The organism is Pseudomonas sp. NBRC 100443, assembly GCF_030268185.1.
Classification (GTDB): domain Bacteria; phylum Pseudomonadota; class Gammaproteobacteria; order Pseudomonadales; family Pseudomonadaceae; genus Pseudomonas; species Pseudomonas citronellolis.
This window is the reverse complement of the sequence record NZ_BSQE01000028.1, coordinates 1-100,116: the sequence shown is the minus strand read 5'-3', so window position 1 is coordinate 100,116 and position 100,116 is coordinate 1. Positions and strand designations below refer to the sequence as shown.

Here is a 100,116-nt window from a genome sequence, read left to right as displayed (position 1 = left end):
GCCAGACCGTCGAGCATCCATTTGGCACGCTCAAGCACTGGATGGGCTCGACGCACTTCCTGACCAAAACGCTACCCCGAGTGAGCACCGAGATGAGCCTGCATGTGCTCGCCTACAACCTCAAACGGTTGATGAGCATTTTGGGCATCCGCGAAGCGGTGGCGGCCTTGCAGTCCTGAGAAGGACTTTTTCCACGCTTCTTGCCGTCTCCCGAGGCGATCGCAGACCTCAGATGCCCCACTACCGCAAGCAGAACGCTATTTCGGCCCAAACCCCATCTCAGCCTTTGCCATGGACCAGGAGCGATGCAGAACCCCGAGTTTTGCTCTTTTCACACAGCCTGGACCCAAAGCAGCGCAGTTTTCTCTTGCCTGAATACGCGAAGCGTTTCATCCAAGGCGAGCATTGAGGTCAATGCACGCAGCTGCCCGGGAACCTGGCCGGCCTGCGTATAACCCGGCCGTCCTGCTGAAGATCTATATCTACGGTTACCTCAGCCGCATCCTGTCGAGTCGCCGCCTCGAACATGAGGCACAGCTCAACATCGGGCTGACGTAGCTGAGCTTTTCATTGGGCAGGCGTCACACTAGGAACGGGGTGATCGCTCTGCTGTACCCATTGCGTACGCCAGAGGAGAAGAAGCCCCCGCATTGGGATTTGCGGGCGCAGCCGTCGCACTCTGGTACGTACTCGTTCTTCCAATCGCTGATGGACTTACGGTAATAGGGAAGCACGTCATCGTTCACCAAGCACAACTGGTGGTTATAAACGGACACGTTCATGCGATAGGCTGCCAAGATGCCTACAGCTTCACTCAGGACGTCTCGGTAGTCTGCGGGGTCAACCCACAGGGCATCCAAATTGGCGCGCGTGAAGCCAATCATTTCCAGTCCCATCAGCGTCACGTGATCGACGAACAGAAGGTTCCGCGCGATGTACTCGCACAGTTGCGGTAGGCGACTGATCGACTGCTTGTGCAGCACGATCCGAATCTCAACCTTCTGACCAAGACGCTTGAGGTTGAGGATCCCTTGAACGGTTTCCTGGAATGCTCCCGGCGCTTGAACAATGTAGTCATGCAGGTCGGGATCATCGGAGTAGAGTGGGATTCCGATCATGATGTCGGGGTGCGCAATCTCTGCGTACTGTCGAGCAAAATGCTCATCTGCGAACGTGCGTCCGTTTGAGAGCACATGGACGACTGTCCTCGGCAGATACGACTTCATCATCCGGATGAGATTGATGAATCGCCTCCCTGCCAGCGTCGGTTCTCCACCTGAAAAACCTACCTCAGGCGTTTCCCTGGGGATCAGGGGAATCAGTGCCTCGAGCTCATCGAGTATCCAGCTGTCGTCGATGTTCTTGGGAGGCTGAGAACACATCAGACAGTAGTGGTTGCACTGCTCAGTTACCAGCAGCGAGTTGTGACCGGAGTTGGCCCTGAAGAGCACTCGGATCGCCTGGCCGTCCAGGCGGATGATGTCGTTGTGGCCCAGGTAGTTGTAGTCATTGGGCAGCAAGGTGAACGAGCTCTTTCCTTCCAGCTCTCGAACGCGCCATTCAAGAGGCTCGGGGATTAGATAGTGCTGGTAGCCTTCCGGCAGCTCCTGCGAAGAGACCAGGAATGCTCTAGTCGTCCGCAGCACCATCGGCAGCTCCGGGTTGGTGCTCACCTGCAGAAGCAATGGGCGATCTTGGACTTCAACCAGTTGGATTCGACCGACTTTCCCAGCGAGTTTCAGCATGCGTTGGCCCACTGCATGAAGAGGCGGCGAGTGGATGCATCAGACTGCATCAGGCGGATAAGGTGTTTGAAGATCGTCATGTTCCGCTTGCAGAACGAGGACTCTGATTTGCGCCCCAAGACGTCTTTGAAAATGGCGTGATGGAAGACCGGCTCGGCACCGCAATAGGGCTCAAAGGCGCAGTCAGAACACATCGGCGCACTAAGCGTGAAAGACTGTTCCAAAGCGTCGAGCAGCACATCGGAGAGGATGATGTCTTCGTAGCTGTCAGTCAGGATGTTGCCCAACCGGAAGGACTGATCACCCATCTCTGCGAGCATCCGACTCTCGTCCGATGCATAGACCGAGCCGTCGTAGTTGAAGACGATCGCCGCGATGCCGGCGCCGGCGGGGTTCATCAGATCAACATAGCCCGGGTCATTGCTGGTCAGCATCTTCTTGAGGATCAACGATGCATAGTGCTCAACGAAGGGGATGCCTGCCTTGTTCAGCTCGAGGATGTACGCGAGGCCTTCCTTGTAGAATTCCAGCCAGCGCTCCGTATTGTAGGTCATGAATTTGCGGGTTTTGATCGCAAATCCATACGGAGAAAGAGCCCGAAGAAAAATGCCGTTGAACCCCAGTCGAACGTACTCATCGATGATTTCACGGACTCGAGGCAGGCTCTTGTCCGTGGTAGTCATGAGGGCGCTGACTCTGTCCACGCCGAGGACATTTCGAGCCTTGGCCAAGCCATCTTCGAAGCGTTCGAAGCTATCGCGACCGACGCGTGGGCGATTGGCGTTGTGTAGGTCTGCAGGACCATCGAGCGAGGTCGACAGGATGATGTCGTGCTCGTGGCAGAACGTGAGGACTTCGTCAGTGAGCAGTGAAAGCGTGGTGGCGATGACAAACTCAAGATCACGCTTTTCAACCAGGTTACGCCGTTTTGCGGCCTCGACCACATAGCGCACCATCTCGAAATTCAAGAGCGGCTCGCCGCCCTGGAACTCGATCTTGATCGCTGGGTTAGGAGATCGGAAAACGAAATCTAAAGCCTTGTCCGCCATCTCTGGCGTCATGTCGAAGGCTTCCCCGTCCATTTGCCGCGACACTTGGCAGTACGGGCAGCTGTGGTCACAACGCAGTGTCACAACGAAGATGTGGAGGCTAGTGAGGCCTGCCAGTCGCGAGAGGCGCGTACGCAGCTTCAGCGCCAGCAGATCCAGCGGTGCCTGCTCATCGGCGTATCGGATGAAATGCTTGGCACGCAGCGACGCATAGAGCGGATGTTCAGCGGCAAGATCTTTGGAGAGGAGCGCGCGCAACTCCTCCATCGGCACGACAAGGTGTTCGCCGGTCATGTTAGTAATGACATAGTCATCACCTTCGAGGCGGTCGAATTTGAACGGCAGCAGCTCGTACCCGTCTCGCCGGATATAAGCATCCAGTCCTTGGAATTTACTCACTTCAGTTCAGCCTGGCATTGGAGAAAGCCAATCCCATGATTAGGTTGCGGATGGGGGCGGTTTCTGCGTGAAGCTGTGCCCGCAACTGATAGTCGAGGACGTCTTTGCGGAACTCTTCGACAGCGCGTTCAAACGCGTCTTGCTCTGTCGTGATGTTGCCGATCAGCTTGCAGAGCATGTTCCCGCCTTCGACCTTTAGATTGAGCGTGAAGGCGTGCATAGAGCGATATGCCGCCTTCTGGATCGCATCCACACCATACAACTGACTGTCGAAGGTCAGCTCAGCGAGACCAGCCATCAGCGGCTCGAGTAGTGCGAGCTGTGAGAGCTATGGGAGGCGTGCGAGCTATGCGAGTAGTGGGCAGCGACCATCTGGCCGTCTTCTCCACGCTTGAGGATGAAGCTGAAGAGGTTGTCGCCTTGGCGACCGGTGACCATTTGCTCGCCGACGTTGACGATTGGCAATGCCGCCCCCTGGTTCTCAATGGCAGTGTTCTCAGCTGCCTTGTCGGTTCCATGCACTGCAACGGAGGCCGAGGCTTGGTTAGCGGTTACGGCGGCAGTCAGGGTAGCAAGGGGCAGCAGGAAATCACGTTTTTTCATCTCAACATCCCTGTGAATGGTGGGGGTATAGCGGCACTATAGGGGCAGATCCATGGTGGAGCAAAGTGCCATTAGTCGAAATTTCACTGACTCCAGCGGACTAACCTTTGTAGGTGCTGCAGCTGCGAATCAGCCCGCTTAGCGCGGCATCTCGGATTCACCTGCCGTTATGCAAAGCTTTAACTGTCAGTGTCCGCTTCTGGCCGAGGCTGTGTAAAAACGCTCGCTCATAATCGAGGTTCACGTCGCTACGTAAAATTTGCGGAGGTTTTCTAGGCTGAACCGGCTGGAATTCGCGAGGAAGTGCGCAATTCGCTCGCTTTTTTAGCAGACCCGATTCTCAGAAACGTTTTTACACAGCCTGGGCCGTTCTCTGCCGTTCACCTGCTAGAGGCTTTGCATCACCCTGCATCGGGGAGCCCGAGCAGCACCAGAACTACTGTCCCGCGGTAGCGGAAGGGGGCTCAGGGGCCCCATTCACAGTGCTGACGTTGCCCTGCTACAAGGAGCACAAAAAAGGCGCCGTGAGGCGCCTTTTTTGTCGGCTTTCACTAGGTCATCTAGGGAAAACTCGTCGGAAGCGTCCACCACCTCAGTGCAGGTAAGGTATGTGAGTCTAGGCCTAGGTGTTTACGCTGGATGAGCCCTCGCTATTGGTCTTCCAAGCTTCCAGCATATCCGCCCATTGCTGCATCATTTTAGCCCGGTCGGCTAGATACTCTGCGTGGTTATAGGTGCGCCGAACTGCATTCTGCTCGGTATGTGCCAGTTGCCTTTCGATCCAGTCTGCTGAAAATCCCATTTCATTGAGTCTGGTGCTGCCTGTCGTCCGTGTGACGTGAGGGCTGTATTTTCCGCCCCAGCCCAAGACGTTGAGCATCTGGCGGAATGAGGAAGCTTCATCAGTCAGTCCTTCAGTACCGCGAAAAACCTGCTTTTAATCTGATTGCTCAACGAAGCGACACGACTTTTCTGTCCCGGTTTTCCTTGATGGCTGACATCGAAAGGTTGCCGGTAGCTGATTCCTGAATGTGTTCACTCCACCACGCCATCATCGGACGTCTGCGCTCGATATAGTCCGCCCGGTTGTAGGCGCTGCGAACCTCGTCCTTGTCTACGTGAGCCAGCGCCACCTCGATCAGTTCAGGATCCCAGCCATGCTCGTTGAGGATGGTGCTCGCCATCGAGCGCATGCCGTGGCTGACCAGGCGCCCTTCGAAACCCATGCGTTTGAGTGCCATGTTGGCGGTCTGGCTGTTGCAGTGGGTGCGAGGGTTCCGGTCTGCGGGGAACACGTATTCCCTGTGCCCACTGTAGGGTTTGATCGCTTCTAGGAGCGCGAGCGCCTGCTCCGTGAGCGGGACAATGTGCGTACGGCGTTTCTTCATGCGTTCTGCAGGGATCGTCCAGATCTTCTTCTCGATATCGATGTCCACCCAGCGGGTGGTCGCTGCCTCGGCTGGCCGGGTCATAGTGTGAAGCTGCCATTCGATCAGGCAGCGGGTTGTCCTTTTGATGCTGGCATTGGCGATTGCCACCATGAGTTCTTTCAGCTCATCAGGAGGCAGTGCTGCCATGTTCTTTTTCTTCGGCTTCTTGAAGACGGAGCGGATCCCACTGAGTGGGTTCGCGTGAATCAGTCCCGAGTTGACCCCGTAGGTCATGATCTCATTGAGCCGCTGTGTCAGCCGCTTAACGGTTTCGAGGCTCCCCTTGGTCTCAAGCGGCCGGAGTAGGTTGATCACCTGGGGGGCGTTGATGGCGGAAATCGGAGTGGTGCCCAAGTCGGGGAAGATGTGCAGCGTGAGGGAGCGCCAGATGTCTTCGGCGTAAGCTTGCGTCACCGCATCCTTTTTCAGTTCATACCAAGCCGTCGCCACATTCTGGAATGTGTGCTCGGTTGCCGCCTTCTTGGCTTGCTGCTCTGTATTCCGTTTCTCTTTGGGGTCGATGCCGTGGGCGAGGAGTTCTCGTGCCTCAACGGTTCTCTTGCGTGCTTGCGCCAATGAAACTTCGGGGAAGGTTCCGAGGCCCATGTTGATCCGGCTCTTCGTCACCGGGTGACGGTAGTTGAAGTTCCAGAGCTTAGAGCCATTGCTTCTCACTCGCATCTGTAGGCCGTCACCATCGCTCAGGACATAGTCCTTCTCCTGAGGTTTGGCGGCTTTGACCTTGAGATCAGATAGGCGGGTTGCTTGGGCGCACATGGGGTATTCCAGGGACGGTTTCGGTATTCCAAAAATTACCAGTGGATGGCTTGGAATACCACTTGGAATACCGAATCTCATAGATCCTGCTGGACGCTATCGGATCGTGATGACGCTGAAAGCCCCGTATTTACTGGGTTTCAGGCGAAAAAAAAGACGTCCGAGGACGTCTTTAGATGTGTATTTGGTGGAGCCGGGGGGATTTGAACCCCCGTCCGCCAGCTCTCCGCTATCGGTTCTACATGCTTAGCCATCTCTACTGAGTTAACTCCGCGCGGCCCGAGTGGCAGGGCGCTTGGAGCGAGCTGTATGAGTTTTAGCCGTTACGTCTACAGCGAACTTGGCGGCGATCCTGTTCTATCTGACAGACCTAATCTTCGGGTTTACAGGCATCCCCTAGGGTCTGCTGGCGCCCTTAGGCGGCCAGAGCGTAGTTGTCGTCGTTGGCAACTATGAACTGTGGCAGCGGATTTACGAGAACTGTCACCTACTCGGCATGCCCCTCAAGTTTTGTTACCGGCGTCGAATCCTAATCGGCCCCAGAACCTTTGAAGGTCCCGGCCAGTGTACGGCAAAGCCCCCGGCGAGTCCACCGGGGGCTCTGCAAGCCCCTGTCAGGCCAGGAGTTTCAGCACGGCGGCGGCCACCGCTTCGCTCGATGCGGGGTTTTGCCCGGTGATCAGCAGGCGGTCCACTTCCACGTGGCTCTGCCAGTCGTCGGCCTTGGCGTAGCGGCCGCCCTTGGCCTTGAGTTCGCTCTGCACCAGGAAGGGCACCACGTTGGTCAGGCCCACGGCTTCTTCCTCGCTGTTGGAGAAGCCGGTGACGTGGCGGCCCTCGACCAGCGGCTTGCCGTCGCCGTTCTTCACGTGGCGCAGCACGCCGGGGGCGTGGCAGACGGCGGCGACCGGCTTGCCGGCGCTGACGAAGGATTCGATCAGGGCGATGGAGTACCTGTCCTCGGCCAGGTCCCACAGGGGGCCGTGGCCGCCGGGGTAGAAGACGGCGTCGTAGTCGGCTTCGTTCACCTCGGCCAGCTTGCGCGTGTTGGCCAGGGCGGCCTGGGCTTCGGGGTCCTTGCGGAAGCGCTCGGTGGCCGGCGTCTGGGCGTCGGGCTCGTCGCTTTTCGGGTCCAGCGGCGGCTGGCCGCCCTTGGGCGAGGCGAGCGTCAGCTCGGCGCCGGCGTCCTTGAACACGTAGTAGGGCGCGGCGAACTCCTCCAGCCAGAAGCCGGTTTTCTTGCCGGTGTCGCCCAGTTGGTCGTGGGATGTGAGCACTACCAGGATCTTCATGGCCTCTCCTTGCATGCAGCGGTGTGTCGGCAGGCGCCGGCCGGGCGCCTGGCGGAACCGTCAGTTTAGGCGCTGCGCCGTGGCTTGCACGGCGGCGCCGGCGTTCAGCGGCCGAGGGTGATGGCCAGGTAGGCGACGTAGAGCGCGCCGTTGCCCAGCAGCGCCCAGGCGGCGATGCCGTCGTGGCGGGCGTTGAGGCGCAGCCAGAGCGCCGCGCCGAGGGTCACCAGCACCCCGGTGAGCACTTCGAGGCGCGGCTGCCAGGGCGTCAGCAGGATGCCGATGGCCGGCAACAGGGTGCCCTGGAAGACCATGGCGCCGGTGATGTTGCCGAAGGCCAGGGTGTCCTTGCCGCGGCGCACCCAGAGGATGCTGTTGACCTTCTCCGGCAGCTCGGTGGCGATGGGGATGATCAGCAGCGAGAGCAGCAGGGCGGAGATGCCGAGCAGGTCGGACAGGCCCTCCACGCCGTGGATGAAGCCCTTGGCGCCGAGCACCAGCAGGGCCAGGCCCAGCACCAGTTGCACGAGGATGGTGACGACGTTGGTCGGCAGGCCCAGGCGCGACAGCCACATGGGGTTTTCCGCCGCGGTGCCGTGGCCGTCTTCCACCAGGTCGCGGGAGGCGCGCAGGGTGAGGGTGATGTAGCCGATGTAGGTGAGCACCAGCAGCACGCTCAGGCCGATGCGGTAGCTGTGCAGTTGCGAGGGCACGAACATCGCCACCGTGGCCAGGCAGAAGGCCAGGAGGAAGAAGTTGAGGTCGCGCAGCAGGCCGCTGCGCTCGGGCACCAGGCGCCCGCGCAGGCCACGGCCGCGGAGGACGAAGCAGGCCATCAGGCAGGTGGACAGGGTGGAGAGCATCAGCGGCGCGCCGAGGATGGCGCCCACGCCCACTTCTTCGTTGAGCGAGACGTTGCTGGTGCCGGCCACCAGCGCCAGCAGCGGCACCAGGGTTTCCGGCAGGGCGGTGCCGATGGCGGCGAACAGCGAGCCGGTGACGCCTTCGGAGATGCCCAGGCGCTCGCCCAGGTGTTCCAGGGCGTTGGTGAAGAGTTCGGCGGCGATCAGGATCAGCAGCAGCATGCCGAGCAGTTCGAGGACGAAGGTCAGCATGGCGCGCGCTCCTCGCGGATGGAGGGCGATTCGGGACGGAGGCGGTGCATCACGGTGGAACTCCCGGCCGGTGTAGTACCCATGACCATGCGCCTCCCCGGCCGTTGCGGAGGTTGCATGGTCAAAGGTCTTGCCAGGCTTTGCGCTGGCCACGCCATGGCCTGCCGGCCAAGGATGTTGACGTGGTCCCCGCCGGTGTTCCGGGCGGGCGGCTACTCCCCAATGACGCCGGGCATTCTAGCGGATTGCCCGGCGCGCTCAAGGGGTTGTTTCCTCATGTGTCGATTGCCGCGGCCCGGGGCCGCCGCGTTTCCCCGCTCGCGGCGGCGCCCGCCGGGCGTCGGTTCAGCTGCTGGACGAGGCTTTCAGCAGCTTGAGGGCCTTCTCGGTCATGGCCACGCAGGCCTGGGTATTGCCCTGTTCCTGGGCCTGGGCGGCCTTTTCCTGGAGCCGCATGGCCTGCTCCTGCACGCTGTCGCTGCGGTTGGTGCTCTGCATGCTCTCGTCGATTCTCTGCAGGTTGTCGCTGCAGCGGTCGGCGGCGAACACCGGCGACGCGAGCAGCGCGGCACTGATGAACAGGATGGTGGTTTTCATGATGCGGTACCTGTACGGCTGAACATGTCACAGGCGGCGACTCGCCAGGCGAGCGGGGCCTGCACGGTGGACTGCGCCGCAGGTGCCGGGGTTCAGGAAAGTTGCGCGGACGGCAGTTCCACCCGCACGCCCAGGCCGCGCCCGTCCAGGCCGGGGTGCAGGCTGATGTGGCCCTGGTGGATTTCCACCACGCGCTTGACGATGGGCAGCCCCAGGCCGCTGCCGCCGGTGCCGGAGGCGACGCCGGGGCTGCGGTAGAAGCGGGTGAAGATGGCGGCCTGCTCGGCGGCGGCCACGCCGGGGCCGGAGTCCAGCACCCACAGCTGCACCTTGCCGCCCTCGGTGCCCAGGCGCACTTCCACGCGGCCGCCCTCGGGGGTGTAGCGCAGGGCGTTGCTCACCAGGTTGCCGAGCATGATGCCCAGCCACACCGGCACGCCCATGACCACGGCGCCCTGGCTCTCCAGGGTCAGCTCGATGCCCTTGTCGATGGCCTGGGGCGCCAGGTCGGCGATGGTTTCCTCGCTGAGCTGGCCGAGGTCGACGGGGGTGAAGGTCTCGTGCAGTTCCTCGTTGTCCAGGCGCGCCAGCAGGAGGATCTGCTCCATCAGCGTGCCGATGCGCTCGACGCTGCGGCTGACCTGCTGCAGGCCGTGGGCGAGCACCGCCGGGTCGGAGGAGCGCAGCGCCACCTGGGCGTGGGTGCGCAGGCTGGCCAGGGGGGTGCGGATTTCGTGGGCGGCGTCGCTGGTCAGGCGGCGCTCGGCTTCCATGGCGGTGCCCAGGCGTTCGAGCAGCAGGTTGAGTTCGTTGACCAGGCTGTGCACTTCCACCGGCGCGCGGTTGAGCGCCAGCGGCTGCAGGCTGCGCGCGCTGCGCTGGTGCAGTTGCGCGGTGAGGCTGCGCAGCGGCGCCAGGCCGTTGTTGACGCCGAACCACACCAGCAGGGCCAGCAGCGGCAGGGCCAGCAGCAGCGGGAAGAGGGCGCTGAGCAGCAGCAGGTGCAGGGTGTGGCTGCGGTGGTGGAGGTTTTCCACTACCCAGATGCGCGCGTTTTCGTCGCGGGTGCTCAGTTGCAGGACGCGCCAGGTGATGCCGCTGTGACGGATTTCGGAGAAGCCGGTCTCCAGGGTTTCCAGGCCCGTGGGCAGGCCGGGCGTGGCGAACAGCGGCTGGCCCTGGTACCAGAGGCTGTAGCCCAGGGCGGATTCGCGCTTGATCAGCGGCAGGCCCTCGATGGCCTTGCGGCTGCGGGCGATCAGCTCGCCCTGGCCGCCGGCGACGTCCACCAGGCGCAGGGCGGCCTCGCCGAAGTCGATCATGTCTTCGTCGTAGAGCCGGTCCACCTGGCGCGAGGCGAGGTGGTAGGTGAGGGTGCCGGCCAGCAGCCAGCACAGCGTCACGCCGCCGATCAGCAGCAGCAGCAGGCGCCGGCTCAGCGAGCCGGCGCGGCGCGTGCGGCCGGGCGTGGCGCTCAAGGCGCGTCCTTGGCCGGGCGGTCGATGCCGTAGCCGATGCCGCGCACGGTGCGGATCAGCTCGTTGCCCAGCTTGCGCCGCAGGTGGTGGACGTGGACTTCGATGGCGTTGCTTTCCAGCTCGCCGTCCCAGCCGTACAGGGCTTCCACCAGGCGGGTGCGCGAGAGCACCTTGCCGCGCTGTTCCAGCAGCAGGCGCAGCAGGGCGTATTCGCGCGGGGCCAGTTCCACCGGCTCGCCGCCCAGGCTGACCTGGTGGGTGGCCGGGTCCAGGCGCAGCTGGCCGTGTTCCAGCAGCGGCTGGGCGCGGCCGGTGTGGCGGCGGGTGAGGGCGCGCACGCGGGCCAGCAGTTCGTCGAGGTCGAAGGGCTTGCTCAGGTAGTCGTCGGCGCCGGCGTCCAGGCCGGCCACGCGGTCGGCCACCTTGTCGCGGGCGGTGAGGATCAGCACCGGGGTCATGTCGCCGCGCTTGCGCAGGCCGCGCAGCACTTCCATGCCGTCGCGCCGCGGCAGGCCGAGGTCGAGCACCAGCAGGTCGAACTCGTCGGTGGCCAGGGCCTGGTCGGCGGCCACGCCGTCGGTCACCCAGTCCACGGTGTCGCCTTCCAGGCCCAGCCCGGCGCGGATGCCGTCGCCCAGCAGCGGGTCGTCTTCAGCCAGCAGGATTCTCATCTTCGCCCCCATTCGCATGCTGTCGCCGAGCAGGATAGCCGCAGCGGCGGTTTCGCGGCAGAGGCTGGCAGGGCTCGCTTAACGTGGGGTTAAGGCTGGCGCTTTTCGTAGGATGGGTTGAGCTTGCGAAACCCATGCGGTGGTGGCGATGGGTATCGCTTCGCTCAACCCATCCTACGGGGAGCTCGCCGGGTGGTTGCGTGCCGGGGCAACGGCGGATAACCGCGAACGGTTATTCGCCCTACGGTGCGTCGATCCGCTGCGCCTGCGCGCGGGGGCGGGTTACGCGGTCCACCAGGTAGACCACGCCGTGGTAGTCGATGCCGCTGTGGGCGCTCAGGCCGATTTCGCAGGTGCGGCTGGTGGAGATGCCTTCTTCGCAGTACTGCACCGCGTCTTTCAGGCTGCGTAGCGAGTGGGCGTTGAGCTCCGGGGTGGTGAAGCCCTTGTCGCCGGCGAAGCCGCAGCAGTGGATGCCTTCGGGGATCACCACTTCGTTCGTGCAGCGGCGCACCAGGTCGATCAGCGCCTGGCTTTCGCCCAGGTGCTGGGTGCTGCAGGTGACGTGCACCGCCACCGGCTTGTCCAGCGGCTGGAAGTCTAGGCGCTCGACCAGGAAGCTGCGGATGAACTTCACCGGGTCGTAGATTTGCAGCCGGCTGTCGGCCAGGTCCTGGACCAGGCGCAGGGTGCAGGGGCTGGTGTCGCAGTAGATCGGGTCGAGCCCGCCGCGGCTGGCCTGCAGCAGCGCGGCCAGCAGTTCGTCGCGCTTGTCGTCGGCCTGCTGCTTGTAGCCCTTGGAGGCGAAGGGCTGGCCACAGCAGAGGTTGTCGGCGTTGTCCGGGAACACCACCTGGTAGCCGGCCTTTTCCAGCAACTGACGGGTCTTGTCGATCAGCGGCACCTGTTCCTCGTCGCCGGCCGCCGGGCCCATGGCGCGTGACACGCAGGCGGTGAGGTAGACCACCCGCGGCTTGTCGGCGATATCGCTGGCCGCCGGCAGGCTGAAGCGCACCGGCTGCGGCATGGCCGGCGTCCACTGCGGCACGCGGCCCTTGCTGGCATGGCTGATGGAGGCGCTGAGGCTGGCCAGGCGCGGCGCGCCGAGAACCATGCGTGCGCCATTGGCGGCATGCAGCATGAAGCGCGTGCCTTTCATCGCCGTGGCGAAGTTGCGCGCCAGCCAGGTGGCGGTGCCGGCGTGGCGGGCCTGCTCGCCGCGCAGCTTCTTCACCAGCTCGCCGGTGTTGATGTTCACCGGGCAGCGCTGGGCGCACAGGCCGGTGGCGGCGCAGGTGTCGATGCCCTGGTACTGGTAGTCGCGCTCCAGTTGCGTGGTGTCGACGCCGCTGCGGCGCTTGGCCTGGATATCGCGCCACATGACGATGCGCTGGCGCGGGCTCAAGGTCAGGCCCTTGGACGGGCAGACCGGCTCGCAGAAGCCGCACTCGATGCACTTGTCGACGATCTCGTCGGCGGCCGGCAGCGGCTTGAGGTTCTTCAGGTGCAGTTGCGGGTCGTCGGTGAGGATGACGCCGGGGTTGAGGATGCCCTTGGGGTCGAGCAGGCGCTTGAGCTGCCACATCAGCTGGTAGGCGTCGTGGCCCCATTCCAGCTCGACGAAGGGCGCCATGTTGCGCCCGGTGCCGTGCTCGGCCTTCAGCGAGCCGCCGTATTCCACCGCCACCAGGTGCGCCACGTCGTCCATGAAGGCCGAATAGCGCGCCACCTGCTCGGGCGAGTCGAAGCCCTGGGTGAAGACGAAGTGCAGGTTGCCCTCCAGCGCGTGGCCGAACAGGATCGCCTCGTCGTAGCCGTGCCTGTCGAACAGCTCGATCAGGCGGTTGACGCCCTCGGCCAGTTGTTCGACGGGGAAGGTGACGTCTTCGATGATCACCGTGGTGCCGGTCTCGCGCACCGCGCCAACGGCCGGGAAGGTGTCCTTGCGGATGCGCCAGAGCTGGTTGTAGACGAGCGGGTCTTCGCTGAAGTCGACCTGTTTCTCCACCGGGAACTCGGCGATGGAGGCCATGATCTGCGCGAGCTGTTCGTGCAGCAGCGTCTGCGTCGCCGCGCGGGATTCGATGAGCAGCGCGCAGGCGCCGGCGGACAGGCTCTTCACCCACACCGGCATGCCCTGCATGTTTTCCACCGAGCGCAGGCTGCGGCGGTCCAGCAGTTCCACGGCGGACACCGGCTGCTGCTTGAGCACCGGCACGGCCTTGCAGCAGGTTTCCACGTCGGGGAAGACGATCAGCGCGCTGGCCTTGTGCGGGTGGTCCGGCACGGTGTCGTAGGTCACTGCGCTGATGAAGCCCAGGGTGCCTTCGGAGCCGACCATCAGGTGGGTGAGGATGTCCAGCGGCTGGTCGTAGTCCACCAGGGCGTTGAGGGAGAAGCCGGTGGTGTTCTTCAGGCGGTACTTGTGGCGGATCTTCGCCGCCAGCTCGGTGTTGGCGCGGGTCTGCCGGCCCAGTTCGGCCAGTTGTTCCAGCAGCTCGCCGTGGCTGGCCTGGAAGGCCTCGACGCAGGCTGCGTCCTCGCTGTCCAGCAGGGTGCCGTCGGCCAGCACCAGGCGCAGGCCGGCCAGGGTGTTGTAGCTGTTCTGCGCGGTGCCGCAGCACATGCCGCTGGCGTTGTTGGCGACGATGCCGCCGATCTTGCAGGCGTTGATCGAGGCCGGGTCCGGGCCGATCTTGCGGCCGAAGGGCGCCAGCCAGGCGTTGGCCTGGGCGCCGATGACGCCGGGCTGCAGGCGGATCTGCCCGCCGCTGGCGCGGATGTCGCGGCCGTTCCAGTTGTCGCCCAGCACCAGCAGCACCGAGTCGCTGACCGCCTGGCCGGAAAGGCTGGTGCCGGCGGCGCGGAAGGTCACCGCCACCTGCTGGGCGTGGGCGGCGCGCAGCAGGGTGCGCACCTCGTCTTCGCTCTCCACGCGGATGACCAGCTTGGGGATCAGCCGGTAGAAGCTGGCGTCGGTGCCGAAGGCCAGGGTCGAGAGCGGGTCGTCGAAGCGGCGCTCGCGGGGGATCAGGTGTTCTACCGTGTCGAGGAACGCGGCGGGCAGGCTCATGGCGGCTCCAGTCATCATCGGTGAGCGTGGACCGCTGGACGGCCCATCGGTGTTCTTTTGATTTTGCAGGAGCGAGCTGGCTCGCGAACCCGGCGGGCTCGGAGCCGGGCAGGTTCGCGAGCAAGCTCGCTCCTACAGGGGGCGCTCTCAGGCGCCGAGTTCGCGCACCAGCGAATCGCGGGTGATTTCGCCGATCGACTTGGCGCCGGTGAGCACCATGGCCACGCGCATTTCCTTCTCGATCAGCTCCAGCAGGTTGCGCACGCCGGCCTCGCCATCCACCGCCAGGGCGTAGAGGAAGGCGCGGCCGAGCAGCACGCTGTCGGCGCCCAGGGCGATCATGCGCACCACGTCCAGGCCGTTGCGGATGCCGGAGTCGGCGAGGATGGTCAGGTCGCCCTTCACCGCGTCGGCGATGGCCGGCAGGGCGCGGGCGCTGGACAGCACGCCGTCGAGCTGGCGGCCGCCGTGGTTGGAGACGACGATGCCGTCGGCGCCGAATTTCACCGCGTCCTTGGCGTCCTCGGGGTCGAGGATGCCCTTGATCACCATCGGGCCTTCCCAGAAGTCGCGGATCCACTCCAGGTCCTTCCAGGAAATCGACGGGTCGAAGTTGGCGCCCAGCCAGCCGATGTAGTCGGCCAGGCCCGTGGGGTTGCCGCGGTATTTGGAGATGTTGCCCAGGTCATGCGGGCGGCCCAGCAGGCCCACGTCCAGCGCCCACTGCGGGTGGGTCATGGCCTGCCACATGCGCCGCATGGGTGCGTTCGGGCCGCTCATGCCGGAGTGCGCGTCGCGGTAGCGGGCGCCGGGCACCGGCATGTCCACGGTGAACACCAGGGTCGAGCAGCCGGCGGCCTTGGCCCGCTCCAGGGCGTTCTTCATGAAGCCGCGGTCCTTCAGCACGTAGAGCTGGAACCACATGGGCCGGTCGATGGCCGGCGCCACTTCCTCGATCGGGCACACCGAGACGGTCGACAGGGTGAAGGGCACACCCTTGGAGGCCGCGGCGCGCGCTGCCTGCACTTCGCCGCGGCGGGCGTACATGCCGGTCAGGCCGACCGGGGCCAGGGCCACCGGCATCGCCAGGGTCTCGTTGAACAGTTTGGTTTCCAGGCTCAGCTCGGACATGTTCTTCAGCACGCGCTGGCGCAGGGCGATGTCCGACAGGTCCGCCACGTTGCGGCGCAGGGTGTGCTCGGCGTAGGCGCCGCCGTCGGCGTAGTGGAACAGGAAGGGCGGAATCTTGCGTTGGGCCGCGGCGCGGTAGTCGGTGGAGGCGGAAATGATCATCTGGCAGGGCACCGGTTGGGGTGGACGGTGAAGGCCGGGCCCCGTAGCGCTGGGACCCGGCAGGTACAGCTTAGTGAACGAGCATGCCGGTGAAGACATAGGCCTGCAGCAGGGTGATCACGCCGATCACCGCGGCGAACAGCAGGCTGTGCTTCAGGGTGAAGCGGAACAGGTCGGATTCCTTGCCGACCATGCCGGTGGCGGCGCAGGCCACGGCGATGGATTGCGGCGAGATCATCTTGCCGGTCACACCGCCGGTGGTGTTGGCGGCCACCAGCAGGGTGTCGTTGACGCCGATCTGGTGCGCGGTGGTGCCCTGCAGGGCGCCGAACAGCGCGTTGGACGAGGTGTCCGAGCCGGTCAGGAACACGCCCAGCCAGCCGAGGAACGGCGAGAAGAACGGGAAGGCCGCGCCGGTGCCGGCCAGGACCAGGGCCAGGGTGGTGGACATGCCGGAGAAGTTGGTGACGAAGGCGAAGGCCAGCACCATGCCGATGGACAGCACCGGCCACTTCAGCTCGACCAGGGTTTCCTTGAAAGTGGTCAGACCAGTTTTCGCGGCGATGCGCAGGATGAACATCGAGACGATCGCGGAGATCAGGATCGCGGTGCCGGTGGCGGCCAGCGGGTCGAACTTGAACACGGCCGGCAGCGCGGTGGCGGCGGCAGCGATCGGCGGGCCCTTGAACACCAGTTGGTCCAGGCCCGGGATCGGGAAGTTGAACACCAGGCTGTAGAGCGCGCCGCCGGGCAGGAACATGGCCTTGAACGGCTTCAGCGTCCAGATGGTGACCAGCACGGTGAGCACCAGGAACGGCGACCAGGCCTTGATGATCTCGCCGGTGCTGTAGGGCGAGGGTTCGGAGCGCGGCGCGTTGCCGCCGCCGACCACGGCTGCGCCGCCGGAGACGCCGACCACTTCGACGGCGTTGGCCGGTTGCCAGACTTTCAGGAACAGGGTCAGGCACACCAGGCTGATCAGCGCGGAGGTGATGTCCGGCAGTTCCGGGCCGATGAAGTTGGAGGTGAAGTACTGGCTGACGGCGAAGCTGCCGCCGGCGACCAGCGCGGCCGGCCAGGTTTCCTTCACGCCCTTGAAGCCGTCCATCATGAACACCAGCCAGAACGGCACCAGCAGCGACAGCAGCGGCAGCTGGCGGCCGGCCATGGCGCCGATCTTGAAGGCGTCGATGCCCGAGACCTGGCCGGCGACGATGATCGGAATGCCCAGGGCGCCGAAGGCCACCGGCGCGGTGTTGGCGATCAGGCACAGGCCGGCGGCGTACAGCGGGTTGAAGCCCAGGCCGACGAGCAGGGCGGCGGTGATCGCCACCGGCGCGCCGAAGCCGGCCGCGCCTTCGAGGAAGGCGCCGAAGGAGAAGCCGATCAGCAGCACCTGCAGGCGTTGGTCGGAAGTGATCGACAGGACCGAGCTGCGGATGATCTCGAACTGCCCGCTCTTGACCGTCAGTTTGTACAGGAACACCGCCGCGACGATGATCCAGGCGATCGGCCAGAGGCCGTAGAGGAAGCCGTAGAACGCGGCGCCCAGGGCCTTGCCGACCGGCATGCCGTAGGCGGCGATGGCGACGACGATGGAGAGGATCAGGGTGATGGTGCCGGCGACGTGGCCCTTGAGGCGGAACACGGCCAGCGCCAGGAAGAAGAAGACGATCGGGATCACGGCGACCAGCGCGGACAGGCCGAGGCTGCCGAGCGGGGTATAGATCTGCTGCCAGGTTTGCATGCTGTTTTGGCTCCTAATTGTTTTTTGATTGGAGTCTAGTCTTGCGCCGTGTCGTGGGTTTGGCGCCGCCCCGGGCGGGGTTGGCGGCAGGCGGACGACCGTCTCGGCGGATCTCGCGAAAATTGGTAATACCAATTTACAAAAGCGAGCGCTCAGAGTAAAAGCATCCCTGTAGGCTGTCAATTTGCGGCGCTACAACTTTTGTCGGACCGGGCGATCCCGGCGATCGTCGGGCTTGTTGTGTCGGGTGCCGCTGGTTAGGCTGCCGCCCCTGCGAAACGGGGCCTTCCGCCAGGCGGGCCGAGAGGTGGGGAAAAGATGGCTTTCAATCAGGTACGGCAGCGCCGCTTGTCGGACGATATCGTCGAGCGTCTGGAGGCGATGATCCTCGAGGGCACGCTGAAGGCGGGCGAACGCCTGCCGGCCGAGCGGGTGCTGGCCGAGCAGTTCGGCGTGTCGCGGCCTTCGCTGCGCGAGGCGATCCAGAAGCTGGTGGCCAAGGGGCTGCTGGTCAGCCGCCAGGGCGGCGGCAACTATGTCGCGCAGTCCCTGGGCTCGACCTTCAGCGACCCGTTGCTGCACCTGCTGGAGAGCAACCCCGAGGCGCAGCGCGACCTGCTGGAGTTCCGCCACACCCTGGAAGGCTCCTGCGCCTACTACGCCGCGCTGCGCGCCACCGAGGTGGACCACCAGCGCCTGACCAGCGCCTTCGAGACGCTGCAGGCCTGCTATCAGCGCAACGACAAGGTCAGCGAGGAGGAGGGGGCGGCCGACGCCAGCTTCCACCTGGCCATCGCCGAGGCCAGCCACAACACCGTGCTGCTGCACACCATCCGCGGCCTGTTCGACCTGCTCAAGCACAACGTGGTGACCAACATCGGCGGCATGTACGCCCAGCGCACGGAAACCCGCGAGCAACTGATGAGCCAGCACCGCGAGCTGTACGACGCGATCATGCAGGGCCGGGCGGAAGAGGCGCGGGAGATTTCCCACCGGCACATTTCCTATGTGCGGGAAGTGCTGGAGGAGGCACAGGACGAAGTGCGGCGCCTGGAGCGGGCGCAGCGCAGGCTGGGGGTTTGACGGCAGGAACCTGCAGGAGCGAGCAAGCTCGCTCCTACGAAAAGCGGGGGCTGGCGTCAGCTTCGTAGGATGGGTTGAGCCTTGGCGAAACCCATGCGGTCATGGCGATGGGTATCGCTTCGCTCCACCCATCCTACGAAAAGCCTGGCGTCAGTCGTCCTTGCCGTGCCGCATGGCGCGCTGGATCTCGCGATTGGAATCGCGTTCCTTCTCGGTGTCGCGCTTGTCGTATTCCTTCTTGCCCTTGGCCAGCGCGATCTCGCACTTGATCAGGTGCTTCTTCCAGTACATCGACAGCGCCACGCAGGCGTAGCCCTTCTGCTGCACCGCGCCGAACAGCTTGCCCAGCTCGCGCTTGTGCAGCAGCAGCTTGCGCGTGCGCACCGGGTCGGCGATCACGTGGGTGCTGGCAGTGGTCAGCGGGGTGATGTGGCTGCCCAGCAGCCAGGCCTCGCCGTCCTTGAGCAGGACGTAGCTGTCGACCAGCTGGGCCTTGCCGGCGCGCAGGCTCTTGACCTCCCAGCCGGCCAGGGCGATGCCCGCCTCGAAGCGTTGCTCGATGAAGTAGTCGTGCAGAGCCTTCTTGTTCTGCGCGATGGTCCCCTGGGGGTGTTTCTTCTGTTTAGCCATAGGCCGCGCATTATAGGGAGTCGCTCGTCGCGCCGCCATCGGGGACGACCAATTCCGGGTGCGGCGGGATGCGCGCTTGAGGGTGGGTGGCTAATCTCGGAGAATGCGCGCTGTTTTTCGTACCGTTGGAGGCCGGTTCGCCGGCGTCCGCCACTGAAGAAGCGAGACCCCTATGAGCACGCATATCCAGCGTTCGGCCCTGCTGCCCTATCCCGCGAAGGCGCTGTACGACCTGGTCAACGATGTGGCGCGCTACCCGGAGTTCCTGCCCTGGTGCTCGGCGAGCAAGGTGCTGGAGGAAAGCGAAACGGCGATGCGCGCCGAGCTCAGTGTGGCCAAGGGCAACCTGTCGCAGCGCTTCAGCACGCGCAACGTGCTGGTGCCCGGGCAGAGCATCGAGATGAACCTCGAGGACGGCCCGTTCTCCGAGCTGCACGGCGTGTGGACCTTCAAGGCCCTGGGCGACAAGGCCTGCAAGATCACCCTGGACCTGACCTTCGATTACGCCGGCGCCCTGGTCAAGGCGACCCTCGGGCCGCTGTTCACCCAGGCGGCCAACACCATGGTCGACGCCTTCTGCCAGCGCGCCAAGCAGCTGTATGGCTGATAAGCGCAGCATCGCCATCGAGGTGGTCTGCGCGCTGCCCGAGCGCCAGCGCCTGCTGCGCCTGAGCGTGCCCTACGGCACGCGGGTGCGCGAAGCGGTGAGGTTGTCCGGCATCGCTGCGCAGTTCCCCGAGCTGGACGTGCTCGACAGCCCGCTGGGCATCTTCGGCAAGGCGGTCGCCGATCCGGACGGCCGGGTGCTGGAGGAGGGCGAGCGGGTGGAAATCTACCGGCCGCTGATCGCCGACCCCAAGGAAGTGCGCAAGCAGCGCGCCGCCCGCGCCAGGGCGGGCAAGCGCTGAGCGAAACACGCGGACATGAAAAAGCCCGGTCGATGCCGGGCTTTTTCATGGATGTGCCGATTACTGCGGATTGGTTTCCAGCGGTTCCGGCGTGGGCACGGCGACCGGCTTGGCCTCGTCGACTTCGCGCTGCAGCTGTTCTTCCACCGAGCCCGGCTTGGCCGGCTCTTCCTTGGGCTGCTCCGGCTTCTGCTGTTGCGGCTGCTCGGGCGAGGCCGGGGTGGATTCCTTGCCGAGGATGGCCTCGTCGCGGCTGACGCCCGGGCGGAAGTCGCCGTTCAGGCCGATCAACTGGTCGTTGCCGTTGAACATCAGGCTGACGCGCTCCTGCTGGCGCTGGCCGCCGCCGGGCTGGATGCTGTACAGGTAGTCCCAGCGGTCGGGGTGGAAGGTATCCACGATCAGCGGGTTGCCCATGATGAAACGCACCTGCCGACGGGTCATTCCCGGCTTCAGTTGGTCTATCATGTCTTGTGTTACGACGTTGCCTTGCTGGATGTCGATCTTGTAGACCCCCGGGAACGAACAACCGGCGAGTGCGGCTAGTCCCATTGCGAATGCGAGACTGGTCAGCATGAGCTTGGTGTTTTGCATCGGGGGGTGACTTCCACTATCTTGGCTGGGCGACGAAACCCCGATCATACCCGCATTGAAGGATGCTGCGAAGCATTCCGCGCCGAGAAAGCACACATGGTTGAAAATAGCGAACTGCGCAAGGCCGGCCTGAAAGTCACCCTGCCGCGCGTCAAGATCCTGCAGATGCTCGATTCCGCCGAGCAACGCCACATGAGCGCCGAGGACGTCTACAAGGCGCTGATGGAGGCTGGCGAGGATGTCGGCCTGGCCACCGTGTACCGCGTGTTGACCCAATTCGAGGCAGCCGGCCTGGTGGTGCGCCACAACTTCGACGGCGGCCATGCCGTGTTCGAGCTGGCCGACAGCGGCCACCACGACCACATGGTCTGCGTGGATACCGGCGAGGTCATCGAGTTCATGGACAGCGAGATCGAGAAGCGCCAGAAGGAAATCGTCAAGGAGCGCGGCTTCGAGCTGGTGGACCACAACCTGGTCCTGTACGTGCGCAAGAAGAAATAAGTAGCCTTGCAACGAACGGAAAACGGCGGCCCTGGGGCCGCCGTTTTCATTTTCAGGGGAATTTCAGGTGAGATTGGCGCGTAGGCGCAACTGTCTGCGCCGAGGCGCTTTTCGTAGGATGGGTTGAGCTTGCGAAACCCATGCGGTGGTGGTGATGGGTATCGCTTCGCTCAACACCATCCTACGAAAAGCCATGCTCGCTCATGCGGTAGGAGCGGACCTTGTCCGCGATAGTCGGAGGTCTCGGCGCGATTCGCGGATGAGATCCGCTCCTACAGGTTGCCCATGCGCCGTGCCCTTGTAGGAGCGCGCCCTGCGCGCGAATCGCAGGCAGGGCCTGCTCCTACAGTCAGCCCGAGGCGTGGCATTTCCCCGTAGGAGCGGACCTTGTCCGCGATAGCCGCGCATCGCGGCGCGATTTGCGGTTTTTCAGCCCTGCAGCGCCCGGTCCACCATCTTGCGGGCGTGGGCCAGGGATTCCTTGGTCATGTCCACGCCGCCGAGCATGCGGGCGATCTCTTCTATGCGTTCGGCCTTCTTCAGGTTGGCTACCGCGGTGCGGGTTTCGCTGCTGCCGCGTTCCTTGTGCACGAACAGGTGCTGGTGGCCCTGGGCCGCGACCTGCGGCAGGTGGGTGACGGTCAGCACCTGGCCGCCTTCGCCCAGGCGGCGCAGCAGTTGGCCGACCACTTCCGCGGTGGGGCCGCCGATGCCGACGTCCACTTCGTCGAAGACCAGGGTGGGCGTGCGCGATGTTTGCGCGGTGATCACCTGGATGGCCAGGCTGATGCGCGACAGTTCGCCGCCGGAGGCGACCCGCGCCAGGCCCTTGAGCGGCTGCCCGGGGTTGGCGCTGACCAGGAATTCCAGCTGCTCCAGGCCGTTGGCCTGGGGCTCGTCGGCGGGGGCGTCGCTCAGTTCGATGGCGAAGCGCCCGCCAGGCATGCCCAGGCGCTGCATTTCCGTCTCCACCAGGGTGGCCAGCTGCGGGGCGGCCTGGCGGCGCAGGGCGCTGAGTTCCGCGGCTTTTTCCTGGTAATGGCGCTCGTAGGCGGCCAGTTCCTCGCCCAGGCGTTCCGCGGCTTCGTCGTCGGCGTTCAGCGCTTCCAGTTCCTCCAGCAGGCGCTGTTGCAGGGCTTGCAGGTCGTGGGGCTGCACGCGGTGCTTGCGGGCCAGGCTGTAGATGGCGTCCATGCGTTCTTCCAGTAGCTGCAGGCGGCTGGGGTCGGCATCGAAGTTGTCGACGAAACGGTTCAGCTCGCCCACCGCTTCCTCTACCTGGATCTGCGCGCTGGACAGCAGGTTGACCGCCTCGGCCAGCGCCGCGGGCTGGCTCTGGAAGGCGGTCAGGCGGTTGAGGCTGGCGGTCAGCACCGACAACACGTTGCCGGCGTCGCTTTCGCTGCACATGTCCACCACCTGGCGGCAGGCGCCGATCAGCGCGCCGGCGTTGCTCAGGGTCTTGTGCTCGGCCTCCAGCGCCTCCAGTTCGTTCTCGCCCAGGGCCAGGTTCTCCAGTTCGTCCAACTGGTAGCTGAGCAACTGGTGGCGGGCGCGCTGTTCGTCGCTGCTGCGCGACAGGCGGTCGAGTTCGTGGTGCGTCTGTTTCCAGCGCTGCGCGGCCAGCTGTACCTGGCGCGCCAGGTCCTGGCTGCCGGCGTATTCGTCGAGCAGGCGGCGGTGGGTGTCGGCCTTGAGCAGCGACTGGTGCTCGTGCTGGCTGTGGATATCGATCAGCAGCTCGCCCAGGGCCTTGAGGTCGCCCAGGGTGCAGGGCGTGCCGTTGATGTAGCCGCGCGAGCGGCCTTCGGCGGTGATCACCCGGCGCAGGATGCACGGGCCGTCCTGCTCCAGGTCGCGCTCGGCGAGCCAGTCGCGGGCCTCGGCGATGGCGCCGACGTCGAAGCTGGCGAGGATGTCGGCCTTGTCCGCGCCGGGGCGCACCACGCCGCTGTCGGCGCGGTCGCCCAGGGCCAGGCCGAGGGCGTCGAGCATGATCGACTTGCCGGCGCCGGTCTCGCCGGTGATCACGGTCATGCCGGCGGCGAGCTCGAGATCGAGGTGCTCGACGATGGCGTAGTTGTGCACGGAGAGATGAACCAGCATGGAGGCGGCTCCGGTGAAAAGGTCTGTTTATTTATACAGTATTTTTTGCCGCTGGCAATTCATCGCCCGCCCCTTGAACCGGCGCAAATGGCCCCCATATAGCCGGCAGAGCCGCGAGCCATTGGGTTCGCTTTGTTTTCAAAGGCTTTTTCTTTTTTAGGAGAGTGGCATGTCTGACGAGCAACAGACTCAGGATTCGCACCTGAACGAGCAGCCGGAACAGGTTGCCGGCGACGACCTGAACGCCCGCGTGCTGGACCTCGAGGAACAGCTGGCCGCGGCCAAGGACCAGAGCCTGCGCGTCGCCGCCGAGCTGCAGAACGTGCGCCGTCGCGCCGAACAGGATATCGAGAAGGCGCACAAGTTCGCCCTGGAGAAGTTCTCCGGCGACCTGCTGCCGGTGGTCGACACCCTGGAGCGCGCGCTGGAGATGTCCAGCCCGGACGACGAGGCGATCAAGCCGATGCGCGAAGGCATCGAGCTGACCCTCAAGATGTTCCACGACACCCTCAAGCGCTACAACCTGGAGCCGGTCGACCCCCACGGCGAGCCGTTCAACCCCGAGCACCACCAGGCGATGGCGATGGAGGAGAGCGTTCACCTGGAGCCCGGCAGCGTGGTCAAGGTGTTCCAGAAGGGCTACCTGCTCAACGGTCGCCTGCTGCGCCCGGCCATGGTCGTGGTCAGCAAGGCACCCGAGCAAACCCCGCCTTCGATCGACGAGAAGGCTTGAAATCCGCCACCCGGTCCCCATCTGGGTAATCAACCGAGCACAAGGTCCGCAGCGGGATCAGCACGGAATCTAATTTCTGGAGAGTGAATATGGGCAAAATCATTGGTATCGACCTGGGGACCACCAACTCCTGCGTCTCCATCCTGGAAAACGGCAGCGTCAAGGTGATCGAGAACGCCGAAGGCGCTCGCACCACCCCGTCGATCATCGGCTACGCCAACGACGGCGAGATCCTGGTCGGCCAGCCGGCCAAGCGCCAGGCTGTCACCAACCCGAAGAACACCCTGTACGCGGTGAAGCGCCTGATCGGCCGTCGCTTCGAAGAAGACGTCGTGCAGAAAGACATCAAGATGGTGCCGTACAGCATCGTCAAGGCTGACAACGGCGACGCCTGGGTCGAAGCCAAGGGCCAGAAGATGGCCCCGCCGCAGGTTTCCGCCGAAGTCCTGAAGAAGATGAAGAAGACCGCCGAGGACTACCTGGGCGAGCCGGTCACCGAAGCGGTCATCACCGTGCCGGCCTACTTCAACGACAGCCAGCGCCAGGCCACCAAGGACGCCGGCCGCATCGCCGGCCTGGACGTCAAGCGCATCATCAACGAGCCGACCGCGGCTGCGCTGGCCTACGGTCTGGACAAGGCCAAGGGCGACCACACCATCATCGTCTACGACCTGGGCGGCGGTACCTTCGACGTCTCGGTGATCGAGATCGCCGAAGTCGACGGCGAGCACCAGTTCGAAGTGCTGGCCACCAACGGCGACACCTTCCTCGGTGGCGAAGACTTCGACCTGCGCCTGATCGACTACCTCGTCGACGAGTTCAAGAAAGAGACCGGCATGGACCTCAAGGGCGACCCGCTGGCCATGCAGCGCCTGAAAGAGGCTGCCGAGAAGGCCAAGATCGAGCTGTCCTCGACCCAGCAGACCGACGTCAACCTGCCGTACATCACCGCCGACGCCAGCGGCCCGAAACACCTGAACGTCAAGGTGTCCCGCGCCAAGCTGGAGTCCCTGGTGGAAGACCTGGTGCAGCGCACCATCGAGCCCTGCCGCGTGGCCCTGAAGGACGCCGGCCTGGACGTGTCGAAGATCGACGAAGTGATCCTCGTCGGCGGCCAGACCCGCATGCCGCTGGTGCAGAAGACCGTCGCCGAGTTCTTCGGCAAGGAAGCGCGCAAGGACGTCAACCCGGACGAAGCCGTGGCCATGGGTGCCGCCATCCAGGGCGCCGTGCTGGCCGGCGACGTCAAGGACGTGCTGCTGCTCGACGTCACCCCGCTGACCCTGGGCATCGAGACCCTGGGTGGCGTGATGACCGCGCTGATCGACAAGAACACCACCATCCCGACCAAGAAGTCGCAGGTGTTCTCCACCGCCGACGACAACCAGGGCGCCGTGACCATCCACGTGCTGCAGGGCGAGCGCAAGCAGGCCGCGCAGAACAAGTCCCTGGGCAAGTTCGACCTGGCCGATATCCCGCCGGCGCCGCGCGGCGTGCCGCAGATCGAAGTGACCTTCGACATCGACGCCAACGGCATCCTGCACGTGTCCGCCAAGGACAAGGCTACCGGCAAGCAGCAGTCCATCGTGATCAAGGCCTCTTCGGGCCTGTCCGAGGACGAGATCCAGCAGATGGTGCGCGATGCCGAGGCCAACGCCGAGGAAGACCGCAAGTTCGAGGAACTGGCCGCCGCCCGCAACCAGGGCGATGCGCTGGTCCACGCGACTCGCAAGATGGTTACCGAGGCTGGCGACAAGGCCACCGCCGAGGAGAAGGCTGCCATCGAGAAGGCGCTGGCCGACCTGGAAGCCGCCGTGAAGGGCGACGACAAGGCCGAGATCGAAGCGAAGATGAACGCGCTGTCCCAGGCGTCCACCCCGCTGGCGCAGAAGATGTACGCCGAGCAACCGCAGCCGGGCGCCGAAGCCCAGTCCGGCGATGCTGACCACAAGGCCGGCGACGACGTGGTCGACGCCGAGTTCGAAGAGGTCAAGGAGAACAAGTAAGCCTCGTGCAAGCTTGCGCTCCGGCGCACCGACCAGCGTGTCGGTGCGCATGAAACGTCACGCGGGGGCTTGCTCCCGCGTCGGCGTGTCTGGGGGAGAGGTTTTCAAGGTGCAAAGAATTTATGGCCAAACGTGATTTCTACGAGGTACTGGGTGTCGAGCGTGGCGCCAGCGAGTCGGACCTGAAGAAGGCCTACCGCCGGCTGGCCATGAAGTACCACCCGGACCGCAATCCCGGCGACAAGGAAGCCGAGGATAAATTCAAGGAGGCCAACGAGGCGTACGAGATCCTGTCCGACGCCAGCAGGCGCGCGGCCTACGATCAGTACGGCCACGCCGGCGTCGACCCGCAGATGGGCGGCGGTGGCGCCGGCTTCGGCGGCGCGAGCTTCTCGGACATCTTCGGCGACGTCTTCAGCGACTTCTTCGGTGGCGGCGGCGGTGGCCGTGGCGGCCGCGGCGGCCCGCAGCGCGGCGCCGACCTGCGCTACACCCTGGACCTGGACCTGGAAGACGCGGTCCGCGGCACCACTGTGACCATCCGCGTGCCGACCCTGGTCGGCTGCAAGACCTGCAGCGGCAGCGGCGCCAAGCCCGGCACCTCGCCGGTCACCTGCACCACCTGCGGCGGCATCGGCCAGGTGCGCATGCAGCAGGGCTTCTTCTCGGTGCAGCAGACCTGCCCGCGCTGCCATGGCAGCGGCAAGATGATCAGCGACCCCTGTGGCACCTGCCATGGCCAGGGCCGCGTGGAAGAGCAGAAGACGCTGTCGGTCAAGGTGCCGGCCGGCGTCGACACCGGCGACCGCATCCGCCTCACCGGCGAGGGCGAGGCCGGGGCCCATGGCGGCCCGGCGGGCGACCTCTACGTGGTGGTCAACGTGCGCGAGCACGACATCTTCCAGCGCGACGGCAAGCACCTGTACTGCGAAGTGCCGATCAGCTTCGCCGACGCCGCCCTGGGCGGCGAGCTGGAAGTGCCGACGCTGGATGGCCGGGTGAAGCTGAAGATCCCGGAAGGCACCCAGACCGGCAAGCTGTTCCGCCTGCGCGGCAAGGGCGTGGCCCCGGTGCGCGGCGGTGGCGCCGGCGACCTGATGTGCCGCGTGGTGGTCGAGACCCCGGTGAACCTGGACAAGCGCCAGCGCGAACTGCTCGAGGAGTTCCGCAGCAGCCTGCAGGGCGACACCTCCCACTCGCCCCGCGCCAGTGGCTGGTTCGAAGGCATGAAGCGCTTCTTCGACGATTTATAAGTGATGGGCTGGAAGCTCGAAGCTGGAGGCTTGAAGCGGGCCGGCTCGGGCTTCCGGCTTCTGGCTTCCAGCTTGGAGCTTTCTGTTATGCGACGTATAGCCGTAATGGGCGCCGCCGGGCGCATGGGCAAGAACCTGATCGAGGCGGTGCAGCAGACCAACGGCAGCGCCGGCCTGACTGCCGCCATCGATCGCCCGGACAGCACCCTGGTGGGCGCCGACGCCGGTGAACTGGCCGGCCTGGGGCGCATCGGCGTGCCGCTGTCGGGCGACCTGGCGAAGGTGGTCGACGAGTTCGACGTGCTGATCGACTTCACCCATCCCACCGTGACCCTGAAGAACCTGGAAGTCTGCCGCAAGGCCGGCAAGGCCATGGTCATCGGCACCACCGGTTTCTCCGTGGAAGAGAAGGCCCTGCTGGCCGAGGCCGCCAAGGATATTCCGATCGTCTTCGCCGCCAACTACAGCGTCGGCGTGAACCTCTGCCTGAAGCTGCTGGACACCGCTGCCCGCGTGCTGGGCGACGAAGTGGACATCGAGATCATCGAAGCCCACCACCGGCACAAGGTCGACGCGCCGTCCGGCACCGCCTTGCGCATGGGCGAGGTGGTGGCCAATGCCCTGGGGCGTGATCTGGAGAAAGTGGCGGTCTACGGTCGCGAGGGCCAGACCGGCGCCCGCGAGCGCGAGACCATCGGTTTCGCCACCGTGCGCGCCGGCGACGTGGTGGGCGACCACACCGTGCTGTTCGCCGCCGAGGGCGAGCGCGTGGAGATCACCCACAAGGCCTCCAGCCGCATGACCTTCGCCCGCGGCGCGGTGCGTGCGGCGCTGTGGCTGGAAGGGCAGGGCAGCGGCCTGTACGACATGCAGGACGTGCTCGGGCTGCGCTGAGCGCCTGCCGCGCGTCGGCATGACGGGGCAAAAATGACCCAGCGGTAGCGTTACGCGTCGTGCAAAAGGTGGACCATTATGTCGCGTTTCTGTAAACTACAGATTTAGTGTGTCCACTAAAAGCAGCGCAGCATGAACCATATAAAAAGCGGGATGACCTCTTCTGATGTCATCCCGCTTTTTTACAACCTGCGCACGCCCAGCCAGGCTTGATTCACGGGAGGTCTTCTTGACTAAGCCAGCCATACTTGCACTTGCCGACGGCAGCATTTTTCGCGGTGAAGCCATCGGTGCCGACGGCCAGACCGTCGGCGAGGTGGTGTTCAACACCGCCATGACCGGCTACCAGGAAATCCTTACCGATCCTTCCTATGCCCAGCAGATCGTCACCCTGACCTATCCGCACATCGGCAACACCGGGACCACCCCGGAAGACGCCGAAGCCAACCGCGTCTGGGCCGCCGGCCTGATCATCCGCGACCTGCCGCTGCTGGCCAGCAGCTGGCGCAACAAGCAGTCGCTGCCCGACTACCTGAAGGAAAACGGCACCGTCGCCATCGCCGGCATCGACACCCGCCGCCTGACGCGCATCCTGCGCGAGAAGGGCTCGCAGAACGGCTGCATCCTCGCCGGCGACGACGCCACCGAGGAGAAGGCGCTGGAGCTGGCGCGTTCCTTCCCGGGCCTGAAAGGCATGGACCTGGCCAAGGTGGTGTCTTCCACCGAGCGCTACGAGTGGCGCTCCAGCGTGTGGAACCTGGAAACCGACAGCCACCCGGAAATCCCCGCCGCCGAGCTGCCCTACCACGTGGTCGCCTACGACTTCGGCGTCAAGCTGAACATCCTGCGCATGCTGGTGGCCCGCGGCTGCCGCCTGACCGTGGTGCCGGCGCAGACCCCGGCCAGCGAAGTGCTGGCGCTGAACCCGGACGGCATCTTCCTCTCCAACGGCCCCGGCGACCCCGAGCCGTGCGACTACGCCATCCAGGCCATCCGCGAGTTCCTCGACACCGAGATCCCGGTCTTCGGCATCTGCCTCGGTCACCAACTGCTGGCCCTGGCGTCGGGCGCCAGGACCATGAAGATGGGCCACGGCCACCACGGCGCCAACCACCCGGTGCAGGACCTGGATACCGGCGTGGTGATGATCACCAGCCAGAACCACGGCTTCGCGGTGGACGAGGAAACCCTGCCGGGCAATCTGCGCGCCACCCACAAGTCGCTGTTCGACGGCACCCTGCAGGGCATCGAGCGCACCGACAAGGTGGCCTTCAGCTTCCAGGGCCACCCGGAAGCCAGCCCCGGCCCGCACGACGTGGCGCCGCTGTTCGACCGTTTCATCTCGGCCATGGCCGAGCGTCGCTGAGAGCTGCGAAGAGGTAAGCGAAGATGATGCCGACCCTGGGAATCACCGACCTGTGGACCTACGTCCTGGGTACGCTGTTCATCGTCCTGCTGCCGGGCCCGAACTCGCTGTTCGTGCTGGCCACCGCCGCCCAGCGTGGCGTCGGCGCCGGCTACCGGGCGGCCAGCGCGGTGTTCCTGGGCGATGCCATCCTGATGCTGCTCTCGGCCCTGGGCATCGCCTCGCTGCTCAAGGCCGAGCCGGTGCTGTTCCTCGGCCTGAAGTACGCCGGCGCCGCCTACCTGTTCTACCTGGGCCTGGGCATGCTCCGCGGCGGCTTGCAGAAGCTGCGCCAGCCGCTGGAACAGGCCGCCCCGGCGAAGGAAGTGGACGTCGCCCAGCCGTTCCGCAAGGCGCTGCTGCTGAGCCTGTCGAACCCCAAGGCGATCCTCTTCTTCGTGTCCTTCTTCATCCAGTTCGTCGACCCGGGCTATGCCTACCCCGGCGTGTCGTTCCTGGTGCTGGGCACGATCCTCGAGGTCATCAGCGCCCTCTACCTCAGCTTCCTGATCTTTTCCGGTGTGCGCCTGGCGGCCTGGTTCCGCCGCCGGCAACGACTGGCGGCCGGCGCCTCGAGCGGCGTCGGCGCCCTGTTCGTCGGCTTCGGCGTGAAGCTGGCCAGCGCAACCCTTTCCTGAATATTGCAACGAGAGTCCCATGCCCAAGCGTACAGACATCAAGAGCATCCTGATCCTCGGTGCCGGCCCCATCGTCATCGGCCAGGCCTGCGAATTCGACTACTCCGGCGCCCAGGCCTGCAAGGCCCTGAAGGAAGAAGGCTTCCGCGTCATCCTGGTGAACTCCAACCCGGCCACCATCATGACCGACCCGGCCATGGCCGACGCCACCTACATCGAGCCGATCAAGTGGCAGACCGTGGCCAAGATCATCGAGAAGGAGCGCCCCGACGCGCTGCTGCCGACCATGGGCGGCCAGACCGCGCTGAACTGCGCGCTGGACCTGGAGCGCCACGGCGTGCTGGAGAAGTTCGGCGTCGAGATGATCGGCGCCAACGCCGACACCATCGACAAGGCCGAGGACCGCTCGCGCTTCGACAAGGCCATGAAGGCCATCGGCCTGGCCTGCCCGCGCTCGGGCATCGCCCACAGCATGGAAGAAGCCTACGGCGTGCTGGAGCAGGTCGGCTTCCCCTGCATCATCCGTCCGTCCTTCACCATGGGCGGCACCGGCGGCGGCATCGCCTACAACCGTGAGGAGTTCGAAGAGATCTGCGCCCGCGGCCTGGACCTGTCGCCGACCAACGAGCTGCTGATCGACGAATCGCTGATCGGCTGGAAGGAATACGAGATGGAGGTTGTCCGCGACAAGAAGGACAACTGCATCATCGTCTGCTCCATCGAGAACTTCGACCCCATGGGCGTGCACACCGGTGACTCCATCACCGTGGCCCCGGCGCAGACCCTGACCGACAAGGAATACCAGATCATGCGCAACGCCTCCCTGGCGGTGCTGCGCGAGATCGGCGTGGAAACCGGCGGTTCCAACGTGCAGTTCGGCATCTGCCCGGACACCGGGCGCATGGTCGTGATCGAGATGAACCCGCGGGTGTCGCGCTCCTCGGCCCTGGCCTCCAAGGCCACCGGCTTCCCGATCGCCAAGATCGCCGCCAAGCTGGCCGTCGGCTACACCCTCGACGAACTGCAGAACGACATCACCGGCGGCCGCACCCCGGCGTCCTTCGAGCCGGCCATCGACTACGTCGTGACCAAGGTGCCGCGCTTCGCCTTCGAGAAATTCCCCAAGGCCGACGCCCGCCTGACCACCCAGATGAAATCCGTGGGCGAGGTCATGGCCATCGGCCGTACCTTCCAGGAGTCGGTGCAGAAAGCCCTGCGCGGCCTGGAAGTGGGCGTCGCCGGCTTCGATCCGAAGCTCGACCTGGCCGACCCGGAAGCCGAGGGCATCCTGCGCCGCGAGCTGACCGTGCCGGGCGCCGAGCGCATCTGGTACGTGGCCGATGCCTTCCGCGCCGGCAAGAGCATCGAAGAAGTCTTCGCCCTGACCAAGATCGACGAATGGTTCCTGGTGCAGATCGAGGACCTGATCAAGGAAGAAGAGAAGGTCAAGACCCTCGGCCTGTCCGGCATCGACGCCGACCTGATGCGCAAGCTCAAGCGCAAGGGCTTCTCCGACGCGCGCCTGGCCAAGCTGCTGGGCGTCACCGAGAAGAACCTGCGCAGCCACCGCCACAAGCTGAAGGTCGTGCCGGTGTACAAGCGCGTGGACACCTGCGCCGCCGAGTTCGCCACCGACACCGCCTACATGTACTCGACCTACGAGGAAGAGTGCGAGGCCAACCCGTCCGGCCGCGACAAGATCATGATCCTCGGCGGCGGCCCGAACCGCATCGGCCAGGGCATCGAGTTCGACTACTGCTGCGTGCACGCGGCGCTGGCGATGCGTGAAGACGGCTACGAGACCATCATGGTCAACTGCAACCCGGAGACCGTCTCCACCGACTACGACACTTCCGACCGCCTGTACTTCGAGCCGGTGACCCTCGAAGACGTGCTGGAGATCGTCCGCGTCGAGCAGCCCAAGGGCGTGATCGTCCAGTACGGCGGCCAGACCCCGCTGAAACTCTGCCGCGCCCTGGAAGAGGCCGGCGTGCCGATCATCGGCACCAGCCCCGACGCCATCGACCGCGCCGAGGACCGCGAGCGCTTCCAGCAGATGGTCCAGCGCCTGAACCTGCGCCAGCCGGCCAACGCCACCGCGCGCAGCGAAGACGAGGCCCTGAGCCTGTCGAAGAACATCGGCTACCCGATGGTGGTGCGCCCGTCCTACGTACTGGGCGGCCGGGCGATGGAAATCGTCTACCAGGAAGAAGAGCTCAAGCGCTACATGCGCGAGGCGGTGAAGGTTTCCAACGACAGCCCGGTGCTGCTCGACCGCTTCCTCAACTGCGCCATCGAAGTGGACATCGACGCGGTCTGCGACGGCGAGACCGTGGTGATCGGCGCCATCATGCAGCACATCGAGCAGGCCGGCGTGCACTCCGGCGACTCCGCGTGCTCGCTGCCGCCGTACTCGCTGCCCAGGCACATCCAGGACGAGATCCGCGAACAGGTCAAGAAGATGGCCCTGGAGCTGGGCGTCGTCGGCCTGATGAACGTGCAGATGGCCGTGCAGGGCGAGGACATCTACGTCATCGAGGTGAACCCGCGCGCCTCGCGTACCGTGCCCTTCGTCTCCAAGTGCATCGGCGAATCCCTGGCCAAGATTGCGGCGCGCGTCATGGCTGGCAAGAGCCTCGCCGAAGTCGGCTTCACCGAAGAGGTGATCCCGCCGTACTATAGCGTCAAGGAAGCGGTGTTCCCGTTCGCCAAGTTCCCTGGCGTCGACCCCATCCTCGGCCCGGAAATGAAATCCACCGGCGAGGTCATGGGCGTGGGCGACAGCTTCGGCGAGGCTTTCGCCAAGGCCCAGCTGGGCGCCAGCGAGATCCTGCCGAACGCCGGTTGCGCCTTCATCAGCGTCCGCGAGGACGACAAGCCGCAGGCCGTGCAGGTCGCCCGTGACCTGGTCGCGCTGGGCTTCGAGGTGGTCGCCACCGCCGGTACCGCCAAGGTGATCGAGGCGGCCGGCCTGCCGGTGCGTCGCGTGAACAAGGTGACCGAGGGGCGCCCCCACGTGGTCGACATGATCAAGAACGACGAAGTCACCCTGATCATCAACACCACCGAAGGCCGCCAGTCGATCGCCGATTCCTATTCGATCCGTCGTAACGCCCTGCAGCACAAGATCTACTGCACCACCACCATCGCGGCGGGGCAGGCGATCTGCGAGGCGCTCAAGTTCGGTCCCGAGAAGACCGTTCGCCGGCTGCAGGACCTGCATGCAGGAATCAACGCATGAGCAAATTCCCGATGACCGTCCAGGGCGCCCGCGCCCTGGAAGAAGAACTGAAACACCTGAAGACCGTTCTGCGCCCGCAGATCACCCAGGCCATCGCCGAAGCGCGTGAGCTGGGCGACCTCAAGGAAAACGCCGAGTACCATGCCGCCCGCGAGCAGCAGGGCATGTCCGAGGCGCGCATCCGCGACATCGAGGCCAAGCTGTCCAACGCGCAGATCATCGACGTCACCACCATCCCGCACACCGGCAAGGTGATCTTCGGCACCACCGTGGACATCGCCAACGTCGAGACCGACGAGACCGTGACCTACCAGATCGTCGGCGACGACGAGGCCGACATCAAGGCGCGCAAGATCTCGGTCAACTCGCCGATCGCCCGCGCGCTGATCGGCAAGACCGAGGGCGACGCCGTGCTGGTGAAGACCCCGGGCGGCGACGTCGAGTACGAGATCGTTGAAGTCCGCCACACCTGAGTCGCGTCCGCTGAAAGCCGCCGCAGCCAGTTGGTTGCTGGCCCAGACCTTCTGGGTCGGCGGCCTCTGGCTGTTGCGTTTCGTGGTCCTGCCGGCGCTGCAGAAGGTCGGCCTGGCGCCGCTGCTGGTGCAGTCGGTGGCCGACGCCCTGACGCCGTTGCTGGTCGGCTTCGCCGGCTTCTGCGCGCTGCTCCAGGTATTGGTGCTGGTGACTGCGCAGGGGCTGTCGAGCCTCTGGCGCGAGATGCGCGGGCAATTGCTGCTGACGGCGCTGGCGATGGTGGCGAGCTACCTGGTGGTGAACCAACTGGCGCCGGATGCCCAGCGCTGGCTGCTGTTCAACTACCTGGTGCTGGCCCTGTGCGGCGTGCTGCTGGTGCTGCAGCCGGTACCGGGGCGGGACGCGGCGCGCTGAGCGCCGGCGGGGAGCCTCGGCCGGGCGCCTGGGCGCCCGGCCTATGCTGTCACAGGCCGCTGTAGCGGCTGACGTTCGACAGGTTGCGGTTCGGCTTGGGGTTGCGGCGGTAGACCAGGGCCATCTTGCCGATGGTCTGGATCAGCTCGCAACTGCCGTTCCGGCACAGCTCGTCGATCAGCGCGCGGCGGTCGTCGCGCTCGGTGATGCGGAACTGCACCTTGATCAGTTCGTGATCGTTGAGCGCACGCTCCAGCTCGGCCATGACGCTTTCGGTAAGACCGTTTTCGGCAACGGTCAATACAGGCTTCAGGTGGTGGCCGATAGATTTGAACTGTTTCTTCTGCTCCTGAGTGAGCGCCATAATCAGACCCCTGGGAAAAAAGGCGGATATTCTACCCGAGTTTCGGTTTACCGGGTGCCCGCTCAGACGAGGTAACAAGTGGCCCGTTCCAAGACTAGCCATCGCTGGCTGAAAGAACACTTCGACGATCCTTACGTGAAGATGGCGCAACGCGACGGCTACCGCTCGCGCGCCAGCTACAAGCTGCTGGAAATCCAGGAGAAGGATCGCATCCTGCGCCCGGGCATGACCGTGGTCGACCTCGGTGCCGCGCCGGGCGGCTGGTCGCAGGTCACCAGCCGGGTGATCGGCGACAAGGGCACGCTGATCGCCTCGGACATCCTGCCGATGGACAGCATCCCGGACGTCACCTTCATCCAGGGCGACTTCACCGAAGACGAGGTCTTCGCCCGGCTGCTCGAGGCCATCGGAGAAAATCCGGTGGACCTTGTGATTTCCGATATGGCCCCCAATATGAGTGGACTGCCCGCCGTGGACATGCCCCGTGCCATGTTCCTCTGCGAGCTGGCGCTGGACCTGTGCGCCCGGGTGTTGCGACCGGGCGGCGATTTCCTGATCAAGATCTTCCAGGGCGAGGGCTTCGACACTTACCTGAAGACGGTCCGCGAGAATTTCGAGAAGGTACAGATGCGCAAGCCGCTGTCCTCCCGCGACCGCTCCCGCGAGCAATATCTGCTCGCGCGGGGCTTCCGCGGGGCCTAGACTGCGACGAATGGGCCGTCTGTCCGTCCACTGCACGCAAGTAGGGCTTGTCCCGGCTCGCGCCGGGGTTCATAAAGGGTTACAGACGCCTCCTACGTCGCTAGGGGTTGTGTAGTAATTTGGCCGGCAGGAGTCTGGCCGTCGTGTGAAGCGGTTTCCAGGGCGGAGCCGGCTTCAGAGGGTAATCAATTGAACGACATGGCAAAGAACCTGATCCTGTGGTTGATCATCGCGGCGGTGCTGGTCACCGTGATGAACAACTTCTCCAGTCCGAGCGAGCCGCAGACGCTCAACTACTCGGACTTCATCCAACAGGTGAAGGAAGGCAAGGTCGAGCGGGTTACCGTCGACGGCTACGTGATCACTGGCAAGCGCCAGGACGGGGATACCTTCAAGACCGTCCGTCCGGCGATCCAGGACAACGGCCTGATCGGCGACCTGGTCAACAACAACGTGGTCATCGAGGGCAAGCAGCCCGAGCAGCAGAGCATCTGGACGCAACTGCTGGTCGCCAGCTTCCCGATCCTGGTGATCATTGCCGTGTTCATGTTCTTCATGCGCCAGATGCAGGGCGGCGGCGGTGGCCGCGGCGGCCCGATGAGCTTCGGCAAGAGCAAGGCGCGCCTGCTGTCCGAGGACCAGGTCAAGACCACCTTCGCTGACGTCGCCGGCTGCGACGAGGCCAAGGAAGAGGTCAGCGAGCTGGTCGAGTTCCTCCGCGACCCGGGCAAGTTCCAGCGCCTGGGCGGCCGCATCCCGCGCGGCGTGCTGATGGTCGGCCCGCCCGGTACCGGCAAGACCCTGCTGGCCAAGGCCATCGCCGGCGAGGCCAAGGTGCCGTTCTTCACCATTTCCGGTTCCGACTTCGTCGAGATGTTCGTCGGCGTGGGCGCCTCCCGCGTGCGCGACATGTTCGACCAGGCCAAGAAACACGCCCCGTGCATCATCTTCATCGACGAGATCGACGCCGTCGGCCGCCATCGTGGCGCCGGCCTGGGCGGCGGCCACGACGAGCGCGAGCAGACCCTCAACCAGCTGCTGGTGGAGATGGACGGCTTCGAGATGAACGACGGCATCATCGTCATCGCCGCCACCAACCGTCCGGACGTGCTCGACCCGGCGCTGCTGCGCCCGGGCCGCTTCGACCGCCAGGTGGTGGTCGGCCTGCCGGACATCCGCGGCCGCGAGCAGATCCTCAAGGTGCACATGCGCAAGGTCCCGCTGGGCGACAACGTCGACGCGGCGGTGATCGCCCGCGGTACCCCGGGCTTCTCCGGCGCCGACCTGGCCAACCTGGTCAACGAGGCCTCGCTGTTCGCCGCCCGCGCCAACAAGCGCATCGTCGACATGCGTGAGTTCGAGCTGGCCAAGGACAAGATCATGATGGGCGCCGAGCGCAAGACCATGGTCATGTCCGAGAAGGAGAAGAAGAACACCGCCTTCCACGAGGCCGGCCACGCCATCGTCGGCCGCCTGGTGCCGGAGCACGACCCGGTCTACAAGGTTTCCATCATCCCCCGCGGCCGCGCCCTGGGCGTGACCATGTTCCTCCCCGAGGAGGATCGCTACAGCCTGTCCAAGCGCGCCCTGGAAAGCCAGATCTGCTCGCTGTTCGGCGGCCGTATCGCGGAAGAGATGACCCTCGGCTTCGAAGGCGTCACCACCGGCGCCTCCAACGACATCATGCGTGCCACCCAGCTGGCGCGGAACATGGTCACCAAGTGGGGCCTGTCCGAGAAGCTCGGCCCGCTGATGTACGCCGAAGAGGAGGGCGAGGTGTTCCTCGGCCGCAGCGCCGGCAGCCAGCACGCCAACGTGTCCGGCGAGACCGCCAAGCTGATCGACCAGGAAGTGCGGCGCATCATCGACGACTGCTACGGCACCGCCAAGCGCCTGCTGGAAGAGAACCGCGACAAGCTCGACATGATGGCCGACGCGCTGATGAAGTACGAAACCATCGACGCCGACCAGATCGACGACATCATGGCCGGCCGCGTGCCGCGCGAGCCGCGCGACTGGCAGGGCGGCGGTTCCGGTTCCTCCGGCTCGGCGACAGCCAGCCGCGACGAGGGTGGCCGCAAGGAAAACCCCATCGGTGGGCCCGCCGGCGAGCACTGAGAGCACTAGATGAGTTTCGAGCTGTACCCGACCCGGTTGCCTTGCGGCAACCGGGTTCTTGATTTAGGGCGTACCCATGTCATGGGTATCCTCAACGTCACCCCGGACTCCTTTTCCGACGGCGGCCGCTTCAGCCAGCGCGACGTCGCGTTGCGCCACGCCGCCGCGATGGTCGAGGCCGGCGCCAGCCTGATCGACGTGGGCGGCGAGTCGACCCGCCCGGGCGCGCGCCTGGTGTCGCCGACCGAGGAACTGGAGCGCGTGGCGCCGGTGGTGGAAGCCATCGCCCGCGAACTGGACGTGGTGATTTCCGTCGACACCTCGACCCCCGCCGTGATGCGCGAGACCGCGCGCCTGGGCGCCGGGCTGATCAACGACGTGCGCTCGCTGCAGCGCGATGGCGCGCTGGATGCCGCGGTGGATACCGGGTTGGCCGTGTGCCTGATGCACATGCGCGGCGAGCCGAGCACCATGCAGAACGATCCGCGCTACCCCGACATCCTGGCCGAGGTGCATGACTTCCTCGCCGAGCGCATCGCCGTCTGCGAGGCGGCGGGAATCGCCCGCGAGCGCCTGGTGCTCGACCCCGGCTTCGGCTTCGCCAAGACCCAGGCGCACAACCTGGTGCTGTTCCAGCGCATGGAGCGTCTGCTGGAACTGGGCTGCCCGCTGCTGGTCGGAGTGTCGCGCAAGAGCATGATCGGCCGCGCCCTGGGGCGCGAGGTCGGTGACCGTCTGTATGGCAGCCTGGCGCTGGCGGCCTTGGCCGTGGCCAAGGGGGCGCGCATCATTCGCGTGCACGACGTTGCCGAAACGGTGGATGTGGTCCGCATGATCGATGCGGTGGAACAGGCTAAGGAAGAAGGAATGACAGCATGAGCAGGAAATATTTCGGTACCGATGGCATCCGTGGCCGCGTCGGCACGCCGCCGATCACGCCGGACTTCGTGCTCAAGCTGGGCTGGGCGGTGGGCATGGCTTTCCGCCAGCAGGGCAAGTGCCGCGTGCTGGTGGGCAAGGACACGCGGATTTCCGGCTACATGTTCGAATCGGCCCTGGAGGCCGGCCTGTCGGCCGCCGGCGCCGACGTGATGCTGCTGGGCCCGATGCCGACCCCCGGCATCGCCTACCTGACGCGCACCTTCCACGCCGAGGCGGGCATCGTCATCAGTGCCTCGCACAACCCGCACGACGACAACGGCATCAAGTTCTTCTCCGGCCAGGGCACCAAGCTGCCCGACGACGTCGAGCTGATGATCGAGGAACTGATCGACACGCCCATGACGGTGGTCGACTCCGCGCGCCTGGGCAAGGTCTCGCGGATCAACGACGCCGCCGGCCGCTACATCGAGTTCTGCAAGAGCAGCGTGCCCACCAGCACCGACTTCTCCGGCCTGCACCTGGTCGTCGACTGCGCCCATGGCGCCACCTACAAGGTCGCGCCCAGCGTGTTCCGCGAGCTGGGGGCCCAGGTCTCGGTGATCGGCGCGCAGCCCAACGGCCTGAACATCAACGACAACTGCGGCTCCACCCACGTCGCCGCGCTGCAGGCGGCGGTCATCGCCGAGCAGGCCGACATGGGCATCGCCTTCGACGGCGACGGCGACCGCGTGATGATGGTCGACCATACCGGCGCGGTGGTGGACGGCGACGAGATCCTCTTCCTGATCGCCCGCGACATGCAGGAGCGCAACCGCCTGCAGGGCGGCGTGGTCGGCACCCTGATGAGCAACCTGGGCCTGGAGCTGGCCCTGGCCGACCTGCAGATCCCCTTCACCCGGGCCAAGGTCGGCGACCGCTACGTGATGGCGGAAATGCTCGATCGCGGCTGGCAGCTGGGTGGCGAGAACTCCGGCCACGTGGTCTGCGCCCAGCACACCACCACCGGCGACGCCATCATCGCCGCGCTGCAGGTGCTGATGGCGCTGAAGAGCCGCGGCCAGACCCTCGCCGAGGCGCGCCAGGGCATCCGCAGGTTCCCGCAGGTGCTGATCAACGTGCGCTACCAGGGCAAGGACGTCGATCCCATCGAGCATCCGGCGGTCAAGGAGGCTTGCGCCCGCGTCACCGAAAGCATGGCCGGCCGTGGCCGCGTGCTGCTGCGCAAGTCCGGCACCGAGCCGCTGGTGCGGGTGATGGTCGAGGGTGACGAGGAAGCCCGGGTGCGTGCCTACGCCGAACAGCTGGCGAAGGTCGTAACCGAGGTATGTGCTTGATTTCTCTTGTCAGTCCGATTTTTGTCGAGTAACATCTGCGCCCACTTTGCTCAGCGAGGTACAGCATGCGTCGACCCTTAGTGGCCGGGAACTGGAAAATGCACGGTACCCGCTCCAGTGTTGCGGAGCTGATCAAAGGCTTGCGACAACTGGCTCTGCCTACAGGTGTCGACGTGGCGGTTCTGCCGCCCTGTCTGTACATCAATCAGGTTCTTCAGGGCCTGGATGGCAAGGCGGTTGCGGTCGGTGCGCAGAACTGCGCGATCGAGCCGATGCAGGGCGCCCTCACGGGCGAGATTGCTGCCAGCCAGCTGGCCGATGCCGGTTGTTCCCTGGTTCTGGTGGGGCACTCCGAGCGCCGCCAGGTGCTGGGCGAAAGCGACGGTGTCATCAGTCGCAAGTTCGCCGCGGCGCAATCCTGTGGCCTGGTTCCCGTGTTGTGCGTGGGCGAGACCCGCGAGCAGCGCGAAGCCGGCAAGACCCTCGAGGTCGTCGGGCGTCAGTTGAGCTCGGTGATAGAAGATTTGGGCGTCGGGGCTTTCTCCCGCGCCGTAGTGGCTTACGAGCCGGTGTGGGCAATCGGGACGGGGCTTACCGCTTCGCCTGAAGAAGCCCAGGAAGTACATGCGGCCATCCGTGCGCAATTGGCGGCAGAGAATGCCGAGGTCGCCCGCGGGGTTCGCCTGCTTTACGGCGGTAGCGTCAAGGCAGCGAACGCGGTCGAACTGTTCGGCATGCCGGACATCGATGGGGGGCTGATTGGTGGTGCCTCCCTGAATGCGGATGAGTTCGGCGCGATCTGTCGCGCCGCGGGAAGCTGAAGATGCTGGAAACAGTTGTAATCGTGATTCACCTGCTGATGGCGCTGGGTCTGGTTGTACTGGTCCTGCTTCAGCATGGCAAGGGTGCGGATGCCGGTGCCTCCTTTGGCGCTGGTGCTTCGGGTACCGTTTTCGGTAGCCAGGGTTCCGCAACCTTCCTCAGTCGTTTTACTGCTGTACTGGCTGCAATTTTTTTCATTACCAGCTTGGGTTTAGCGTATTTCGCTAAAGAAAAAGCTGATATGATACGTCACATCGGACTTCCTGATCCGGCAGTGATGGAGCAGCATCAGGAGAAGGTCCCGGCAACCTCCGACGTGCCGGCGACCCAGGGGCAGCAACAAGCCCCGGCAGCTGGCAACGGTGACGTTCCGGCAGCTCCTGAGCAGAAGTAAGGCAAAGGTTTTTGCCGAGGTGGTGGAATTGGTAGACACGCTACCTTGAGGTGGTAGTGGCCATAGGCTGTAGGGGTTCGAGTCCCCTCCTCGGTACCATATACGAAGCCCCGCATGCGGGGCTTTCGTTTCCGGTGCGTCGGTTGACCTGGATAGGGTGTAACCGTATAATTTCGCACCAGCTTTGACGCGGGATGGAGCAGTCTGGTAGCTCGTCGGGCTCATAACCCGAAGGTCGTTGGTTCAAATCCAGCTCCCGCAACCAGTTATGGCAGAGCCCCTTTTCAGGGGCTTTTTGCTAGCTGGACAGTCCGCGCCGCCGTTGCTGGGCGGCCCTTTAGGGATGGGCGTTTCGCCCATTTTTCGTTTCTACGGCATACGCGAGGCGATCAGGTGTCGAGCAAGCTAGAACAGTTGCAGGCCTTGCTGGCCCCTGTGGTAGAGGCGCTCGGCTACGAGTGCTGGGGCCTCGAGTTCCTGTCCCAGGGACGTCATTCCCTGCTGAGGGTTTATATCGACAAGGCCGACGGCATCCTGATCGAGGACTGCGAGACGGTCAGTCGTCAGGTCAGTGGCGTGCTCGACGTCGAGGACCCGATCAGCGGCGAATACACCCTGGAAGTTTCCTCCCCGGGTATGGACCGCCCGCTGTTCACCCTCGAGCAGTTCGCCCGCTACGTTGGCGAGCAAGTGAAGATCAAGTTGCGCGTGCCCTTCGAGCGTCGCCGCAACTTCCAGGGCGTCCTCCGCGGTGTGGAGGAGCAGGACGTGGTGGTCCTGGTGGACGACCATGAATACCTGCTGCCGATCGATTCGATCGATAAGGCCAACATCATTCCCCGATTTGAGTGAGCCGCGGATCAAGCGGATTCCAATGGATTGAAAGGCGAGGCGTACGATGAGCAAAGAAGTACTGCTGGTTGTTGAGTCGGTATCCAACGAGAAGGGTGTACCGCCCGGCGTGATTTTCGAGGCGCTGGAACTGGCTCTGGCGACCGCCACCAAGAAGCGTTTCGAGGACGAGGTCGACCTGCGCGTGCAGATCAACCGCACCAACGGCAACTACGACACCTTCCGTCGCTGGACCGTGGTCGAGGACGAAGACTACTCCAACCCGGCCGCCGAGCTGACCGTCGAGGACGTGCAGGAAAGCCACCCGGGCACCAAGGCCGGCGACGTCATCGAAGAGAAGATCGAGTCCATCGAGTTCGGCCGCATCGCCGCGCAGACCGCCAAGCAGGTCATCGTGCAGAAGGTCCGCGAGGCCGAGCGCGCCCAGGTGGTCGACGCCTACCGCGAGAAGGTCGGCGAGATCATCTCCGGCACCGTCAAGAAGGTCACCCGCGACAACGTCATCGTCGACCTGGGCAACAACGCCGAAGCGCTGCTGGCCCGCGACCAGATCATCCCGCGCGAGACCTTCCGCGTCGGCACCCGCGTGCGTGCCCTGCTCAAGGAAATCCGCAGCGAGAACCGCGGCCCGCAACTGGTCCTCTCGCGCACCGCGCCGGAGATGCTGGTCGAGCTGTTCCGCATCGAAGTGCCGGAAATCGCCGAGCAGCTGATCGATGTCATGGCCGCCGCCCGCGACCCGGGCTCGCGCGCCAAGATCGCGGTACGCTCCAAGGACAAGCGCATCGACCCGCAGGGCGCCTGCATCGGCATGCGCGGTTCGCGCGTCCAGGCCGTGTCCGGCGAACTGGGCGGCGAGCGCGTGGACATCGTCCTGTGGGACGACAACCCCGCGCAGTTCGTCATCAACGCCATGGCCCCGGCCGAAGTGGCGGCGATCATCGTCGACGAAGATACCCACACCATGGATATCGCCGTCGCCGAGGACAACCTGGCCCAGGCCATCGGCCGCAGCGGCCAGAACGTCCGCCTGGCCAGCCAGCTGACCGGCTGGACGCTGAACGTGATGACCGAGGCCGACATCCAGGCCAAGCAGCAGGCCGAGACCGGTGACATCCTGCAGCGCTTCATCGACGAGCTGGATGTCGACGAGGAGCTGGCCCAGGTACTGGTCGAGGAAGGCTTCACCACCCTGGAAGAAATCGCCTACGTACCGATGGAAGAGATGCTCAACATCGACGGCTTTGACGAAGACATCGTCAACGAGCTGCGCTCGCGCGCCAAGGACCGTCTGTTGACCAAAGCTATCGCGACCGAGGAAAAACTTGCCGACGCGCAACCGGCCGAAGACCTGCTCAGCCTCGATGGCATGACCAAAGAGCTGGCCTTGGACCTGGTGCTGCGTGGCGTAACCACCCGTGAAGATCTTGCCGAGCAGTCTATCGACGACCTGCTCGACATCGACGGCATGGACGAAGAGCGTGCCGGCAAGTTGATCATGGCCGCCCGGGCCCATTGGTTCGAGTAAGCATTCGCGGCCTGAGGAGAGAAATGCATGACGCAAGTCACGGTGAAAGAACTGGCCAAAACGGTCGATACGCCGGTCGAGCGCCTGCTGCAGCAGATGCGCGAGGCGGGCCTGCCGCACAGCAGTGCCGAGCAGGTAGTGACCGACAACGAAAAGCAGGCTCTGCTGGCGCACCTCAAGGGTAGCCACGGCGATCGCCTGGAAGAACCGCGCAAGATCACCCTGCAGCGTAAGACCACCTCCACCCTGCGGGTGGCCGGCAGCAAGACGGTGAGCGTCGAGGTCCGCAAGAAGAAGACCTACGTCAAGCGCAGCCCCGACGAGATCGAGGCCGAGCGCCAGCGCGAGCTGGAAGAGCAGCGCGCCGCCGAGGAAGCGGCTCGCCTGAAGGCCGAGGAAGAAGCCCGTCAGAAGGCCGAAGCCGAAGCCCGCCGTCAGGCCGAGGAAGCGGCTCGTCGCCAGCCTGACCAGGCTCCCCAGCCTGCGGCCCCCGCTGTCGCTGCCGGGGCTCCGGCTGCCGCGCCTGTCGCGCCCGCCGCCGCTCCGGCTGCTGGCGAGGAGCGCAAGAAGGAAGCCGAAGTACGCCGTCCGCCCAAGCGCGAAGAGGAAGACGAGCGTCGCGATCGCAAGCATGCCCAGCATCGCCCGTCGATCAAGGAAAAGGAAAAGACCTCCGCGCCGCGCGTTGTTCGCACCGGTGTGGATGACGACGACAGTTTCGGTCGCCGGGGCGGCGGTCGCGGCAAGTCGAAGCTGAAGAAGCGTAACCAGCACGGGTTCCAGAGCCCGACAGGACCGATTGTGCGTGAAGTGAGTATCGGTGAGACCATCACAGTTGCTGAGCTGGCTCAGCAGATGTCGGTGAAGGGCGCCGAAGTCGTCAAGTTCATGTTCAAGATGGGCACCCCGGTGACCATCAACCAGGTACTCGACCAGGAGACCGCCCAACTGATCGCCGAGGAACTCGGCCATAAGGTCAAGCTGGTCAGCGAGAACGCCCTGGAAGAGCAACTGGCCGAGTCGCTGAAGTTCGAAGGCGAGGCGGTAGCCCGTGCGCCGGTAGTGACCGTGATGGGCCACGTCGACCACGGCAAGACCTCGCTGCTCGACTACATCCGCCGTGCCAAGGTGGCCGCGGGCGAAGCCGGCGGCATCACCCAGCACATCGGCGCCTACCACGTGGAAACCGACCGCGGCATGGTCACCTTCCTCGACACCCCCGGCCACGCCGCGTTCACCGCGATGCGTGCCCGTGGCGCCCAGGCGACCGACATCGTCATCCTGGTGGTGGCGGCCGACGACGGCGTCATGCCGCAGACCCAGGAAGCCGTCCAGCACGCGAAAGCCGCTGGCGTGCCGATCGTGGTCGCGATCAACAAGATCGACAAGCCCGACGCCAACCCGGACAACATCAAGAACGGCCTGGCCGCGCTCGACGTGATCCCGGAAGAGTGGGGCGGCGACGCACCCTTCGTGCCGGTCTCGGCGAAGATGGGTACCGGCGTCGACGAACTGCTCGAAGCCGTGCTGCTGCAGGCCGAAGTCCTGGAACTCAAAGCTACCCCGTCGGCCCCCGGCCGTGGCGTGGTGGTCGAGTCGCGCCTGGACAAGGGCCGTGGCCCGGTGGCCACCGTGCTGGTTCAGGACGGTACCCTGCGCCAGGGCGACATGATCCTCTGCGGCGTGAACTACGGCCGCGTGCGCGCCATGCTCGACGAGAACGGCAAGCCGATCAAGGAAGCCGGCCCGTCGATCCCGGTCGAAATCCTTGGCCTGGACGGCACGCCGGACGCCGGTGACGAAGTGACCGTGGTCGCCGACGAGAAGAAGGCCCGCGAAGTCGCGCTGTTCCGCCAGGGCAAGTTCCGCGAGGTCAAGCTGGCTCGCCAGCAGTCGGCCAAGCTGGAAAACATCTTCGAGAACATGGGCCAGGAAGAGAAGAAGACCCTCAACATCGTCCTCAAGGCCGACGTGCGTGGTTCCCTGGAAGCCCTGCAGGGCTCGCTCAGCGGCCTGGGCAACGAAGAAGTGCAGGTCCGCGTGGTCGGCGGCGGCGTCGGTGGCATCACCGAATCCGATGCCAACCTGGCGCTGGCCTCCAACGCGGTGCTGTTCGGCTTCAACGTCCGTGCCGACGCCGGTGCGCGCAAGATCGTCGAGGCCGAAGGCCTGGACATGCGTTACTACAACGTGATCTACGACATCATCGAAGACGTCAAGAAAGCCCTGACCGGCATGCTCGGCAGCGATGTCCGCGAGAACATCCTGGGTATCGCCGAAGTGCGTGACGTGTTCCGTTCGCCGAAGTTCGGCGCGGTCGCCGGCTGCATGGTCACCGAGGGCCTGGTGCACCGCAACCGTCCGATCCGCGTACTGCGCGACGACGTGGTGATCTTCGAAGGCGAGCTGGAATCGCTGCGCCGCTTCAAGGACGACGTGGCCGAAGTCCGTGCCGGCATGGAGTGCGGTATCGGCGTGAAGAGCTACAACGACGTCCGCGTCGGCGACAAGATCGAAGTGTTCGAGAAGGTCGAAGTCGCTCGTACCCTGTAAGGGCCGACGAGCGTAAACGCAGCGCCCGGGTCAGCCTTGCTGATCCGGGCGTTTGCCGCTTATTCGTCCGGTGCCCCTGGGCCACCGGAAGCAGGTTAGGAAAATGGCAAAAGAGTACAGCCGTACCCAACGCATCGGCGATCAGATGCAGCGCGAACTGGCGCTGCTGATCCAGCGCGAGGTCAAGGACCCGCGCCTGGGCCTGGTGACCATCACTGGCGTCGACGTGGCGCGCGACCTGTCCCACGCCAAGGTGTTCATCACCGTGATGGGGCAGGACGACAACGCCGAGCTGATCAAGCAGAACGTCTCGATCCTCAACGACGCCGCCGGCTTCCTGCGCATGCACCTGGGCAAGGCGATGAAGCTGCGCAGCGTGCCGCAGCTGCATTTCAGCTATGACGCCAGCATCCGCCGCGGCGCCGAGCTGTCGGCGCTGATCGAGCGGGCGGTGGCGGAAGACCGTCGTCACGGTGGCGGTTCCGAGGAGTAAGGCGTGGCCCAGGTGAAACGTATCCGCCGTGCGGTCAACGGCGTGCTGGTGCTCGACAAGCCGCGCGGCATGAGCTCCAACCAGGCCCTGCAGAAGGTGCGCTGGCTGCTCAATGCGGAAAAGGCCGGGCACACCGGCAGCCTCGACCCCCTGGCCACCGGCGTGCTGCCGCTGTGCTTCGGCGAGGCCACCAAGTTCTCCCAGTACCTGCTGGATGCCGACAAGGGCTACGAGACCCTGGCGCGGCTGGGCGTCACCACCACCACTGGCGACGCCGAGGGCGAGGTGCTCGAGGAACGCCAGGTGACCGTCGGTCGGGAGGCCCTGGAGGCCGTGCTGCCGCGCTTCCGTGGCGAAATAGAGCAGGTGCCGCCGATGTATTCGGCACTGAAGAAGGACGGCCAGCCGCTGTACAAGCTGGCCCGCGCAGGAGAGGTAGTGGAGCGCGAGGCGCGTTCTGTTACTATTGCGCGCCTGGAACTGCTGGCCTTCGAGGCGCCCTGCGCCACCCTGGCCGTTTCCTGCAGCAAGGGCACCTACATCCGCACCCTGGTCGAGGACATCGGCCGCGAGCTGGGCTGCGGCGCCCACGTGGCTGCGCTGCGCCGCACCCAGGCGGGCCCCTTCGGCCTGGCCCAGGCGGTGACGCTGGAGGAACTGGTGCAGGTCCATGCCGAGGGCGGCAACGAGGCCCTCGACCGCTTCCTGCTGCCGGTGGACGCCGGCCTGGAACACTGGCCGCTGCTGCAGCTGTCCGAGCACAGCGCCTACTATTGGCTGCACGGGCAGCCGGTACGCGCACCCGAGGCGCCGAAGTTCGGCATGCTGCGGGTACAGGATCACGAAGGTCGCTTCATCGGTATCGGTGAGGTGACCGACGACGGGCGCATCGCGCCGCGTCGACTGATTCGGTCGTAAGGCCGGAAACCCGAGGGTGGCTGTCAACAGGCACGGTCACACCTCCTTTATGAACACAGGGAAAAGTCCCTGGCCTGTTACCTCAGAGGAAAGCCCATCATGGCACTGAGCGTCCAAGAGAAAGCCCAGATCGTAAACGAGTACAAGCAAGCTGAAGGCGATACCGGTTCCCCGGAAGTGCAGGTTGCCCTGCTGTCCGCCAACATCAACAAGCTGCAGGACCACTTCAAGGCCAACGGCAAAGACCACCACTCCCGTCGTGGCCTGATCCGCATGGTCAACCAGCGCCGCAAGCTGCTGGACTATCTGAAGAACAAGGACACTGCTCGTTACAGCGCCCTGATCGGTCGCCTGGGCCTGCGTCGCTAAGACGTGAGCGAGCCGGAAGCTGGAAGTGGGAAGCTGGAAGTGGGGCGTTGCTCTTGCTTCCGGTTTTCGGCTTCCAGCTTTCGGCTTTTTTAGGGAATGATTTTGGGTCCGACTCCCGGCATTTCCACGATTTCCCCCAAGGCAACTAAGTGAAGGTAAAGACACCGTGAACCCGGTAACCAAGAAATTCCAGTTCGGTCAATCGACCGTAACCCTCGAGACTGGCCGCATTGCCCGCCAGGCCACCGGCGCCGTGCTGGTCACCATGGACGACGTCACCGTGCTGGTCACCGTCGTGGGCGCCAAGCAGGCCGACCCGAACAAGGGCTTCTTCCCGCTGTCCGTCCACTACCAGGAAAAGACCTACGCAGCCGGCCGCATCCCCGGTGGTTTCTTCAAGCGTGAAGGCCGTCCTTCCGAGAAGGAAACCCTGACCTCGCGCCTGATCGACCGTCCGATCCGCCCGCTGTTCCCCGAAGGCTTCATGAACGAAGTGCAGGTCGTCTGCACCGTCGTTTCCACCGGCAAGAAGACCGATCCGGACATCGCCGCCATGATCGGCACCTCCGCCGCCCTGGCGATCTCCGGCATTCCCTTCGCCGGCCCGATCGGCGCCGCCCGCGTGGGCTTCCACCCGGAAGTCGGCTACATCCTCAACCCGACCTACGAGCAACTGCAGAGCTCCAGCCTCGACATGGTCGTGGCCGGTACCTCCGACGCCGTGCTGATGGTCGAGTCCGAAGCCGACGAGCTGACCGAAGACCAGATGCTGGGCGCCGTGCTGTACGCCCATGAAGAGTTCCAGGCGGTCATCCGCGCCGTCGCCGAACTGGCCACCGAAGCCGGCAAGCCGAGCTGGAACTGGAGCGCCCCGGCGGAGAACACCGCCCTGATCGAGGCCATCAAGGCCGAGTTCGGCGCCGCCATTTCCGACGCCTACACCATCACCATCAAGCAGGAGCGCTACGCCGCCCTGGACGCCCTGCGCGAAGAGATCGTCGCCAGGTTCGCCGGCGAAGGCGAAGGTCAGTACTCGGCCAGCGAGGTCAAGGACGTCTTCGGCCTGCTGGAATACCGCACCGTTCGCGAGAACATCGTCAACGGCAAGCCGCGTATCGACGGCCGCGACACCCGCACCGTGCGTCCGCTGAAGATCGAAGTCGGCGTGCTCGGCAAGACCCACGGTTCGGCCCTGTTCACCCGTGGCGAAACCCAGGCCCTGGTCGTCGCCACCCTCGGCACCGCCCGTGACGCCCAACTGCTCGACACCCTCGAAGGCGAGCGCAAGGACCCGTTCATGCTGCACTACAACTTCCCGCCGTTCTCGGTGGGCGAGTGCGGCCGCATGGGCAGCCCGGGCCGTCGCGAAATCGGCCACGGCCGCCTGGCCCGTCGTGGCGTCGCCGCCATGCTGCCGTCGCAGGACGAGTTCCCCTACACCATCCGCGTGGTTTCCGAGATCACCGAATCCAACGGTTCCAGCTCCATGGCTTCCGTGTGCGGCGCCTCCCTGGCGCTGATGGACGCCGGCGTGCCGGTTCGCGCTCCGGTTGCCGGCATCGCCATGGGCCTGGTCAAGGAAGGCGACAAGTTCGCCGTCCTGACCGACATCCTGGGTGACGAAGACCACCTGGGCGACATGGACTTCAAGGTCGCCGGTACCGCCAAGGGCGTCACCGCCCTGCAGATGGACATCAAGATCAACGGCATCACCGAAGAGATCATGGAGATCGCCCTGGAGCAGGCGCTGGAAGCGCGCCTGAACATCCTCGGCCAGATGAACCAGGTCATCGCCCAGCCGCGCGCCGAGCTGTCGGAAAACGCCCCGACCATGCTGTCGATGAAGATCGATCCGGACAAGATCCGCGACGTCATCGGCAAGGGCGGCGCCACCATCCGCGGCATCTGCGAAGAGACCAAGGCCTCGATCGACATCGAGGACGACGGCAGCGTGAAGATCTACGGCGAAACCAAGGAAGCCGCCGAGGCCGCCAAGCAGCGCGTCCTGGGCATCACCGCGGAAGCCGAGATCGGCAAGATCTACGTCGGCAAGGTCGAGCGCATCGTCGACTTCGGCGCCTTCGTCAACATCCTGCCGGGCAAGGACGGTCTGGTGCACATCTCGCAGATCAGCGACAAGCGCATCGACAAGGTCACCGACGTGCTCAAGGAAGGCGAGGAAGTCAAGGTCCTGGTTCTGGACGTCGACAACCGCGGCCGCATCAAGCTCTCCATTAAAGATGTAGCCGCTGCCGAAGCCTCCGGCGTCTAAGAACCTGCCCACGATCTGCTGCGCGTCGGCATAACTGCGTTAAAAACAGGCGAGTGATGCTCATTTAGTGGACTAAACTGCGCTCCCTCGCCTGTTTGACTCGCTGCGCTCGCCCTTCGGGCCAGCCTTCGGCTGTTACTCCCGTTGGTCGTTGCGCCTTGTTCTGCTCTAGCTCGCGAGATCGTGAACAGGTTCTAAGCGGTAGCAAAATGAAAGAGGGCCCCTTGCGGGCCCTCTTTTTTTGCCTGGAAAATGGCGTCTCGCCAGCACGCAAGGACAGCCAGGCCGATGGACAAGCATTACTGCCACTACCACCAGGCGCAGCCCGCCACCTGGTTCTGCCTGCCGTGCCAGCGCCACTACGGCGACTGCTGCGTGCCGCTGAACGCCGACGCACCGGAATACGCCCCGGCCTGCCCGCTGTGCCGCAACGGCCTGCAGTACCTGGGCGCGGCCAACAGCGCCCAGCCGTTCTGGGAGCGCCTGCCGAAGTTCTTCGCCTACGCCCTGCAACCGGGCCCGCTGATGTTCGCCGCGGCGCTGGCCCTGGCCAGTCTGTTCATGCCCAGCATGCTGCTGCTGTGGCTGGCCCTGCTGAGCGTGGCCACCAAGTACCTGCACAGCGTCATCGAGGCGGTCAGCCTGGGCAGCAACGACGCGCCCGGCCTGGGCGAGGCCTTCGACCTCTCCAGCCTGGGCGCCTTCCTGCGCCAGCTGGCGGTGTTCGTCGTGGCCGCGGTGCTGCTGTGGCTGGCCGCGGACTTCGACAATCCTTCGCTGTTCTGGGCGGTGAACGTCGCCCTGGTGCTGGTGTTGCCGGCCAGCATCATCCGCCTGGCCCTGGACAAGAGCCTGGGCGCGGCGCTCAGCCCGGTGGAGGTCGGCCAGGTGATCGGCGCCATGGGCTGGCGCTACCTGATCCTCTGCGTCTTCCTGTTCATCCTCTGGCAATCGCCGAACTACCTGGCCTGGCTGCTCGGCTTCGGCCTGCCCAAGGTGGTGCTGATGCCGGTGATGGTGGCGCTGCTCGGCTACTTCGGCGTGGTGATGTGCGCAATGATGGGTTACGCCGTGTTCCAGTACCAGGGCGCGCTGGGCTGCGCGGTGGCTGGCGATGACCTCGTGCAGGGCTTCCCCGAGGCCGAATGGCGCCGGCGCCGGGCGCTGGCAGAAGCCGAAGTGCGGGTGAAGGAAGGGCAGGGCGGCGCCGCCGTGGAAACCCTGGCCGCGGCCCTGCGCCAGGACCCCGAGGACCTGCGCCTGAACGAGCGCTACCACCAGCTGCTGTACGGGCTGAACGAGCGCGAGGCCTGCCTGGCTCACCTGGCGGGCTACCTGCCCCTGGCGACGCGGCTGAACCCGCAACTGGCGGCCGGCGCGCTGCTCAATGCCCGGCAGTTGCAGGCCGACTACCTGCCGGACGATCCGCTGGTGTGCGAGCGCATCGCCGAGGTGCTGCTGCAGCGGCACAAGGCCCGCGAGGCCCTGAGCCTGCTGCGCAACCTGCACCAGCGCTTCCCGCAGTACCCGCAGATTCCGCGGGCGTACCTGCTGGCCGCGCGCGGCTTCGCCGAAGGCCTCGGGCAGCTGGAGCCGGCCGGCAAGCTGCTGGCGTTCATCCGCCAGCGCTACCCGGACACGCCGCTGCTCGCCGAGGTGGCCAGCCTGGAACAGGTGCTGGAGAAGATGGCCCGCCAGGGCGGTTAGCCCATGCAAATTGCACGGCGCCCCGGGCCCCAGTGTGCAATTTGCCGGCCAGGGTGCCTCTGGCTATTTTTCTATGTGTTTGATTTATAAGAGATTAGTCTTAGCGGAAAAACTGGCCCGGAGCTTGCGATATCCCTTGTGAAACTGCCGCCAGGCATGGTCGCAGTTCCTTGCAAAGTACAGGAGAGATCGCCATGAAACACCGTTTCAGCAAACTGGCCCTTGCCGCTGCCACCGCTTCCGCCCTGAGCTTCTCGCTCGCCAGCCCGGTGTTCGCGCAACCGACGACCCTCGCTGCGAATGACACCGTGCAGAAGACCGAGGAAGCGGTTTCCGATACCTGGATCACCAGCAAGGTGAAATCCAGCCTGATCGCCAACAAGGACATCAGCGGCACCAGCATCAAGGTGGAAACCAACCAGGGTGTGGTCTCCCTGTCCGGTACCGTGAAGACCGACGCCGAGCGTGACCTGGCGATCGAAACCACCAAGGGCATCAAGGGCGTCAAAGCGGTTTCCGCCGACGGCCTGAAGGCCGTGGACTGACAATGGCGGCCCGGCTCGCGCCGGGCCTGCCCATCGAACGAGGAATAGCGTGATGAATTCCGACGTGATCAAGGGCAAGTGGAAGCAGCTGTCCGGCACCCTGAAGGAAAAGTGGGGCAAGCTGACCGACGACGACCTGCAAGTGGCGGACGGACATGCCGAATACCTGGTCGGCAAGCTGCAGGAGCGCTACGGCTGGAGCCGCGACCGTGCGGAGCAGGAAGTCCGCGACTTCAGCGACCGCCTGTAACCCTGCGCGAGGTTTCACGAGGCCCCGCCGGCGCAAGCCGGCGGGGCCTCTTCGTCAGCGCGCCAGTTGCTGCTGGTAGAGCGCCAGCTGGCGCGTCTGCTCGGCCTCGGGGTAGCGCTGGCGAAGGAACTGCGCCAGTTCGCGCAGGCCCTGGCTGTCGCGCTGGGCGCCGAGGCGCTTGGCCAGTTGCAGCGTCATCTGCGGCAGCTGCGCCGGGTGCTGGCCGCTTTTCGCCAGGCGCCGCCAGGCCCCCAGGGCGCGTGGCCCGTCTTCCAGTTGCAGGAGCCTCTGCAGCAGGTGCAACTGCACCGCGGGGTGGGCCAGCTGGCGCTGTTTCTCCGCGGCGCTGTCGTCGGCCAGACGGCGCAGCAGGGCGGCGGCCTCGCTCGGCGGCAGGGCGAACAGCTGCTTGAGCACGGCGCCGAGCAGCGCCGCATCCTGGCGGGAGACCGCCACGCCGTACAGGCGCTCGATCAGCAGCAGGCGCCCGGGGTGGCGTTGCAGCAGGTCGTGCCCGCGGCTCGCCGCCTGGTCCAGGGCGAAGCGGCCGATCAGGGCGTCGAGGGCGGCCAGGTCGCGCTTGAAGCCGGCGTCGGGGTCTTCCTTGGCCAGGTAGGCTTCGTCGACCTTCAGCCGCCCGAAGCGGCGTGGCAGCCACACCAGCAGGAAGCCCGAGGCCAGGCCGCCGAGGTGGGCGTAGTAGTTGACGTGGTCGGCGGCGCGCAGCAGGCCGTAGAGCTCCTTGCCCATCCACAGCGGCAGTATCCACAGCGCCGGCGCGCTGAAGTAGCCGAGCAGCGGCCCCAGCCAGTAGAAGAAGCGGATGCGCCGCAACCCGTAGACGCCGATGTACATGCCCATCAGCCCGGAGATGGCGCCGGAGGCGCCGATGCCGGTGACCCATACCGGGTCCAGCGCCCACCACAGCAGCCCGGAGCAGAGCCCGCTGACCAGGTACAGGGCGAGGTACTTGAGACGGCCCAGGGCGATTTCCAGGGCGAAGCCGAAGATGAACAGGAACACCATGTTGCCGGCCAGGTGCCAGAAGTCGCCGTGCAGGAACATGGAGCCGAACAACCCCTGGAGGCTGAACTGCGCGGGGATGAAGCCGAAGCGCAGCGAACTCAGGCGATCCCGCGCGGCCTCGACGCTGGCCCGCGCCGATTGCCAGGCCGGGTCCTGCTGGAAGGCCGGCTGGCCGCGCAGTTCATGGCCGAACTCCAGGTCGCGGAGGATCAGCCAGGCCAGATCCTGGCGGCGCAGGCCTTCGATGGCGCGCTTCTGGTTGTCGTCCAGCTTCTCGCGGCGCACCAGCGATTCGCCGAACAGCGCGCGCTCGCGGCCCAGCAGGTCCAGCTCCAGGTAGACGCCGACGGCCTGTTCCTGGCGGGCCCGGTCGCCACCCTGGTAGACGAAGAAGATCAGGCAGTTGAGCAGGATCAGCAGCAGCGTCACCAGCGGCGGCTTCTTCCAGTCCAGCGGGTGTTCGGCGGGCACGATGAGCATGGGCGACCTGTCCTTGGCGGTGATGGCGCGAGACTATCACCGGCATCGGGCGCTGTCTGTCAGTTGCTGCGCTTGCTCTGGATGGCGTCGACGCGGTTGCCGCGCAAGCGCACGAAATACAGCATGCCGTTCCAGGGCCCGTAGATCCATTCCTCCACCCGCACCTCCTCGCGCTGGCCCCAGTCGCCGACGACGATGCGGTTGCCCAGGTAGGAACGGTCCACCGGCTGGCCGCAGCGTTCGAGCACGTCGCTGCTGCTGTCGCCGCTGCTGATCAGGCGGCTGCCGCAGCGCAGGCTGTCGGCCAGCGCCGGGGCGGCGGCGAGCAGCAGCAGGGGGAGGACGAACAGGCGCATGGCGGCTCCGCTGCGGTCAGTCGCGCTTGAATTCGATGCGCTTGAGGCGGTTGGCTTCGAAGGTGAGGATGTAGGTGGCGCCGTTGCGCGGGCCGTACACCCATTCCTCGACCTTGAACTCGCGGCGGTCGTAGCCGCCGAGGGTGTAGCCGACGTCGTCGCGATGGTCCGGCGCGCCGCACTTCTGCTCCACTTCCCAGGCGCGGTCGCCGACGCTGACCAGGGCGCTGCCGCAGCGCATGCTGTCGGCCTGGGCGCCGGCGCTGGCCAGCAGCAGGGCGCCGGCCAGCAGGGGAAGGGACTTCATCGGGGCATGCCTCATTCGCTGTCGAGGTGGAGCTGGGTGACGACCTCGCCGCCCTTTTCCGCCTCGGCCTGGCTGACGTCGATCAGGTAGATGCGATCATCCCCCAGTCCGCCCTTGGTGACCAGATAGTCCTTGATGTGCGCGCCGCGCTCCTGGGCCAGCTTGCGCAGCAGCAACTGGCTGCCGCTCCAGGAGTCGACCACCGCCTGGCGCAGCTTGGCGGTGCGCTCGTCCTTGCCCAGTTCCTGCCACTCGGCCGGCGGCTGTTTCTTCAGGCGCGTGCGGTAGATGCCTTCGAGCAGGGCCGGTTGCAGGTCTTCCGGCACTTCCAGCTGGCTGGCGTCGCTGGGCACCTTGTCGCCGCGGCGCTGCAGCATCTTGTAGTAGTTGCTGCGGAATTCCTGCTGCAGGCGCTGCTCGGCCAGCAGCGGGCCGTCGGCCGCGGCGGCGCTCACCCCCTCGACTTCCAGCTTCAGCGCCGGGCGCTGCTTGAGCGCGGCGGCGAGCTTGTCGAGGTTGCCTTGCGCCGCGGGCGTCAGCTCGCTGGAGCCGGCGGCGAAGGGCACGTTGCCCAGGTCCTCGTCGCCACCGCCGGCGGCCAGGCCGGCGATGAACTTGAAGGGCGCCTGCACGGCGCGCAGCACCAGGTTGCGCAGGGTCTGCCAGACGATGGGCATGACGCTGAACTGCGGGTTGTTCAGGTCGCCTTCCACCGGCAGCTGGATGTCGATGTTGCCGTTGGTGTCCTTGAGCAGGGCCACCGCCAGCTTCACCGGCAGGTCGACGGCGTCGGGGCTGTCGACCTTCTCGCCCAGCTGCAGGTGTTCCACCAGCACCTTGTTGTCGGCCTTCAGCTGGCCCTTGGTGATCTGGTAGTGCAGGTCGAGGTTGAGCCGGCCCTTGCGGATGCGGTAGCCGGCGAATTTGCCGGAGTAGGGCGTCAGGGTGGTCAGCTCTACGCGCTTGAAGCTGGTGGCGATGTCCAGCTTCTCCAGCGGCGAGAAGGGGTTGAGGCTGCCCTTGATGGTCACCGGGGCGTACTTGTCGACCTTGCCCTTGATGTCGACGCTGGCCGGCTGCGGGTTGCGGTTGTCGAGGGTGCCGATCTCGCCGCCCAGTTGCTGGATGGCGGTGGCGAAGTCCGGGCGCAGGGTCAGGTCGGCGAAGTTGGCCGAGCCGTCGTTGATGCGGATGCCGCCGATGTGGATGCCCAGGGGCTTGTCGCTGCCGGCCTTGGCCGGGCTGGCGGCGCCCTTGGCCGCCGGCTGCTCGGGCTGGGCGATGATCAGCTCGCTGACGTTGGTGCTGCGGTCCTCGTTGATGATGAAGCGCGCGTAGGGCTGCTCGAAGGACACGCTCTGGATCACCAGGCTGTCGCCATGCTTGTAGGCCAGCCCGTCGAGGGTGAGCTTCTGCCATTTGACGAAGTCGCGGCTCTTCAGGGTGTCCAGGGTGTGCAGCTGGCTGACCTCGGCGCTGCCGCCGACGCTGAAGGCCAGCGGCTCGGTGCTCCTGAGGTCGACGTCGAGCTTGCTGGCGAGGAAGCCGCTGCGCAGCTCCAGGCGGATGAAGGGTTCCAGGTACGACTGCGCCAGGCGCAGGTCGATGTCGCGGGTGGCGACCTTGAGCCTGGCGCTGACCGGGTTGGGGATGACGCTGCCGCTGGCCTCGATCAGCCCGCGGTTGCCGATGCCGGTCTTGAGCTTGAGCTGTAGCGCCTGGGTCAGCGAGCTGTCGAGGTCCTGCAGGTCGAGGTCCAACGGGCCGACGTCCAGGGCCACCGACCTGGCCGGTACGCGGTCGGCCAGGTGCACCTTGTAGCCGCGCAGCTGGGTGTCGCGCAGGACCACGTGCCAGGGCTTCTGCGGCTCGGTCGGCCTGGCCGGTTCCGGCGGCGGGCTTGCCGGCTTGTCGGCGGCGGCCGCAGCCTGGTCGGCTTGGGCTTGGGCTTGGGCTTGGGCTTGGGCTTGGGCTTGGGCTTGGGCTTGGGCTTGGGCTTGGGCTTGGGCTTGGGCTTGGGCCTCTGCTTCAGGTTTGGCCTCGGGCTTCGCCGCGGCCTGGGTTGCGGTCTTGTCCGCCGGGGCCGCATCGGTCTTGGCGGGCGCAGGGCTGGCTGCGTCCGCTACGGGCTTGGCGGCCGCAGTGGCGTCGGCGGGTTTCGCCGCGGCATCGGCCGTGGGCGCCGGCTGTTCGGCAGGGGCAGGGGCCGGCTTGCGCGCGGGCTTCTGGAAGTCGGCGAAGAGTTTCTGCCAGTCGAGCTGGCCGTCCTTCTCGCGGGCCGCCCAGGTTTCCAGGCCCTGGCTGCGGATCTGGCCGACCAGCACTTCGCGCTTGGCCAGGTCCAGGCTGGTCTCGGCCACGTCGAGGCTGGCCAGGGTGACCAGCGGCTTGCCGGCCGGGCTCTTGAGGTCGAGGTCGCGCAGGTTGGCGCTGGTCTTTTCCAACTGCAGCTGGGTGTCCTTGCTCAGGTCCAGCTTGTACTCGGTGGCAACGCTGAGGATGCCCTTCTGCAACTCCAGCGGCGCGTTGTCGCGCACGTAGGGCCACCAGGCCTTGAGCGGAATGTCCTGGATCGACAGGCTGCCGCTGGAGGCGAGCGGAGTCAGGCTGAGGTCGCCCTTCCAGTCGACCTTGCCGCCGTGGGGGCCGGCGCCGCTCAGGGTCATCTGCGCGCCGCTGTCGGGCAGGGTGCTGAGGTTGTGCAGCTCGAAGCCCAGCGGGTCGAAGACGAAATCCACCTGCTCGCTCGGGCGGTTGTCCTGGAAGTGCACGCTGCCCTGGCTCAGGGCGACGCGCTCGATGCGCAGCGGGAAGGGCTTGCTGTCCGGCTGCTCGGGCTTGGGCTCGCTGGGCGGCAGCTTGAACAGGCGGCCGAGGTTGAGGCTGCCGTCCTCGGCGAACACCACTTCGCCATGGGGCTTGTCCAGTTGCACGTCGGCCAGGTGCAGCTGGCGCGTCCACAGGCTGTCGAGCTGCAGGTTGGCGTACAGGCGCTCGAAGGCCACCTGCTCCTGGCCGGGCTGGCCGATGCGCAGGCCCCAGACGTTCAGCTCCAGGCTGAAGGGGTTGAGCTCGATGCGCTCGATGTGCGCCGGCACGGTGGCGTACTGGGCCAGTTGCTGGTTGGCCACGCGCAGGGCGATGCCGGGGAGGATCAGGAAGCCCAGCAGGCAATAGAGGAGGAACAGCAGCACCAGGGTGCCGATCGCGCGAATCAATCCTTTGGGCATAGCGGGAGTCATTTTCCGTCGTGGCGTACCTCGGAGTATGGCACGCGTGCAAAGTTCCAAGTCTTGAGCCGTGGCAGCGCGGCCGCGGCGCTCAGGCCTGCAGGTTGTGCTGGCGGGCGAACTCCACCAGGTCCACCAGGCTGTTCAGCTGCAGTTTCTCGAGGATGCGCGTCTTGTAGGTGCTGACGGTCTTCTGGCTGAGGAACAGCTCCTCGGCGATCTGCTTGTTGCTCTGGCCGCGCACCAGGCTGCGCAGCACCACCAGCTCGCGCGGGGTGAGCGCCGCCACCGGGTCGTCGCCGGGCTGCCCGGGCGCGCCCAGGGGGCGCTCGGGGAAGCAGCGGTAGCCGGCGACCAGCATGCGCGCGGCGTTGAGGATGGCCGTGGTGTCCTTGTTCTTGCTGACGAAACCGTGCCCGCCGGCGGCTTCCACGCGGCTGGCGTAGAGCCGCTCGTCCTGGGAGCTGAGCACCAGCAGGCGGATGTTCTCGTCGAAGATGTGCACCCGCGCCAGCAGGTCCATGCCGTCCATGCCCGGCAGGTTGAGGTCGAGGATGACCAGGTCGGGCTTGTGCTGGCGCACCAGGTTGAGCCCGGCGTTGCCGTCGTCGGCCTCGCCGACGATTTCGAACTGGGGGTCCTGGGCGAGCAGCGAGCGAATCGCCAGGCGCATGGCCGGGTGATCCTCCACCACGATGACGCGTTTGTTCATGGGCAATCCTTTAAGGCGCGATCCGCCCAATGAAGATAGCCCAGTTGGCGCGACCTTGCGGCCGCGCCCGGCGAGGCTCAGCGTTGCAGGGCCAGCGCGACGCCCTGGCCGCCACCGATGCAGAGGGTGGCGAGGCCCTTCTTCGCGTCGCGGCGGAGCATTTCGTGCAGCAGGGTGACCAGCACGCGGCAGCCGGAGGCGCCGATGGGGTGGCCGAGGGCGATGGCGCCGCCGTTGACGTTGACCTTGGCGGTGTCCCAGCCCAGTTCCTTGCCCACCGCCAGGGACTGCGCGGCGAAGGCTTCGTTGGCCTCGATCAGGTCCAGCTCGGCCAGCTGCCAGCCGGCCTTGTCCAGGCAGCGGCGGGTGGCGGAGACCGGGCCGATGCCCATGATCGCCGGGTCGACGCCGGCATTGGCGTAGGCGGCGATGCGCGCCAGCACCGGCAGGCCCAGTTCGGCGGCCTTGGCGGCGCTCATCAGCAGCACGGCGGCGGCGCCGTCGTTGAGGGTGGAGGCGTTGCCGGCGGTGACGCTGCCGTCTTTCTTGAAGGCCGGCTTGAGCTTGGCCAGGGACTCGGCGCTGGTGCCGGCGCGGACCTGTTCGTCGGTGGCGAAGCGCAGCGGCTCGCCCTTGCGCTGGGGAATCTCGATGGGGGTGATCTCCGCCTCGAAGCGCCCGGCGGCGATGGCTTCGGCGGCCTTGCGCTGGGACTCGGCGGCGAAGGCGTCCTGCTCCTTGCGGCTGATGCCGTACTTGTCCACCAGGTTCTCGGCGGTGATGCCCATGTGGTAGTCGTTGAAGGCGTCCCACAGGCCGTCGACGATCATGCTGTCGAGCAGTTGCGCATGGCCCATGCGCAGGCCGGTGCGGGCCTTGGGCAGCACGTAGGGCGACAGGCTCATGCTTTCCTGGCCGCCGGCGACGATCACTTCGGCATCGCCGCAGCGGATGGCCTGGGCGGCCAGGTGCAGGGCCTTGAGGCCCGAGCCGCAGACCTTGTTGACGGTCATCGCCGGTACGCTGTTCGGCAGGCCGGCGGCGATGGCGGCCTGGCGCGCGGGGTTCTGCCCGGCGCCGGCGGTGAGGGTCTGGCCGAGGATGACTTCGTCGACCGCCTCGGCGGCGACGCCGGTCTGTTCGAGCAGGCGGCGGATCACCGCGGCGCCCAGCTCATGGGCCGGCAGGGCCGACAGGGAACCCTGGAAGCTGCCGATGGCGGTGCGGGTGGCAGCGACTATGACGACATCTTGCATGACACGAATCCTCAGCATGGGGCGGCGCGGGCCGCGGCGAACGAGCGGGCATGGTTGCACAGGCGGGCATGGCCGACCACTCTCCGAACCGCTGAGTCAGGCGCGGGATCGGCCGGTCAGCGCAGCGGCGGCAGGCCCATGCGCCGGCGCGCGCGGTGCAGCGAGCCGTTGCGCACCGCCCAGCGCAGCAGTGGCACGCTGCGCTTCACGCTGGTGCGGATCAACTGGCGTTGCAGCGGGCGCAGGGAGAAACCGAGCATGTCGGCGGCCCAGTCCGGCAGCAGGTCGATGCCGGCGCGCATCATCAGCGCGCTGAAGGGCCTGGCCAGGGAGCTGGGCGCCGGGGCGTCGAGCAGCACCTCGACCACGTCGCGGGTGCGCTCGTTGTAGCGCAGCCGGGGGCGCATGCGCTCCAGGTACTCGGCCACCTCCAGGCGCGAGCGCGGCACGTCGCGGGCGCCCAGGCGTTCGGCGACCAGGGCGATCTCGTCGTAGTAGCGATCCTGCTCGCTGCCGGGCAGCTCGGGGTTCAGGTAGCGCAGGTGCGACTTGAGGAAGCAGCTGACCTCGGCGACGTGCACCCAGGTCAGCAGGTCCGGATCGCTGGCCGCATAGGGCGTGCCGTCGGGCAGGGTGCCGCTGACGTTGTCGTGGATGCGCCGCACCCGGGCGATCAGCTTTTCGGCGTCGGCCACCGAGCCGTAGGTGGTGGTGGAGATGAACTGGCCGGTGCGGCGCAGGCGGCCGAGCATGTCGGCGCGGAAGTTGGAGTGGTCCCAGACGCCGCCCAGGGCGGCGGGGTGGAGCATCTGCAGGAGCAGGGCGCTGATGCCGCCGATGAGCATGGAGCTGAAGTCGCCATGGACTTTCCAGCAGGCCGAATCGGGGCCGAACAGGCCCGGATCGCCCTTGGGGGATTCGAAATCGACGCCCCCGAGGGCGAGTCCGGTCAGGCTCAGGACCTGGCTTTCGATATGACGGCGAACGGTTTCCATGTCGACGAGCTGCAAGCCTCAAGCGTCAAGCTACAAGTGGTGCATACGGTTAGCTTAACCGCAGGCGCTCTGTCTTGCAGCTTGCAGCCGCCCTTCACCTGTTGATGCGGTTGTCGATCAGCCCCTGGACCACGCCGGGGTCGGCGAGGGTCGAGGTGTCGCCGAGGTTGTCCAGTTCGTTGCAGGCGATCTTGCGCAGGATGCGCCGCATGATCTTGCCCGAACGCGTCTTCGGCAGGCCCGGCGCCCACTGCAGCACTTCCGGCTTGGCGAAGCTGCCGATCTCCTTGCTGACCACCGCCAGCAGTTCCTGCTTCAGCTCTTCGCTGGGCTCGACGCCGTTCATCGGCGTGACGAAGGCGTAGATGCCCTGGCCCTTGAGGTCGTGGGGGTAGCCCACCACCGCGGCCTCGGCGATGCCGTCGTGCAGCACCAGGGCGCTTTCCACCTCGGCGGTGCCGATGCGGTGGCCGGAGACGTTGATCACGTCGTCGACGCGCCCGGTGATCCAGTAGTAGCCGTCCTCGTCGCGGCGCGCGCCGTCGCCGGTGAAGTAGTAGCCGGGGTAGGGCTTGAAGTAGGTGTCGACCATGCGCTGGTGGTCGCCGTAGATGCTGCGGATCTGGCTCGGCCAGCTGGCCTTGATCGCCAGCACGCCGGCGCCGGGGCCGTCGATTTCCTTGCCGTGCTCGTCCAGCAGCACCGGCTGCACGCCGAAGAACGGCAGGGTCGCCGAGCCGGGCTTGAGCGAAGTGGCGCCGGGCAGCGGGGTGATGAGGATGCTGCCGGTCTCGGTCTGCCACCAGGTGTCGACGATCGGGCAGCGCGTCTCGCCGACCACGTGGTAGTACCACTCCCAGGCCTCGGGGTTGATCGGCTCGCCCACCGAGCCGAGCAGGCGCAGGCTGGCGCGCGAGGTCTTCTTCACCGGTTCCTCGCCTTCGCGCATCAGGGCGCGGATGGCGGTGGGCGCGGTGTAGAAGATGTTCACCTGGTGCTTGTCGATCACCTGCCAGAAGCGCGAGGCGTCCGGGTAGCTGGGCACGCCCTCGAACATCAGGGTGGTGGCGCCGTTGGCCAGCGGGCCGTAGACGATGTAGCTGTGCCCGGTGACCCAGCCGACGTCGGCGGTGCACCAGTAGATGTCCCCCTCGTGGTAGTCGAACACGTACTTGTGCGTCATGGCCGCGCCCAGCAGGTAGCCGCCGGTGGTGTGCAGCACGCCCTTGGGCTTGCCGGTGGAGCCGGAGGTGTAGAGGATGAACAGCGGGTCCTCGGCGTCCATGGGCTCCGGCGGGCAGTCCTCGCTGACGCCGTGCAGGGCCTCGTGGTACCAGAGGTCGCGGCCCTCGACCCAGGGCACCTTGCCCTGGGTGCGCTGCACCACCACCACGGTGGAGACGTTCGGGCAGTCCTGCAGGGCCTTTTCCACGTTCTGCTTGAGCGGGATGTACTTGCCGCCGCGCACGCCTTCGTCGGCGGTGATCACGGTGCGGCAGTCGGCGTCGAGGATGCGGTCGCGCAGGGAGTCCGGCGAGAAGCCGCCGAACACCACCGAGTGGATGGCGCCGATGCGCGCGCAAGCGAGCATGGCGTAGGCCGCCTCGGGGATCATCGGCATGTAGATGCACACCCGGTCGCCCTTCTCCACGCCGCGGCTCTTGAGCACGTTGGCCAGGCGGCAGACATGGCTGTGCAGCTTGCGGTAGGTGATGTGGGCGGACTCGGCGGGGTTGTCGCCTTCCCAGATGATGGCGACCTGTTCGCCGCGCTGTTCCAGGTGGCGGTCGATGCAGTTGTAGGCGACGTTGAGCTGGCCGCCCTTGAACCAGCTGGCCTGGCCGCGGGCCAGGTCGCCGTGGTGCACGGAATGCCAGGGCTTGAACCAGTCGAGCAGGGCCTTGGCCTGCTCGCCCCAGAACACGTCCGGTTGTTCGATGGATTGGCGGTAGAGGCGCCGGTAGCCCTCCTCGTCGAGGTAGGCACGCTGGCGAACGGCGTCCGGCACCGGGTGAGCGGTGATTTCGAACATGACGATATCCTTGTTGTTGTGATGTTTTGCTAAGGCGTCTGGTTCAAGACTGGGCCAATGCGCGGCCCGGTTCAAGCCTTGGAGGGATGGCCGGCAGTTCGATTGTGGAGGCGTAGGGCGGATAACGCCCACGGCGTTATCCGCCGTTTGGCCTTGGTGCCCGGCAGCTCCGGGGTTGACCTGGGCGCTGGCTGCGGCCTCGGTGTATCGGCGGATAACCGCGAACGGTTATTCGCCCTACGTCATGGTCGGGCCTGGCGTAGGGCGCATAACGCCTACGGCGTTATCCGCCGTTTGGCCTTGGTCCCCGGCGGCTCCGGGGTTGAGCTGGGCGTTGGCTGTGGCCTCGGTGTATCGGCGGATAACCGCGAACGGTTATTCGCCCTACGTTAGGGCAGGAATCAGCCGCGGTGGCGGCCGCGGAAGAAGTCGATCAGGCCCTGGGTGGAGGCGTCCTCGGCCGGGCTTTCCTCGCTGCCGACCAGGCGCCCGTAGACGGCCTTGCCCAGCTCCTTGCCCAGCTCCACGCCCCACTGGTCGAAGGCGTTGATGCCCCAGAGAATGCTCTGCACGTAGACCTTGTGCTCGTACATGGCGATCAGCGCGCCCAGGCGGCGGGCGCTGATGCGCTCCAGCACCAGGGTGTTGCTCGGGCGGTTGCCGGGGATCACCTTGTGCGGCGCCAGGCGCTGCACCTCGGCCTCGTCCAGGCCCTTGGCGCGCAGCTCGGCCTCGGCTTCGGCGCGGGTCTTGCCCTGCATCAGCGCCTGGCTCTGCGACAGGCAGTTGGCGTACAGCCACTGGTGGTGGTCGGCCAGCGGGTTGTAGCTGGAGACCGGGACGATGAAGTCCGCCGGGATCAGCTGGGTGCCCTGGTGCAGCAGCTGGTGGTAGGCGTGCTGGCCGTTGCAGCCGACGCCGCCCCAGATCACCGGGCCGGTGCCGGCGCTGACCGGGGTGCCGTCCTGGCGCACGCTCTTGCCGTTGGACTCCATGTCCAGCTGCTGCAGGTGGTCGGTGATGTTCCGCAGGTAGTAGTCGTAGGGCAGGATGGCGTGGCTGCGCGCGCCCCAGAAGTCGCCGTACCAGACGCCGAGCAGGCCCAGCAGCACCGGGATGTTGCGGGCGAAGGGCGCGCTCTGGAAGTGCTGGTCCATGCTGTAGGCGCCGGACAGCAGCTCCTTGAAGTTGTTGATGCCCACCGACATGGCGATCGGCAGGCCGATGGCCGACCACAGCGAGTAGCGCCCGCCGACCCAGTCCCACATGGGGAACACGTTCTCTTCGCGGATGCCGAAGGCCACCGCCGCTTCCTTGTTGCTGGAAACCGCGATGAAGTGGCGGTACAGCTCGGCTTCGTTGCCGCCCTGGGCCAGATACCAGGCGCGTGCGGCCTGGGCGTTCTTCAGCGTCTCCAGGGTGCCGAAGGACTTGGAGGAGACGATGAACAGGGTGGTCTCGGCGTTCAGCTTGCTGGTCAGCTCGCGGAACTCGCTGCCGTCGATATTGGCCAGGTAGTGGCAGCGCACGCCTTTCTGGGCGAAGGGCAGCAGGGCCTCTGAGACCAGCTGCGGGCCGAGGAAGGAGCCGCCGATGCCGATGTTCACCACGTCGGTGATGGGCTTCTCGGTGTAGCCGCGCCACAGGCCGTTGTGCACGTAGCTGACCAGCTCGGTCATCTGGTGCAGCACGCGGTGCACTTCCGGCATCACGTCGACGCCGTCCACCAGCACCTTGTCGCCGATCGGCCGGCGCAGCGCGGTGTGCAGCACCGGACGGCGCTCGGAGGCGTTGATCACCTCGCCGCGGAACATGGACTGGATGGCCTCGCCCAGCTGGGCTTCTTCCGCCAGCTTGACCAGCAGGCCGAGGGTGTCCTCGCGGATCAGGTTCTTCGAGAAGTCGAGGAACAGGCCGCAGGCGCTCAGGGAGAAACGCTCGAAACGCTTCGGATCGCCGGCGAATGCCTGGCGCATGCTGAAGTCCTGCAGATCCTTGCGGTGCTCGGCCAGTGCCTGCCAGCTCGGCAGGCGAGTGGCATCCAGCGGGGTGAGGTGGTGTTCCATGCGGTACCTTCGGGGGTGTGACGTGCGTTGGAGCGTGAAAAAGCCCGGGGGTTCCGGGCTTTGACGGTTCAGGCGAGCTGCACCGGGATGGCGTTGCTGGTGTGGCTGAGCTGGTTGCCCGGGGCCATGTAGAGCATGCGCGGCTGGTAGTTGGCGAGCTCGGCGTCGCTGTACTGAGCATAAGCGCAGATGATCACCCGGTCACCCACCTTGGCCTTGTGCGCGGCGGCGCCGTTGACCGAAATCATCCGCGAGCCTTCCTCGCCGCGGATGGCGTAGGTGGTGAAGCGCTCGCCGTTGTCGACGTTGTAGATCTGGATCTGTTCGTACTCGCGGATACCGGCGAGGTCCAGCCACTCGCCATCGATGGCGCAGGAGCCTTCGTAGTCGAGGACGGCGTGGGTGACTTCGGCGCGGTGCAGCTTGGCCTTGAGCATGATGCTGTGCATGGCGGGCGCTCCTGTTGTTGTGGGGCTTGGCGCGGACGGCGGCAGAGTATGCCCAACCTGTTACCCGGCCTCAAGCCGCGTGCGGCGCGGCCTGGGCGGGTAACGGCGGGTCAGTCGAGCTGCAGCGGCAGGTTGTCGATCAGGCGGGTCTTGCCGAGGAAGGCGGCGGCCAGGACCACCACCTGCCGGTCGCCGGCGTCGGCAGGGCGCAGGCTCAGGGCCTCGCGGATTTCCAGGTAGTCCACCCGCAGGCCGGCGGCCTCGATCTGCCGGCGGCCCTCTTCGAGCAGCGCCGGAAAGTCGCGCGAGCCGCCGCGCAGGGCCTCGGCGAGCTGCCGCAGGGTGCGCTGGATGGCCGGCGCGCGGGCGCGCTCCTCCTCGTTCAGGTAGCCGTTGCGCGAGGACAGCGCCAGGCCGTCCTCGGCGCGCACGGTGGGCTCGCCGAAGATCTGCACAGGGATGTTCAGGTCGCGCACCAGCTTGCGGATCACCGCCAGTTGCTGGAAGTCCTTCTCGCCGAACAGGGCCATGTCCGGCTGCACCATGTTCAGCAGCTTGCAGACCACGGTGGCGACGCCGTCGAAGTGGCCCGGGCGGCTGCCGCCGCACAGCCCCTCGGAAACCCCGGGCACGCTGACCTTGGTCTGGCCTTGCATGCCATCGGGGTACATCTCTTCCACGCCCGGGGCGAACAGCAGGTGGCAGCCGGCTTCCAGCAGCCTGGCCTGGTCGGCGGCGAGGGTGCGCGGGTACTTGTCCAGGTCTTCGCTGGGGCCGAACTGCAGCGGGTTGACGAAGATGCTGGCGACCACGAAGTCGGCGCGCTGGCCGGCCTTGGCCACCAGGGCGGCGTGGCCGGCGTGCAGGTTGCCCATGGTCGGCACCAGGGCGATGCGCTTGCCTTCGCCGCGCGCGCGGGCGACGGCGGCGCGCAGTTCGCGGACGGTCTTGACGGTGTTCATGCGGAGAATCCGTGTTCGGGGCCGGGGAAGGTGCCGTCTTTCACGGCCTTGACGTAGGCGGCGAAGGCGCCCTGGATGCTGTCCTGGCCTTCCATGAAGTTCTTCACGAACTTGGGCGCGCGGCCGGACAGCGACAGGCCCAGCATGTCGTGCATCACCAGGACCTGGCCGTCGGTGCCGGGGCCGGCGCCGATGCCGATCACCGGGATCTTCACCGCTTCGCTGATCTCCTGGCCCAGGGCGCTGGGCACGCACTCCAGCAGCAGCATGGCCACGCCGGCCTGCTCCAGGGCGATGGCGTCGGCGCGCAGCTGGCGGGCCTGGGCTTCCTGGCGGCCCTGGACCTTGAAGCCGCCGAACAGGTTGACCGATTGCGGGGTCAGGCCCAGGTGCGCGCACACCGGCACGCCCATCTGCGCCAGGCGCACGATGGGCTCGGCCAGCCAGGCGCCGCCTTCGAGCTTGACCATGTGGGCGCCGGCCTGCATGACCTTGACCGCGTCGTCCAGCAGGCGCTGCAGCGAGGTGCCGGAGGCGAAGGGCAGGTCGGTGACGATCATCGCGCCCTGGTTGCCGCGCTTCACGCAGGCGGTGTGGTAGGCCATTTCCTCGACCGTGACCGGCAGCGTGCTGTCGTGGCCTTGCAGCACCATGCCGAGGGAGTCGCCGATCAGCAGCATCTCCGCGCCCGCGGCGCTGGCCGCCTGGGCGAAGGTGGCATCGTAGGCTGTGAGCATCGCGATCTTCTCGCCGCTTTGCTTCAGGCCTTGCAGGGTGGTCAGGGTGACATCAGGCATGAAAACGGTCCTCGTTGGGCCGGCTGGCGCCGGCGCGGGGCACCTATAGTCCGGATGGGGCGGAGCGAAGTCAATCGCAGGTGTTACCGGACTGTTACGGCGTTACCGCCAACTGGGGTGACGATCAGGATAGCCGTTCGAGACCGGCGAATGGGCAATCCGCCAGCAGTTCCGACAGGCTGCGGCCGTCGGGCAGGCGCAGCTGCGGCGCCAGGTCCGCCAGGGGGTAGAGAACGAAGGCGCGGGCGTGCATGTGGTAGTGCGGCACGGTCAGGCGCGGCTCGTCGAGCTGGCGCTCGCCGAACAGCAGGATGTCCAGGTCGAGGGTGCGCGGGCCCCAGCGTTCGTCCTTGCGCACGCGGCCCTGTTCCAGCTCGATGCGCTGCAGGGCGTCGAGCAGGGCCAGGGGGGCAAGCTCTGTGTCCAGCGCGGCCACGGCGTTGACGTAGCGCGGCTGGTCCGGCGGGCCCAGCGGGTCGCTGGCGTAGAAGGGCGAAACCGCGGCCAGCGTGGTTTGCGGGATGGCCCGCAGGGCTTCGATGGCGGCGCGCAGTTGGCCCAGGGGATCGGCAAGGTTGCTGCCCAGGCCGAGATAGACGCGCTCGCTCACTCGTTGCCGGCCCCCTCGCTGCGCGGGCCTCGGCGGCGACGGCTAGCACCGCCGCGGCGACGCTTGCGCGGGGCAGCGCCGCCATCGTCCGGGCTGGCCGCCAGGTTGCGGATCATGCCGCGGCGTTCGCCGTCGCTGGCGTCCTGGTAGTCGGTCCACCAGTCGCCGAGGCCGCCGGTTTCTTCACCGGCGCTCTCGCGCAGCAGCAGGAAGTCGTAGCCGGCGCGGAAGCGCGGGTTCTCCAGCAGCAGATCGGCGCGCTTGCCCTGGCGCCGCGGCAGGCGTTCCTGCATGTCCCAGATCTCGCGGATCGGGATGGTGAAGCGCTTGGGCACGGCGGTGCGCTGGCACTGCTCGCTGATCAGTTCGTGGGCGGCTTCCTGCATCGCCGGGATCGGCGGCATGCCGCGCTCCTGCAGCTGCGCCACGCGCGCCGGCAGGGCCGGCCAGAGCAGGGCGGCGAAGAGGAAGGCGGGAGTGACCGGCTTGCCCTGGTGGATGCGCAGATCGGTGTTGGCCAGGGCCTGGCGGATCAGCTTGCCGGTGTATTCCGGATTGCGGGCCAGGGCCTTGGCGCTGGCCGGGAACAGCGGGGCGAACAGCTCGTATTCGAGCAGCAGCTCGAAGGTGCGCTCGCCGCGGCCGCTGAGGAACAGCTTGAGCACTTCGTCGAACAGCCGCGCCGAGGGAATCTCGCGCAGCAGCGGCGCCAGCTTGCGGATCGGCGCGGCGCTGTGCTTCTCGATCTCGAAGTCCAGCTTGGCGGCGAAGCGCACCGCGCGCAGCATGCGCACCGGGTCTTCGAGGTAGCGCTGCTCGGGGTCGCCGATCAGGCGCACCAGGCGGTTGCGGATGTCGTGCACGCCGTGGGCGTAGTCGAGGATGCGCTCGTCGCTGCAGTCGAAGTACAGGGCGTTGATGGTGAAGTCGCGGCGCTGGGCGTCGTCTTCCAGGGTGCCGTAGACGTTGTCGCGCAGGATGCGCCCGGCCTCGTTGCGCGACGCCTGGTTGCTGTCGCCTTCGCCTTCTTCCTGCGGGTGGTGGGCACGGAAGGTGGCCACCTCGATGATCTCGCGGCCGAAATGCACGTGCACCAGCTTGAAACGCCGACCGATCACCCGCGCGTTGCGGAATTCGGCGCGCACCTGCTCGGGGGTGGCGCTGGTGGCCACGTCGAAGTCCTTGGGGGCGATGCCCAGCAACTGGTCACGGACGCCGCCGCCGACGATGTAGGCCTGGTATCCCGCCTTCTGCAGCCGGTCCACCACGCTCACCGCATGCCGGCTGAACTGCTCGCGACGCAGCGGATGCTGGTTGCTGCCGACGATTTCCGGAGTGGTGCGGACTGCGCGCTTGCGGCGCAAGGGAGAGCGAAGGGAGGAGATCAGCTTTTTCAGCATGGAGGCACTATTAACAGGTTGGGGTGGATTGCGTCGCGCAACGCAGCGTGCCCTGGCCGGTGGTCGCAGTCGGCAGGCAGCCCATCATGCTTGAAAAGCATGGCCAGCGGAAACAATCGGCGGTAATTCTGATGCGTTGTATATCCGAACGGGTTCGGATTCTAGCATCGGGGCGCAGGAGATGGGGAACGAAGGAAGGAGAGGGAAGCAGGGGAGAGCGGGGAAAGCTACTGGGGGAGCCGAAGCTCCCCCCCAAGTAGGTGCGTGCTTTGTTCTTGTTATGATGCCGGGCTTGTTGTTTTTGTTTGTAGACCCGTCCTCGAGGCTAGCCGCTTCGAGGCATTCCCATTCGGGATCGACAAGAGCAAACGGATTGCTTTGGTCGCTGAGTGAGCAGTGATCTTTCGATCCAACCGATTTCGCCGCTGCCTCGAGGCAGTTTTATTGTTCTTCGATCGGTTGCGGGATTTCTCCCGCCAGCTACTCTCCTCCAAAAGAATCAGTTAGCTGCGCCTCCGCGATTTTGTTTTTGTTGTGCTGGAGTCGTTACGTGTTGTTTTTGTTCTGTGGTTTCGTGCTTGTTATTGTTGTTGTGCCAATAACAAAGCAGATGCCGTGCCAACTTTTGAGAATCCTTATTTTTCAAGGGTTTAGCTGTAGGAAGGGGTTTCGGGCAGGCACAAAAAAGCCGGGTTATCGTTACCGATGAACCCGGCTTTTGTTACGCGGGATGTCCGCGGTAACAGCTGTGCGCACCTCAGGAGTCGGCCGAGGCCCCCGACTTGCGCCGCGGGATGCCCAGGCGCTGGCGCCGTTCCCACAGGCATTTGCGGCTGATACCCAGCTTGCGGGCCAGCTCGGTCTCGGTCATGTGGTCCTGGTGCTCGAGGACGAAATGCTGGAAGTAGTCCTCCAGCGACAGGTCCTCGGTGGGCTCGTGGTTGTTGGCCGCCACGGCGTTGCGCACCTCCGCCTCGTCGACGAAGTCGTCCTCCAGATCGTCCAGCTCGATGTCGATGCCCAGCAGGTCGGCGGGGATTTCCTGGCCTTCGCTGAGGATCACCGCGCGCTCGATGGCGTTCTCCAGCTCGCGCACGTTACCCGGCCACGGGTAGTGGCGGATGGCCTGTTCGGCCTCGTGGGAGAAACTCAGCGGGGCGCGCCCCATCTGCGAGCACTGGCGCGCCAGGAAGGCGCGGGCGATCTCCATCACGTCGCTGCCGCGCTCGCGCAGGGGCGGCAGCTTCAGCGAGATGACGTGCAGGCGGTAATAGAGGTCTTCGCGGAACTGCCCGGTCTTGGCCAGCATCTTCAGGTCGCGGTGGGTGGCGGCGATCAGGCGCACGTCGACCTTCTGCGACTGCACCGAGCCGACACGGCGGATCTCGCCTTCCTGCAGCACGCGCAGCAGGCGGGCCTGGGCTTCCAGCGGCAGTTCGCCGATCTCGTCGAGGAACAGGGTGCCGCCGTCCGCGGCTTCCACCAGGCCGGCGCGGCCGGCGCTGGCGCCGGTGAAGGCGCCCTTCTCGTGGCCGAACAGTTCGGATTCGATCAGGGTTTCCGGGATGGCCGCGCAGTTCACCGAGATCAGCGGCGCCTTGGTGCGCTTGGACAGGTTGTGCAGGGCGCGCGCCACCAGTTCCTTGCCGGTGCCCGATTCGCCCTGGATCAGGACATTGGAGTCGGTGGGGGCAACCTTGCGGATCTTCGAATACAGCTCGAGCATCGGCGGACAGGAGCCGATGATGCCGATCTCGCCCTCGGCCGGGGCGGCGTTACCGTTACCGCGCTCGCCCGCCGTGCGGGTGTTACCCCGTGCCTCGGCGCTGGCGCCACGGCCTTCCTGGCGGTCCTTGAGGATGCGCGCCACGGCCTGGAGCATCTCGTCGTGGTCGAAGGGCTTGGCGATGTAGTCCACCGCGCCCATCTTCATCGAGTCCACGGCCGAGCGCAGGCTGGCGTAGCTGGTCATGATCAGCACCGGGGTGCCCTGGGCCAGCTTGATCAGTTCGGTGCCGGGGGCGCCGGGCAGGCGCAGGTCGCTGACGATCATGTCGAAGGACGGAATGCTGTAGCGCTCCTGGGCCTCCTGGACCGAGCCGGCCTCGCTGACCTGGTACTGGTTGCGCTCGAGCAACCGTCGCAGGGCGGAACGGATGATGGTTTCGTCTTCGACGATGAGGATATGTGCCATGTATTCAGCTCTCTCGACGTGCTCGTCTACTGCTCGGCCGTCGGGCCAGGATGCCGCGGCAAGGTCACGCGGATGCGGGTGCCGCATTCGCGTTCCGGATCGGCCGGGCTGTCGATGGTGATCTGCCCATAATGCTCTTCCACGATCGAATAGACCAGTGCGAGGCCCAGGCCGGTCCCCTTGCCGGGGTCCTTAGTGGTGAAGAAGGGCTCGAACAGGCGATCGATGATGGACTTGGGAATGCCGCTGCCTTCGTCTTCGACGATGAGGTCGACGGTGTTCTCCGAGGCTTCGCTGCGTACCCGTATGGCGCCGCCGGGCGGGGAGGCGTCGCGGGCGTTGGACAGCAGGTTGATGAGTACCTGGGCCAGGCGCTGGGCATCGCCCTCCACCCAGTGGTCCGGGTCGCACAGGTTGAAGAACTGCACTTCGACGCTGCGTCGGTTCAACGATAGCAAACTGATGGCTTCCTGGGTGACATCGGCCAGGCACACCGGCTCGGCGGCCACCTGCTTGCCGCCGGCGTGGGCGAAGCTCATCAGCGACTGGACGATGCGCGAGACGCGCTTGGTCTGTTCGAGGATCTGCGCGCTGATCTCGGTCAGCTCGCCGTCGCCCTCGCGTTCCTCGCGCAGGTTCTGCGCCAGGCAAGCGATGCCGGTGATGGGGTTGCCGATCTCGTGGGCCACGCCGGCGGCCAGGCGGCCGATGGAGGCCAGGCGCTCGGAGTGGATCAGCTTGTCTTCCAGGGACTGCGTCTCGGTGAGGTCCTCGACCAGCAGCACCAGGCCGGTGTTGCCCGGCGCCAGGGGTTCCTCGATGGCCGCCTTGTGCAGGTTCAGCCAGCGCGTCTGGCCGTCGATGGCCAGGCGCTGCTTGTGCAGGTGCTGGTCGGGGGCCTCGATGAAGCCTTCCAGCAGGCCCTTCCAGGGATCCGGCAGGGCCGACAGGCGCGAGCCGACCACGCGCTGCGCGGGCACCCCGGTGAGTTCCTCGATGGCGCGGTTCCACATCAGCACTTCCTGGTCCTTGGCCAGCGAGCACACGCCCATCGGCAGGTCCTGCAAGGTCTGGCGGTGGTAGCGGCGCAGGGCGTCCAGTTCCGCGGCCAGGCCGGTGAGCCGCGAGTGGTAGTCCTCCAGGCGGCTCTCGATGAAGTGGATGTCCTCGGTGACGTAGCTTTCGCTGTTGGCCTTGTAGGGCAGGAAGGTCTCGACCATGTCCTGGGCCACGCTCGGGCCCATCAGCCCGGAGAGGTTGGCCTCGATGCGATCGCGCAGGCGGCGCAGGGCGTAGGGGCGGCGCTCGTCGAAGGGCAGGTGCAGGTCGCGCAGGGCCTGCTCCACTTCCTTCTGCGCGGTCTTGGCGCCCAGCGGCTTGGCCAACTGGCTGGCGAATTCCTGCGGCGAGACGGCGAGCAGTTCGCGGCGCTGCGGGCGGCGCACGTTGTCCACCGCGCAGGCTTCGGCAGCGCCCTTTTCCTCGTCGCTGGGCTCGCTGAACAGCGACACCAGGGTGAACACCAGCACGTTGGCCGCCAGCGAGGCGAGGGCGGCCAGGTGCCAACTGGCCTCGTCGAGCACGTACAGCGAGTCGAACAGCGGGATGTGCAGGGTCTGCACGTTGCCCATCAGCGGCACCAGCATGGTGGCGCCCCACACCAGCATGCCCGCCACCAGGCCGGCGATGAAGCCGCGGCGGTTGGCCGCGGGCCAGTAGAGCACCGAGAGCGCGCCGGGGAGGAACTGCAGGGTGGCGACGAAGGAGACGATGCCCAGGTTCGACAGTTCCTGCTCCGAGCCCAGCAGCAGGTAGAAGCCGTAGCCGAGCAGGATGATGGTGGCGATCAGCGCCCGCCGCGTCCATTTCAGCCAGCGGTAGATGTTGCCCTCGGCCGGCGGCTGGTACAGCGGCAGCACCAGGTGGTTGAGGACCATGCCCGACAGCGCCAGGGTCATCACGATGATCAGCCCGCTGGCCGCCGAGATGCCGCCGATGAAGGCGGCCAGCGCCAGGGCCGGGCTGTCCACCGCCATGCCCAGGCCGAGGGTGAAGTATTCCGGGTTGGTCGAGGCGCCCAGGTGCAGGCCGGCCCAGAGGATCGGCGGCACCGCCAGGCTCATCGGCAGCAGGAACAGCGGCAGGCCCCAGCTGGCGCTGAGCAGGGCGCGCGGGTTGAGGTTCTCGGTGAAGGTCATGTGATACATGTGCGGCATCACGATGGCCGAGGCGAAGAACACCAGCAGCAGGGTGCGCCAGGGCCCCTCGGCCAGCGGCGTGTGCAGGGTGCTCAGGGCCTCCTGGTTCTGCAGCAGCCACACCTCCAGGCCGTCGGGGCCGCCGAACACGCCGTAGAGGGCGAACAGGCCGATGGAGCCCAGGGCGATCAGCTTGACCAGGGATTCGAAGGCGATGGCCATCACCAGCCCTTCGTGGCGCTCGCGGGTGGCGATGTGGCGGGCGCCGAAGAGGATGGCGAACAGGGTGATCAGCGCGCAGAACGCCAGCGCCGCGCTGTGGGCGTCGGCGCCGCGGGTCAGCAGGCTGATGGAGTTGGTCACCGCCTCGATCTGCAGGGCCAGCATGGGTAGCACGCCGATCAGCATGAACAGCGTGGTCAGCGCGCCGGCCCAGGTGCTGCGGAAGCGGAAGGCGAACAGGTCGGCCAGCGACGACAACTGGTAGGCGCGGGTGATGCGCAGGATCGGGTAGAGCAGCACCGGGGCCAGCAGGAAGGCCCCGGACACCCCCAGGTAGATGGCCAGGAAGCCGTAGCCGTACTGGTAGGCCAGGCCGACGGTGCCATAGAAGGCCCAGGCGCTGGCGTAGACGCCCAGCGACAGGGTGTACACCAGCGGGTGGCGCACCAGGCGGCGCGGCACGTAGCCGCGCTCGGTGATCCAGGCGACCCCGAACAGGGTGGTGAGGTAGGCGGCGCTGATCAGGATCAGCTGGGTGAGGCTAAAGCTCGTCAGCATCGCGCTGGCTCTGCAGGATGAAGGTCACGACTATGAGAATCAGCCACAGCAGGTAAGGGCGATACCAGGCGCCGTTGGGGTCGATCCACCAGTCCATGATGGCGGGCGAGAACAGGTAGATGCCCACGACCAGGAGCAGCACCAGTCGGTAGATGTACATGTCATGCCTCTCGTTGTGCGGACGGCAGGCTACAGGCAGCCGATGGGCGCCTGCAAGCCGGGGCGCATGGCCCCTCCCATCATCTTAGAGCCGGGCGTCTTCCAGCGTCAGTGCGCGGGGGATGCGCGCGGCGTTCCAGTGCGCCACGCCCCAGGCCAGCACCTCGGCCGGGGTGGCGCCGGCCAGTTCCGCCGGCGCGGCCTGGCCCAGGGCCTTCAGGGCGCGCAGCAGCAGCGGGGCGGCCTGCTCGGCGGCCAGTGGCGGCGAGCGGTAGGACTTGCCCAGCTTGTGGCCGTCGGGCTGGACGATCAGCGGCACGTGCAGGTAGCGCGGATGGGCTATCCCGAGCAGCTCCTGCAGGTACAGCTGGCGCGGGGTGTTGTCGAGCAGGTCGGCGCCGCGGACGATGTCGGTCACGCCCTGCCAGGCGTCGTCCAGCACCACCGCCAGTTGGTAGGCATAGAGGCCGTCGCGGCGGCGGATGACGAAGTCGCCCACCTCGCGGCCCAGGTGCTGGCGGAACTCGCCCTGGACGCGGTCGACGAAGGCGTATTCCAGTTCCGGCACGCGGATGCGGATGGCCACCTCGCCGTGCCAGTCGTGGCCGGCGTTGCGGCAGGTGCCGGGGTAGATGCCGCCCGTGCCTTCGAGCTGCTTGCGCGAGCAGGTGCAGGCGTAGGCCAGGCCGCTGCGCAGCCATTGCTCGACCACCGCCGCGTAGGCTTCGCCGCGTTCGCTCTGGCGTTCGACCGGGCCGTCCCATTCGAAGCCGTAGCGCTCCAGCGTCTGCAGGATGGCGGCCTGGGCGCCGGGCATTTCCCGCGGCGGGTCGAGGTCTTCCATGCGCACCAGCCAGCGCCCGCCAACGGCGCGGGCGTCCAGGTAGGAGGCGACGGCGGCGACCAGCGAGCCGAAATGCAGGTAGCCGCTGGGGGTGGGGGCGAAGCGTCCGGTGTAGCGGGAGTCGGGCATGGCGCAGGCTTGTGGTCAGGGGCGGGGAGCGCCGCACAAACGCGACGGGGCGCCTAGGCGCCCCGTTCGCGAAAAGCCGCCGGCATCAGGAGCCGAGCTGCTTTTCCTTGATTTCCGCGAGGGTCTTGCAGTCGATGCAGAGGGTCGCGGTGGGGCGGGCTTCGAGGCGGCGGATGCCGATCTCCACGCCGCAGGAGTCGCACCAGCCGTAGTCGTTGTCCTCGATCAGCTGGAGGGTCTCGTCGATCTTCTTGATCAGCTTGCGCTCGCGGTCGCGGGCGCGCAGTTCGAGGCTGAACTCCTCTTCCTGGCTGGCGCGGTCGGCCGGGTCCGGGAAGTTGGCCGCTTCGTCCTGCATGTGGTGCACGGTGCGATCGACTTCTTCCATCAGCTCAACTTTCCACTTGTTGAGGATGGAGGTGAAGTGGGCGCGCATGCGCTCGCTCATGTACTCCTCGCCCTTGGTTTCCTGGTAGGGCTCGAAGCCACGAATCAGTTGGCTGCTCTGCTGTTTTGCATTGGTGGGCATGTGTGGCCGCCTCTCACTCTCGCTAATCCTGTCGCGGATGGTCCCTCTCCGGTCGACGCCGGCCCCGCGCTCGCAAGCGGGCGAACTTACCAGATCGATAATCGCGATGCTACTCCCGGTTGTCGAGCCTGCTGCCACCCGCCGATGGCTTGGTTAGAATCGCCTCTTCGTCGCAAAGTTCGGTATTTCCCATGGTTTCTTCCTTCAGTGCCCGCAGCCGCGCCATCGAACCTTTCCACGTCATGGCGTTGCTGGCGCGAGCCAACGAGCTGCAGGCCGCCGGCCACGACGTCATTCACCTGGAGATCGGCGAGCCGGATTTCAGCACCGCCGCGCCCATAGTCGCCGCCGGCCAGGCCGCATTGGCCGCCGGCCATACCCGCTACACCGCGGCCCGCGGCCTGCCGCAGCTGCGCGAGGCCATCGCCGGTTTCTACGCCTCGCGCTACCGCCTGGCCATCGACCCCGCGCGCATCCTGGTCACCCCGGGCGGTTCCGGCGCCCTGCTGCTGGCCAGCAGCCTGCTGGTCGACCCGGGCCGCCACTGGCTGCTGGCCGACCCCGGCTACCCGTGCAACCGCCACTTCCTGCGCCTGGTGGAGGGCGCTGCGCAACTGGTGCCGGTGGGCCCGCAGAGCCGTTACCAGCTCACCCCGGAGCTGGTGAATGCGCACTGGAATCAGGACAGTGTAGGCGCTTTGCTGGCATCGCCGGCGAATCCTACCGGCACTTTGCTGCACAAGGATGAACTGGCCGCGTTGTCGCAGGCCCTGAAGGCTCGCGGCGGGCACATGGTGGTGGACGAGATCTACCACGGCCTGACCTACGGCGTGGACGCCAGCAGCGTGCTGGAAGTAGACGACGAGGCCTTCGTCCTCAACAGTTTCTCCAAATATTTCGGCATGACCGGCTGGCGCCTGGGCTGGCTGGTGGCGCCGCCGGAGGCGGTGGGCGAGTTGGAGAAGCTGGCGCAGAACCTCTACATCAGCGCCCCGAGCATGGCCCAGTACGCCGCGCTGGCCTGTTTCGAGGAAGGCACCCTGGCCATCCTCGAAGAGCGCCGCGCCGAGTTCGCCCGGCGCCGCGACTACCTGCTGCCGGCCCTGCGCGAGCTGGGCTTCGGCATCGCCGTGGAGCCGGAAGGGGCCTTTTACCTGTATGCCGACATCAGCGCCTTCGGCGGCGACGCCTACCGCTTCTGCCAGCACTTCATCGAGACCGAGCACGTGGCCTTCACCCCGGGCGTGGACTTCGGCCGCTACCAGGCCGACCACCACGTGCGCTTCGCCTACACCCAGAACCTGGAGCGCCTGGAGCAGGCGGTGGAGCGCATCGCCCGCGGCCTGAAGAGCTGGCGGCCCTGATGCGCTTCGCTCCGGAACTGGAAGAGGCGCGCCTGCTGCGCCGCTACAAGCGCTTCCTCGCCGATATCGAGACCGCCGGCGGCGAGCAGTTGACCATCCACTGCCCGAACACCGGCTCCATGCTCAACTGCATGAGCGAGGGCTGCCGGGTGTGGTTCAGCCGCTCGAGCGACCCCAAGCGCAAGCTGCCGGGCACCTGGGAGCTGAGCGAGACGCCCCAGGGACGCCTGGCCTGCGTCAACACCGGGCGCGCCAACCGCCTGGTGGAGGAAGCCCTGCTGGCCGGGGGCGTCGCTGAACTGGCTGGTTTCGCCGCGCTGCGACGGGAAGTCGCATATGGCGTGGAGAACAGCCGCGCGGACTTCCGCCTGGAGTTCGCCGCCGGGCCGGTGTTCGTCGAGGTGAAGAGCGTCACCCTGGGCTTCGACGCCACGTCGGTGGCGGCCTTCCCCGATGCGGTCACCACCCGCGGGGCCAAGCACCTGCGCGAGCTGGCGGCGCTGGCGCGGCAGGGCACCCGGGCGGTGCTGCTGTATTGCGTGAACCTGTCCGGCATCGAGGCGGTGCGCCCGGCGGAGGAGATCGACCCGGCCTATGCCGCAGCGCTACGCGAGGCGCGTGACGCCGGCGTCGAGATGCTGGCCTATGGCGCGGACATCGATGTCAGCGAAATCCGCCTGAGCCGGCCGCTGCGCATCGAGCTGTAGGTCGCTCGGAGCCTGTCTACGATCTCGCGAGCTGGAGCAGAACAAGGCTGAAACAGGCGAGAGCGCGCAGTTCAGTCCGCTAAATGAGTATCGCTCGCCTGTTTTTAACGCAGTCATGCCGACGCGCAGCAGGTCGTAGGCTGGTTCTCAGTCATCCTCGGGCAGGCTTATCCACAAGCCCTGCTCGTCCTCGCGGCACGGCAGGCTGTCGAGCGCCTCGCCCAGGCAGGGGCCCTGGATGCATTCGCCGGATTCGATGAGGAACAGCGCGCCGTGGTGGGCGCACTGCAGCAGCGCACCACTGGCATCGAGGAAGCGGTCGGCCTCCCATTCCAGGGGCACGCCGCGGTGCGGGCAGCGGTTGCGGTAGACATGGACGCGGCCCTGGCAGCGCACGGCGAAGACCTTCAGGCCTTCGACCTGGAAGCCGCGGGTCCGCCCCTCGGCCAGCTCGCCCGGATGGCACAGCAGGATCATCCGGACGCTCCCGGCGCCGACAGCAGGGCGCAGGGCGCCCTCTGACGTCGGGATAGGGTGCACGTCCTTGTGCTGAAGTCGGTCAGATCTCCCAGATCAGGTTGGCCGCCGCGTAGCGGCCGGGCTGGGTGTAGCGATCCAGACTGGGGCTGTTCTCGGTGAGGCCGCGTACGTCGCCCCATTGCCAGTACTTCTTGTCGGTGAGGTTGAACAGGCCGGCGTTGAGGGTCACGCCGTCGGTGATCCGCACCCAGCCGCTGAGGTCGAGCAGACCATAGCCGCCGGGCTTGAATTGGCTGGGGACTTCGTTGTCGTCGATGCGCTGCTTGGCCTGCACCAGGGTCCAGGTCAGCTCGCTGCCGAAGCGTCCACCGGGCGCATCATACCCCAAACCGAACACGCCCTTGAGCGGGTCGACGCTGTTGATCGGCTCGCCGGTTTCCTCGTCCTTGCCGCGCGCGTAGGACACGGCGCCGCGCAGGCGGGTGCCGTCGGGCAGGCCGGCGGCCAGGTGCAGGTCGAGGTCGCCACGGGCCTCGGCGCCGCGGATGGTGACCTTGTCCAGGTTGGTGTACTGGTAGGTCAGGCGGCCGTTGCCGGTGGGGTCGTTGGGCAGGGTGACCTGCTCGATGAAGTCGTCGTAGCGGTTGTAGAACAGGGCGACGCCGAAGCTGCCCATGGCGTACTTGCCGCGCAGGCCGATCTCGTAGCTGTCGCTGGTTTCCGGCTTGAGGTCGGTGTTGGCGATGGTCTGGTAGCCGATGGCGGTGTTGACGAATTCGCCGAAGATATCCACCGGTTCGGGTGCGCGGAAGCCGGCGGCATACTGGCCGTAGACGCTGTGGTGGTCGTCGATGCGGTAGGTCACGCCGAACTTGGGCGACAGCGCGTGATCGCTGAAGTTGGACGGGTTGGTATCCAGCGGGTTGCTGTTCAGGTAGCGCTGGCTGACCTCCGGGCGCATCTCGTAGTAGTCGTAGCGCAGGCCCGGCAGCAGGGTCCAGCGGCCGATGTCGATGCTGTCCTGGATGAAGGCCGCGTATTCGTGGGTGACCGGGTCGGGGAAGTCGCTGAGCGGGAAGGTCTCGCTACCGAAGGCCGGCGGCACCGGCTGGCCGTTGTTCTGGAAGGTCTCGCCACCCTTGCGCAGGTCGCTGCTCTCCAGGCGCTTGAGATCGAAGCCGTAGATCAGGTGATGCTGGGTGTCGGCCAGGGCGAACCGCTTGTCCAGTTGGCTGTTCAGGCCCCAGAGCGTTTCCTGGTATTGCGAATCCCGGGTGCGGTCGCGCAGGCGGCCGCCGCTGAAGCGCTCCTGGTAGGTCTGCTGGCGGATCTGGCTGTCCTGATAGTTGAGCTGCCACTGCACCAGGTCGGCCAGCGCGCTGTCGAGCTGGAAGCGGTGCTGCAGGCTGATGCGCTCGCGGTCGGTGCTGTCGCTGGCATCGGAGGTGCGGGTGGTGCCGGTGGCGCTGTATTCGTTGAGCAGGCGGGTGTCGGCGTCGTCGGCGTAGCGCTCGTAGGCCAGCTGCAGGCGGCTGCCTTCGGCGTAGTCCCAGCCGACCTTGGCCAGCAGGTTGTCGGTGTCGAAGTCCACCGGGTTGGCTTCGCCGCGGCTGCTACCGATGCCGCCCTGGCCGCCGAAGGTCTCGGTGTCGTGGCCTTCGCGGCGGCTGATGGTCAGCAGGCCGTCCACCGGGCCCTGGCGCCCGGCGAAGGTGGCGCTGCCCAGCCAACTGTCGTCGGAGCCGTCGTAGCCGGTCTTGAAGCGGGCGTAGAAGTCCTTGCCGTCCTCCAGATAGTCCGCGGCGTCCTTGGTCAGGAAACTCACTGCGCCGCCCAGGGCGTCGCTGCCGTACAGCGAGCTGGCCGGGCCGCGAAGTATTTCAACGCGTTTCACTGTGTCCAGATCGATGTAGTTGCGCCGCGCGTCCATGAAGGGGCCGAAGGCGAAGGCGCCGGGCACGCCGACGCCGTCCACCTGGGTCAGCACGCGGTTGCCGCCGATGCCGCGGATGGTGAAGCCCGACAGGCCGAAGCGGCTGCCGCTGCCGCTCACCGACACGCCGGGCTCGTAGCGCACCAGTTGCTTGATGTCGTTGGCGTTGTTGCGGTCGATGTCCTGCTCGGTCTGCACGCTCACGGTGCTCGGCACCGCATCTACGGGCTGCTCGCTACGGGTCGCGGTGACCGTGGTCTCCCCGAGGGAAACCGCGGTATCCGCCAGGGCGAGGGAGGGGCTCAGCAGCAGCAAGGCCAGCCAGTGTCGGCGGGCGAACGGAGGCGTGATCGACATGGGATACCTGTTTTTCTTGGAAATGGCAGATGGCAAATGGCCGTTGGCAGAAGGCGGCGCAGACCATAATTCTTCTCAAATCTAAATGCAAATTATTATCAAATAGATTTATTAAATTTGTTGTGGCACAGTTCGTCGGTGCCGCCGCGATGCGGCAGGTCCCCTTGCGAACGAGGATTTCTGCGATGACTACCCTTTCCGCGCCGGCTTCCGAGCTGTACCGCGCCTGGCAGGCGCTGCGTGCCGAGAAACCGCGCCTGCGCGCCCGCGATGCCGCGCAACACCTGGATGTGAGCGAGGCCGAGCTGACCGCCAGCCGCCTCGGCGTCGATGCCGTGCGCCTGCGCCCGGAATGGGCCGCGCTGCTGCCGGCCCTCGGCGAGCTGGGCCCGATCATGGCGCTGACGCGCAACGAGCATTGCGTGCATGAGCGCAAGGGGCCGTACCAGGAGGTCACCGTATCGGGCAATGGGCAGATGGGCCTGGTGGTGTCCCCGGACATCGACCTGCGCCTGTTCCTCGGCGGCTGGGACAGCGTGTTCGCCATCGGCGAGGAAACCGCCCACGGCACCCAGCGCAGCATCCAGGTGTTCGACCGCCAGGGCACCGCGGTGCACAAGGTGTTCCTCACCGAGCACAGCGACGTCGCCGCCTGGGCGCCGCTGGTGGAGCGCTTCCGCGCCGAGGAACAGAGCGAGCGCCTGGAGCTGCGTCCGGCCGAGGCGAAAGCCGCGCCGCTGGCCGACGGCGAGATCGACGTCGCTTCCCTGCGCCAGGGCTGGGCGGCGCTGAAGGACACCCACCACTTCTTCGCCCTGCTGAAGAAGCACAAGGCCGAGCGCACCCAGGCGCTGCGCCTGGCCGGCCGCGAATGGGCCGAGCCGCTGGACGTCGCCGAGCTGCCGCGCCTGCTGGAGGCCGCCAGCCAGTCCCGCCTGCCGATCATGATCTTCGTCGGCAACGCCCACTGCATCCAGATCCACACCGGCACCGTGGACAACCTGAAGTGGCTGGACGACTGGTTCAACGTGCTCGACCCGCAGTTCAACCTGCACCTGAAGACCTCCGGCGTGCGCGAGCTGTGGCGCGTGCGCAAGCCGAGCAGCGACGGCATCGTCACCAGCTGGGAAGCCTTCGACGTCGACGGCGAGCTGGTCCTGCAGGTGTTCGGCGCACGCAAGCCGGGTGTGCCGGAACTGCAAGAATGGCGTAGCCTCGCCGAATCCTTCGCGGCCATCTGAGGAGGCAACCATGACTGCGCGTCCCCTGCTGGCCGGCCTCTTCGCCGGGCTGTGCCTCGCCGCCTCCAGCGCCATCGCCGACAGCCTGCCCAAGCGCTGGGTGAGCGCCGGCGGCTCGCTGAGCGAGTGGGTTGTGGCCCTGGGCGGCGAGTCGCGCCTGGTCGGCGTCGACACCACCAGCCTGCACCCGGCCAGCCTCAAGGCGTTGCCGAAGATCGGCTACCAGCGCCAGCTGACGGCCGAAGGCATCCTGGCGCTGAAGCCGGACATCCTCCTCGGCAGCGAGGAGATGGGGCCGCCGCCGGTGCTGCAGCAACTGCGCGCGGCGGGCGTGCGGATCGAAACCCTGTCGGCCAAGGCCGACGAGAAGACCGTGCACGACAACCTGCTACGCCTGGGCGAGCTGCTGGGCACGCCCGAGCAGGCCGGCAAGGTGGCGGCGGACTTCCAGGCGCGCCTGGCGGCGCAGCAGGCCTGGGTGGCCAAGGCCCAGGCCGGGCAAGCTGCGCCGGGCGTGGTGCTGCTGGTCGGCAACGCCGGCGGCAGCCTGCTGGTGGCCGGACAGGACACCGCCGGCGACTGGATGATCCAGCATGCCGGCGGGCGCAACCTGGCCAGCCACAAGGGCTACAAGGCGTTGTCCGGCGAAGCCCTGACCGCCCTCGATCCGCAGGTGGTGGTGCTGGCCGACCGCAGCCTGGATGGCGACAAGGCCCGCGAGGCGCTGATCCGCCAGAACCCCGGGCTGGCCGCTACCCGCGCGGCGCGTGAGGCCCGCGTGCTGGTGCTCGATCCGACGCTGCTGGTCGGCGGTCTCGGTCCGCGCGTTCCGGACGCATTGGCCAGCCTCTCCAAGGCCTTTTATCCTTCCGCGCAGGCCCTGAACCCGGAAGGTCGTCCTTGACTGCGAAGCACGCTGCCCGACCGCTGTTCCTGCTCCTTGGTTTTCTTCTGCTGCTGGTCCTCTGGCTGTCCCTGGCCCTGGGGCCGGTCAGCCTGCCGCTGGGCGACACGCTGCGGGCGCTGGCGCGCCTGTGCGGCCTGCCGGTGTCCGCCGACGACCTCGGCCAGGCCGAGCTGATCGTCGGGCAGATCCGCCTGCCGCGCACCCTGTTGGGCGTCGCCACCGGCGGCGTGCTGGCGCTGGCCGGGGTGGCCATGCAGGGGCTGTTCCGCAATCCGCTGGCCGACCCCGGGCTGATCGGGGTGTCCAGCGGCGCCGCGCTGGGCGCCGCCATCGCTATCGTCTTCGGCGCTTCCATGGGCGGCCTGCCGGAAGCCTTCGCACCCTACCTGCTGTCCGCCTGCGCCTTCGGCGGCGGCCTGCTGGTGACCGCGCTGGTCTACCGGCTCGGTCGCCACAATGGGCAGACCAGCGTGGCCACCATGCTGCTCGCCGGCATCGCCCTCACCGCGCTGGCCGGCGCGCTGATCGGTCTGTTCACCTACCTCGCCGACGACGCCACGCTGCGCACCCTGACCTTCTGGAACCTCGGTAGCCTCAACGGTGCCAGCTACCCGCGACTGTGGCCGCTGCTGCTGGTCACGCTGCTGGTGGCCTGCTGGCTGCCGCGCCGGGTGGATGCACTCAACGCGTTGTTGCTGGGTGAGTCCGAGGCGCGTCACCTGGGCTTCGACGTCGAGCGGCTGAAGGTCGAACTGATCCTCTGCACGGCGCTGGGCGTTGGCGCCGCGGTGGCCGCGGCCGGGCTGATCGGCTTCATCGGCCTGGTGGTGCCGCACCTGCTGCGCCTGATCGTCGGCCCCGATCACCGGGTGCTGTTGCCGGCCTCGATGTTCGGCGGCGCCATCCTGCTGCTGCTCGCCGACCTGGTGGCGCGCCTGGCGCTGGCGCCGGCGGAGCTGCCGATCGGCATCGTCACGGCGCTGATCGGCGCGCCCTTCTTCCTTTATCTGCTGATCCGGGGGCGTTCCTGATGCTGACGGCGGAGAACCTGACGGTGAAGCGCGGGCGGCAGGTGGTCCTGCAGGGCGTGAGCCTGGCGCTGCAGCCGGGCGAAGTGCTCGGTGTGCTGGGGCCTAACGGCGCGGGCAAGAGCACCCTGCTGGGCGCCCTCAATGGCGAGCTGCCGCTGGCCGGCGGCAGCGTGAGCCTCGATGGCCGCGCGCTGGATCAATGGCAGGGTACGGCGCGGGCGCAGCGCCTGGCGGTGCTGCCGCAGTCCTCGTCGCTGAATTTCGCCTTCAGCGTCGAGTCGGTGGTGGGTTTCGGCCGGCTGCCCCACGACAGCGGCCGCCAGCGTGACCTGCAGATCATCGCCGAAGCCATGGCTGCAGCCGACGCGTCGCACCTGGCCGGGCGCAGCTATCTGTCGCTGTCCGGCGGCGAGCGCCAGCGCGTGCACCTGGCGCGGGTCCTGGCGCAGCTGTGGCCGGGCGGCGCGGAGCAGGTGCTGCTGCTGGACGAGCCGACCTCGGCGCTCGACCCCCTGCACCAGCACACCACCTTGCATGCGGTGCGCGAATTTGCCGGCCGCGGCGCCGCGGTGCTGGTCATCCTGCACGACCTCAACCTCGCCGCGCGCTACTGTGACCGCCTGCTTCTGCTGCACGACGGCCGCCCGCACCTGTTCGGCACCCCGGACGAGGTGCTGCGCGCAGAGCCGCTGCGCCAGGTGTTCGGCCTGGACGTGCTGGTGCAACGTCACCCCGAGCGCGGCCATCCGCTGATCGTTGCCCGTTGAAAGGAGTTCACATGAAATACCTGCTGATCCCGCTGGTGGCGCTGTTGGCTGCCTGCCAGAGCCTGCCGTCCGCGCCGCCCCTGCCGGCCTGGCAGAGCCCCGAGGGCCGTGACAGCGCAGAGCTGGGCGTCATCCGCGACCTGCGCAGCGGTCAGGCGCTGACCCCGGAGCAATTGCTGGAGCGCTTGCAGGGGGCACCCCGCGTACTGGTCGGCGAGCAACACGACAACCCGGACCACCACGCCCTGGAGCTGTGGCTGGTGCGCGCCCTGGCCCAGCGCAGCGAGCAGGGCAGCGTGCTGCTGGAAATGCTCAACCCCAACCAGCAGCAACGGGTGACGGCAGCCCAGGAGGCCAGCGCTGCCGGCAAGGCGCCTCAGGACCTGTACGCCGCATTGGCCTGGCAGCCGGGCTGGGACTGGTCGCTCTACGGCCCGATGGTCTCCTGGCTGGTCAAGCAGCCGGCGCCGTTGCTGGCGGCCAATCTGGACCGCAGCGAGATCAAGCGCATCTACGGGGAGCAACCGGCCCTCGCCGGTACCCGTTCGACGGCCGAGGAAGTCCGCCGGGTGCTGCTCGACGACATCCGCGAGTCCCACTGCGGCCTGCTGCCGGAGAGCCAGATGCCGGCCATGCTGGCGGTACAGCAGCAGCGCGACCGGCGCATGGCCGAACGGCTGAAGGCGGCGCCCGCGCCTGCCGTGCTGATCGCCGGCGGCTTCCACGTGCGCCGTGATCTGGGCGTGCCCCTGCACCTGGAAGACCTGGGGGCGGGTGAGGGCATGCAGGTGCTGATGCTGGCCGAGGTCGGCAAGACGGTGTCGCCGCAGCAGGCCGACTACGTCTGGTACACGCCGGCGCTGCCGCCGCAGGATCATTGTGCGAAGTTGCGTTGATGCGGGCATAGCCTGACGGGAGGGCTCCTCTTTTGTAGGAGCGAGCTTGCTCGCGAACAGCGCTCCCGGCTGCGTTGGTGTTTCGGTGGTATTCCGTTCCCTCTCCCCAGCCCTCGACTGCGCGCCCCGCCCTGAAGGGAGAGGGGGCTAGTCCATGCCGAGAACAGGCATGGTTTCAGCCGGCAACTCTGCGCTAGCCGGCTAACTCCAGAACATCAGCGTCTGCCCAACGGTCCCCTCTCCCTTCAGGGAGAGGGTTAGGGAGAGGGCGCTCTTCGACTGGACGCCAGCGCCAGAGCCTTTCGCGAGCAAGCTCGCTCCTACGAAAAGAAATCCCCCGCCCATGACTTTCCTCCAGGCAAAAAAAGACCCGGCGATGAGCCGGGTCGAAACCGTGATTAGCCTGATGAGGAGATAATCTGATCGTCCGACTGCGTGGTCGCTCAGCTTACCGACTGGCCTCGCGACCAGTTGAGTTAATAATAACAATTATCATTCGCGAGTCAATGCTTTTTTCATCGCCCCGGCAATTTCCGGCGAACGGTCAGAGGAAAGGGCCCTGGAAAAAACGCGGGCAAAAAAAAAGACCCGGCGATGAGCCGGGTCGAAAACCGTGATTAGCCTGATGAGGAGATAACCTGAGTGTCCGACTGCGGTAGGGCTCTCAGCTTACCCGCCGACCTCGCGGCCAGCTGTGGTAATAATAACTATTATCATTTGTGAGTCAACAGCATTTCGCAAAAAAAGTCCGTCCTGCAGAAATGGCGAAGCCCGGCACATGGCCGGGCTTCGTCTGGACCGGGCTTCAGCTAGCCGGCGCCGAGTTGCAGGCGCAGCTGGGTGACCTCGCGGTTGAGCAGGTCGATGCGCCGGGCCATGCCCTCGATCAGGCTGTGGGCGATGCGCGGGTTGCTCTGCATCAGGCTGAGGAACTGGTCCTTGGGGATCACCATCACGGTGCAGGGCTCGCTGGCGACCACGCTGGCGCTGCGTTTCTCGCCGGTGAACACGGCCATGGCGCCGAAGATCTCGTCCTTCTGCACGTCGCCGACCTTCTGCCCGTCGACGAAGGCCTCGGCATGGCCCTCGATGATGATGAACACATGCTCCGCGTCGTCGCCCTGCTGGATCAACTGGTCGCCGGCGGCGAAGTGGCGGAAGCCGGTGGACGGGCGAATGTCCGGCTGCTTGAGGTGCGCCAGGGCGTCGGAAAGCAGGGCGGTGTGGCCGATCAGGTAGTGCAGGAAGAGTTCCTGGCGCTGCTCGTCGGCGTGGATGTGGCGGAACACGTCGCTGCGCGAGTAGGGCACCAGGCACAGCGGCTCGTCGCTGGTGTAGCGGCACGGCGGCAGGTCGATGCCCTGGCGCAGGCCTACCAGGTCGCCCTCCTGCAGGTAGAACAGCGGGCGTTCGTCGACCAGCGCGTGGAGCAGGCCGTTCTCGATCAGGAACAGCTGCTGGTTCGGCAGCTCGGCCGACAGGTCGTCGGTACGTTCCAGGCGGATGGGCTCCGCGCAGGGGGCGAGGCCGGAAAGCAGCTGGGCGGGAATCCCCTGCAGACGGCTGATCAGCTGGTCGGCATAGGCCGGTTGTTCACCGAGTAGGTACATGGGCCGTAATTCCTTGGACGGACGTTGGCGGTCGGGGCGCACGAAGGGCCCTGAAACGATAGGGTTCTGGCCCGCGGCCGTAAATCATTTCCTGGAAGGCTTGTGAGCTAACTCTGATTCCTTTGAGGAAAAGTCTCCAATTGGCCCAATAGTTCGGCCTTGTGCGCCGGCGGCAGGTCGTTCCAGTGGACGTCCAGCAGGGCACCCTCGATGGCATAGAGCAGCACCTTGGAGGCCCGGAAGCCGCGGGCCCGAACGGCGCGGTAGGCGCCGACCGCCCCCAGGCGGCGGAGGTCGGAAGCGTTGTGGATGCCCACGGCGTGCAGCCACTGGGCCGAGGTCTTGCCGAGATTCTTCAGATGCAGCAGTTCGTCGTTCATCGTCGGTCCTTGCGATGCGGCACACGGGGTGGGTCATGCATGGCGGCGAGGGCCGTGAACTGCTGGAGACGGCCGGCTCACTTGACGATGAAGTGTAGCGGGCCCTTGGCGGGGCAATGTGGCTTTGTGATATCGGCAGGCGCCAAAGCGCCCTCGGCATGACGAACGGCAGCCCGGGCATCGATCGTGCCCGGGCTGCGTCGAGGGGGTCAGATGCCCGGCAGGCGCTGGCGGATGCTTTCCACCAGGGTATCCAGGCTGGCACTGTCCTGGGTGTCGACGCGCTTGCTGTGGGCCTGCTCGTCGGCGTCCAGGGCTTCGCGTCCGGCCTGTTGGGCCTGCACCACTTCGAGGGTGGCGTCGGACGGGTCGCCGCCTTGCGCCTGGCGCTGGGCCAGCCAGCCGGCGATCACGCTTTCCGGCGCCTGGCAGTCGAGGATCAGGTAGGGCACCCCGGTGTCGTCGGCGATATGGCGCGCGGCCTGGCGCTGGGCGTGCTTGAGGAAGGTGGCGTCGAGCACCACCGGGTAGCCGGCGCGGAGGATGTCGCCGGCCAGGGCGTTGAGGCGCTCGTAGGTGGCCGCGCTGGATTCGGCATTGTAGATGCCGCCTTGCAGGGCGCCGCGCTGGGCTTGCTGCTGTTCGCCGAACAGGCGCTTGCGCTCCACGTCCGAGCGCAGGCGGATGGCGCCCAGGGCCTCGACCAGGCGCAGCGCCACCGAGCTCTTGCCCACTGCGGAAACGCCCATGGTCAGGGCCAGGAAGCGCGAGGGGATGGCGCTGTAGCTCTCCGCCAGGTTGGCGTAGTTGCGGTACTGGCGCAGGGTCGCGGCCTTCTGCACGGCGTCGTTCTGGTGGGCCAGGCTGAACAGGGCGATCTTGGCCCGCACCAGGGCGCGGTAGGCCTTGTAGAAGTTGAGGATTTCCAGGGACTGGTAGTCGCCGGTCTGCTCCAGGTACTGGCTGACGAAGCGCCGCGAATGGCACTTCAGGCCGCGGTCCTCGAGGTCCATGGCGAGGAAGGCGTAGTCGGCGCAGACGTCGGTGAAGCGGAACGGCTCGTTGAACTCGATGCAGTCGAACAGCACCACCTGGCCGTCGATCAGCGCGGCGTTGCCCAGGTGGATGTCGCCGTGGCATTCGCGGATGAAGCCGTTCGCCTTGCGCGCCTGCAGCAGCGCTTCCAGGCGGTCGTAGGAGCTTTCGGCCCAGGCTTCCAGGGCGTCCAGCTGCAGCAGGTCGGCCTTGTCGCTGAGCAGCGGGCGGATCTGCTCGAAGTTCTGCCGCACCGGCGCCATCACCGCCTCGGCCGAGCCCAGCGGGTTGTCCTGCGGCACCTGCGGGGTGCGCAGGTGGAAGCCGGCGATCTGCTTCGCCAGGGCGTCGATGTGCTCGGAGCTCAGCTCGCCGCGCGTCTGCACCTCGCTGAGCAGGGCGTTCTGCGGGAATTCGCGGCACTTGAGCGCGTATTCGATCGCCGGGCCTTCGCCGCCCAGTTGTGGCGCGGCCTCGCTGCCGGTGATCGGCAGCACTTCCAGGTACAGGCCTTCGGTGAGACGCTGGTTCAGGCGCAGTTCCTCCTCGCAGAAATGCTTGCGCGCCGCGAGGTCGGTGAAGTCGAGGAAGCCGAAGTTCACCGGCTTCTTGATCTTGTAAACGTACTGGCCGGTGAGCAGGACCCAGGAAATGTGGGTTTCGATGACCCGCACCTGCTCCACCGGGTGGGGGTACAGGGCAGGGTTCTGCAGGGCAGCGATCAGAGTCTGGCTCACGGGATATTGTCCTTGGCTGTCCGGATTCGGGAGGCAGGCATTATGGCGGCATCGCCGGTGGCTGCAAACTTGCCTGGCGCCGCAGGCAACCAATCGGCTGCCCGCTGGTCGAAGCTGCGTCGCTTTGGCCGGGGCACTTCCGCGCGCCTGCGACAGAGCCCGGACACCGCCTCGCGCGGCGTCTGTCCCCTGTGGATAAAGTACGTATAATGCGCCGCCATGACGCGTCCCCGATCCCCCCGTTCCCGTAAGAATCAAAAAGCAGCTCCGTCGCGCAAGTGGCTGGGCTGGCTGCTCAAGCTCAGCCTCGTCGGCCTGGTCGTGCTGGCCGGTTTCGCCGTGTACCTCGATGCGGTCGTGCAGGAGAAGTTCTCCGGCAAGCGCTGGACCATCCCGGCCAAGGTCTATGCCCGGCCGCTGGAGCTGTTCGTCGGCCTGAAGCTGAACAAGGACGACTTCCTCCAGGAACTCGGCGCCCTGGGCTACCGCCGCGACGGCACGGTCAGCGGCCCGGGCATGGTGGCCGTGTCCGGCGGCACGGTCGACCTCAATACCCGCGGCTTCCAGTTCTACGAGGGCGCCGAGCCCGCGCAGCGCATCCGCGTGCGTTTCTCCGGCGACTACGTGGCCGGCCTGTCCCGCGCCGACGGTTCCAAGCTGGACGTGGCGCGCATGGAGCCGCTGCTGATCGGCGGCATGTACCCCTCGCACAACGAAGACCGCATCCTCATCAAGCTGGACGAGGTGCCGCCGTACCTGGTCGACACCCTGGTGGCGGTGGAAGACCGCGACTTCTGGTCCCACCACGGCGTCTCGCTGAAGTCCATCGCCCGCGCCGTCTGGGTCAACGCCAGCGCCGGGCAGTTGCGCCAGGGCGGCAGCACCCTGACCCAGCAGCTGGTGAAGAACTTCTTCCTGACCAACGAGCGCAGCCTCAGCCGCAAGCTCACCGAAGCCATGATGGCGGTGCTGCTGGAGCTGCACTACGACAAGCGCGAGATCCTCGAGGGCTACCTCAACGAGGTGTTCCTCGGCCAGGACGGCCAGCGTTCGGTGAACGGCTTCGGCCTGGCCAGCCAGTACTTCTTCAGCCAGCCGCTGGCCGAGCTCAAGCTGCCGCAGATCGCGCTGCTGGTGGGCATGGTCAAGGGGCCGTCCTACTACAACCCGCGGCGCAACCCGGAGCGCGCCATGGAGCGGCGCAACGTGGTGCTCGACGTGCTCGCCGAGCAGGGCGTGATCACCCCCGAGCAGGCCGCGGCGGCCAAGCAGGCGCCCCTGGGCGTGACGCGCCAGGGCAGCATGGCCAACAGCTCGTACCCGGCGTTCCTCGACCTGGTGAAGCGCCAGCTGCGCCAGGACTACCGCGAGGAAGACCTGACCGAGGAAGGCCTGCGCATCTTCACCAGCTTCGACCCCATCCTGCAGTACAAGGCGGAAACCGCGGTCAGCGAGACCTTCAAGCGCTTCGCCGGGCGCAAGGGCCTGGACCAGACGGAAACCGCGATGGTCGTGACCAACCCGGAGACCGGCGAGGTGCAGGCGCTGATCGGCAGCCGCGATTCGCGCTTCGCCGGCTTCAACCGCGCGGTGGACGCCACCCGGCCGATCGGCTCGCTGGTCAAGCCGGCGGTCTACCTGACCGCCCTCGAACGGCCCAGCCAGTACACCCTGACCACCTGGATCCAGGACCAGCCGTTCTCCATCAAGGGCAAGGACGGCCAGGTGTGGACGCCGAAGAACTACGAAGGCAGCTCCAACGGCACCATCTTCCTCTACCAGGGGCTGGCGCGTTCGCTGAACCTGTCCACCGCCAAGCTGGGCCTGGACCTGGGCGTGCCCAACGTGCTCAAGACCCTCGAACGCCTGGGCGTGCAGGTGGACTGGCCGGCCTACCCGTCGATGCTGCTGGGCGCCGGCGCCATGACGCCGATGCAGGTGGCGACCATGTACCAGACCATCGCCAGCGGCGGCTTCAACACCCCGCTGCGCAGCATCCGCAGCGTGGTCGCCGCCGACGGCCAGCCGCTCAAGCGCTATCCGTTCCAGGTCCAGCAGCGCTTCGACTCGGGCTCCATCTACCTGCTGCAGAACGCCATGCAGCGGGTGATGCGCGAGGGCACCGCGCGCTCGGCCTACAACCAGCTGCCGTCGAACCTGACCCTGGCGGGCAAGACCGGCACCACCAACGACTCCCGCGACAGCTGGTTCTCCGGTTTCGGCCAGGACCTGCTGGCGGTGGTCTGGCTGGGCCGCGACGACAACGGCAAGACGCCCTTCACCGGCGCCACCGGCGCGCTGCAGATCTGGACCAGCTTCATGCGCAAGGCCGACCCCCTGCCGCTGGACATGCCGATGCCGGATAATGTCAGCATGGCCTGGGTCGATCCGCGTACCGGCCAGGGCAGCGACGCCAATTGTCCGGGCGCCGTGCAGATGCCCTATATTCGCGGAAGCGAGCCGGCGCCCGGCGCCGGCTGTGGCAACAACCAGACGCCGGCCGGCGAGGTCATGGACTGGGTCCGTGGCTGGCTGAACTGAGGCGAGAGGATTCGAAGTGAAAAACGCGTGGTTTGCCGTGGCTGCCGCCGCGGCCGTGCTGTCCGGCTGCGCTTCCCCGCAGCAGGGCGCCATCCCGGTGCGGGATTCCGGCACCTCGGTGTCCAACCAGGAGCGGGTCGGCTATTCCAATGCCAATCGCTCGGCCAATGCCAGCACCGCGCCGAGCGCGGCCTCGCAGCCGGCCGGTGACTCCGGGGTGACTGTGATGGTACCCCAGGATGCCGGCATGGCACCGATCCAGACCTTCCCGGCGCAGAGCGGCGCGGCGCCGCTGTCCACCGCCCCGATCACCCCGGGCGTGCAACCCGGCAGCGTCCCCGCGGCCCCCGCCGCCAGCGCGCCGAGCAACATCAGCGCCACCGGCGGTTTCAGCCAGCAGACCTACCAGCAGCCGGTCTACCAGCAGCAACAGCCCAGCTACCAGCAGCAGGCCCCGGCCGCGCCGGTGCAGGCGCCGTCCGGCATTCCCTCGCGCAACGCGCCGCTGGCCGCCGACGAGCAGCTCGATGGCCCGGTCCTGGCGCTGCTTACCACCGCCCAGCAACAGCAGGGCGGCGGCGACCTCAACGGCGCCTCGGCCAGCCTGGAGCGCGCCCAGCGCATCGCCCCGCGCGAGCCGCAGGTGCTCTACAAGCTCGCCCAGGTGCGCCTGGCCCAGGGCGACGCCGCCCAGGCCGAGCAGGTGGCGCGCCGCGGCCTGTCGCTGGCCAACGGCCGGCCGACGCTGCAGGCCAGCCTGTGGGACGTGATCGCCAAGGCCCGCGAGGCCCAGGGTGACGCGGCCGGTGCGGCCACCGCGCGGCAGAACGCCAAGGCAACGCTGTGATGGACGACCGCCTACCGGCCGTGGCCGACCAGCTCCTGCTGATCGAGCGGGAGCTGCGCGCGCTGTCGCTGTGGGGGGAGCAGCCGCCCTCGGAGGAGGCGCTGGCCAGCCAGGAGCCGTTCTGCGTGGATACGCTGGAGCTGGAGGAGTGGCTGCAGTGGATCTTCCTGCCGCGCATGAAGCTGATCATCGAGACGGGCGCGCAGCTGCCGCGCGCCTCGGGCATCCGCGCCATCGCCGAAATGGTCTACGTGGACGAGGGCGAGCACATGCACGCCCTGTTCGAGGCCCTGGGCGAGTTCGATCGGCTGATCGGCGAGGCGCCCTGAGCCGCGCCTGTCAGTTGCAGTTCTTCTGCAGGTCCTGCTCGGTCTGGGTGATGCGGGCCTGCCGCTCTTCTTCCGGGATGCGCCGCATCTCGCCGTCGTCGTCGGCCACCCGCACCCGCGGGTTGTTCTTCAATTGCGCCAGGTTGGTCCGCAGGGTGTCGCAGTAACGCGCGCGCTCGGCCTCCTGCTGGGCGACCTCCTGGCGCACCTTCTCGTCGGCGGCCTTCTGCTTGTCGCTGGCCGAAGGCGCCGGCGCGGGAGCCGGCCTGGGCGGCAGCGGGAAGCCCGAGGGCGGCGGGGCGACCTTGGTGTCCACGGTGGCGGCTTCGGCGCCCTGCGGCGGCTGCGCGCCAAAATGCGTGACGCCCTGGGCGTCGACCCACTTGTATACCTGGGCGGCCATCAGCGGAGCACTCAGGGCGAACATCAGGGCGCCCATCACAATCGTCCGTCGCATGCGGTTTCGGTCCTTGGATGCGGAAACTGCGGGTAACTATAACCAAAAGTGTCGATGCGTCCGCAGAGAAAGATCACAACCTGCGTTAGACACAAATCCATATATGGCTTGACTTGACGCGGCCGAATCAGAAGAATCCAAGGTTCGCTGCAGTGGGCCGGCCGCAAGCTGGTTTTACTCGGCAGACAAGAGGCGCTACCCGCGCCGCTAAGTTTCACCCTGCTTCGCGTTACCTCGCGCTGGGTGGAGGCCCTCCGTAACACACCAGGTGCGCCTCCAAGTTCTGCTCATTCGGCAGTCGACGTAGCCGGCGATTACATTCGCCCAATTGTCTGCCGGGCAGCCAACCAAGTTTCGGTCCCCCGCCCCTGGGAGATCGTTTAGCGTTCTAGAGGTGACAACGTGGAGCTTTTATCCGGCGCTGAAATGGTCGTCCGCTCGTTGCGTGACGAAGGCGTTAAGTACATCTACGGGTACCCGGGCGGTGCCCTCCTGCACATCTACGACGCTCTCTTCAAAGAGAACGACGTGACCCACATCCTGGTGCGTCACGAGCAGGCCGCTACCCACATGGCCGACGGCTATGCGCGCGCCACCGGCAAGCCCGGCGTGGTCCTGGTGACCTCCGGCCCCGGCGCGACCAACGCCATCACCGGCATCGCCACCGCCTACATGGACTCCATCCCGATGGTGGTGATCTCCGGCCAGGTGTCGAGCAACATGGTCGGCACCGACGCCTTCCAGGAAACCGACATGGTCGGCATTTCCCGGCCGATCGTGAAGCACAGCTTCATCATCAAGCACCCTTCGGAAATCCCCGAGGTCATCAAGAAGGCCTTCTACATCGCCCAGTCCGGCCGTCCCGGCCCGGTGGTGATCGACATTCCGAAGGACATGGGCGACCCGACGCAGAAGTTCGAGTACGCCTATCCGAAGAAGGTCAAGCTGCGCTCCTACAGCCCCGCGGTCCGCGGCCACTCCGGCCAGATCCGCAAGGCCGCCGAGCTGCTGCTGTCGGCCAAGCGCCCGATCATCTATTCCGGTGGCGGCGTCATCATGGGCAACGCTTCCGAGCCGCTGACCGAAGTGGCGCGCCTGCTCAACGTCCCGGTGACCAACACCCTGATGGGCCTGGGCGGCTTCCCCGGCAACGACCGCCAGTTCGTCGGCATGCTCGGCATGCACGGCAGCTACACCGCCAACCTGGCGATGCACCATGCGGACGTGATCTTCGCCGTCGGCGCGCGCTTCGATGACCGCGTCATCAACGGCGAGACCGCGGCCAAGTTCTGCCCGAACGCCAAGATCATCCACGTCGACATCGACCCGGCCTCGATCTCCAAGACCGTCAAGGCCGACATCCCGATCGTCGGACCGGTGGACAGCGTGCTGGCCGAGATGGCCACCATCCTCAAGGAAATCGGCGAGACGCCGAACAAGGAAGCCCTCGCCGCCTGGTGGAAGCAGATCGACGAGTGGCGCGGCAACCGCGGCCTGTTCCCCTACGACAAGGGCGACGGCAGCATCATCAAGCCGCAGAGCGTCATCGAGACCCTCTGGGAAGTCACCAACGGCGACGCCTTCGTGGCTTCCGACGTGGGCCAGCACCAGATGTTCGCCGCCCAGTACTACCGCTTCAACAAGCCCAATCGCTGGATCAACTCCGGCGGCCTGGGCACCATGGGCTTCGGTTTCCCCGCGGCCATGGGCGTGAAGCTGAACTTCCCGGAGGCCGACGTGGCCTGCGTGACCGGCGAAGGCAGCATCCAGATGAACATCCAGGAACTGTCGACCTGCCTGCAGTACGACCTGCCGGTGAAGATCGTCAACCTGAACAACGGTGCGCTGGGCATGGTCCGCCAATGGCAGGACATGCAGTACAACAGCCGCTACTCGCACTCCTACATGGAATCCCTGCCTGACTTCGTCAAGCTGGCCGAGGCCTATGGCCACGTCGGTATGCGCATCACCGACCTCAAGGACCTGAAGCCGAAGATGGAAGAGGCGTTCGCCATGAAGAACCGCCTGGTCTTCCTCGACATCCAGGTCGACACCAGCGAGCACGTCTATCCGATGCAGATCCGCGGCGGTGCGATGCGCGACATGTGGCTGAGCAAGACGGAGCGTACCTGATCATGCGACACATCATTTCCCTGCTGCTGGAAAACGAACCCGGCGCGCTGTCCCGCGTGGTCGGCCTGTTCTCCCAGCGCAACTACAACATCGAGACCCTGACCGTGGCGCCGACCGAGGACCCGACCCTGTCGCGCCTCACCCTGACCACGGCCGGGCATGACGAAGTCATCGAGCAGATCACCAAGAACCTCAACAAGCTGATCGAGGTGGTGAAGCTGGTGAACCTGTCGGAAAGCGCCCACATCGAGCGCGAGCTGATGCTGGTGAAGATCAAGGCCACCGGCGCCCAGCGCGCCGAGGTCAAGCGCACCACCGACATCTTCCGCGGGCAGATCGTCGACGTCACCAGCAGCGTCTACACCGTGCAGCTTGCCGGCACCAGCGACAAGCTCGACAGCTTCATCCAGGCCATCGGTACCGCTGCGATCATCGAGACGGTGCGCACCGGCGTGACCGGCATCGCCCGCGGCGACAAGACTCTCAGCATCTGAATTTGAAAGACGGCCCACGAGGCCACTAGACCAGGGGATTACCCAAATGCGCGTTTTCTACGATAAAGACTGTGACCTCTCCATCATCCAGGGCAAGAAAGTTGCCATCATCGGTTACGGTTCCCAGGGCCACGCCCATGCCTGCAACCTGAAAGACTCCGGCGTCGACGTCACCGTCGGCCTGCGTTCGGGCTCGCCGTCCGCCGTCAAGGCGCAGAACCACGGCCTGAAAGTCGCCGACGTGGCCAGCGCCGTCGCCGCCGCCGACCTGGTGATGATCCTGACCCCGGACGAGTTCCAGGGCCGCCTGTACAAGGACGAGATCGAGCCGAACCTGAAGAAGGGCGCTACCCTGGCCTTCGCCCATGGCTTCTCCATCCACTACAACCAGGTCGTACCGCGCGCCGACCTCGACGTGATCATGATCGCGCCGAAGGCTCCGGGCCACACCGTGCGTTCCGAGTTCGTCAAGGGCGGCGGCATCCCTGACCTGATCGCCATCTACCAGGACGCTTCGGGCAATGCCAAGAACGTCGCCCTGTCCTACGCCTGCGGCGTCGGCGGCGGCCGTACCGGCATCATCGAAACCACCTTCAAGGACGAGACCGAAACCGACCTGTTCGGCGAGCAGGCCGTTCTCTGCGGCGGTTGCGTCGAGTTGGTGAAAGCCGGTTTCGAAACCCTGGTCGAAGCCGGCTACGCGCCGGAAATGGCCTACTTCGAGTGCCTGCACGAGCTGAAGCTGATCGTCGACCTCATGTACGAAGGCGGCATCGCCAACATGAACTACTCGATCTCCAACAACGCCGAGTACGGCGAGTACGTGACCGGTCCGGAAGTCATCAACGCCGAATCCCGTGCTGCCATGCGCAATGCCCTGAAGCGCATCCAGAACGGCGAATACGCCAAGATGTTCATCAGCGAAGGCGCCACCAACTACCCGTCGATGACCGCCTACCGCCGCAACAACGCGGCCCATGGCATCGAAGTCATCGGCGAGCAGCTGCGCGCCATGATGCCCTGGATCGCCGCCAACAAGATCGTCGACAAGTCCAAGAACTAAGGGCTTAGCGACACTCGAAGAAACGCGGCCCCGGCCGCGTTTTTTCGTTCTTGCCCGGGGTTCTGGTATAAAGCCTGTGCGCCCGGGCGTCAGTGCCCCGCGCTCGATCTTTTTCCGCTGAGTTCCCTAAGGAAGTCTCCATGAGTGAAGGTCCCGAGGAGCCGAACAAGGCCTCCGAAGAAACCGAAAGCCTGCTGCCCATCGACGAGCACGTCGAGGAAGGGCACGACGCCGACGGCCGCAAGGTCCGCCACCGCGGCATCTACCTGCTGCCCAACCTGTTCACCACCGCGGCGCTGTTCACCGGTCTGTACGCCATCATCAACGCCATGAGCGGCGACTTCTCCAATGCCGCCATCGCCATCTTCGTCGCCATGGTCCTGGATGGTCTGGACGGTCGCGTCGCGCGCCTGACCAACACCCAGAGCGCCTTCGGCGCCGAGTACGACTCGCTGTCGGACATGGTCGCCTTCGGCGTGGCCCCGGCGCTGGTCGCTTTCGAGTGGGCGCTGAGCAGCCTGGGCAAGGTCGGCTGGATGGTCGCCTTCATCTATGTGGCCGGTGCCGCGCTGCGCCTGGCGCGCTTCAACACCCAGGTGGGCAAGGCCGACAAGCGCTACTTCATCGGCCTGGCCAGCCCGGCCGCCGCCGCCCTGGTGGCCGGCACCGTGTGGGCCTTCGCCGACTTCGACATCCAGGGTGCCAAGGTCTCCCTGCTGGTCGCGCTGATGGTCGCCGCCGCCGGCATGCTGATGGTCAGCAACATCAAGTACCACAGCTTCAAGGATCTCGACCTGCGTGGCCGCGTGCCTTTCGTGGCGATCCTGGTGGTGGTGCTGGCCTTCGCCGTGGTCTTCACCGACCCGCCGCGCATCCTGCTGCTGCTGTTCCTCGCTTATGCCGCGTCCGGTCCGGTGCAATACTTGTTGCAATTGCGCCGTCGCCGCCGTCCGAGTTGATGTAATTTCCCCCGGGCTCCGCAGTCTATTGGCGCACACAGCCAGTCGTTGCGGAGCCCGCCATGCTGATCCGTATTGCCCGACCTTCCGCTTGCCACGAGTCGGAAGTCACCCCCGAAACCCTCTATCTCTCCCGCCGCCGTTTCCTCGCCGCCAGCGCGGCAGGCGCCGCCCTTGCCGGTCTGCCGGCCATGGGTTTGGCCGATCCTTCCCGCTATGCCGATGTGGAAGCCGCTGCGAGCACACCGGGCTGGTTCAGTGAGAAGCTGCCGGCGGTCAAATGGGATGCCGTCACCGTGCAAGGGGAGAGCATCACCCCCTTCAAGGATGCGACCACCTACAACAACTTCTACGAGTTCGGCCCGGACAAGGGCGACCCGGCCGCCAACGCCGGCGCGCTGAGGACCGAGCCCTGGTCGGTGGTGATCGATGGCGAGGTGGCGAAGCCCGGCAAGTACGCCCTCGAGGACTTCATCAAGCCCTACCAGCTGGAAGAGCGCATCTACCGCCTGCGCTGCGTGGAGGCCTGGTCGATGGTCATCCCCTGGATCGGCTTCCCGCTGTCGGAGCTGATCAAGCGTGTCGAGCCGACGGGCAACGCCAAGTACCTGCGCTTCGAAACCCTGGTCGACCGAGAGCGCATGCCCGGCGTGCAATCCAATTTCGCCCTGATCGACTGGCCCTACGTGGAGGGCCTGCGGATGGACGAGGCCATGCACCCGCTGGCGATTCTCGTCGTGGGCATGTACGGCCGCATCCTGGCCAACCAGAACGGCGCGCCGCTGCGCCTGATCGTGCCGTGGAAGTACGGCTTCAAGGGCGCCAAGTCGATCATCCGCATCAGTTTCGTCGCCGAGCAGCCGAAGACCACCTGGGAAAGCCTGGCGCCCGACGAGTATGGCTTCTACGCCAACGTCAACCCGATGGTGGACCACCCGCGCTGGAGCCAGGCTCGCGAGCGGCGCCTGCCCAGCGGACTATTCAGCCCCAATGTTCGTCCCACCCTCATGTTCAACGGCTACGCCGACGAAGTGGCCTCGCTGTACGCGGGGATGGACCTGAGGAAGAACTATTGATGCAGATGCGCAATCCTATCTGGCGCGCCAGCGTATTCCTGCTGGCGCTGATACCGCCGCTCTACTGGCTGTACCTGGCCTGGATCTTCGCCCTGGGGCCCGACCCGGGCAAGGCGCTGGTCGACAACCTGGGGCAGGGCGGCCTGGTCCTGTTGCTGCTGACCCTGGCCATGACCCCGCTGCAGAGGCTGACGCGCTGGAACGGCTGGATCCTGGTGCGCCGGCAGCTCGGCCTGTGGTGTTTCACCTATATATGCCTGCATCTGTGCGCCTACCTGGTGTTCATCCTCGGTCTGGACTGGACGCAACTGGGCGTCGAGTTGCGCAAGCGGCCCTACATCATCGTCGGGACCCTGGGTTTCCTGGGCCTGTTGCCGCTGGCCCTGACCTCGAACAAATACAGCATGCGCAAACTGGGCAGCGGCTGGAAGAAGCTGCACCGGCTGGTCTATGTCATCCTCGCCCTGGGGCTTCTGCATATGCTGTGGGTGGTGCGTTCGGACATCGAGCGCTGGTCGCTATATGCAGCCATAGGCGTATTCCTGCTGTTGCTGCGCCTGCCGCCGGTGGCGCGGCAATTGCCGGCGCTGCGGGCCCGTTTCGCATCCCGCTGAAGATTCTTTCAGAAAAGTGTTGACGGGCATTTTGAAGTCCCTATAATGCGCACCACTCCCAGCGACGAAGCGCTGAAAGAGCTTGAAAATCAAGCACTTAAGCAGGTTCGAAGTTGGGGTGGTGGTCAGGCAGGTGATTCATTTGCCGCCTTTGGGTTCGACAGCTGCTCCGGCAGCGAGCCAAAAGGAAGACCGCCGAGGTGCTTGACAGTGATTCTGATCGCTGTAGAATGCGCCTCCCGCTGACGAGAAGCTCCGGCCGATCGACAGCGCAAGCGGTTGAGTAGGAACGAAAAATTCTGAAAATAACGCTTGACGAAATAAGAGGTTGGCGTAGAATGCGCGGCCTCGGTTGAGGCGAAAGAATCAACCAACTGCTCTTTAACAAGTTGAAT

88 protein-coding genes, 2 tRNA genes, 1 other RNA gene, 3 pseudogenes and 1 riboswitch are annotated in these 100,116 nt (G+C 66.2%); of the genes and pseudogenes, 49 read left to right on the top strand and 45 right to left on the bottom strand.

What is annotated here, in order from left to right:
* A partial coding sequence (locus QSJ95_RS28300; RefSeq protein WP_285646893.1) for a transposase occupies positions 1–179 on the top strand: 179 nt, incomplete at its 5' end.
* Positions 180–414: 235 nt separating this feature from the next.
* Positions 415–552: pseudogene (locus tag QSJ95_RS28295) on the top strand (transposase); the annotation flags it as partial.
* 29 nt (positions 553–581) lie between these two features.
* On the opposite strand, the gene hxsC reads toward QSJ95_RS28295, so the two are convergent.
* From hxsC to QSJ95_RS28220, 15 genes and pseudogenes are all read right to left on the bottom strand, one after another.
* Positions 582–1,745 carry a His-Xaa-Ser system radical SAM maturase HxsC gene (gene hxsC / locus QSJ95_RS28290; RefSeq protein ID WP_058488387.1) on the bottom strand — a complete coding sequence of 388 codons (1,164 nt, stop codon included), beginning with the start codon at positions 1,743–1,745 and terminating at the stop codon, positions 582–584.
* Positions 1,739–3,193, bottom strand: coding sequence for a His-Xaa-Ser system radical SAM maturase HxsB (gene hxsB / locus QSJ95_RS28285; protein ID WP_034076272.1), 1,455 nt, complete (start codon positions 3,191–3,193; stop codon positions 1,739–1,741). The genes hxsC and hxsB overlap by 7 nt, the downstream gene beginning before the upstream one ends.
* A gap of 1 nt (position 3,194) precedes the next feature.
* Positions 3,195–3,491 (bottom strand): His-Xaa-Ser system protein HxsD, encoded by a 297-nt coding sequence (hxsD, locus tag QSJ95_RS28280; RefSeq protein ID WP_058488388.1) that lies wholly within the window; start codon positions 3,489–3,491, stop codon positions 3,195–3,197.
* A complete protein-coding gene (hxsA2, locus tag QSJ95_RS28275; protein ID WP_034076276.1) occupies positions 3,491–3,796 on the bottom strand; it encodes a His-Xaa-Ser repeat protein HxsA2 in 306 nt (101 codons plus the stop codon). Before hxsA2 ends, hxsD begins: the two co-directional genes overlap by 1 nt.
* A 622-nt stretch (positions 3,797–4,418) precedes the next feature.
* A pseudogene (locus tag QSJ95_RS28270) lies at positions 4,419–4,694 on the bottom strand (tyrosine-type recombinase/integrase); the annotation flags it as partial.
* 52 nt (positions 4,695–4,746) lie between these two features.
* Positions 4,747–6,003 (bottom strand): integrase domain-containing protein, encoded by a 1,257-nt coding sequence (locus QSJ95_RS28265; RefSeq protein ID WP_058488389.1) that lies wholly within the window; start codon positions 6,001–6,003, stop codon positions 4,747–4,749.
* A gap of 185 nt (positions 6,004–6,188) precedes the next feature.
* Positions 6,189–6,544: a transfer-messenger RNA gene (gene ssrA / locus QSJ95_RS28260) on the bottom strand.
* A gap of 73 nt (positions 6,545–6,617) precedes the next feature.
* Complete coding sequence (locus tag QSJ95_RS28255; RefSeq protein ID WP_285646888.1) at positions 6,618–7,295, bottom strand: type 1 glutamine amidotransferase domain-containing protein; 678 nt, start codon at positions 7,293–7,295, stop codon at positions 6,618–6,620.
* Between the two features lie 104 nt (positions 7,296–7,399).
* Positions 7,400–8,410 carry a sodium:calcium antiporter gene (locus QSJ95_RS28250; RefSeq protein ID WP_285646887.1) on the bottom strand — a complete coding sequence of 337 codons (1,011 nt, stop codon included), beginning with the start codon at positions 8,408–8,410 and terminating at the stop codon, positions 7,400–7,402.
* A 63-nt stretch (positions 8,411–8,473) separates the two neighbouring features.
* A riboswitch (yybP-ykoY riboswitch) is annotated at positions 8,474–8,643 on the bottom strand.
* A 112-nt stretch (positions 8,644–8,755) separates the two neighbouring features.
* Positions 8,756–9,007 carry a PA2433 domain-containing protein gene (locus QSJ95_RS28245; RefSeq protein WP_043268982.1) on the bottom strand — a complete coding sequence of 84 codons (252 nt, stop codon included), beginning with the start codon at positions 9,005–9,007 and terminating at the stop codon, positions 8,756–8,758.
* 92 nt (positions 9,008–9,099) lie between these two features.
* Entirely contained in the window at positions 9,100–10,485 is a 1,386-nt protein-coding gene (locus QSJ95_RS28240) for a sensor histidine kinase (protein WP_285646885.1), read from the bottom strand.
* On the bottom strand, positions 10,482–11,156 hold the full coding sequence (locus QSJ95_RS28235; RefSeq protein ID WP_009613084.1) for a response regulator: 675 nt from the start codon (positions 11,154–11,156) through the stop codon (positions 10,482–10,484). Before QSJ95_RS28235 ends, QSJ95_RS28240 begins: the two co-directional genes overlap by 4 nt.
* 241 nt (positions 11,157–11,397) lie before the next feature.
* Positions 11,398–14,229 carry an FAD-binding and (Fe-S)-binding domain-containing protein gene (locus QSJ95_RS28230; protein WP_285646881.1) on the bottom strand — a complete coding sequence of 944 codons (2,832 nt, stop codon included), beginning with the start codon at positions 14,227–14,229 and terminating at the stop codon, positions 11,398–11,400.
* A 147-nt stretch (positions 14,230–14,376) separates the two neighbouring features.
* Positions 14,377–15,522: an FMN-dependent L-lactate dehydrogenase LldD gene (lldD, locus tag QSJ95_RS28225; protein ID WP_043318588.1), complete on the bottom strand. Its 1,146-nt coding sequence runs from the start codon at positions 15,520–15,522 to the stop codon at positions 14,377–14,379.
* A gap of 70 nt (positions 15,523–15,592) precedes the next feature.
* A complete protein-coding gene (locus tag QSJ95_RS28220; RefSeq protein WP_269962322.1) occupies positions 15,593–17,269 on the bottom strand; it encodes a lactate permease LctP family transporter in 1,677 nt (558 codons plus the stop codon).
* Between the two features lie 318 nt (positions 17,270–17,587).
* On the opposite strand from QSJ95_RS28220, the gene QSJ95_RS28215 reads away from it, so the two are divergent.
* Positions 17,588–18,352 carry an FCD domain-containing protein gene (locus tag QSJ95_RS28215; RefSeq protein ID WP_009613080.1) on the top strand — a complete coding sequence of 255 codons (765 nt, stop codon included), beginning with the start codon at positions 17,588–17,590 and terminating at the stop codon, positions 18,350–18,352.
* A gap of 150 nt (positions 18,353–18,502) precedes the next feature.
* Here the strand turns inward: QSJ95_RS28215 and smpB are convergent, their stop codons facing one another.
* Positions 18,503–18,982 carry an SsrA-binding protein SmpB gene (gene smpB, locus QSJ95_RS28210; protein WP_043268990.1) on the bottom strand — a complete coding sequence of 160 codons (480 nt, stop codon included), beginning with the start codon at positions 18,980–18,982 and terminating at the stop codon, positions 18,503–18,505.
* Between the two features lie 172 nt (positions 18,983–19,154).
* Between smpB and QSJ95_RS28205 the strand changes: the two genes are divergently transcribed.
* A complete protein-coding gene (locus QSJ95_RS28205; RefSeq protein ID WP_043268992.1) occupies positions 19,155–19,589 on the top strand; it encodes a type II toxin-antitoxin system RatA family toxin in 435 nt (144 codons plus the stop codon).
* A complete protein-coding gene (locus QSJ95_RS28200) occupies positions 19,582–19,890 on the top strand; it encodes an RnfH family protein (RefSeq protein ID WP_069863292.1) in 309 nt (102 codons plus the stop codon). The genes QSJ95_RS28205 and QSJ95_RS28200 overlap by 8 nt, the downstream gene beginning before the upstream one ends.
* 60 nt (positions 19,891–19,950) lie before the next feature.
* On the opposite strand, the gene QSJ95_RS28195 is transcribed toward QSJ95_RS28200, so the two are convergent.
* Positions 19,951–20,484, bottom strand: coding sequence for an outer membrane protein assembly factor BamE (locus QSJ95_RS28195; protein ID WP_043268997.1), 534 nt, complete (start codon positions 20,482–20,484; stop codon positions 19,951–19,953).
* A 96-nt stretch (positions 20,485–20,580) separates the two neighbouring features.
* Between QSJ95_RS28195 and fur the strand changes: the two genes are divergently transcribed.
* Positions 20,581–20,985, top strand: coding sequence for a ferric iron uptake transcriptional regulator (fur, locus tag QSJ95_RS28190; protein WP_009613072.1), 405 nt, complete (start codon positions 20,581–20,583; stop codon positions 20,983–20,985).
* 429 nt (positions 20,986–21,414) lie between these two features.
* Here fur and recN read toward each other — a convergent pair whose 3' ends face one another.
* Positions 21,415–23,091, bottom strand: a complete 1,677-nt coding sequence (gene recN, locus QSJ95_RS28185; RefSeq protein WP_285646864.1) for a DNA repair protein RecN — start codon at positions 23,089–23,091, stop codon at positions 21,415–21,417.
* Positions 23,092–23,260: 169 nt separating this feature from the next.
* On the opposite strand from recN, the gene grpE reads away from it, so the two are divergent.
* The 9 genes from grpE (at position 23,261) to QSJ95_RS28140 (ending at position 34,149) form a co-directional block, all read left to right on the top strand.
* Positions 23,261–23,824 (top strand): nucleotide exchange factor GrpE, encoded by a 564-nt coding sequence (grpE, locus tag QSJ95_RS28180; RefSeq protein ID WP_009613068.1) that lies wholly within the window; start codon positions 23,261–23,263, stop codon positions 23,822–23,824.
* 89 nt (positions 23,825–23,913) lie between these two features.
* Positions 23,914–25,830 carry a molecular chaperone DnaK gene (gene dnaK, locus QSJ95_RS28175; RefSeq protein ID WP_009613067.1) on the top strand — a complete coding sequence of 639 codons (1,917 nt, stop codon included), beginning with the start codon at positions 23,914–23,916 and terminating at the stop codon, positions 25,828–25,830.
* A 122-nt stretch (positions 25,831–25,952) separates the two neighbouring features.
* Entirely contained in the window at positions 25,953–27,083 is a 1,131-nt protein-coding gene (gene dnaJ / locus QSJ95_RS28170) for a molecular chaperone DnaJ (protein WP_009613066.1), read from the top strand.
* Between the two features lie 87 nt (positions 27,084–27,170).
* On the top strand, positions 27,171–27,977 hold the full coding sequence (gene dapB / locus QSJ95_RS28165; RefSeq protein ID WP_009613065.1) for a 4-hydroxy-tetrahydrodipicolinate reductase: 807 nt from the start codon (positions 27,171–27,173) through the stop codon (positions 27,975–27,977).
* Between the two features lie 229 nt (positions 27,978–28,206).
* Positions 28,207–29,343: a glutamine-hydrolyzing carbamoyl-phosphate synthase small subunit gene (carA, locus tag QSJ95_RS28160; RefSeq protein ID WP_285646860.1), complete on the top strand. Its 1,137-nt coding sequence runs from the start codon at positions 28,207–28,209 to the stop codon at positions 29,341–29,343.
* A 26-nt stretch (positions 29,344–29,369) separates the two neighbouring features.
* Positions 29,370–30,020 (top strand): leucine efflux protein LeuE, encoded by a 651-nt coding sequence (gene leuE / locus QSJ95_RS28155; protein ID WP_099049140.1) that lies wholly within the window; start codon positions 29,370–29,372, stop codon positions 30,018–30,020.
* Positions 30,021–30,039: 19 nt separating this feature from the next.
* A complete protein-coding gene (gene carB, locus QSJ95_RS28150; RefSeq protein ID WP_009613059.1) occupies positions 30,040–33,261 on the top strand; it encodes a carbamoyl-phosphate synthase large subunit in 3,222 nt (1,073 codons plus the stop codon).
* Positions 33,258–33,734, top strand: a complete 477-nt coding sequence (gene greA, locus QSJ95_RS28145) for a transcription elongation factor GreA (RefSeq protein WP_285646857.1) — start codon at positions 33,258–33,260, stop codon at positions 33,732–33,734. Before carB ends, greA begins: the two co-directional genes overlap by 4 nt.
* Before the next feature lie 10 nt (positions 33,735–33,744).
* Positions 33,745–34,149 carry a hypothetical protein gene (locus tag QSJ95_RS28140; RefSeq protein ID WP_043318857.1) on the top strand — a complete coding sequence of 135 codons (405 nt, stop codon included), beginning with the start codon at positions 33,745–33,747 and terminating at the stop codon, positions 34,147–34,149.
* A gap of 49 nt (positions 34,150–34,198) precedes the next feature.
* On the opposite strand, the gene QSJ95_RS28135 is transcribed toward QSJ95_RS28140, so the two are convergent.
* Positions 34,199–34,513: a YhbY family RNA-binding protein gene (locus QSJ95_RS28135; protein WP_285646855.1), complete on the bottom strand. Its 315-nt coding sequence runs from the start codon at positions 34,511–34,513 to the stop codon at positions 34,199–34,201.
* Positions 34,514–34,591: 78 nt separating this feature from the next.
* On the opposite strand from QSJ95_RS28135, the gene rlmE reads away from it, so the two are divergent.
* The 18 genes from rlmE to QSJ95_RS28045 all read left to right on the top strand — a co-directional run bounded on the left by rlmE (position 34,592) and on the right by QSJ95_RS28045 (position 52,252).
* Positions 34,592–35,215 carry a 23S rRNA (uridine(2552)-2'-O)-methyltransferase RlmE gene (gene rlmE, locus QSJ95_RS28130; protein ID WP_009613054.1) on the top strand — a complete coding sequence of 208 codons (624 nt, stop codon included), beginning with the start codon at positions 34,592–34,594 and terminating at the stop codon, positions 35,213–35,215.
* 198 nt (positions 35,216–35,413) lie between these two features.
* Positions 35,414–37,333, top strand: a complete 1,920-nt coding sequence (gene ftsH, locus QSJ95_RS28125; protein WP_024128095.1) for an ATP-dependent zinc metalloprotease FtsH — start codon at positions 35,414–35,416, stop codon at positions 37,331–37,333.
* 9 nt (positions 37,334–37,342) lie between these two features.
* Positions 37,343–38,212 carry a dihydropteroate synthase gene (gene folP, locus QSJ95_RS28120; protein WP_043318576.1) on the top strand — a complete coding sequence of 290 codons (870 nt, stop codon included), beginning with the start codon at positions 37,343–37,345 and terminating at the stop codon, positions 38,210–38,212.
* Positions 38,209–39,549, top strand: coding sequence for a phosphoglucosamine mutase (glmM, locus tag QSJ95_RS28115; RefSeq protein WP_285646851.1), 1,341 nt, complete (start codon positions 38,209–38,211; stop codon positions 39,547–39,549). The genes folP and glmM overlap by 4 nt, the downstream gene beginning before the upstream one ends.
* A 65-nt stretch (positions 39,550–39,614) precedes the next feature.
* On the top strand, positions 39,615–40,370 hold the full coding sequence (tpiA, locus tag QSJ95_RS28110; RefSeq protein WP_009613048.1) for a triose-phosphate isomerase: 756 nt from the start codon (positions 39,615–39,617) through the stop codon (positions 40,368–40,370).
* A 2-nt stretch (positions 40,371–40,372) separates the two neighbouring features.
* On the top strand, positions 40,373–40,765 hold the full coding sequence (secG, locus tag QSJ95_RS28105; RefSeq protein WP_043269011.1) for a preprotein translocase subunit SecG: 393 nt from the start codon (positions 40,373–40,375) through the stop codon (positions 40,763–40,765).
* 13 nt (positions 40,766–40,778) lie between these two features.
* Positions 40,779–40,864 (top strand) — tRNA-Leu (locus QSJ95_RS28100).
* A gap of 89 nt (positions 40,865–40,953) precedes the next feature.
* Positions 40,954–41,030 (top strand) — tRNA-Met (locus QSJ95_RS28095).
* 128 nt (positions 41,031–41,158) lie between these two features.
* A complete protein-coding gene (gene rimP, locus QSJ95_RS28090) occupies positions 41,159–41,617 on the top strand; it encodes a ribosome maturation factor RimP (RefSeq protein WP_009613046.1) in 459 nt (152 codons plus the stop codon).
* Between the two features lie 46 nt (positions 41,618–41,663).
* Positions 41,664–43,145, top strand: a complete 1,482-nt coding sequence (gene nusA / locus QSJ95_RS28085; protein WP_009613044.1) for a transcription termination factor NusA — start codon at positions 41,664–41,666, stop codon at positions 43,143–43,145.
* Positions 43,146–43,172: 27 nt separating this feature from the next.
* Entirely contained in the window at positions 43,173–45,698 is a 2,526-nt protein-coding gene (gene infB, locus QSJ95_RS28080; RefSeq protein ID WP_009613042.1) for a translation initiation factor IF-2, read from the top strand.
* 103 nt (positions 45,699–45,801) lie between these two features.
* Positions 45,802–46,191 carry a 30S ribosome-binding factor RbfA gene (gene rbfA / locus QSJ95_RS28075; RefSeq protein WP_009613040.1) on the top strand — a complete coding sequence of 130 codons (390 nt, stop codon included), beginning with the start codon at positions 45,802–45,804 and terminating at the stop codon, positions 46,189–46,191.
* A gap of 3 nt (positions 46,192–46,194) precedes the next feature.
* Positions 46,195–47,109, top strand: a complete 915-nt coding sequence (truB, locus tag QSJ95_RS28070) for a tRNA pseudouridine(55) synthase TruB (RefSeq protein ID WP_009613038.1) — start codon at positions 46,195–46,197, stop codon at positions 47,107–47,109.
* Between the two features lie 99 nt (positions 47,110–47,208).
* Positions 47,209–47,478, top strand: a complete 270-nt coding sequence (gene rpsO, locus QSJ95_RS28065; protein ID WP_009613036.1) for a 30S ribosomal protein S15 — start codon at positions 47,209–47,211, stop codon at positions 47,476–47,478.
* 166 nt (positions 47,479–47,644) lie between these two features.
* Positions 47,645–49,750, top strand: a complete 2,106-nt coding sequence (gene pnp / locus QSJ95_RS28060; protein ID WP_009613034.1) for a polyribonucleotide nucleotidyltransferase — start codon at positions 47,645–47,647, stop codon at positions 49,748–49,750.
* A gap of 288 nt (positions 49,751–50,038) precedes the next feature.
* A complete protein-coding gene (locus tag QSJ95_RS28055) occupies positions 50,039–51,457 on the top strand; it encodes a hypothetical protein (protein ID WP_285646844.1) in 1,419 nt (472 codons plus the stop codon).
* Between the two features lie 194 nt (positions 51,458–51,651).
* Complete coding sequence (locus QSJ95_RS28050; RefSeq protein ID WP_009613032.1) at positions 51,652–52,002, top strand: BON domain-containing protein; 351 nt, start codon at positions 51,652–51,654, stop codon at positions 52,000–52,002.
* 52 nt (positions 52,003–52,054) lie between these two features.
* Entirely contained in the window at positions 52,055–52,252 is a 198-nt protein-coding gene (locus QSJ95_RS28045) for a CsbD family protein (RefSeq protein ID WP_009613031.1), read from the top strand.
* A 54-nt stretch (positions 52,253–52,306) separates the two neighbouring features.
* On the opposite strand, the gene QSJ95_RS28040 is transcribed toward QSJ95_RS28045, so the two are convergent.
* The 19 genes from QSJ95_RS28040 to dksA all read right to left on the bottom strand — a co-directional run bounded on the left by QSJ95_RS28040 (position 52,307) and on the right by dksA (position 75,763).
* Positions 52,307–53,758, bottom strand: a complete 1,452-nt coding sequence (locus QSJ95_RS28040; protein ID WP_285646841.1) for a rhomboid family intramembrane serine protease — start codon at positions 53,756–53,758, stop codon at positions 52,307–52,309.
* Positions 53,759–53,817: 59 nt separating this feature from the next.
* Positions 53,818–54,114 carry a DUF2845 domain-containing protein gene (locus QSJ95_RS28035; protein ID WP_058488403.1) on the bottom strand — a complete coding sequence of 99 codons (297 nt, stop codon included), beginning with the start codon at positions 54,112–54,114 and terminating at the stop codon, positions 53,818–53,820.
* Positions 54,115–54,130: 16 nt separating this feature from the next.
* Positions 54,131–54,421 carry a DUF2845 domain-containing protein gene (locus QSJ95_RS28030; RefSeq protein WP_043269023.1) on the bottom strand — a complete coding sequence of 97 codons (291 nt, stop codon included), beginning with the start codon at positions 54,419–54,421 and terminating at the stop codon, positions 54,131–54,133.
* A gap of 11 nt (positions 54,422–54,432) precedes the next feature.
* A complete protein-coding gene (locus QSJ95_RS28025; RefSeq protein ID WP_285646837.1) occupies positions 54,433–57,651 on the bottom strand; it encodes a DUF748 domain-containing protein in 3,219 nt (1,072 codons plus the stop codon).
* 91 nt (positions 57,652–57,742) lie between these two features.
* The gene (locus QSJ95_RS28020) at positions 57,743–58,363 is read right to left on the bottom strand and encodes a response regulator transcription factor (RefSeq protein WP_009613026.1); all 621 of its coding nucleotides are present in this window, start codon (positions 58,361–58,363) and stop codon (positions 57,743–57,745) included.
* Positions 58,364–58,440: 77 nt separating this feature from the next.
* A complete protein-coding gene (locus tag QSJ95_RS28015) occupies positions 58,441–59,619 on the bottom strand; it encodes an acetyl-CoA C-acetyltransferase (protein ID WP_285646834.1) in 1,179 nt (392 codons plus the stop codon).
* Between the two features lie 116 nt (positions 59,620–59,735).
* Positions 59,736–60,614, bottom strand: coding sequence for an oxygenase MpaB family protein (locus QSJ95_RS28010; protein ID WP_285646832.1), 879 nt, complete (start codon positions 60,612–60,614; stop codon positions 59,736–59,738).
* Between the two features lie 94 nt (positions 60,615–60,708).
* Complete coding sequence (acs, locus tag QSJ95_RS28005) at positions 60,709–62,646, bottom strand: acetate--CoA ligase (RefSeq protein WP_267853457.1); 1,938 nt, start codon at positions 62,644–62,646, stop codon at positions 60,709–60,711.
* A gap of 401 nt (positions 62,647–63,047) precedes the next feature.
* Positions 63,048–64,712 carry a glucose-6-phosphate isomerase gene (gene pgi / locus QSJ95_RS28000; protein WP_043269031.1) on the bottom strand — a complete coding sequence of 555 codons (1,665 nt, stop codon included), beginning with the start codon at positions 64,710–64,712 and terminating at the stop codon, positions 63,048–63,050.
* 68 nt (positions 64,713–64,780) lie between these two features.
* Complete coding sequence (gene panD, locus QSJ95_RS27995) at positions 64,781–65,161, bottom strand: aspartate 1-decarboxylase (RefSeq protein ID WP_009613020.1); 381 nt, start codon at positions 65,159–65,161, stop codon at positions 64,781–64,783.
* Between the two features lie 110 nt (positions 65,162–65,271).
* Complete coding sequence (panC, locus tag QSJ95_RS27990) at positions 65,272–66,123, bottom strand: pantoate--beta-alanine ligase (RefSeq protein ID WP_285646827.1); 852 nt, start codon at positions 66,121–66,123, stop codon at positions 65,272–65,274.
* On the bottom strand, positions 66,120–66,920 hold the full coding sequence (gene panB / locus QSJ95_RS27985; protein WP_009613015.1) for a 3-methyl-2-oxobutanoate hydroxymethyltransferase: 801 nt from the start codon (positions 66,918–66,920) through the stop codon (positions 66,120–66,122). The genes panC and panB overlap by 4 nt, the downstream gene beginning before the upstream one ends.
* A gap of 124 nt (positions 66,921–67,044) precedes the next feature.
* The gene (gene folK, locus QSJ95_RS27980; RefSeq protein WP_281688793.1) at positions 67,045–67,530 is read right to left on the bottom strand and encodes a 2-amino-4-hydroxy-6-hydroxymethyldihydropteridine diphosphokinase; all 486 of its coding nucleotides are present in this window, start codon (positions 67,528–67,530) and stop codon (positions 67,045–67,047) included.
* Positions 67,527–68,930 (bottom strand): polynucleotide adenylyltransferase PcnB, encoded by a 1,404-nt coding sequence (locus QSJ95_RS27975; RefSeq protein ID WP_285646823.1) that lies wholly within the window; start codon positions 68,928–68,930, stop codon positions 67,527–67,529. The genes folK and QSJ95_RS27975 overlap by 4 nt, the downstream gene beginning before the upstream one ends.
* Positions 68,931–69,687: 757 nt before the next feature.
* Positions 69,688–71,124 carry a sigma-54-dependent transcriptional regulator gene (locus QSJ95_RS27970; RefSeq protein WP_285646821.1) on the bottom strand — a complete coding sequence of 479 codons (1,437 nt, stop codon included), beginning with the start codon at positions 71,122–71,124 and terminating at the stop codon, positions 69,688–69,690.
* Between the two features lie 26 nt (positions 71,125–71,150).
* Positions 71,151–74,102, bottom strand: coding sequence for a sensor histidine kinase (locus tag QSJ95_RS27965; RefSeq protein WP_285646819.1), 2,952 nt, complete (start codon positions 74,100–74,102; stop codon positions 71,151–71,153).
* Positions 74,086–74,262, bottom strand: a complete 177-nt coding sequence (locus QSJ95_RS27960) for a hypothetical protein (protein WP_003095129.1) — start codon at positions 74,260–74,262, stop codon at positions 74,086–74,088. Before QSJ95_RS27960 ends, QSJ95_RS27965 begins: the two co-directional genes overlap by 17 nt.
* A gap of 84 nt (positions 74,263–74,346) precedes the next feature.
* The gene (gene gluQRS, locus QSJ95_RS27955; RefSeq protein WP_285646817.1) at positions 74,347–75,234 is read right to left on the bottom strand and encodes a tRNA glutamyl-Q(34) synthetase GluQRS; all 888 of its coding nucleotides are present in this window, start codon (positions 75,232–75,234) and stop codon (positions 74,347–74,349) included.
* Between the two features lie 85 nt (positions 75,235–75,319).
* Positions 75,320–75,763, bottom strand: a complete 444-nt coding sequence (gene dksA, locus QSJ95_RS27950; protein ID WP_009612973.1) for an RNA polymerase-binding protein DksA — start codon at positions 75,761–75,763, stop codon at positions 75,320–75,322.
* A gap of 191 nt (positions 75,764–75,954) precedes the next feature.
* On the opposite strand from dksA, the gene QSJ95_RS27945 reads away from it, so the two are divergent.
* Both QSJ95_RS27945 and sfsA read left to right on the top strand, forming a co-directional pair.
* Complete coding sequence (locus tag QSJ95_RS27945; RefSeq protein ID WP_009612971.1) at positions 75,955–77,127, top strand: pyridoxal phosphate-dependent aminotransferase; 1,173 nt, start codon at positions 75,955–75,957, stop codon at positions 77,125–77,127.
* Positions 77,127–77,834 carry a DNA/RNA nuclease SfsA gene (gene sfsA / locus QSJ95_RS27940; RefSeq protein WP_285646814.1) on the top strand — a complete coding sequence of 236 codons (708 nt, stop codon included), beginning with the start codon at positions 77,127–77,129 and terminating at the stop codon, positions 77,832–77,834. The genes QSJ95_RS27945 and sfsA overlap by 1 nt, the downstream gene beginning before the upstream one ends.
* Positions 77,835–77,981: 147 nt before the next feature.
* Here the strand turns inward: sfsA and QSJ95_RS27935 are convergent, their stop codons facing one another.
* Together QSJ95_RS27935 and QSJ95_RS27930 are read right to left on the bottom strand one after the other, a co-directional pair.
* Positions 77,982–78,311, bottom strand: a complete 330-nt coding sequence (locus QSJ95_RS27935; protein WP_285646812.1) for a Rieske (2Fe-2S) protein — start codon at positions 78,309–78,311, stop codon at positions 77,982–77,984.
* 82 nt (positions 78,312–78,393) lie between these two features.
* A complete protein-coding gene (locus QSJ95_RS27930; protein WP_285646810.1) occupies positions 78,394–80,604 on the bottom strand; it encodes a TonB-dependent hemoglobin/transferrin/lactoferrin family receptor in 2,211 nt (736 codons plus the stop codon).
* 185 nt (positions 80,605–80,789) lie between these two features.
* Here QSJ95_RS27930 and QSJ95_RS27925 point away from each other — a divergent pair, with 185 nt between their 5' ends.
* Genes QSJ95_RS27925 through QSJ95_RS27905 form a run of 5 tightly spaced genes read left to right on the top strand, consistent with a single transcriptional unit; the run spans position 80,790 to position 85,446 of the window.
* Positions 80,790–81,845 carry a hemin-degrading factor gene (locus tag QSJ95_RS27925; protein WP_043318534.1) on the top strand — a complete coding sequence of 352 codons (1,056 nt, stop codon included), beginning with the start codon at positions 80,790–80,792 and terminating at the stop codon, positions 81,843–81,845.
* A gap of 10 nt (positions 81,846–81,855) precedes the next feature.
* Positions 81,856–82,749: a heme/hemin ABC transporter substrate-binding protein gene (locus QSJ95_RS27920; RefSeq protein WP_285646808.1), complete on the top strand. Its 894-nt coding sequence runs from the start codon at positions 81,856–81,858 to the stop codon at positions 82,747–82,749.
* Between the two features lie 50 nt (positions 82,750–82,799).
* Positions 82,800–83,783: a FecCD family ABC transporter permease gene (locus tag QSJ95_RS27915; protein WP_116425910.1), complete on the top strand. Its 984-nt coding sequence runs from the start codon at positions 82,800–82,802 to the stop codon at positions 83,781–83,783.
* Positions 83,783–84,550, top strand: a complete 768-nt coding sequence (locus QSJ95_RS27910) for a heme ABC transporter ATP-binding protein (protein ID WP_197886955.1) — start codon at positions 83,783–83,785, stop codon at positions 84,548–84,550. Before QSJ95_RS27915 ends, QSJ95_RS27910 begins: the two co-directional genes overlap by 1 nt.
* 11 nt (positions 84,551–84,561) lie before the next feature.
* On the top strand, positions 84,562–85,446 hold the full coding sequence (locus tag QSJ95_RS27905; protein ID WP_285646802.1) for a ChaN family lipoprotein: 885 nt from the start codon (positions 84,562–84,564) through the stop codon (positions 85,444–85,446).
* An 809-nt stretch (positions 85,447–86,255) separates the two neighbouring features.
* Here the strand turns inward: QSJ95_RS27905 and QSJ95_RS27900 are convergent.
* The 3 genes from QSJ95_RS27900 to QSJ95_RS27890 form a co-directional block, all read right to left on the bottom strand.
* Entirely contained in the window at positions 86,256–87,056 is an 801-nt protein-coding gene (locus QSJ95_RS27900) for a Crp/Fnr family transcriptional regulator (RefSeq protein ID WP_009612954.1), read from the bottom strand.
* A gap of 107 nt (positions 87,057–87,163) precedes the next feature.
* Complete coding sequence (locus tag QSJ95_RS27895) at positions 87,164–87,436, bottom strand: TfoX/Sxy family protein (RefSeq protein ID WP_009612953.1); 273 nt, start codon at positions 87,434–87,436, stop codon at positions 87,164–87,166.
* Positions 87,437–87,645: 209 nt separating this feature from the next.
* Positions 87,646–89,208: a bifunctional aminoglycoside phosphotransferase/ATP-binding protein gene (locus QSJ95_RS27890; protein WP_009612952.1), complete on the bottom strand. Its 1,563-nt coding sequence runs from the start codon at positions 89,206–89,208 to the stop codon at positions 87,646–87,648.
* A 219-nt stretch (positions 89,209–89,427) separates the two neighbouring features.
* Here QSJ95_RS27890 and mrcB point away from each other — a divergent pair, with 219 nt between their 5' ends.
* The 3 genes from mrcB to QSJ95_RS27875 are packed head-to-tail and all read left to right on the top strand — an operon-like array spanning position 89,428 to position 92,925.
* Complete coding sequence (gene mrcB, locus QSJ95_RS27885; protein WP_009612951.1) at positions 89,428–91,749, top strand: penicillin-binding protein 1B; 2,322 nt, start codon at positions 89,428–89,430, stop codon at positions 91,747–91,749.
* 16 nt (positions 91,750–91,765) lie between these two features.
* Positions 91,766–92,596 (top strand): tetratricopeptide repeat protein, encoded by an 831-nt coding sequence (locus QSJ95_RS27880; RefSeq protein ID WP_285646797.1) that lies wholly within the window; start codon positions 91,766–91,768, stop codon positions 92,594–92,596.
* Complete coding sequence (locus QSJ95_RS27875) at positions 92,596–92,925, top strand: YqcC family protein (protein ID WP_009612949.1); 330 nt, start codon at positions 92,596–92,598, stop codon at positions 92,923–92,925. The genes QSJ95_RS27880 and QSJ95_RS27875 overlap by 1 nt, the downstream gene beginning before the upstream one ends.
* Before the next feature lie 10 nt (positions 92,926–92,935).
* Here the strand turns inward: QSJ95_RS27875 and QSJ95_RS27870 are convergent, their stop codons facing one another.
* The gene (locus tag QSJ95_RS27870) at positions 92,936–93,382 is read right to left on the bottom strand and encodes a DUF4124 domain-containing protein (protein ID WP_009612942.1); all 447 of its coding nucleotides are present in this window, start codon (positions 93,380–93,382) and stop codon (positions 92,936–92,938) included.
* Between the two features lie 402 nt (positions 93,383–93,784).
* Between QSJ95_RS27870 and QSJ95_RS27865 the strand changes: the two genes are divergently transcribed.
* The 6 genes from QSJ95_RS27865 to msrQ all read left to right on the top strand — a co-directional run bounded on the left by QSJ95_RS27865 (position 93,785) and on the right by msrQ (position 99,721).
* Positions 93,785–95,515: an acetolactate synthase 3 large subunit gene (locus QSJ95_RS27865; protein ID WP_009612941.1), complete on the top strand. Its 1,731-nt coding sequence runs from the start codon at positions 93,785–93,787 to the stop codon at positions 95,513–95,515.
* A gap of 2 nt (positions 95,516–95,517) precedes the next feature.
* Positions 95,518–96,009 (top strand): acetolactate synthase small subunit, encoded by a 492-nt coding sequence (ilvN, locus tag QSJ95_RS27860; protein ID WP_009612939.1) that lies wholly within the window; start codon positions 95,518–95,520, stop codon positions 96,007–96,009.
* A gap of 46 nt (positions 96,010–96,055) precedes the next feature.
* On the top strand, positions 96,056–97,072 hold the full coding sequence (ilvC, locus tag QSJ95_RS27855; protein ID WP_009612937.1) for a ketol-acid reductoisomerase: 1,017 nt from the start codon (positions 96,056–96,058) through the stop codon (positions 97,070–97,072).
* Positions 97,073–97,212: 140 nt separating this feature from the next.
* Positions 97,213–98,031 carry a CDP-diacylglycerol--serine O-phosphatidyltransferase gene (gene pssA / locus QSJ95_RS27850; protein WP_009612935.1) on the top strand — a complete coding sequence of 273 codons (819 nt, stop codon included), beginning with the start codon at positions 97,213–97,215 and terminating at the stop codon, positions 98,029–98,031.
* Positions 98,032–98,093: 62 nt separating this feature from the next.
* Complete coding sequence (msrP, locus tag QSJ95_RS27845) at positions 98,094–99,107, top strand: protein-methionine-sulfoxide reductase catalytic subunit MsrP (protein WP_285646792.1); 1,014 nt, start codon at positions 98,094–98,096, stop codon at positions 99,105–99,107.
* A 5-nt stretch (positions 99,108–99,112) separates the two neighbouring features.
* Positions 99,113–99,721 carry a protein-methionine-sulfoxide reductase heme-binding subunit MsrQ gene (gene msrQ / locus QSJ95_RS27840; RefSeq protein WP_024128092.1) on the top strand — a complete coding sequence of 203 codons (609 nt, stop codon included), beginning with the start codon at positions 99,113–99,115 and terminating at the stop codon, positions 99,719–99,721.
* A gap of 125 nt (positions 99,722–99,846) precedes the next feature.
* On the opposite strand, the pseudogene QSJ95_RS27835 reads toward msrQ, so the two are convergent.
* A pseudogene (locus QSJ95_RS27835) lies at positions 99,847–100,116 on the bottom strand (hypothetical protein); the annotation flags it as partial.

Bases quoted from the DNA above. Each gene is read 5' to 3' on its own strand.
- hxsC (WP_058488387.1), bottom strand. From the start codon at position 1,745: ATGCTGAAACTCGCTGGGAAAGTCGGTCGAATCCAACTGGTTGAAGTC.
- hxsD (WP_058488388.1), bottom strand. From the start codon at position 3,491: ATGGCTGGTCTCGCTGAGCTGACCTTCGACAGTCAGTTGTATGGTGTG.
- hxsA2 (WP_034076276.1), bottom strand. From the start codon at position 3,796: ATGAAAAAACGTGATTTCCTGCTGCCCCTTGCTACCCTGACTGCCGCC.
- QSJ95_RS28265 (WP_058488389.1), bottom strand. From the start codon at position 6,003: ATGTGCGCCCAAGCAACCCGCCTATCTGATCTCAAGGTCAAAGCCGCC.
- QSJ95_RS28255 (WP_285646888.1), bottom strand. From the start codon at position 7,295: ATGAAGATCCTGGTAGTGCTCACATCCCACGACCAACTGGGCGACACC.
- QSJ95_RS28250 (WP_285646887.1), bottom strand. From the start codon at position 8,410: ATGCTGACCTTCGTCCTCGAACTGCTCGGCATGCTGCTGCTGATCCTG.
- QSJ95_RS28245 (WP_043268982.1), bottom strand. From the start codon at position 9,007: ATGAAAACCACCATCCTGTTCATCAGTGCCGCGCTGCTCGCGTCGCCG.
- QSJ95_RS28235 (WP_009613084.1), bottom strand. From the start codon at position 11,156: ATGAGAATCCTGCTGGCTGAAGACGACCCGCTGCTGGGCGACGGCATC.
- QSJ95_RS28230 (WP_285646881.1), bottom strand. From the start codon at position 14,229: ATGAGCCTGCCCGCCGCGTTCCTCGACACGGTAGAACACCTGATCCCC.
- lldD (WP_043318588.1), bottom strand. From the start codon at position 15,522: ATGATCATTTCCGCCTCCACCGACTACCGCGCCGCGGCCCAACGCAAG.
- QSJ95_RS28220 (WP_269962322.1), bottom strand. From the start codon at position 17,269: ATGCAAACCTGGCAGCAGATCTATACCCCGCTCGGCAGCCTCGGCCTG.
- QSJ95_RS28215 (WP_009613080.1), top strand. From the start codon at position 17,588: ATGGCTTTCAATCAGGTACGGCAGCGCCGCTTGTCGGACGATATCGTC.
- smpB (WP_043268990.1), bottom strand. From the start codon at position 18,982: ATGGCTAAACAGAAGAAACACCCCCAGGGGACCATCGCGCAGAACAAG.
- QSJ95_RS28205 (WP_043268992.1), top strand. From the start codon at position 19,155: ATGAGCACGCATATCCAGCGTTCGGCCCTGCTGCCCTATCCCGCGAAG.
- QSJ95_RS28200 (WP_069863292.1), top strand. From the start codon at position 19,582: ATGGCTGATAAGCGCAGCATCGCCATCGAGGTGGTCTGCGCGCTGCCC.
- QSJ95_RS28195 (WP_043268997.1), bottom strand. From the start codon at position 20,484: ATGCAAAACACCAAGCTCATGCTGACCAGTCTCGCATTCGCAATGGGA.
- fur (WP_009613072.1), top strand. From the start codon at position 20,581: ATGGTTGAAAATAGCGAACTGCGCAAGGCCGGCCTGAAAGTCACCCTG.
- recN (WP_285646864.1), bottom strand. From the start codon at position 23,091: ATGCTGGTTCATCTCTCCGTGCACAACTACGCCATCGTCGAGCACCTC.
- grpE (WP_009613068.1), top strand. From the start codon at position 23,261: ATGTCTGACGAGCAACAGACTCAGGATTCGCACCTGAACGAGCAGCCG.
- dnaK (WP_009613067.1), top strand. From the start codon at position 23,914: ATGGGCAAAATCATTGGTATCGACCTGGGGACCACCAACTCCTGCGTC.
- dnaJ (WP_009613066.1), top strand. From the start codon at position 25,953: ATGGCCAAACGTGATTTCTACGAGGTACTGGGTGTCGAGCGTGGCGCC.
- dapB (WP_009613065.1), top strand. From the start codon at position 27,171: ATGCGACGTATAGCCGTAATGGGCGCCGCCGGGCGCATGGGCAAGAAC.
- leuE (WP_099049140.1), top strand. From the start codon at position 29,370: ATGCCGACCCTGGGAATCACCGACCTGTGGACCTACGTCCTGGGTACG.
- carB (WP_009613059.1), top strand. From the start codon at position 30,040: ATGCCCAAGCGTACAGACATCAAGAGCATCCTGATCCTCGGTGCCGGC.
- greA (WP_285646857.1), top strand. From the start codon at position 33,258: ATGAGCAAATTCCCGATGACCGTCCAGGGCGCCCGCGCCCTGGAAGAA.
- QSJ95_RS28135 (WP_285646855.1), bottom strand. From the start codon at position 34,513: ATGGCGCTCACTCAGGAGCAGAAGAAACAGTTCAAATCTATCGGCCAC.
- ftsH (WP_024128095.1), top strand. From the start codon at position 35,414: ATGGCAAAGAACCTGATCCTGTGGTTGATCATCGCGGCGGTGCTGGTC.
- folP (WP_043318576.1), top strand. From the start codon at position 37,343: ATGAGTTTCGAGCTGTACCCGACCCGGTTGCCTTGCGGCAACCGGGTT.
- glmM (WP_285646851.1), top strand. From the start codon at position 38,209: ATGAGCAGGAAATATTTCGGTACCGATGGCATCCGTGGCCGCGTCGGC.
- tpiA (WP_009613048.1), top strand. From the start codon at position 39,615: ATGCGTCGACCCTTAGTGGCCGGGAACTGGAAAATGCACGGTACCCGC.
- secG (WP_043269011.1), top strand. From the start codon at position 40,373: ATGCTGGAAACAGTTGTAATCGTGATTCACCTGCTGATGGCGCTGGGT.
- nusA (WP_009613044.1), top strand. From the start codon at position 41,664: ATGAGCAAAGAAGTACTGCTGGTTGTTGAGTCGGTATCCAACGAGAAG.
- infB (WP_009613042.1), top strand. From the start codon at position 43,173: ATGACGCAAGTCACGGTGAAAGAACTGGCCAAAACGGTCGATACGCCG.
- rbfA (WP_009613040.1), top strand. From the start codon at position 45,802: ATGGCAAAAGAGTACAGCCGTACCCAACGCATCGGCGATCAGATGCAG.
- rpsO (WP_009613036.1), top strand. From the start codon at position 47,209: ATGGCACTGAGCGTCCAAGAGAAAGCCCAGATCGTAAACGAGTACAAG.
- QSJ95_RS28055 (WP_285646844.1), top strand. From the start codon at position 50,039: ATGGACAAGCATTACTGCCACTACCACCAGGCGCAGCCCGCCACCTGG.
- QSJ95_RS28050 (WP_009613032.1), top strand. From the start codon at position 51,652: ATGAAACACCGTTTCAGCAAACTGGCCCTTGCCGCTGCCACCGCTTCC.
- QSJ95_RS28045 (WP_009613031.1), top strand. From the start codon at position 52,055: ATGAATTCCGACGTGATCAAGGGCAAGTGGAAGCAGCTGTCCGGCACC.
- QSJ95_RS28040 (WP_285646841.1), bottom strand. From the start codon at position 53,758: ATGCTCATCGTGCCCGCCGAACACCCGCTGGACTGGAAGAAGCCGCCG.
- QSJ95_RS28035 (WP_058488403.1), bottom strand. From the start codon at position 54,114: ATGCGCCTGTTCGTCCTCCCCCTGCTGCTGCTCGCCGCCGCCCCGGCG.
- QSJ95_RS28030 (WP_043269023.1), bottom strand. From the start codon at position 54,421: ATGAAGTCCCTTCCCCTGCTGGCCGGCGCCCTGCTGCTGGCCAGCGCC.
- QSJ95_RS28025 (WP_285646837.1), bottom strand. From the start codon at position 57,651: ATGCCCAAAGGATTGATTCGCGCGATCGGCACCCTGGTGCTGCTGTTC.
- QSJ95_RS28020 (WP_009613026.1), bottom strand. From the start codon at position 58,363: ATGAACAAACGCGTCATCGTGGTGGAGGATCACCCGGCCATGCGCCTG.
- QSJ95_RS28015 (WP_285646834.1), bottom strand. From the start codon at position 59,619: ATGCAAGATGTCGTCATAGTCGCTGCCACCCGCACCGCCATCGGCAGC.
- QSJ95_RS28010 (WP_285646832.1), bottom strand. From the start codon at position 60,614: ATGGAAACCGTTCGCCGTCATATCGAAAGCCAGGTCCTGAGCCTGACC.
- acs (WP_267853457.1), bottom strand. From the start codon at position 62,646: ATGTTCGAAATCACCGCTCACCCGGTGCCGGACGCCGTTCGCCAGCGT.
- pgi (WP_043269031.1), bottom strand. From the start codon at position 64,712: ATGGAACACCACCTCACCCCGCTGGATGCCACTCGCCTGCCGAGCTGG.
- panD (WP_009613020.1), bottom strand. From the start codon at position 65,161: ATGCACAGCATCATGCTCAAGGCCAAGCTGCACCGCGCCGAAGTCACC.
- panC (WP_285646827.1), bottom strand. From the start codon at position 66,123: ATGAACACCGTCAAGACCGTCCGCGAACTGCGCGCCGCCGTCGCCCGC.
- panB (WP_009613015.1), bottom strand. From the start codon at position 66,920: ATGCCTGATGTCACCCTGACCACCCTGCAAGGCCTGAAGCAAAGCGGC.
- QSJ95_RS27975 (WP_285646823.1), bottom strand. From the start codon at position 68,930: ATGCTGAAAAAGCTGATCTCCTCCCTTCGCTCTCCCTTGCGCCGCAAG.
- QSJ95_RS27970 (WP_285646821.1), bottom strand. From the start codon at position 71,124: ATGGCACATATCCTCATCGTCGAAGACGAAACCATCATCCGTTCCGCC.
- QSJ95_RS27965 (WP_285646819.1), bottom strand. From the start codon at position 74,102: ATGCTGACGAGCTTTAGCCTCACCCAGCTGATCCTGATCAGCGCCGCC.
- QSJ95_RS27960 (WP_003095129.1), bottom strand. From the start codon at position 74,262: ATGTACATCTACCGACTGGTGCTGCTCCTGGTCGTGGGCATCTACCTG.
- gluQRS (WP_285646817.1), bottom strand. From the start codon at position 75,234: ATGCCCGACTCCCGCTACACCGGACGCTTCGCCCCCACCCCCAGCGGC.
- dksA (WP_009612973.1), bottom strand. From the start codon at position 75,763: ATGCCCACCAATGCAAAACAGCAGAGCAGCCAACTGATTCGTGGCTTC.
- QSJ95_RS27945 (WP_009612971.1), top strand. From the start codon at position 75,955: ATGGTTTCTTCCTTCAGTGCCCGCAGCCGCGCCATCGAACCTTTCCAC.
- sfsA (WP_285646814.1), top strand. From the start codon at position 77,127: ATGCGCTTCGCTCCGGAACTGGAAGAGGCGCGCCTGCTGCGCCGCTAC.
- QSJ95_RS27935 (WP_285646812.1), bottom strand. From the start codon at position 78,311: ATGATCCTGCTGTGCCATCCGGGCGAGCTGGCCGAGGGGCGGACCCGC.
- QSJ95_RS27930 (WP_285646810.1), bottom strand. From the start codon at position 80,604: ATGTCGATCACGCCTCCGTTCGCCCGCCGACACTGGCTGGCCTTGCTG.
- QSJ95_RS27925 (WP_043318534.1), top strand. From the start codon at position 80,790: ATGACTACCCTTTCCGCGCCGGCTTCCGAGCTGTACCGCGCCTGGCAG.
- QSJ95_RS27920 (WP_285646808.1), top strand. From the start codon at position 81,856: ATGACTGCGCGTCCCCTGCTGGCCGGCCTCTTCGCCGGGCTGTGCCTC.
- QSJ95_RS27910 (WP_197886955.1), top strand. From the start codon at position 83,783: ATGCTGACGGCGGAGAACCTGACGGTGAAGCGCGGGCGGCAGGTGGTC.
- QSJ95_RS27905 (WP_285646802.1), top strand. From the start codon at position 84,562: ATGAAATACCTGCTGATCCCGCTGGTGGCGCTGTTGGCTGCCTGCCAG.
- QSJ95_RS27900 (WP_009612954.1), bottom strand. From the start codon at position 87,056: ATGTACCTACTCGGTGAACAACCGGCCTATGCCGACCAGCTGATCAGC.
- QSJ95_RS27895 (WP_009612953.1), bottom strand. From the start codon at position 87,436: ATGAACGACGAACTGCTGCATCTGAAGAATCTCGGCAAGACCTCGGCC.
- mrcB (WP_009612951.1), top strand. From the start codon at position 89,428: ATGACGCGTCCCCGATCCCCCCGTTCCCGTAAGAATCAAAAAGCAGCT.
- QSJ95_RS27875 (WP_009612949.1), top strand. From the start codon at position 92,596: ATGGACGACCGCCTACCGGCCGTGGCCGACCAGCTCCTGCTGATCGAG.
- QSJ95_RS27870 (WP_009612942.1), bottom strand. From the start codon at position 93,382: ATGCGACGGACGATTGTGATGGGCGCCCTGATGTTCGCCCTGAGTGCT.
- ilvN (WP_009612939.1), top strand. From the start codon at position 95,518: ATGCGACACATCATTTCCCTGCTGCTGGAAAACGAACCCGGCGCGCTG.
- ilvC (WP_009612937.1), top strand. From the start codon at position 96,056: ATGCGCGTTTTCTACGATAAAGACTGTGACCTCTCCATCATCCAGGGC.
- pssA (WP_009612935.1), top strand. From the start codon at position 97,213: ATGAGTGAAGGTCCCGAGGAGCCGAACAAGGCCTCCGAAGAAACCGAA.
- msrP (WP_285646792.1), top strand. From the start codon at position 98,094: ATGCTGATCCGTATTGCCCGACCTTCCGCTTGCCACGAGTCGGAAGTC.
- msrQ (WP_024128092.1), top strand. From the start codon at position 99,113: ATGCGCAATCCTATCTGGCGCGCCAGCGTATTCCTGCTGGCGCTGATA.